We start from the raw sequence: 98,206 nt of genomic DNA, 5'->3' as shown, positions 1-98,206 counted from the left end.
CACCCGCGAGGGTGACCGGCGGTGCAAACTCCCGCCGCACCGCCGTGCGCTGGTCGCACTCGTGTACCTACGTCGCCACGACACCCTCGCCCGTACCGCTGCGGCCTTCGGGATATCCGTCGGCACCGCCCACGCCTACGTCACCGCGGTCACCGGTCTGCTCGCCGAGCAGGCGCCGGGCCTGCTGAAGACGCTGCGCGTGCACGACCCGGACTTCGTCCTCCTGGACGGCACGCTCGTAGAGTGCGACCGCGTCGGCGACGGCAGAGCCGACTACTCCTCGAAACACAAGCGGCACGGGGTGAACGTGCAGGTCGTCACAGACCCGGCCGGCGAGATTCTGTGGCTGTCGCCGGCGCTGCCGGGCCGGACGCACGATCTGACGGCCGCCCGCACCCACAAGCTCCTCCGGATCTGCGCACACCAGGGCGTCCCGATCCTCGCCGACATGGCCTGCATCGGTGCGGGCGACTGGATCACCACCGCCAAGCGCCGCCCGCCAGGCGGTGAGCTCACCCTCACCGAGCGGAGCATGAACCGGGCCCTGTCCGCAGCCCGCGCACCCGTCGAACGAGGCATGGCACGGCTGAAGTCCTGGCAGATCTTCCGCAGATCCCGTATCAGCCCCAACCGCATGAGCGTCATCACCAAAGCCGTCCTCACCCTGGAGAAACAACGCTGAAAGCGCTCACTGGGCCGTGGTCTGGGCCTACGCCGATCCGCACTGCTCGATGCAGGTGATCAGCTTCGACCCCGAGCAGGCCCAGGAGGTCTTCACTACCGCCCGAGGGCAGGCGGAGACGCGCGAGGGTCTGCGGTACGACTCCCGTCAGGAGTGGCAGGGGAGTTCCCTGTGAGCGAGCAGATGTACAAGATCCGGGTCTTCAGCAACGAGCCGGAGTTCAAGCCCAGCGGCGGTGCGGTGTACGAGGTTGTGGACGCGACCAAGGAGTACGCCGACTCCCACGTGGAGCGGGCCAAGGCCGAGCACCCGGAGTGGTCGTTCTACGTGGAGGCCCAGTGACGAACCGCGTGTGCTCCGAGTGCGGCGATCCGGCCGTCCAGGCCAAGCCCACCGGCTGGGTCCCGGCCTGGGGCCCGGCGCCTGAGTGGTCCCACCAGGACGGCTCCTCCTCTGCCCCGTCGTGGGCGACAACGGATACGAACCCTGCCAGCCGGAGGTTGTGTGATGGCCATAGCTCTGCACGACGGCAAGCCCTATAAGACGCCCCCGGTCCTCCAGAAGGCCATCGCGCGGGCCATGGGTCCGGAGGCCCGGAAGGTCCTGCGGGAGTACCGGGAGGAGCTGGCGTACCCGGACCGCGTTTCCCAGGTCGTGGACCAGGCGCCGCCCCTGACCGACCAACAGTGGGCCTGCATCCGGGTCTTGTTCATGGGCAGCGCGCCGTACGTCACGCGCCAGGCCTGAAGCACGACGAAAGCGCCCCGCCATTATCTCGGTGACGGGGCGTTTCGCTGTCCGTTCAGCGCTTCCAGTCGATCCTGATCGACTCGTAGAAGGCCGTGTCCCCACTGTGGCCCCGACCCATGGGCAGGATCGTGACGTCCATCAGGGTCTTCACCACCGAGCGGCGCCTGTCCAGCTCCAGGGCCTGCCAGGCCTTGGCGACGTCAGGGGCGCCGACCAGGCCGACCAGGGGGTCACGCCTGCCCGCACGCGCCAGGCCCTTCGTCAGCCCTTCGAGTTGAGCCCTGGCGGCGTCCGAGCCCTCGGTGAACTGGGCCATGTCGATGGCGCCGGAGCCGAAGAGGGCCGCGAGGTCCTTGAGCCGCTGATGGACCTGATCGCTCTGGACCTGGAGGGCGGCCACGTCGATGTCGTCAGGGCCCGGCTCCAACAAATCCACTGCGTCCGGCCGGGACAGCCGCTCTACGATCACGTCGGAGATGTACTTGTCCACCTTCTCCGCCTGACGGGAGCCTCCGTGCCCTGTGACACAGCGATAGCTGGGCTTCTGGGAGCTTCCAGCCCGGCCACACTTGACCTTCTCCGTGCAGTCCTTGACACCGCACCCGTAGAGCAGGGAGCCCAGCCACTTCGGCTTCGAGCCCCGTGCCGAGGTGCGAGAGGGGTTATTCAGAAGGGCCACGACGCCCCGGAACTGCGCCTCGGTTACGAGGGGCTCCCAGGAGCCGTGACCGATCTCCTGGCCCTGGTAGACGGCGATGCCCGCGTTCCTCGGCCGCAGCAGGAGGAGGCGGGTGTCCGTGGGCCGGATGACGTTGCCCTGGGTGGAGGTGATCCCCTTGTCCTTCAGCCACTTGGCGAAGCCCTGGATCGAGCCGCCGGAGAGGAGCAGCTCGGTGCCGTACTTAACTGCGGCGGCCTCCTCGGGGACGGCCTTGTCCATGTCCAGGACCGGGACCATGACCTCCTCGCCGGTGGCCTTGTCGATCTTCTTGCGCATCTCACTGGTGGACACGCCCCAGCCGAAGGGGCGGATGCCTCCTCCCCATTCGCCCGCCTTGGCCTTCTGCTGGCGCTTGCGGGCCACGCGGGCCCCCTTGTGCTCGGACTCCTGCCGGGCCACGGCTCCGAGGATGCGGGCCGTCATCCGGCCGTGAGGCGTGGAGAGGTCGATCAGCCCGGCCTGGACGGTGTGCGTCAGCACGGAACGCCGCTCGGAGAGGGCGATGTACTCCTCCAGCTCGGTGGGGGAGCGGTGGAGACGGTCGGTGTGCCAGGCGAGGACCACCGTGGCGTCGCCGTCCTCCAGACCCTGGAGCATCTCCAGGTAGTCCTTGCGGGGCTTGCCGGAGTAGGCGGAGAGGTCGTTGTCCTCGAAGATCTTGACGACCTCGTACACCACCTCGGGTGTCGAGAGCCGCTTGGCGAGGGCGTGACAGTCCCCGATCTGACGTTCGGTGCCGAGATGGGCTCCGGTGCGGTCCTGCGAGATGCGGGCGTAGATGTAACAACGGATCACCCTGATCGCGGTGTTGAGGGTTTCCATGGCCCTGATTCTGTCATGGTTAAGTGTCTCAGGAGAGAGGTCGGGCGACCTACCCAGATGGCTGTGTTCACGACGGCCCCGGTGGCCCCGGCAGGTCCGGACACCCGGCACACCCGCACCGCGAAGGAGGAGGCCGCATGACCGGGACGACCGCTCACGGCACCGAGGTCGAGGGGCGCGCCCTGCCCGTCACCGACCTGTCCCTCGTGGTGCTGATCGGCGCCTCGGGTTCGGGCAAGTCCACCTTCGCACGCCGGCACTTCGCGCCGACCGAGGTCCTCTCCTCGGACGTCTGCCGGGGCCTGGTGGCCGACGACGAGAACGACCAGAGCGCGAGCGGCGACGCCTTCGACGTTCTGTACTACATCGCGGGCAAGCGGCTCGCGGCCGGCCGCCGCACCGTCGTCGACGCGACCAGCGTGCAGCCGGAGTCCCGCCGCCGGCTGATCGAACTGGCCAGGGAGCACGACGTCCTGCCCCTCGCGATCGTGCTCGACGTCCCGGAGGAGGTGTGCGCCGCACGCAACGCCTCGCGCGCCGAACGGGCCGGCGTGCCGCGCCGGGTGATCCAGCGCCACACACGGGAACTCCGGCGCTCCCTCAGGCACCTGGAGCGGGAGGGCTTCCGCAAGGTGCATGTCCTGCGCGGCGTCGAGGAGGTGGAGAACGCCACCGTCGTCACCGAGAAGCGCTTCAACGACCTGACCCACCTCACCGGCCCGTTCGACATCATCGGCGACGTCCACGGCTGCTCCGCCGAACTGGAGTCGCTGCTCACCGCGTTGGGCTACGACGACGGCGTGCACCCCGAGGGCCGTACCGCCGTCTTCGTCGGCGACCTGGTGGACCGCGGCCCGGACAGTCCGGGCGTGCTGCGCAGGGTGATGTCCATGGTGGAGTCGGGCGACGCGTTGTGCGTGCCGGGCAACCACGAGAACAAGTTCGGGCGGTACCTGAGCGGCCGCCAGGTCCAGCACACCCACGGCCTCGCCGAGACCATCGCACAGATGGAGGGCGAGAGCGAGGAGTTCCGGCAGCGGGTGCGGAGCTTCATCGCCTCACTGGTCAGCCACTACGTGCTCGACGGCGGCCGGCTGGTCGTGTGCCACGCCGGGCTGCCCGAGAAGTACCACGGCCGCACCTCCGGCCGGGTCCGCTCGCACGCGCTGTACGGGGAGACGACGGGGGAGACGGACGAGTTCGGCCTGCCCGTGCGCTACCCCTGGGCCGAGGACTACCGGGGCCGGGCGGCCGTGGTCTACGGCCACACACCGGTGCCCCGCGCCACCTGGCTCAACAACACCATCTGCCTGGACACCGGCGCGGTGTTCGGCGGCAGGCTCACCGCGCTGCGCTGGCCGGAGCGCGAACTGGTCGACGTACCGGCCGAGCGGGTCTGGTACGAACCGGCCAGGCCGCTGTCCACCGAGGCCCCCGGCGGTCACGACGGCCGGCCGCTGGACCTGGCGGACGTGTCCGGCCGCAGGGTGGTCGAGACCCGGCACGCGGGCAACGTGTCGGTCCGCGAGGAGAACGCGGCGGCGGCCCTTGAGGTCATGAGCCGCTTCGCGGTGGACCCGCGCCTGCTGCCCTACCTGCCGCCGACCATGGCCCCCGCGGCCGCCTCGCGCGCCGAGGGCTACCTGGAGCACCCGGTCGAGGTCTTCGCGCAGTACGCGCAGGACGGGGTGGCCCGGGTCGTGTGCGAGGAGAAGCACATGGGCTCGCGGGCGGTGGCGCTGGTGTGCCGCGACGCGGAGGCGGCCCGTGCGCACTTCGGGGTCACCGGCCCGACCGGTTCGCTGTACACGCGCACCGGCCGCCCGTTCCTTGACGACGAGGCGATGACCGAGGAGATCCTCGGCCGGCTGCGGACGGCGATCGGCGCGGCGGGGCTGTGGGAGCGGCTGGAGACGGACTGGCTGCTGCTGGACGCGGAGCTGATGCCGTGGTCGCTGAAGGCGTCCGGACTGCTGCGCGGACAGTACGCGGCGGTCGGCGCGGCCTCCTCGGCGGTGTTCCCGGGCGCGCTCGCCGCGCTGGAGGGCGCGGCGGCGCGCGGCGTGGACGTCGGCGACCTGCTGGCCCGCCAGCGCGAGCGGGCGGCGGACGCGGCCGCGTTCACGCAGGCCTACCGCCGCTACTGCTGGACCACGGACGGACTGGACGGGGTGCGTCTGGCGCCCTTCCAGCTCCTGGCGGCGCGGGGCCGCAGCCTTGCCGCCGTGGCGCACGACGAACAGCTGACGCTGCTCGACCGGATGGTCGAGCACGACGTCAGCGGCCTGCTGCGGACCACACGGCGGCTGTTCGTGGACACCGGGGACCCGGAGTCGGTGCGGGCCGGTGTGGACTGGTGGCTGGAGATGACAGGGCGCGGCGGCGAGGGCATGGTCGTCAAGCCGGTGGACGCCGTGGTGCGCGACGCGCAGGGCCGCCTGGTCCAGCCGGGCGTCAAGTGCCGCGGCCGCGAGTACCTCCGGATCATCTACGGTCCCGAGTACACGCGCCCGGAGAACCTGGCGCGGCTGCGGCAGAGGTCCGTCCACCACAAGCGCTCGCTCGCGCTGCGGGAGTACGCGCTCGGCCTGGAGGCGCTGGACCGGCTGGCGCGGGGCGAGCCGCTGTGGCGGGTGCACGAGGCGGTGTTCGGGGTGCTGGCCCTGGAGTCGGAGCCGGTCGACCCCCGGTTGTGACGCCCGGCGTGCGAGCGGTCCCCTCAGCCCACCAGCCGCAGGCGCCGCTCGCATCGCGCCAGGCGGATCGACTGGCCCCAGGTCAGTTCCAGGGCGTCGTGCTCCATCCCGTCGCCGAAGGCGATCAGGCGCTCCGACTCGACGGTGAGGCGCAGGCCCGCCCCGGCGGTCAGCTCGCCCGCCACCAGCGAGGTGCCGGTGACCGGTGAGGGCCAGGCCTCGCGGACGAACCACAGCAGCCGGTCCTCGGTGGGGCCGGGCAGGGGGAGACGGGCGCCGCGCTCCTGCCACAGCGACCGGAGCCAGCCCGTGGCCCCGGTCCCCGTCCCCACCAGCACCCCGGACGAGGCCTGGGCCTCGACGGCACCCCTGTCGCCGTCGAAGCCCAGGCGGTAGCGGGCCGTCTGATGGCCCGCCGCACCCAGGTAGATCTCGTTCAGCGCCACGAGCCGCTGCGTGTCGTCGGCGACCGCCTCGACCATGGTGAGCTCCTGGACCCGGGTGCCCGGCGCCAGGGCCGCCGGGAGCAGGGCCGCCGTGTCCCGCGCCCGGTGGCGTACCAGCACGCCGGGATTGCGGCCGGGGTCCGCGTCGATCCCGATGACCGGCTGCCCGGTCAGGTACTTGGCCGCGTTGGCCACCAGACCGTCCTGGCCCACCACGACGACCACGTCCTCGGGAGCGAACAGGAACCTGTCCAGGTCCGCGCGCTCCACCCGCGCCTGACGCCAGGTCAGCGGCAGTGCCGCCGCCACCTCGGCCAGGGCCTCGCGCGCCCTGCGGTGGCGCTCCACCACGTCCTCGATGGACCGCCCCCGCGAGCCCAGGAAGAACGCGGCCTGACCGTGCGTGCCGTGCCGGGCCACCAGCTCCTCGTACTCCGTGGTGCGGTGGACCAGCACGGCCCGCGGTGCGAGGCTCACGCCCCGTCCCCGGCGGCGGGCGCGCCGCCCAGCCGCGACAGCAGTCCGGTCAGCACGTCCGGCGACACCGTCACGCTGTCGATCCGCGGCAGGTTCTCCGCGAGCCGGGTGCCGGTCAGCGCGTGCAGCGTCGCGAGGTCGGCGTCGCTGTGCACCCGCAGCCAGGCCGCCTGGGCCTCGGCCCGTGCCTGGCCGACCTCCCGCGCGGCCCGCGCCTCGGCCTCGCCGAGCGCCACGGTCCGCCGGGCCTCGGCCTCGGCCAGCCGCACGGCACGCGTGGCCTCCGCCTCGGCGAGTTCGACGGCACGCTTGGCCTCGGCCTCCGCCAGCCGCACCGTCCGCGCCGCCTCGGCCTGCGCGCGCACCGCGTCCGCCGCCGCGTGCTCCTCCGCCTCCCGGCGCGCGTTCGTGCCGCGCTGCTCGACCAGCTGCTCCTCGCGGCGGGCGAGCTCGATCTGACTGGCCAGCTCGTTCTCCGCGATGGCGCGTTCGCGCTCCACGGCGACGGCCCGGCGTTCGTACGTCGCCCGGTCCGCCTCCTGCTGGATCTGCTCCCGGGCCGGCGTGCGCAGGGCCCGCTCGACCTCGGGTTCGGGGCGCAGCGCCACGACCCGGACCGCGACCACCTCGATGCCCGTGGCGGGCAGTCGGGGTTCCGCCGCCAGCCCGGCCGCGACCCGTTCCCGTACCGCCGAGACACCGTCGGCCAGGGCCGCCGACAGCGGCGTACGGGCCAGGACGTCCAGGGCGTGCTGCTGGGCGGTCTCCGTCAGCAGCGTCGAGAGCTGTTCGAGGGGCGCGCCCCGCCAGACGCCCGTGTCCGGGTCGATGGAGAAGTCCATGCGCTCGGCCGCGACGGCCGGGTCGCTGACGCGGAAGGTGACCGTCGTCTGCACCGCCACGTCCTGGAAGTCGGACGTGCGGGCGTGGAACGTCATCGCCAGTTCGCGGTCGTCCACCGGGACCTCGGACAGGGCCGCGGTCAGCGCGCGGTACCAGAAGCTGAGTCCCGGCCCGTCGTGGACCAGGCGGCCCGACCGCTGGTGCCGGATGTGCGCCGTCGGCGTCCCGCGAAGATGCCGCCAGCCGAAGCGCCGAGTGATGTCCGCCATCGTCCCCTCCACCTTTGTCGTCACTGAGACGATAATCAGTGGAGCGCTTATCGTCAAGAAGACGAAAGTAAACGGTCGAGAAGGGGGCGCCGGCTTCGTCAAGAAGGGGGTGAACAGGCACGCGAATGGTCAGGATGAAGTCATGGGATTCCATGTCGACTCCGAGGCCGGGCGGCTGCGCCGCGTCATCCTGCACAGGCCGGATCTCGAACTGAAGAGGCTCACCCCCAGCAACAAGGACGCGCTGCTGTTCGACGACGTGCTGTGGGTGCGCCGGGCCCGTGCCGAGCACGACGGGTTCGCCGACGTGCTCCGGGACCGCGGGGTCGCCGTCCATCTCTTCGGTGACCTGCTCACCGAGGTCCTGGACGTCTCGGCGGCCCGCTCGCTCGTCCTGGACCGGGTCTTCGACGAGAAGGAGTACGGGCCGCTCGCCACCGATCACCTGCGCGCCGCCTTCGAGACGCTGACGTCGCCGGACCTCGCCGAGGCGCTGGTGGGCGGTATGACCAAGCGCGAGTTCCTGGAGCGCCACCCGGAGCCCGTCTCGGTGGGCTTCCACGCGATGGAGCTGGACGACTTCCTCCTGGGGCCGCTGCCCAACCACCTCTTCACCCGCGACACCTCGGCATGGATATACGACGGTGTGTCCATCAACGCCATGCGCTGGCCCGCGCGGCAGCGGGAGACCGTCCACTTCGAGGCGATCTACCGGCACCACCCGCTCTTCGCCGGCCAGGGCTTCCACCTCTGGTCCGAGGGGCAGGCCGACTACCCCTCCACCATCGAGGGCGGCGACGTGCTGGTCATCGGCAGCGGTGCCGTGCTCATCGGGATGAGCGAGCGCACCACGCCCCAGGCCGTGGAGATGCTCGCGCACAAGCTCTTCGCCGCCGGGTCGGCGCGGACCATCGTCGCCCTGGACATGCCGAAGCGGCGCGCCTTCATGCATCTCGACACGGTGATGACGATGGTCGACGGCGACACCTTCACCCAGTACGCGGGCCTCGGCATGCTCCGCTCCTACACCATCGAACCCGGCGCCGGGGAGAAGGAGCTGAAGGTCACCGACCATCCGCCGGAGCACATGCACCGCGCCATCGCGGCGGCGCTCGGCCTGAGCGAGATCCGGGTGCTGACCGCCACCCAGGACGTGCACGCGGCCGAACGGGAGCAGTGGGACGACGGCTGCAACGTGCTGGCGGTCGAGCCGGGGGTGGTGATCGCCTACGAGCGGAACTCCACCACCAACACCCATCTGCGCAAGCAGGGCATCGAGGTGATCGAGATCCCCGGCAGCGAGCTGGGCCGGGGCAGAGGCGGACCCCGGTGCATGAGCTGTCCCGTGGAGAGGGACCCGGTGTCCGCATGACGTACCGTATGGGTCCACCCCAGGTTCGCATAGAAATGTGGGGCATCGTATAGACTTCCATTCGTCCTCGTGTTCGCCCCGTCTTTCCCGTCATCCCTGGAGCGCCCCATGGCGACTGTCCCCACCGCCCTCGCCGGACGCCACTTCCTGAAGGAGCTGGACTTCACCGCCGAGGAGTTCCGGTACCTGATCGACCTGGCGGCGGAGCTCAAGGCGGCCAAGAGGGCCGGGGCGGAGACGCGCCACCTGGCGGGCCGGAACATCGCGCTCGTCTTCGAGAAGACCTCGACCCGTACGCGCTGCGCGTTCGAGGTCGCCGCCGCCGACCAGGGCGCCCACACGACCTACCTGGACCCCGTCGGCTCCCAGCTCGGGCACAAGGAGTCCGTCAAGGACACCGCCCGGGTCCTCGGCCGGATGTTCGACGCCATCGAGTACCGGGGGCACGGGCAGGGCGTGGTCGAGGAGCTCGCCACCTACGCCGGGGTCCCCGTCTACAACGGTCTCACCGACGAGTGGCACCCCACGCAGATGCTGGCCGACGTGCTCACCATGACCGAGCACAGCGACAAGCCGCTCACCGGGATCGCCTTCGCCTACCTGGGCGACGCCCGCTACAACATGGGCAACTCCTACCTCGTCACCGGCGCCCTGCTCGGCATGGACGTCCGCATCGTCGCGCCCCGGCTGCTGTGGCCGGACGACACGATCGTGGAGGTGGCGCAGCGGCTCGCCGCCGCCTCGGGCGCGCGCATCACGCTCACGGACGACGTGAAGGAGGGGGTGCGCGGCGCGGACTTCGTCGCCACCGACGTCTGGGTGTCGATGGGGGAGCCGAAGGCGGTCTGGGACGAGCGCATAGCGCTGCTGGGCCCGTACGCCGTCACCATGGACGTGCTGCGCGCCACCGGCAACGAGGACGTGAAGTTCCTGCACTGCCTGCCGGCCTTCCACGACCTCGGCACCGACGTGGGCCGCGAGATCCACGAGCGGCACGGGATGACCGAGCTGGAGGTCACCGACGAGGTGTTCGAGTCGGAGCACTCGGTCGTCTTCGACGAGGCGGAGAACCGCATGCACACGATCAAGGCCGTCCTGGTGGCCACCCTGGCCTGACTGGCCTGAGGCCGACGGCCGTGCCCGCCGCCACAGCGGGTCACCGGACCTTCCCGTACGATCCTCGGCGTGCCCGGAACCATCCCTTCCGCGGCCGTCGCGCGGCGGCACCCCCGTCGTATCCGTACCACCGAAAGAGCACTTCCCGTATGCCCGGCAGCCCCATAGGCCCCCTCCGCATCAAATCCCCCCAGAGGCTCGTCGCCGAATCCGGCGCCGATCTCTCCGGACATGGCCTCAAGCGCCATATGGGGCTGTTCCAGCTCGTCTGCTTCGGAGTGGGCGCGATCGTCGGCACCGGCATCTTCGTGGGCCTGTCCGACTCGGTCTCCCAGGCGGGCCCCGCCGTGGTGGTCTCCTTCATCCTCGCGGCCCTGACCTGCGTCTTCACGGCGTTCGCGTTCGCCGAGCTGGGGGGCGCGATGCCGGTCTCCGGGTCCTCGTACTCCTTCGCCTACGCCGGTCTCGGCGAGGGCACGGCCTTCCTCGTCGGCTGGTGCCTGCTGCTGGAGTACGGCGTGTCGGTGTCGGCCGTCGCGGTCGGCTGGAGCCAGTACGTCAACGAGCTGCTGCACAGCGTCGTCGGCCACCAGCTGCCCGCCGTGCTCTCGGCCGGGCCCTCCGACGGCGGCGTGATCAACCTGCCGGCCTTGATCGTCATCGCGCTGGCCTGCGTCCTGCTGGTGCGGGGCGTGCGGGAGAGCGCGCGGGCCACCGCCGCCATGGCCGTCCTCAAGCTCGCGGTCCTGGTCGTCTTCTGCGCCATCGGCTTCACCGCCTTCAAGCACGGCAACCTGACCCCGTTCGCGCCCGCCGGCATCGGCGGCGTCGGCGCGGGCACCACGGCCGCGTTCTTCTCCTACATCGGCTTCGACGCGATCACCACCGCCGGCGAGGAGGCCAAGAACCCGCGCCGGAACATCCCCATCGCGATCCTCGTCTGCATCGGCCTGGTGACCCTGCTGTACTGCGCGGTCGCGCTCGCCGCGATCGGCGCCATCGGCGGCCCCGGCGTGGGCGGCCGTCCCGCCGCGCTGTCCTACGTCGTCAACCAGGTCACCGGCTCCTCGGTCGGCGGCGGCGTCATCGCCTTCGGCGCGGTCGTCGCGATCGCCTCGGTCGTGCTCGCGGTGATGTACGGGCAGACCCGCATCCTGATGTCGATGGCCCGGGACGGCCTCGTCCCGCGCGTCTTCGAACGCGTCTCGCCGAAGACCTCCACCCCCGTCGCGGGCACCCTGATCGTGGCCGGCGTCTTCGCCGTGCCGGCGGCCTTCGCCTCCCTCGACTCCGTGGTCAACCTCTGCACCATCGGGACCCTCGCCATCATGGCCGTGGTCAACGTCGCGGTGATCGCCCTGCGCCGCCGCGAACCGGGCCTGACGCGCACCTTCCGGGTGCCGCTCTACCCCGTGGTGCCGCTGCTCGGGATCGGCTTCTGCCTCTACCTGATGTACGAGACCGGATTCGCGACCTGGGTGCAGTTCGCGGCGTTCGTGGCGGCCGGGGCCCTGGTCTACGTGCTCTACGGGCGCCGGCGCTCCCGGCTGCTGCTGGACGCCGAGGCGGCGACCGTGGCCCCGGACGAGGTCACGCCGGACGCCGCTGCCCGGGAATCGCGGGCAGTCTGAACCACACCGCCTTGCCCGACGCGGTCGGGCGGTGACCGCAGGACGAGCTGAGCGTGCGGATCAGCAGCAGACCCCGGCCGTGCTCCTGCCACGGGTCGGGGGCAGGGGCCGCCGGGTGCGTCAGATCGCCCGGCGGCGCCGGGTCGGGGTCGTGCACCTCGACCGTGCAGCCCGTCGGCAGCAGCTCCACCACCAGCTCGATGGGGCCGTCCCCCGCCGCGTGCTCCACGGCGTTCGCGACCAGCTCCGCGGTGAGCAGCTCGGCGGTGTCGCCGTCGGCCGCGCCCTGGCGCTCGGCGAGCGCCGTACGGACCAGCGCGCGGGCGACCGGCACGGCCGCGGTCGTGCTCGGCAGCGCGACGCGCCAGCAGGCGGGGGCGGGGGATTCGTACAAGGCGGTTCCGTCGGTCCGTGCGGGACGCAGGTGGTCCTGGTTTCAAACAAGAGGACAGAGGAATGGTACGGCCCGCCGCGAGCGGGGAGGGCGGCGGGCTTCACCCGGGCGATTCACCCGCGCGCGACCAACATATCGCGCCCTCCTGACGACAGTCACAGATGAGTGATAACTTCGGGGGAGAGGCAGCGCACCCCGCTGCTCCCGGCACCCAGGCACCACAGACAGCCGAGCCGCCCCCGCCCGAGGAGGCCGCACGTCATGAGTCCCTTCACCGGCTCCGCCGCCCGCACCCCCGACTGGCGCCACCTGCGGTGCGAGATCGCCGACGGCGTGGCCACCGTCACCCTGGCCCGCCCCGACAAGCTCAACGCGCTCACCTTCGGCGCCTACGCCGACCTGCGCGACCTGCTGGCCGAACTGTCCCGGGAGCGGTCCGTGCGGGCCCTGGTCCTGGCCGGCGAGGGCCGCGGATTCTGCTCGGGAGGCGACGTCGACGAGATCATCGGCGCCACCCTGGTCATGGACACCGCCCAGCTGCTGGACTTCAACCGGATGACCGGGCAGGTCGTCCGCGCCGTCCGGGAATGCCCCTTCCCGGTGATCGCGGCCGTCCACGGGGTGGCCGCGGGCGCCGGCGCCGTCCTCGCGCTCGCCGCCGACTTCCGGGTGGCGGACCCCTCCGCGCGCTTCGCGTTCCTGTTCACCAGGGTCGGGCTCTCCGGCGGCGACATGGGCGCCGCCTATCTGCTGCCGAGGGTCGTCGGACTCGGTCACGCGACCCGTCTGCTCATGCTCGGGGAGCCGGTGCGGGCGCCCGAGGCCGAGCGGATCGGGCTGATCAGCGAGCTGGCCGACGAGGGCCGCGCCGACGAGGCGGCCGGGACGCTCGCCCGCCGGCTCGCGGACGGACCGGCACTGGCGTACGCGCAGACGAAGGCGCTGCTCACCGCCGAACTGGACATGCCGCTCGCCGCGTCCGTCGAACTGGACGCCGCGACCCAGGCCCTGCTGATGAACGGCGAGGACTACGCCGAGTTCCACGCGGCCTTCACCGAGAAGCGGCCCCCGAAGTGGCAGGGGAGGTAGCCATGACCCGGTCCGCGCCGGATCGGCGCCCGCTGCGCGTGGCCGTCGTCGGCGGCGGCCCCGGCGGGCTCTACGCGGCGGCCCTGCTCAAACGCCTCGACCAGGCCCGCGAGGTCACCGTCTGGGAACGCAACGCCCCCGACGACACCTTCGGCTTCGGCGTCGTCCTCTCCGACGAGACCCTCGGCGGCATCGAGCTTGCCGACCCCGTCGTCCACGCCGCGCTCATGGACGAGTTCGTGCGCTGGGACGACATCGACATCGTGCACCGGGGCGTGTGCCACACCTCCTCGGGCCACGGGTTCGCCGCCCTCGGCCGGCGCAGGCTCCTGGAGATCCTGCACGAACGCTGCCGCTCGCTCGGCGTCGACCTGCGCTTTCGCAGCGAGGCACCGGACCCCGACCAGCTCATGCGCTCCCACGACCTGGTGATCGCGGCCGACGGCGTGCACAGCGGAGTCCGCGAGACCCACGCCGAGGTGTTCCGGCCCTCGGTGCGCACGCACCGCTGCCGCTACATCTGGCTCGCCGCCGACTTCGCCTTCGACGCGTTCCGCTTCGAGATCGCCGAGACCGAGCACGGCGTGATGCAGCTGCACGCCTATCCCTTCTCGGCCGACGCCTCCACGGTGATCGTGGAGATGCGCGAGGAGGTGTGGCGGGCGGCCGGATTCGCCGACCTGGACACCGACGAGACGATCGAGCGCTGCGCCAAGATCTTCACCGAGGCGCTCGGCGGCCGGCCCCTGCGCGCGAACAAGTCCACCTGGAGCACCTTCCGCACCGTCGTCAACGAGCGCTGGTCGCACGAGAACCTGGTCCTGCTCGGGGACGCCGCGCACACCGCGCACTTCTCCATCGGCTCGGGCACCAAGCTGGCGGTCGAGGACGCGCTCGCCCTCGTGGCCTGCCTGGAGGAGCATGAGGCGCTGCCGGCCGCCCTGGCCGCCTACGAGGAGGAGCGGCGCCCGGTCGTCACCTCCACGCAGCGCGCGGCCCGCGCCAGCCTGGAGTGGTTCGAGAACCTCGGGCTCTACGTGGACCAGCCCGCCCGGCAGTTCGCCTTCAACCTGCTCACCCGCAGCCGCCGGGTCACCCATGACAACCTGCGGCTGCGGGACGCCCGGTTCACCGAGGCGGTGGAGCGGGACTTCGGCTGCCCACCCGGCACACCCCCGATGTTCACGCCCTTCCGGCTGCGCGGGCTGACCCTGCGCAACCGGGTCGTGGTCTCCCCGATGGACATGTACTCGGCCAAGGACGGCGTCCCGGGCGACTTCCACCTCGTCCACCTGGGCGCACGGGCGCTGGGCGGGGCCGGCCTGGTGATGACCGAGATGGTGTGCGTGAGCGCCGAGGGCCGCATCACCCCGGGCTGCGCGGGACTGTACACCGGGCGGCAGGCGGAGGCCTGGCGCCGCGTCACGGACTTCGTCCACACCCGGTCCCCGGGCACCGCGATCGGCGTGCAGCTCGGCCACAGCGGCCGCAAGGGCTCCACCAGGCTCATGTGGGAGGGCATGGACGAGCCGCTGGGGGAGGGCGACTGGCCCCTGGTGGCGGCCTCCCCGATCCCGTACAAGGCGGGCAGCCAGACCCCCCGCGAGCTGACCCGTGCCCAGCTGACCGACATCCGTGAGCAGTTCGCCGGCGCCGCCTGGCGGGCCGCGCGCTGCGGCTTCGACCTCCTCGAACTGCACTGCGCCCACGGCTATCTGCTCTCCGGGTTCCTCTCCCCGCTCACCAACCGCCGTACCGACGCCTACGGTGGCACGCTCGCCAAGCGGCTGCGCTTCCCCCTGGAGGTCTTCGACGCCGTACGATCGGTGTGGCCCGAGGAGCGGCCCATGACCGTACGGATCTCCGCCACCGACTGGGCCGAGGGCGGCACCACGGCCGAGGAGGCCGTCGAGATCGCCCGCGCCTTCGCCGCGCACGGCGCCGACGCGATCGACGTGTCGACCGGCCAGGTGGTCGCCGAGGAGCAGCCGGAGTTCGGCCGCTCGTACCAGACCCCGTACGCGGACCGCATCCGCCAGGAGACCGGCATCCCGGTGATCGCGGTCGGCGCCATCTCCTCCTGGGACGACGTCAACTCCCTGCTCCTGGCCGGGCGTACGGATCTGTGCGCGCTCGCCCGCCCGCATCTGTACGACCCGCACTGGACCCTGCACGCGGCGGCCGAACAGGCCTACACCGGGCCGGGCGCGCCCTGGCCCGAGCCCTATCGCGCGGGCAGCCGCCGCCCCCAGACGGGCCGCACGGACGCCCCCAAACCCCGCCTGGAGCTAAGGGCTGTCCCGTAACCCCCAACGGGCGCGCGACGACAGCTACGGCACCTCGCCGCGTTGTCGGGTCGTCCGCATACGCCCAGTATGCGGACGACCATCCGCCTTGCGATGCACCGCATCCGACGCCGCGCGCTGATCCGCCGGGGATCACGGAACAGCCCTCAGGGCGTTGAACGGGCGGGCTCACACCCCCGCGAACCGCGCCCCCGCGTCCCGCAGCCGCTCGTGCAGCGCCTGGAAGACCGCGGCCGAGCGGGCTCCCGGCCAGTCGCCGGGCAGGAGTTCGGGGGGCAGGCCCGGGTCGGCGTACGGCAGATGGCGCCAGGAGTCCAGGGCCAGCAGATAGTCCCGGTACGCCTCCTCGCTCGGGGTGTCCTCGCGCGACTCCCAGGCGCGCAGGACACCCGCGTGCCGGTCCAGGAACTCCTCGTGCCGCGCGGCGACGGCCGCCAGGTCCCACCAGCGGGCCACCGCCTCGCCGGTCGGCGCGAAGCCGAGGTGCTCACCGCGGAAGAGATCCACGTAAGGGTCCAGGCCGAGCCGCTCCAGGGTGTGCCGGGTCTCCTCGTACAGGCGGGCCGGGGCGATCCACACCCCGGGAGCGGCGGTGCCGAAGCCGAGGCCCGCCAGCCGGGAGCGCAGCACATGCCGCTTCTGGCGCTCCGACTCCGGTACCGAGAACACCGCGAGCACCCAGCCCTCGTCCTTCGGGGGCGCCGTCGCGTACACACGCCGGTCGCCGTCGTCGAGAAGCTGACGCGCGTCCGGCGACAGGGCGTACCCGGCCGCGCCCGCGGCCGTACGGGCGGGCAGCAGCAGCCCGCGCCGCTTCAGCCGCGAGACCGAGGACCGTACGGAGGGCGCGTCCACGCCGACCGCGGCGAGCAGCCGGATCAGCTCCGCCACCGGCACCGGGCCGGTGGCGAAGCGGCCGTACGCGCCGTAGAACGTGACGATGAGGGACCGGGGAGCGTGCTGATCGGACACGTCCGCCACTCTAAGGGCTGTCCCGCGATCCCCAGCGGGCGCGCGACGTCAGCTACGGCACCTCGCCGCGTTGTCGGATCGCCCGCATACACCCAGTATGCGGACGACCCTCCGCCTTGCGATGCACCGCATCCGACGCCGCGCGCTGATCCGCCGGGGATCACGGGACAGCCCTTGGATCGTCCGGGTCACCCAAGATCACCGGCCGGGGCCCGGTCGGGTCCGGGCCCGGTGGTGCGCAGCCTGAAGCGCTGGAGCTTGCCGGTCGCCGTGCGCGGCAGCGCGTCGAGGAAGACGAACGCGCGCGGGCACTTGTACGGCGCCAGCTCGGCCTTCAGGAAGGTGCGCAGCATCTCCGGATCGCGCGGCGCGCCCGCCCTGAGCACCGTGTACGCCACCACGATCTGCCCGCGTGCCTCGTCGGGCCGTCCGACCACCGCCGTCTCCACCACGTCGGGGTGCCGCAGCAGGGCGTCCTCCACCTCCGGGCCCGCGATGTTGTAGCCCGCCGAGACGATCATGTCGTCGGCCCGCGCGACATAGCGGAAGTAGCCGTCGGCGTCGCGGACGTAGGTGTCACCGGTGATGTTCCAGCCACCCTGGACGTACGCGGCCTGCCGGGGGTCGGCGAGGTAGCGGCAGCCGACCGGGCCGCGCACCGCGAGCAGCCCCGGCTCCCCGTCGGGCACCGGCTCCCCGTCGGCGCCCTGCACCCGGGCCTGCCAGCCCGGTACCGGGACCCCGGTGGCTCCGGGGCGGGCGGCGTCGTCGGCGGCCGAGATGAAGATGTGCAGCAGTTCGGTGGCGCCGATGCCGTTGATGAGCCGCAGGCCGGTGCGCTCGTACCAGGAACGCCAGGTCGCCTCGGGCAGGTTCTCGCCGGCCGACACGCAGCGCCGCAGCGAGGTGATGTCCTGGTGGCCCGCGCGCAGTTCGTCGAGCATCGCGCGATAGGCGGTCGGCGCGGTGAACAGCACGGAGACGCGGTGCCCGGCGATGGCGGGCAACAGCTGCCGGGGGCCCGCCTGTTCGAGCAGCAGCGCGCTGGCCCCGGCCCGCAGCGGGAAGACGACGAGGCCGCCGAGCCCGAAGGTGAAGCCGAGCGGAGGGCTGCCGGCGAAGACGTCGTCGGGACGAGGAGCGAGCACATGCCGGGAGAAGGTGTCCGCGACGGCGAGCAGGTCCCGGTGGAAGTGCATACAGCCCTTCGGGCGACCCGTGGTGCCCGAGGTGAAGGCGATCAGCGCCACGTCGTCGGCCGCCGTGTCGCAGGGCGGGTACGGCCCCTCGGGCACCGGGAGGCGCAGCAGGTCGTCGGGTGCGTCGCCGCCGTAGGTGGTCAGGCGCAGTCCGGGGACGTCGGCCCTGGCCAGGTCCTCGACCGCACGCGCGTCGCACAGGGCGTGGCCGACCTGGGCGATCTCGCAGATCGTGCGCAGCTCGTGGGGGCGCTGCTGGGCGAGCACCGTGACGGCGACCGCTCCGGCCTTCAGCACCGCGAGCCAGCAGGCGGCCAGCCAGGGGGTGGTGGGACCGCGCAGCAGGATGCGGTTGCCGGGGACGACGCCGAGGCGGGCGGTGAGCGCGTGCGCGATCCGGTCGACGCGGGCCCGTACCTGGGCGTACGTCCACACGTCGCCGTCCGGGGTGCGGAAGGCGGGGCTGTCGGGGGCGCCGCCCTCCAGGAGTTCGACGGCGGCGTTCAGCCGTTCGGGGTAGCGCAGCCCGGGAAGGTCGAAGCACAGCTCGGGCCACTGCGCGCGCGGCGGGAGGTGGTCGCGCGCGAAGGTGTCCTGGTGCCCCGTGGGGACGGGCGGCACGGGTGGTGCCACCGCTCCCGCGCCGGCAGGCGTCGCGGACGGCGTCGTCGGGTCCCCGCTGTCCATGGCGCGCGCGGCCTCGGCGGCACCGGCGCCTATGGCGTCCCTCGGTTCCATGGCGGTACGCCCCTCGTCGTGGTGGGCTCGCGCAACGAGCGTATCGTGTTGGTGACGACAGTCAACGGTCCGCGATACGGTCGCGGTGTGCGGCCCACCCGGCCCGGGTGCGCCGCCAGGGAGAGGGGACCGGCAATGACCGCATTCTCACTCGATCCCACGCACACCGCCTGGTGTGCCCAGCTGCGCACCTGGGCCGAGGAGCGGCTGCGCCCGCTCGCGGAGAAGGGGGAGCCGGGCCGGGTCAACCGGGCGCTGGTCGCCGAACTCGGCCGACTCGGGCTGCTCGACCGCCTGTTCACCTCGGGCGCACTGGACCTGTGCCTCATGCGCGAGTCCCTCGCCTACGCCTGCACGGAGGCGGAGACGGCACTCGCCCTCCAGGGCCTCGGCGCGCACCCGGTCCACGCGCACGGGACACAGGCGCAGCGCACCCGCTGGCTGCCGGGCGTCCGGGCCGGCACCGCGATCGCCGCCTTCGCGCTGAGCGAGCCGGGCGCGGGCTCCGACGCGGCGGCACTGTCGCTCACGGCGACACAGGAGTCCGGCACCGGTCCGTCCGCCGGCTGGCGCCTCTCAGGCGAGAAGTGCTGGATCTCCAACGCCCCCGAGGCCGACCTCTACACCGTCTTCGCGCGCACCACCCCGGGCGCCGGCTCCCGGGGCGTGACCGCGTTCCTCGTACCCGCCGACCGCCCCGGGCTGACCGGGAGCCCGCTGGACATGCTCTCCCCGCACCCCATCGGCACCCTCCTCTTCGACGACGTGCACGTCACCGAGGAGGACGTCCTCGGTGAACCCGACCGGGGCTTCAGGGTCGCGATGAGCACGCTCAACCTCTTCCGGCCCAGCGTGGGCGCCTTCGCCGTCGGCATGGCGCAGGCCGCCCTGGACGCGACGCTCACCCACACGGCGGGACGGGACGCCTTCGGCGCCAAACTCAAGGACCTCCAGACCGTCGCGCACCAGGTCGCGGAGATGGACCTGCGGGTGGAGGCCGCCCGCCTCATGGTGTACGCGGCGGCGACGGCCTACGACGACGGGGCCCCGGACGTCCCGCGCCGCTCGGCCATGGCGAAGCTGCTCGCCACCGAGACCGCGCAGTACGTCGTGGACGCCGCCGTCCAACTGCACGGCGCCCGCGCCCTGCACCGAGGGCACCTCCTCGAACACCTCTACCGCGAGGTGCGCGCGCCACGGATCTACGAGGGCGCCAGCGAGGTCCAACGCGCCATCATCGCCAAGGAGTTGTACGCCACCGTGGAGGCCCCGTGACCAGCGAGCAGTCCGACGTCGTGCGGATCAACCCACCGACCCTCTCCCCGCCCACCGGCTTCACGCACGCCGTCGTCGCCACCGGCACCAGGGTGGTGTTCCTGGCCGGGCAGACGGCCCTGGACCCGGACGGAAAGGTGACCGGCGACCTGCTCACCGAGCAGTTCGAGGTCGCCCTCATCAACCTGCTCACGGCTCTGCGGGCGGCCGGGGGCACTCCGGCGGACCTCGCACGACTCACCGTCTACGCCGTGGACGTCGCCGACTACCGCGCGAACGCCCCCGAACTCGGCCGCATCTGGCACCGGTTGGCGGGCCGGACCTACCCCGCGATGGCGGTGGTGGGCATCACCCGACTGTGGGACGAGAAGGCCCTGGTGGAACTGGACGGGTTCGCGGTACTGCCGTGAGCCGCGGGCTCGGAGCTTGGCCGGAGAGCATGCCGCCAGCAGGGCCCTGACCTGCGAAGGAAGCTCCGGTCGGGTGGCTGCCGAGCAAGCTCATCAAACCTCTGGTGCGAGGGTTGTCTGTCGGCCGGTCTCTCCGGGTCGTATGGTCGATGCATGATCTCGGGCAGCGGCGGGGGACCGTTCGACGGCGGCACGCAGTTCACGGCGGAGGGCCTGGTGCCCGTCCTCCATGAGGCGTGTGAGACGGCCGGACTCGACTCCCGAGGAGCCGAATTGCTGCGGCTGGGGTCGAACGCGGTCTACCGCCTGGCGTCGATACCGGCCATCGGTGGGCAGCCTCGCAGGGGGCGACATCGCCGGCACGGGCAAGGGCTCGAGCCTCCATCGCATGGAACTGTGCACGCAACGTCGGTGTAGCCACCGGCGAAATGCTCATGAGGGCGGCCCGCGCGAGCGTGGCAGCCTCGGTGTACCGCCCCAGGAACGTCGCCTGGTGGCTCATCGCTGACAGGACGCTGCCTGCGAGCCGACGGTCGTTGGCATCCTGGGCGAACCGGAGGGCCTGGAGAAGAATCCGCTGCCTGTAGCTTCTGGGGACGTGGACTCAGGGTAGGGGCCGACACTGACAGAGCCCCGCGGTTCGGCCCGGATTCCGGCGGATACGCTCGGCAGCATGATTCGTGCTGTGATCTTCGATGTCGGCGAGTGCCTCGTGGACGAGACCACCGAGTACGGAACCTGGGCCGACTGGCTCGGCGTCCCCCGCCACACCTTCCACGCCATGTTCGGTGCCGTCATCGCGCAGGGCCGAGACTACCGTGAGACCTTCCAGGAGTTCCGGTCCGGCTTCGACCTGCACGAGCAGCGGGAGGCCCGGGCCGCGGCCGGGAAGCCGGAGCACTTCGGCGAGGACGACCTGTACCCGGACGTCCGTGATGCGCTCGCGGCGCTCCGCGCGGACGGGCTCTGGCTGGGCATCGCCGGGAACCAGACGGTCCGCGCGGGCGGGATCCTCCGTGAGCTGTTCACCCCGGATGTCGACCTGATCGGCACGAGCGACGACTGGGGCGCCTCGAAGCCCGACCGCGCGTTCTTCGACCGCGTCGCCGAGGTTGTCCCGGCCGAGGTGGACGAGATGCTGTATGTCGGCGACCGTGTGGACAACGACATCCGCCCGGCCGCCGCCGCGGGGATGCGCACCGCGCTGGTGCGCCGTGGCCCGTGGGCGACGATCCAATGGCACAGCGAGGAAGCGGAGAGGCTCCCGACCTTCCGGGTCGAGAGCCTCCTCGAACTGTCGCCGCTTATCAAGCAGTTCAACGCGCCAGGGCGCTGACGGTAGTCGACCATCCGTACAGCCGGTCGTCCAGGTCGCGGACGCACTTCTCGTACTGGTGCGGCGCGAGCGCGCGCCGTACTTCTCGGACCCGCTCCATGCCCGTCGCGTACCAGGTGCGCTCCAGCTGGTCGAGCGCGCGGATGGCGTACCCGCACGCGGCCTCCGGCTCGCCGGCAGCTGCCTCGACGGCGGCCAAGTCCCCGAGCACCACGGTCACCTGCTTCTCCTCGGTCGGGCCGAGCGCGTCGAGGACGCCGAGGAGCGTGGTCCGGGCCTGCGGGAGGTGGCCGGCGCGTAGCTGGGTGTTGCCCTTGAAAGCGGCGAGCCGCACGGGGCTGAACCAGTCCAGCCACTCGGGGCTGTCGTGCTCGCTGCCGCGGGCGAGGGTGTCCTCGGCGTGCCCGATCAGGTGCAGCGCAGTACGGGTGTTGCCGCAGCGGGTCTCGCATTCCGCCTCCACGGCGTCGAGCCACGCCATCAGCTCCGCCGACGCCGGGCCTCGCCGGGCATAGGTCCGCGCGGCCGTCATCCGCTCGACCGCCGCGTCCCGCTGGCCCACCCAGGCCGGACCGAACGCGGTGTGGGCCAGGATCGCGCTGCCCAGCAGCGGGTCGTCAGCCTCGCCCGCCGCCTGGAGGGCGCACAGGTGAGTCTGCTGCGCGCGGTCGGCGTCGCGCATGTCGAAGAACTCGATCCGTCCGGCGAGCAGGTAGCTCTCGGCGAGCGCGCCGGCGATGCGCGCGCGGGTCCGTCCCGCGGTCTCGGGGAGCAGGGCGCAGCCGAGGGCGGCGTGGGCGATCGCGGAGGGATGCAAGGTGGCCGGGGCGACGGACCAGTACAGGCGCCGGTGCGCCCGGGTGACCGCCTCGTAGTCGTCGGCCGCGGTCGCGGGCTGCACGACCACGGCCTGTGTCGGCACGGCAGCGAGCCCTGCGGCGGCTCCCGTCGCGGTGAGTACGGTGCGGCGAGTGTGCTCGGTGGCGCCGCCGGGTCGGGTGAATCCCAGTGATTCCAGCTCCTGCCCGAGGAGCCGCGTGAGGTTCTGCGCCACGTCAGGTTGCGGCCAGGGCGGCGTCTCGGACTCCCACCGGCGTACCTGTCGGACCCCGACGCCGAGTGCGTCGGCGAGTTCCTGCTGGGAGCGGTAGCCGGCCGCGAGGCGGGCGGCCTTGAGGCGCATGTTGCCTGGTGTGCGGGTCATTGCGGCACCTCCGGTGTCGTACACGTGACTAGTGTCGGCGCGGGGCCCTGTTCTTGGCCAGGGGTACCTCAATCAGGGTAGTGAAAGTCCTCTTTGAGGCACAGGAAAGACCTCTCCAAGCCCTCGAACTGACTACGTGTCAGGACCATGCTTGTACACACCGAACCCCAGGTGCCGAGGAGCCCCGATGTCATCGAACCGCGTTCCGACAGCTGCCGGGTGCACGCTCGTGGCGGCCGGTCAGCAGTGGGACGCGATCCGGGTTCCGCGGAGTGTCGGCCTGGCCGCGCTCGCGATCCTCGGCTCTCGGGCTGGCGCCGTCATCGAGGACTCGTTGAGCGCCGCCGTCTACTACCTGGTGCCGTGCGGTACAGCCGCCACCTGGGATGTGGAGGTGGGGAACAGCCGCGCCCTCGGGGCGGGCAGCTCGGTGGCGATTCCTCCGGCGAGGCGTACCGAGGGGCCCGGGCCGTACTGGCGGATCTGTCCTGGCGAGGACGGATGGCTGACCGAGCCGAGCGCGCTTCGCGCGGCGATCGGGGACGCGTTCGGCCCTCGCATCGGAGAGGAGCAGGGATGAACTGGCCAGTTCACGGTCGTGCGGACGGGCGGTATCGGGCGCTGATGAACCACTGCACTGCGTGTGCGGAGTGCAGGAGGAACACCCGAGAGGTATGCCCTGCGGCCGCACGGCTGCGAAACGAGTGGTCGAAGGCCTGGCAGGAAGCTCGGCGATGACGCGCTGCGCCCGCTGCGGGCAACCCATCCAGCCGGGCGAGCGCCACACGGTGGTGATCATCGAGACGGGGTCGGGCGTGGCACCAACCGTCTACGTCCACGAGCCTCGCTGTCCACCGACGCCCCGCCGCGCGACCGCATCCAGCCGCTCGCGCTGAAAGCCCCCGTCGCGTCTTCGAGAGTGGACGCGGCGGGAAAGGTTGGCCGCGACGGCGGACGTAGCACAGCGGTCACCCCGCACCACCCTGTCCAAGCACCCGCCCCGGCCGGTGAATCCCGCAAAGAAGTCCCGGCCCGGGCGGGCCGACCCCCAACCACAGAAGGAGATCGTTGTGAGCGTACCTCCGAACCCGGGCCCCGACCCGACACCCATCCCGATCCTGGCCCGCATGCTCATCACGGACCGCGAGTTCCTGTCCGTCCGTAGCACCGTCATGGACGCCAACCCCGGCATGAACGAGGTGATGGCCGGCCGGATCGTCGAGGAGGGCCTGAAGTTCGTGGCAGCCTGCTCCCGGAACCCGGGAGTCGGGCTGGCGCCATCGCGGATCGTGGACGAGGGCTGGCACGCGCTGCTCTTGCACACCGCGGTGTACGCCGAGCTGTGCGCGCGGCTCGGCGACGAATTCGTGCACCACTACCCGGGCTACGACCCGACGCACTACGACCCGCCGGTCCTGGACCGGACTCGCGAGGCGATCACCGCTCTGGGCTGGGCGGCGGACGAGGAGCTGTGGGTGGCACCGGCGGACGAGGCGCTCGTGTCGGTCGCGGCGAAGTGTCAGCACGCGCCGTCGTGCGCGATCCGGCCGATGCCGAAGCCCGAGTGGCCGTAGCCTCGCCCGTGAAGGGAGGCGACATGTCCGAATGGATCGACCCGCGGTACGCGGAGCTGGTGGCGGCGTGGAAACGCGCGCAGGAGCCGGACTCGCGTGACCCGCGGCAGGAGAGGCCAGTACGGGGGTTCCTGATCCCGTCAAAGGGCTGACGCGTAGAGCACTCGGCGGTCCCGGCTGGCGCTCCCGGCCGGGGCTGCTGCTCTACCGTACGAGGTCGGCCAGTGGTACGCCGATGGCGTCGGCGATGCGGATCAAGGTATCCAATTTCGGGGAGGAGCTGTGCGGCACAGGACGTCCGCCGCCCGGCCGTACGGGAGCTGGTCGCCGACATGGCCGCCCGTGACCGCCGTCGGGCATTGCCCGAACTGCACCACTTCAGCCGCCGACTGGGAGTGCCCGCGTGAGTGACCAGCACGACAAGCCGTTCCTCCAGATCGTGGTCTGCGCGGCCGGGGTCGCCGCAGACGTCGGCCGGCTGATCGACGCCGCGCAGGAGCGCCGCTGGGACGTCGGGGTGATCGCCACTCCTCAGGGGCTCGGCTTCCTGGACGTGGAGGCGATCGAGGCTCAGACCGGCCGTCCCGTCCGCTCGGCCTGGCGATCACCCGGTGAACCCCGCCCGCCTCGGCCCGCAGACGCGATCGCGGTCGCCCCGGCCACCTTCAACACGGTCAACAAGTGGGCCGCAGGGATCTCCGACAACCTCGCCCTGGGCATTCTGCGCGAAGCGCCCGCCCTGGGCGTCCCGGTGGCCGTGCTGCCGTATCTGAACTCTGCTCAGGCCGCTCACCCCGCGCACCGGCAGAGCGTGGACCGGCTGCGTGAGATGGGCGTCCTGATCGGCTCGTACGAGCCTCACCGGCCGAAGGCCGGTGGTGGGGCCGACCGCTACCGCTGGGAGGAAGCGCTGGACTTGCTCGCCTGGACCGGACAACAACAAACCCCAGCCCATTGACCTGGGGCTTCAAGGCGCCCGTCAGCAGTGGTCGGTTGGACTCGCCGCGTAGGGGTGAAGATCACGCTTGGCGGTGCGGTGGGCCGGTACCTGTGGAGTCCCCCACGTCAGGAGGTACTTCATGTTCGTGCGCCAGCTCTGCGGGGCTCTTCTCGGCGCCGCCCTGCTGCTGTCCGCCGCGCCCGCCGCGGACGCCTTCGCCGGCCGGTCGGGGTCCGGTGAGGAGGTGACCGTCGACCGGACCGGGCGCCTGACGTCCGACGGCACCCTCACGCTCTCCGGCCACTACCGCTGCACCCGCGGCGGCGGCCCCGTCTTCGTGTCGTCCTCCGTCTCCCAGCGCGACCCCCGGGTCCGCCACGGCGTCGGGGGCACGCTCGCGCGCTGCGACGGCGCCTGGCACCGCTGGGTCAACTCCGAGCGGCGGCGCGGCGCGTACCACCGGGGCCGGGCGAGCGTCGAGGCCACCGTGATGGAGCTGAGCGGCACCGGCCTGCCGCTGCCCCGCTTCCACGCGGCCCGCGAGCGGGACATCAGGCTCGTACGGAGATGACGTCCGCGCCCGCGGCCGGCCGGTGTCGCGGCCGGCCGCCGGGCGGGACACCGCGAGAGGTCAGGCGCGCTCCAGATAGGCGACCGCGCCCGCCGCGCGCGCGGCGTCGATCGCCGCCAGCCGGTTGAACTCGACCGCCCGCATCTCCCGCCGCCACTCGTCCACCGTCCGCACCCGCCACTCGGTGTGCTCCTCGGCGAGCCGCACCCCGGCGAGCTGGGCGTCGGTGAGTAGGCCGCCGTCGAAGATGAACCCGATGTGGTTGCAGGGCCAGCTCGCGCTCTCCAGCATGAAGTGGACGCCGAGGAGCCGACGTGGCCCCTGGAAGTCGATCCCGGTCTCCTCCAGGCACTCGCGCCGGGCGCCCTCGAACGGGGTCTCGCCCCGTTCCAGGTTGCCGCCGGGCCACTGCCAGACCTCCCTGTTGTCGTGGGAGCGCAGCTGGAAGGGGCGGCCCGCCGTGTCCGTGAAGTACAGGCAGGCGTACGACGAGGCGCGGGCGATGACCTCGATGTACTGTTCCGGCGGCAGCCACCCCGCCGTCACCGCGGGCTCCCGACGCGCAGGAACGCCGCTGACTTCAGCCGCAGTTGCGCGGCGAGGTACTCGGCGGCGTCGGTGCGCATGCGGGCGAGGGCGACCATGCCCGTGATGACGGTGTCGGCGACCTCGGCGTGGACGTCCTGCCATGTGTGGGACGTGCCCTTGCGCGGGTTCGTCCCCCTGACCCCGATGACGGCCTGCGCGGCCTCCCCGAACTCCTCGCCGATCTTGAGGACCTGGAGGACGTGCTGCTCCTCGGCCGTCACACCTCGGGCCGCGTCGGTCTCGGCGAACCGGGCGGCGAGCGCGCGGATCGTGTTCCAGATGTCGTCGGTCATGTCGCTGGGCGGCGGCACATTCATGCCCTCACGGTACGGCGGTCACCGGGCCTTTCGGGACCCGTCGGACAGAACGGCCGAGCCGGACGGCGCACCGCGCACGTTCCCGGCGTAAATCCTTACGGGACCTGCGAGATGACGGTCCGTCTGCCTATAGTCACCGAGAAGGACAACATCTGTTCGAAAGGCAGCGGTCCCATGTCCGACTCCGCCTTGGCGGCGACTTCCCCCGACGGGTGCCTTCGTGTCGTCAGGTGACAGCGACCTCCGGTTACGCCGGTACCGGATCCTGGTGACCGGGTACGCGATCTCGTCGTACGGCACCTTTCTGAACCTGGTCGCCCTCAACCTCTACGTGTACGCGGTGACGGACCGGGCCCTGGCCGTCGGTGTGTTCATGGCGGTACGGCTCGCGGCGGGATTCGTGACCGGCTCGGTCGCGGGCGCCGTCCTCGCCCGATGGTCCGCGAAGAGCGCCATGCTGTGGGCGAACCTGGCCCAGGCGGCGACCCTGGTGCTGCTCGTGCTGGCACCGGACGGCCTGCACACGGCCGCGCTGTGCACGGTCTCGGCGGTGGTCGGCGGCGCCGGCACCCTGTTCATGGTCGCCCTGCGCAGCTCGATCCCGTCCATCGTGGGGGAGGGGCGGCACACCTGGGCCAACTCGCTGATGGTCAGCGGCCGTTCGCTGGCCATGGTCGCCGGGTTCGCCTCCTCGGGCGTGGTGGTCTCGCTGCTCGGCTACACCACGGCGTTCGTGGTCGACATGGCCACCTTCCTGGTCTGCGCCGTCACCGTCACGCTGCTTCCGACGACCCTCGCACCCGGCGGGGACGCCGTCCGCGAGGACGACGGGAAGGGCACGGGGGCGGACGGGAACGACACGGGGGCGGACGGGGAGAAGAACCTCGGCGGGGAGAAGAGCCCGGAGGGGCGACGCGGCGCCCGCCGGCTTCCGGCCGCCGTCGGGGCCCTGGGCGCGGCCCCGGTGCTGGGGCTGATGGTCGCGCTGCGCGGCGTCGACGCCCTCGGCTCCTCCTCGCACAACGCCGCGCTGCCCGTGTACTCGACCCGGCTCGACCCCCACCACCCGGCGGTGTTCGTCAGCGTCTTCTGGTGTGTCTGGGCGCTCGGCAACGTCCTGGTGCAACAGGTGGTGCAGAGCGTCGTCAAGCGGACGGGCGGGTCGGTCGGCGCCCTCGGTTTCGGACTGGGCACCATCGCCATGTCGGCCACCTTCATCCTGGCCTTCGCGGGGTTCCCCTGGGCCGTGACCGTGCCGATCGCCCTGCTGGCGGGCGCGGCGGACGGGCTCACCGAGGTGTCGTACAGCTCGCATCTGCAGACACTGCCGAGCACCCTGCGCACGCACGCCTTCGGGCTGTCCGCCACCGTGGAGAACCTCGGGTTCGGCGTCGGCATGATCGCCGTGGCCGCCGCGCTCGACACCTTCGAACCGCTTCCGGTGGTCGGTGTCGCCCACGGCGCCGCCATCGCACTCGCCCTGGTCTTCGTGGCCCAGGTACTGCGACGGCGCGGGGCACGGGCGGGGGAGGCGGCGGAGGAGCACGACAAGGGAGAAGGCGATGGAGGCCCAGGACCGGGACCGGCGGACAGCCGTCATCGGGATGGCGCTGAGATTTCCGGGGGCTGACACACCGGAGCGGTACTGGCGGGACATCCGGGACGGCGTGTCCCATGTACGGGCCTTCACCGAGGCGGAGTTCGCCTCGGCGGGCGTACCCGAGGCCCACTACCGGGACCCGGACTTCGTCGGGGCCGGCGCCCTGCTCGACGGCGCCGACGGCATCAACGGCGCCCACGGCACGGACGACACCGACGGCATCGACGGTTTCGACGCCGAGTTCTTCGGGATGAGCGGCCGCGAGGCCGCACTGACCGATCCACAGCAGCGGCTGCTCCTCGAGTGCTGCCACCACGCGCTGGAGGACGGCGGCCACGCGGGCTCCGGTGCGCGGATCGGGATGTACGCGAGCGTCGGCTACCGGCTGTACTCGCTGCACAGCTACCTCGCCCACAACATCGGCCAAGGCGCGGCGGCCGGGGACGGCGGGGCCGCGGGCGCCCCCTTCGAGGACTGGGCCGCCGTCAAGCAGGTCCAGATCGGCAACTACCCCGACTTCGCCGCCGGTCGGACCGCCTTCAAACTCGGCCTCGACGGACCCGCGATGACGGTCGCCACCGCCTGCTCCAGCGCGCTGGTCTCCGTCCACCTGGCCTGCCAGGCGCTGCACGCCGGGGACGCGGACCTGATGGTCGTCGGGTCGGCCGCCCTGCACCTGCCGCAGATCACCGGGCATCGCCATGTGCCGGGCTCCACCCTCTCCCCGACCGGCACGGTACGAGCCTTCGACGCGTCGGCGGACGGCACCGTGGGCGGCAACGGCGTCGCCGCCCTCCTGCTCAAGCCGCTGGCGAAGGCACTCGCCGACGGCGACACGGTGCACGCCGTGCTCCTGGGCTCCGCGGTCACCAACGACGGTGCGGACAGGGCGGGTTTCGCGGCTCCCGGCGTGCGCGGCCAGCGGGACGCGGTGCTCGGCGCGCTGGCGAACGCCGGGGTGCGGGCCGACTCCATCGGCTATCTGGAGGCGCACGGCACCGGCACGTTCAAGGGCGATCCGATCGAATTCAGGGCGCTCACCGAGGCGTTCCGCCGCCACACCGACCGCAGGAGCTTCTGCGCACTCGGCTCCACCAAGCCCGCGATCGGCCATCTCGACAGTGCGGCGGGCCTGGCCGGGCTGATCAAGGCGATTCTGGTGCTGCGCCACGGCGTCATCCCCCCGCTGGTCAACTTCAGCCGCCCCAACCCGCTGCTCGGCGTGGCGGAGAGCCCGTTCGTCCTGCCGACCCGGGCGGCGTCCTGGACGGTGGACGGGCCACGCCGCGCGGGCGTGCACGCCATCGGGATGGGCGGCACGAACGCCCACGTGATCCTGGAGGAGGCACCGGCCGCCGCCCCGGCACGGACCGCGAACACCCCCGTGCCCGCCCTGCTGCCGCTGTCCGCGCAGAGCCCCCGGGCGCTCGATCAACTGGCCCGTTCCCTCCGCGACACCCTGGCGGACCGCCGCGGTCCACTACCGGCCGATCCCCTGCCTCCCGGTCCACTGCCCTCCGGCCTGTTGCCTCCCGGTCCACTGCTCTCCGACCTGTTGCCGTCCGAGCTGTCGCCGGCCGATCTGCTGACCACGCTCGCGCTCGGCCGGCGACGACTGCGGCACCGGCTCGTGCTGACCGCGCCCCCCGAGGACTGGGCCGGCGCACTCGACGCGTTCCTCAGGAACCGCCCGGGCGCCGGCCCGGCCGACGGCATGCCGCCCCCCGCCGGGTACCGCACCGGAACGGTCGAGCGGGCCGGCACCGCCGCCTTCCTCTTCAGCGGCCAGGGCGGCGGACGCCCCGGCATGGCCAGGGCACTCGCCGACCGCTTCCCGGTGGTCGCCGAAGTGCTCCACGAGTGCGCCCGCGTCCACCGGGAGGAGACCGGGGAGCACCACTTCCTGGACCGGCTGCTCGGTGGCGAGGGCCCGCGCCGATGGGACACCGCCTTCGCGCAGCCCGCGCTCTTCGCGCTGCAGGTCGCGCAGGCCCGGCTCTGGCGCACGCTCGGCGTCACGCCCTCCGCCGTCGCCGGGCACAGCGTCGGTGAGTACGCCGCGCTGTGCGTCGCCGGAGCCGTGTCGCCGGAGCACGGCATGCGGCTGGTGTGCCGCAGGGGTCTGCTGATGCAAGGCACCGAACCCGGCGCCATGCTCGCCGTCCTCGCGGACCACGGGCGCGTACGGCAGCTGCTGGACGCGCTGGACGGCTCGGCGTACGGCCGCCTTGAGCTGGCGGTGTGCAACGGTCCCCTGAACCATGTGGTGGCCGGCCCGCCCGGTGCGGTGGAGGCGGCCCGAGCCTGGTTGGTCGCGCACGGCGAGAGGAGCGAGCCGCTCCCGGTCGACCGGGCCTTCCACACGGCGCTGCTGGACCCGGTGCTGGACGGTCTGCGCGAGGCCGCGGGGCGGGCCGAGCTACGGCCGGTGGAGGTGACGTTCGTCAGCGGCGTCGACGGCAGGGCCCGTCCGCCGGGCTGGCTGCCCGACGCCGACCACCTTGTACGGCAGGCCCGGCGGACCGTGGACTTCCATGGCGTCCTGCGCACCCTGGCACCCCGAGGACCCCTGCTCGAACTGGGTCCCGGCGCACCGCTGACCGGCCTGGCCCACCGTGCCGTGCCGGACGCGTCGTGCGTCCCGACCCAGGGACATGGCCCCGACCTGGACGGCCTGTGGGCGGCCGTGGCGGGACTGCACTGCGCGGGCGTCGACATCGACTGGGCGGCCCTCCTCGACGGCTGCGGCGGGCGGCGGATCCCGTTGCCGACCTACCCGTTCCAGCACCGGTCCCACTGGGTGGGCCCCGCCCCCCGACCCGGCCCGCCCGTGGGCCCCGCACCCCGACGCACAGCTTCCCTGGAGGACCGCATGACCGAGCAGGCAGTACTCGACCGGGTACTGGAGCTCACCGCACGGCATCTCGGCTACCGCACCGACGAGGTCGCCGCCGGGCGGACCTTCGTCGGGCTCGGGGCGGACTCGCTCCAGTTGATCGGAATGCTGCGGCAGTTGGAGGGCGAGTTCGGGGTGCGTCTGGCCGTTCAGGAGGTCCTGGAGGAGGCGGGCACGCCCGAAGGGGTGGCGGCCCTCATCGCCTCCCGCGCCGGCACACCGGCGCCGGGGCCCGCGCGCCCCGTGGCCGCCGACACCGCCGCCCCGGTCACCGGCACCGAGCGCGCCGGAGCCGACGCCAAGGCCGAGCCCGCCGCATCCCACGAGCCCCTCGGGCCCCAGTACGCCACCCGCGAGGAGGTCGCCGAACTGGCCCGGCAGATCGACCTGCTGGCGAAGACCCAGTCCGCGATGCTCGCCCAACTCTCCGAAGCCGTCACCCTGCTCACCGCCAGGCAGCCCCGATGACCGTCAGCGCGGCGGACGAGGCCGCGGAACTGTCCAGGAAACTCACCGCGCAACTCACCGAGACCGCACGACGCCTCGCACCCCCGACCCCGGTGCCGGGTCCGCCGCAGGCGTCACTACTGGCGCCGGGCCCGGTGGAGGCCGCGCCCCCGGCACCGGACCCGGCACGGACATCCCCGTCCGCTCCAGGTCCGGCCGCCCCCGGCGCACCGGCCCCGCACGGGCCCTGGGTGCCTCCTCCCGAAGGCTCCGGGATGGCCGGTGACGCCGCCACCGCCGCGCAGCGGGCCCACGCCGCGATCCTCGCCCGCCGGCTGGCCGAACGCACCCGCACCTCCAAGGAGCTGGCCCAACGCCATCGGCCGGTCCTCGCCGACAGTCGGGCGGTCGTCGGGTTCCGGCGGTCCATCAAGGAGACGCTGTACCCGCTCGCGGCCCGGTCGGCGCACGGTGCGCGGATGACGGACGTGGACGGCAACGTGTACACGGACATCACCATGGGCTTCGGCGCCCTTCTGTTCGGGCACGAGCCGGAGTTCGTCACCGAGGCCGTACGGGAACACCTCGCTCACGGACTGCGGTTCGGACCCCGGCCCGTGGAGGCCGGCGAGGCCGCCGAACTGCTGGCCGGGCTGACCGGCATGGAGCGCGTGGCGTTCGCGAACTCCGGAACCGAGGCCAACTCGGCCGCGATACGGCTCGCCCGCGCCGCCACCGGCCGTGACCGCGTCGTCGTCTTCCGCGGCTCGTACCACGGCCACATCGACTCCGTCCTGGGCCGCCCGGGCCCGGCCGCCGGGCACACCGTGCCGGTCTCGCGCGGCATCCCGGACAGCGCGGTGTCCGAGCTGCTGGTCCTCGAGTACGGCGACGACCAGGCACTGGAGACGATCGACGCGCTCGGCGACACCATCGCCGCCGTACTCGTGGAACCCGTCCAGTGCCGCAACCCGGCCCTGCGCCCTATCGAGTTCCTGCGCTCGCTGCGTGAACTCACCCGGCGGCGGGGCATCGTGCTGCTCTTCGACGAGATGCTCACGGGCCTGCGGCCCCATCCGCGCGGCGCCCAGCACCACTTCGGAGTGGTCCCCGACCTGGCCACCTACGGCAAGGCCCTGGGCAGCGGGCATCCCATCGGCGCGATCGCGGGCCGCGCCGACATCCTCGACGGGGTGGACGGCGGCTTCTGGCGCTACGGCGACGACAGCCGCCCGAGCGCCGAGACCACCTTCTACGGCGGCACCTACCTGCAGCACCCGCTGTCCATGGCGGCGGCCAAGGCGGTGCTCACGCACCTGACCGCCGAGGGCCCCGCACTCCAGGAGCGGCTGAACGCCCGCACGGACCGGCTCGCGGCGCACCTCGACGCGTTCTTCCGGAACGAGGAATTCCCGCTGGAGGTGGCCCACTTCGGCTCCATGTTCCGGTTCGTCCACCGGGCTGACATGGAACTGCTCTACCAGCACCTGTTGTTGCGCGGCATCTACGTCTGGGAGTGGCGCAGCTTCTACCTGTCCACCGCGCACACCGACTCCGACGCCGAGCGGGTCCTCGACGCGGTGAAGGACTCGCTGCGCGCGCTGCGCGAGGGCGGCTTCTTCCCCACCACCCGGGCCCGCCCCGCCCCGACGAGCACGCGCACGTCCGCACGGACCCGCCGGGCACTCGACTTCGGCGTGTACTTCTTCGGCGACCACCCGGATGCGACCGACATAGCCGACCGAGCCGACGCGGCCGATACACCCGACGCGGCCGATACGCCCAGGACTGCCGACACGCCCGCCGGCGCCTACGACCGCATCATCGAGACCGCGCGCTTCGCCGACGAGCGCGGCTTCAGCTCCCTCTGGCTGCCCGAGCGCCACTTCCACTCCTTCGGGGGCCTGTTCCCCAACCCCTCCGTGCTGGCGTCCGCCCTGGCCCGGGAGACCGACCGGATCAGGCTCAACGCGGGTTCCGTCGTCCTGCCGCTGCACGATCCCGTCCGGGTCGCGGAGGAGTGGTCGGTCGTCGACAACCTCTCCGGTGGACGGGTCGGCCTCGGCTGCGCGACGGGCTGGCACGCACAGGACTTCGCCCTCCACCCGGACCGCTTCGAGCGCCGCAAGGAGATCGGCCTCGCCCACCTGGACGACCTGCGCACCCTGTGGGGCGGCGGCACCCTCACGCGCACGACCGGGGACGGCCGGCGGACCGACGTACGCGTCCACCCGCGCCCGGTGCAGGCCATGCCCCCCATGTTCCTGGCCACCGGCGGGCGACGCGACTCCTACGAGGAGGCGGCGCGGCGCGGACTGGGCGTCGTCACCAACCTGCTGGACCAGACGGTCGAGGAACTCGCTGACCACATCGCGCACTACCGCCGGACCCGGGAGCGGTTCGGGCTCGACCCCGACACCGGCCGGGTGACGGTGCTGCTGCACACCTACCTCGGCGAGGACCACGCGACGGCTCGCGCCCAGGCACTCGGGCCGATGACCCGCTATCTGCGGTCCTCCCTGCGGATGCGTTCCGCGGCGGGCTCACCCGGCGCCGATCCGCGGGACGTGGCCGCCGCGAGCGACGAGGACCTGGACTACCTCCTGCGGCGCGCCTACGACCGCTACTGCGACCGGCGGGCGCTGATCGGCACGGTGGACAGCTGCTCGCCGGTCGTGGAGGCGCTGCGGGAGGCGGGGGTGGACGAGATCGCCGCGCTGGTCGACTTCGGCATGCCGGCCGAGCTGATGCGCACCGGCCTGGAGCACCTCGACGCGCTGCGCCGCCGCCACCAGCGGGCCGAGGCGCCGTCGGGCGGCGGGACCCGGCCGGCCCGGGAGCCGGAGTCGGAGGACGGCGGGCCCCGGCCGAACGCGGAGGCGCCGGCGACCGACGCGCAGCGGCGGCTGTGGCTGGCAAGCCGGCTGATGGCGGGCCGGGCCGCGTACAACGAGATCCAGGCGGTGCGGCTGCGCGGGCCGCTGGACCGGAACGCGCTGCGGACCGCCGTCGCCGGGCTGGTGGAACGGCACGAGGGGCTGCGGACGGTGTTCCGGACCGGTGGGGGCGCCGACGGGACGGTCCGCCAGGTCGTACGGACCGGGATGATCATCCCCCTCCAGGTCACGGACGCCCGGGGCCAGGACCCGGACGCGGCTCTCGCGGCGCTGCTGCGCGAGGAGAGCAGCCGGCCCTACGACCTGGCCGAGGGACCCCTGTGCACGCCGCGGCTGCTGACCCTCGCGGACGACGACCACGTCCTGGCGCTCGGCCTGCACCACATCGTCACCGACGCCCACTCGGCGGGCATCATCGCCTCCGACCTGCAGGAGCTGTACACGGCCGCCGTCGAAGGCCGCCCGGCGCGCTTCCCGAGACCCGCCGGGACCACGCTCGGCGCCCCGGAGCCCCACCGCGACCCGGCCGACCTGGACTGGTGGCTGCGCCGGCTCACCCCGCTCCCTCCGGCGCCGGCCCTGCCCACCGACCGGCCCCGGGGCCGGTCGGTCGCCGGGAACGGCTCGGCCGAGGAGATCCGCCTGGACGGCGACCGTACGGCCGCCCTCCAGGAGTGGAGCGGCCGGCACGGTGTGACGCTCTTCGCCACGCTGCTCACCGCCTGGCAACTGGTGCTGCGCGAGCGCTGCGGCCAGGACGAGTTCGTCATCGGCTCGACCTTCGGACGCCGTACGCCCGAGGCGGCCGACACCGTCGGATTCCATGTCGCGCTGCTCCCTCTGCGGGTCTCGCTCACGCGGACCACGCCTCTGGCCGACGCCGTACGAGCCACCCGCGACGCGCTGTTCGAGGCGGAGGAACACCAACACGTCGATCTGGACGCGCTGTTGACGGCCGTCAACCCCGACCGGGGCCACCCACGGCCGCTGATCACCGTGTCGGCGGACCTCGACACCGCGCCGCTGGCCCGGATCCGGCTCCCGGGGCTGCGGGCCGAGGAGGTCGAGGGGGGCAGCGAATCGGCGCCGCTGGAGATGGGTCTGATGGCGATCCGGAGCGGGCGGGGCCTGCGGCTGCGGATCCGCTACGACACGGACCTCTTCGACGCGGACACCGTCCGGGACCTCCTCGCCGACCTCGACCGCGTCCTGGCCGCCATGGCCGGCGGCGAGGCGCGACGCGTCGGCGAGACGGCCGCCGCCCGCCCTCCGGCCGCGCACCCGATCCCCGCCTCCGCCTCCGTCCCCGCCCCCGTCCCCGTCTCCGTCCCCGTCCTCACCCCCGACGCGGGCTCCCCGGCCGAGAAGCTGCGCGCCGTCTGGAAGTCCGTCCTCCAGATCGACACAGTGGACGACGACGCCAACTTCTTCGATCTCGGGGGTAGTTCGATCTCCGCCATCAGGCTCGTCAACCGGGTGCGCGACGTGCTGGACGTCGACGTCGCGCTGGACGTCTTCTTCGCCGACGCGACCCTGCGCGCCCTGACCCGATCCCTGGCGGCCCCGGAGGCCGGGGACGTGGTCGACCGGGCCCCGGTCAGCGACCAGCAGAACCGGATGATCGCCGGCCACCGCTCCTTCCCGCAGCCCCAGATCTGGAACATCCCCACCAGGATCCGGTTCGAGGGCGCCCTGGACCCGCAGGCGCTGCGCTCGGCGCTCACCGCGCTGGTGGCCCGGCACACCGCCCTGCGCACCCGCTACACCCAGGACGGGCAAGGCCGTTGGTGGCAGGAGGTGGTGGCCCCGCGACCGCCGCGCATGCCGCTGGACGACCTGACCCGCCTGGCCCCCGAGAAGCGGGCCGCGCGCGCCGAGCGACTGTGCCGCGACCTGGCCTCGACCCCGTTCGACCTGGCGTCGCCGACGACTCCCCGGTTGCGGCTGCTGCGGCTCGCCGAGGACGCATGGGTCCTGATGTTCGTACTGCACCACATCAGTGCCGACGGCTGGGCCTGCTCGGTCCTCCTGTCCGAACTCGCCGCCCTGTACACGGCGGCCGTGGCCAAGCGGCCACCCGCCCTCGACGCGCCCTCCTCGCAGGCCACGGACTACGCCCGGCGCCAGCTGGCGACCAGGGACGACAAGGCCGAGGCGGAACGGGCCGCGCACTGCGCCGCCTATCTGAAGGGCGTCCCCTGCCGGCTCGACACCCCCACGGACCATCCGCGGCCCGGGAAGCTGAGCGGGGACGGCGACACCGTACGCGGCGTCATGTCCGGTGAGGTCCGCGCCGCGGTGGAGGAGCTGGCCGCCGACAGGCGTGTGACCCCGTTCGCGGTCGCGGCGGCGGCACTCGGCGTCCACCTCGCCCGGCTCGGCGACCAGCGGGACGTCCTGCTGAGCGTCCCCTACGTCAACCGGCACGGCTCGCACACCGAGTCGCTGGTGGCGATGGTGTCCACGGCCGTGATGGTCCGCGTCCGGGTGGACGCCGAGGACACCTTCGCCGACCTGGTGGCGCGGACCGCGGCGGGCGCGCTGGGCGCCATGGCGAACGTCCTGCCCACCGCGCGCATCATGCGGGCCATGCGCGACGCGGGCGCGGACGAGGTGCCCGACCGCGTGCCGCACGTGCTCGCCTTCCAGAACTACGCCGACACGGAGGTCGAGTTCCCCGGCCTGGTGACCCTGGTCGAGGACGTGGCCCCACCCGTGGCTCGCGCGGAACTGTGCTTCGGCATCACACCGCGCCGGGACGCCGACCACGGCTACCGGACCTTCCTGGAGTACTCGACCGACCTGTGGGAGCGGGAGTCCGCCGAGGACATCCTCGCCTCCTACACCACGCTCCTCGAGGAGCTGTGCGCACGGCCCGACCAGCGGCTCACAGCGTTCATCAACCCCCACACGACGCCCCGGGAGGCGGACGCCGAATGACACCCCCCATCGACCGCAGCCACACCGAGGACCTGCTCGCCTTCCTCAGGGACGGCTCCTCGCCCTACCACGTCGTCGCCGAGGCCGCGCGACGGCTGGAGAAGGCCGGCTTCACCGAACTCGGCGCGTCCGCCCGCTGGACGGGACGCACCGGAGGCAGCTTCGTCGTCCGCGGCGGCGCCCTGATCGCCTGGTACGTCCCCGAAGGCGCCCCGCCCCACGCGCCGTTCCGTATCGTCGGCGCCCACACCGACTCGCCCAACCTCCGCGTCAAGCCGACCCCCGACATCGGCAGGGCGGGATGGCGCCAGATCGCGGTCGAGGTCTACGGCGGCGTCCCGCTCAACACCTGGCTCGACCGGGACCTCGGCATCTCCGGCCGGCTCACGCTGCGGGACGGCGGCACGACCCTGGTCAAGATCGACGAAGCGCTGTTCCGGGTGCCGCAGCTGGCCATCCACCTGGACCGCTCCGTCAACGAGGGTCTGGCGCTCGACCCGCAGCGTCAGACCCAGCCCATCTGGTCCCTGGGAAGGCCGGAGCAGGGCGCGCTGCTGCGCCGCATCGGGGAGCACGCCGGTGTGGAGCCGGAGGGCATCATCGGCTGGGACCTGATGCTGCACGACATCCAGCCGCCCGGCCTGCTGGGCGCCGACCGGGAGTTCCTGGTGTCCGCCCGCCTCGACAACCTGATCTCGGTCCACGCCGGCGTCACCGCGCTGACGGCCGCCGCCGACCACTGGACCAGGAACACCGCCCCCGACGGACGGTTCCGCGTCCCGGTGCTCGCCGCCTTCGACCACGAGGAGGTCGGCAGCGGTTCCGAGACCGGCGCGCAGAGCCCCCTTCTGGAGCGGGTGCTCAGCCGTTCGGTCGCCGCGCGCGGGGGCGACGGCGAGGACTGCGCGCGGGCGTTCGCGGGCGCGCTGTGCGCGTCGGCCGACATGGCGCACGCCGTGCATCCCAACTTCAGCGAACGGCACGACCCGGACAACCATCCGCTGCCGGGCGGCGGACCGGTCGTGAAGGTCAACGTCAACCAGCACTATGCCACCGACGGCACCGGCCTCGCCGCGTTCGCCGCGGCGTGCGAGCGGGCCGAGGTGCCCTGGCAGCGGTTCGTGTCCAACAACGCCATGCCCTGCGGCACCTCCATCGGGCCCATCACCGCGGCCCGCCTGGGCGTGACGACGGTCGACGTCGGAGTGCCCGGGCTGTCCATGCACTCCGCTCGTGAACTGGCCGGGGCCGCCGACCCGGGCCATCTGACCCGGGCGCTGACCGAACTGGTCACCACCGGCTGAACCCGTCCCACCCCCGTACGTCCCCCGCACCCGTACGCCCCCACCACCGCCGGGCGGCGGCCATGCCGCCCGGCGACCGGCGAACCCGGCTCAGGAGAGACCGCGACGTGTCCACCGCCACCTTCACCCTCAACGGAGCAGACCCGCGGGAAGCGGCGCTGCGCGTCCTGATCGTCCCGCACGCGGGCGCGGGGGCGGCGAGCGGCCTGGCCTTCGCGGAACACGCCCCCGCCGGCTGGCTGGTGGCGACCGCCCGCCTGCCGGGGCGGGAGTCGCGCCTGCGCGAGAGCGTCCCCGCGCTGCCCGGTCTGGTGGACGACGTCGTCGCCACGGCCCGCGCCCTGCCCGGCACGGCTCCGCTGATCGTGCTCGGCGCGTGCTCCGGCGCCGTCATCGCCCTGGAGGCCGTGCGCACCCTGGAACGCGAGGGCGGCGCGACGGTCGCCGGGCTCATGGTGGTGTCGCAGTGGGCCATGACGGAGCGGCCCGACCCGGACCGCCGTTCGGTGAGCGACACCGACGACACCGCGGAGATCCTCCAGATCCTCCAGGAGTACGGCGGGGCGGACGCGGTGCCGCGGGCGCTGGCCGGAAACCCGGAGATGCTCGCCCTGGCCCTGCCGCCCATCGTCGCGGACGTCCGCGCGGTCGAGGGCCACCGCTGCGCCCCGACCCCGCCGCTCCGCTGCCCGCTGCTCACCGTCTTCGGCGACGAGGACCCGCTCTGCCCCGAGGAACGGGTCGCCGACTGGGCCCTGTTCGGCGAGGACATCCGCACCGCCTGGGTACCGGGCGGCCACATGCTGCTGACGCAGAGCCCCGCGCTGCTGGTGGACGCCCTCAGGGGCAACCTCGACCAGTTCGGGTCCGCCGCGGAACAGCGCTGACACATCAGGCATCAGACGTCACACATCACCGCATCGGTACCGATCACGAGGACACACCCATGCGCGCCACCCCGGCCGACCCCGCACACCGCATCGACGCGCTCCTGCTGGAGCGCTGGGATCGCGACCCCGCGCTCGTGGCGCTCAGGTGCGGCGAAACCGTGCTCACCATGGGCGAGTTGAAGGACCGGGTGCTGCGTACCGCCGCCGCGCTGCGGGCGCGCGGCGTGGGCGCCGGAGACCGTGTCGTGGTCTACCGGGAGCAGTCGGTGGAGTTCCTCGTGGCGCTGCTCGGCGTGGTGTTCGCCGGTGCCGCCCACGCGGCACTGGACGTCGAGGAGCCGCCGCGACGGACGCTCAGGACCGTGGACGACTGCGCTCCCAAGGCGGTGCTGACCAGTTCCGCGCTGCGCGACCGCTTCTCGGACCTGCGGCCCGGGGTGGCCGTCCTCACGGACGAGGACTGCGCACGGCACGACCACGACCACGACCATGGCCACGGTGCCGAGGTGGCCGCGGGCTCGGCCGACGACCCGGCCGTCGTCATCCACACCTCCGGCTCCACCGGCCGCCCCAAGGCATCACTGATCAGCCACCGCGCCCTCGTCTCCCGGTTGCTCTCCCTGCAGAGCACGCACCGCATGGACGAACACGACCGGATGATCCATCACACGGCCTGTGGCTTCGACATGTTCCTCGTCGAGACCTACTGGCCGATGCTGGCCGGTGCCACGGTCGTCCTCCCGGAGCGGGGCCGCCGGCGCGACGTGGACCATCTCGCGGCGCTGATCCGGGACCACCGGGTCACCACGTTCTCCTGCGCCGTGTCCCTGCTCGACCTCTTCCTGCTGGCAGGAGACCCGGCGGAGCGCTACGACGGGCTCCGCCAGGTCCTCACCGGGGGCGAGCAGCTCGGCCCGGACCTGGTCGCACGCTTCCACGCGCGTTCCTCCGCCTCGCTCACCAACCTGTACGGCCCCAGCGAGTGCACCATCTACTGCACGGCCTGGGTCTGCCCGCGCGACCCCGACCCGGACACGGTGCTCATCGGTTCGGCCGTCGAGGACACCGAGCTGTGGGTCCTGGACGAGAGCGGATCCCCGGTGCCGGAGGGGGAGCCCGGTGAGCTGTGGATCGGCGGCGCCGGCCTGGCCCTCGGCTATCTGAACCGTCCCGAACTCACCGCCGAGCGCTTCGTCAGGTCACCCGCGGTGCGCCCCGGCGGCCGCCTCTACCGCTCGGGCGACCTGGTGCGGGCCCGGCCCGGCGGCAACCTGGAGTTCCTGGGCCGCGCCGACCACCAGGTGAAGATCCGGGGCGTCCGGGTCGAACTCGGCGAGATCGAGGTCACCGCCTCCCGCGTCCCCGGGGTCCGGCGGGCGGTGGTCGTGGCGCACGGCGCGGGCAGGGACCGGCAGCTCGCCGCGTACCTCGTCGCGGAGCCGGGCACCCGGCCGCAGGAGCTGGTCTCCACCGTGCGGGAGGCGCTGCGCGCCTGGCTTCCCCGCTCCCTGGTGCCCACCGCCATCGAGGTGGCCGACGCGCTGCCCCTGACGGAGGGCGGCAAGCTGGATCGCCGACTGCTGGAGGACTGGGCCGCCAAGCGAGCGGCGGAACCGGCCGTCGAACGCCCGGAGCGCGCCGCCGGCCCCGCGGATCTGGACGGCGTGGTCGCCCAGGTGTGGCGCGAGGTGCTCGCCGTGCCGGCCGTCGCCGCCGCCGACGACTTCTTCGACCTGGGCGGCACCTCCTTCCACGTCCTCCGTGTCGTGGAGGAGCTGCGCGCCCGGCTGGGACTGCGGATCCCGTTGGCCGCCCTGCTGCTGGAGCCGACCGCGGCCGCCTTCGCCGCCGAGCTGCGCCGCATCGGGGACCAGGCCCCCGGGGCCGACCCGTTTCCGTATATGCCGGACAACGCGACGCACTCGTACTAGAGTTCTAGTGCATTGACGGGGGAGAGGAACCCATGTCCGTTCGACTAGATCAGTCCACACCCACGCACCACAGGCCGCCGCGCCGACGGAGGAACCTCCTGCTCGCCGGCCTGACCGGCATGCTCCTGCTCGGATCGGTCCTCGGCTCCGGACCGGCCGACGCCGCCCCTGCCAAGAGCCGGAGCCAGAGTCAGAGCCGGAGCCAGAGTCAGAGCCGGAGCCAGGCCCACGGTCGGAGCGACACCGAGGTCTCCACCACGGCGACGGGAAGCGACGCCCTTCCGTTCGACCTGCCGGGCACCGACGTGCTGCGCGACAGCTCGCACCTGGTCTTCGCCCACTACTTCACGCCGTATCCGCTCTCTCTCGACAACAAGCCCTCCGAGAGCGACTACTACACCCGCAACTACCTCAACCCGCAGGGCGAGAACGGCAAGCACGCGGCCTACGGCGGACTGCTGCGCGACCGGCCCCTGCCCGTCACGCCGTCCACCGGCGACTACCAACTCGCCAATCTGGAACAGGAGGTGAGGACCGCGCGGGACGCCGGCATCGACGGATTCACCGTCGACCTCCTGTCCCTGACCGGTACCAACCGCCAGCGGGTCGACCTGCTGCTGCGTGCCGCACAGGCCGTCGACCCGGGCTTCCGCATCGTGCTGATGCCGGACATGACGTCCCTGCACACCGACGCGAACACGCTCGCCGACCAACTGGCCGAGCTGGCCGCGTCCCCCTCCGCCTACCGGCTGGCCGACAAGCGCCTCGTCGTCTCCCCGTTCAAGGCCGAGGCCCAGACCCCCGACTGGTGGTCGCAGGTCATCGCGCGGCTGCGCACCCACGACATCGACACCGCGCTCGTCCCGGTCTTCCTCAACTTCCGTTCCAACGCCGACAGGTTCGCCCCGATCAGCTACGCGTTCTCCTCCTGGGGCAATCGGAGCTACGCCACGCAGGGCAACGTGACCGGCGACATCGCGCTCGCCCACTCCAAGGGCAAGAAGTGGATGCAGGCCGTCTCCGTGCAGGACGAGCGGCCCGACCAGTCCGTCTACGACGAGGCGGGCAACACCGAAACCCTGCGCTCCACGTGGAACCACGCCATCTCCGACGGCGCGGACTGGGTGCAACTCACCACCTGGAACGACTACTCGGAGGGCACGCAGTTCGCCCCGTCGCTGCACAACGGCTACGCGTACCTGGACATCTCCGCGTACTACCTCACCCGGTTCAAGACCGGCGGCTGGCCGGACATCGTCCGTGACACCGCCTACGTCACCCACCGCGTCCAGTTCGCCCACATCGACAGCGCCGAACAGCAGCCCCAGTTGATGCTGCCGAGGCCGGGCACCGCGACCCCGCGGGACCAGGTGGAGGTGCTCACCTTCCTGACCGGGCCCGCCTCGGTCTCGGCCACGGTGGGGACCACGCCCCACGGCTACACCGCCGACGCCGGCGTGCACGCCGAGGACCTGCCGCTGGCCACCGGCCTCACCGAGGCCACGGTCAGCCGAGGGAGCGACCCCGTCGCCACCGTGAGGACCGTCTACCCCGTGCAGAGCACCGTCAAGGTGCAGGACATGCAGTACTACGCGGTCTCCAGCCGCCGTTGACAGCCCCCCGCCGTACCCCGTCCGCCCTCGGTCTCCCGGGGCCGGACGGAGTACGGCGGCAGGGCGCGGCACGCGCGCCGCGCGCCTGAGGTGGGGTCAGATGTTGCGGAACTCATAGACGAAGCTTCTGACCTGCGCAAATGACCCCTCTCGAAGATCATCTTGCACGGTTGTTGCACAAGCCGAACGGAGCAGGACTCACGCGGCTCTGGCGTAGGCGCTCCGGACCGCGATGCGGACCTTGGAACCGGCTCCCACGACCCGGTGCACGTACTTACGCAGGGTGAACGCGGGATCGGCGTGTCCGAGTCGGTCCGCGAGCGTGTACACGTCTACACCGCCGCTGATCATCATCGACGCGTACAGGTGTCGGAGCGCGTGCATCATCACGTCGCGGGACTTCTCCCAACGTCGTCCCTTCGCGTCGGATTCAAGGGGCTTGATGAGGCCGGCCGACGCCAGGGCGGGCTTCCAGCGGTAGGAGTTGAACCAATTCGACTGAATGGCGGTCTTCTCCCGGGTGTAAAAGATCAGCCGCACCGTGACCGGGTCGCCGCCTTTGCTGCCCCACGGTCGGGTCACCTCGACCGGCGGGTGCTTCTGCATGTGCTCGCGCAGGGGGATGGCTACGTCGTCGGTCAGCTCAACCCACCGGTCCTTCGGGTCCTCGTTGTCTCCGCCCTTGGGGAGGGCGTATACGAGGAACGAGCCGTCGTGGACTACCTGCCGTTGCACGTGGACCATGGCGCCGTCCGGATGTGCCCAGTCGATATCTTCTGGTGACAGGCCGAATATCTCTCCTTGCCGAAGACCCAGGCCGCGACCACAGTCGACGAGCGCTTTGTAGCGGTCGGGAAGTTCGGCACGGATCTTCTCGGTGTCCTCCCATGTCAGGGTCAGCTCTGCCCGACCGCCACCTCCTCGCTTCGGCTTGGCGTCCTGCACCGATTTGGCGAGGCACGGATTTTTGTGTATAAGGCTGTCGTCCACGGCCAGGTCAAAGACGGCCCGAAGGTTGTCGAAGACCAGGCGCAGTGTGGAACTTTCGAGCAGCCTGCGACGGTCGTGCAGCCAGTCCAGCAAAGATGAGGCGTTCACGTCCTTTACGCACATCTTCCCCACTGCGGTAGGGACGACGTGCAGGAGAATTCGCTCCTTGTGGCGTCGGTAAGTTCGTGGATTCTTGTGTTCGTGCCCCTTGAGCCACGTAATGGCGAGCTCACCGACCCTGACCTCTCCGGCGCGAGGGTTGATATATGAACCGTCGTCCACTCCGGACCGCATCTTGGTCTCATGCCTGCGGGCTTCGACCTCGGTGCGGAAGAGCTCGGTCTGCTGGACATCTTCCCGGTTACGCCATCGGGCCTGCCACCGCTTCCCCGTCCCGTGATCCCTGGTCGGGACTTTGCCGTGTTCCTTGCAGGTCGACTCCCCGTCTTTCGGGCGCGACTTGTGCCAGCGGTCGTACGGCATCAACTAACTCCTAGTTTTCAATGGGCCTTTGAGTCTATTTGTGGACTCTCTTGAATCAGGGTCATCGTCGACGGCGAGATCGTGTGCCCGTTCATCGCGCCCTAAGTGAATTGGATGTTGATCCAGGCGAGCCGAAGATGTCAAATGCATTCTTGGGGTCTTCGCGACAAAGGGTGCAGAATGGTGGAGAAGATTTCACCTAGGTGAATGCTCGCTGAGGGTTCGACGAGCCCTCGTCGAACCCTCAGCGAGCATTCACCAGTGTCCTTCGATAGTTCGCAAGAGTCGCAGGCGTTTCGTCGAGAGGCCCTCTGTTTGGTCCGGCCGGAATTTAGTGCAAACGTTCCACGTGCCACCACGGCGGAATATCGCTCACGTGGTTCTTTCCTGCCCGCTTCGAACCGTACTGGAGTGCCCATGCGTCGAACCAATGCCCATGCGGAAGAAGCCGCCAGTGGCGCGGGGGACCGTTGCCCCTTGGCGAGCGCGGAGGAGCTGGCCGATTTCCTGGGCGTACCTCTGAATACGGTCTACATATGGAATCACCGACACCAGGGTCCGCGAGCCCACAAGGTCGGCCGCTATTTGCGCTACCGCTGGTCGGAGGTAGAGGCATGGCTGGAAGCTCAAGCGGTGAATCGCGCGACCTGATCGGCCAAGATCGAGGCTAGCAGTCAAACTGCGGGGCGGCGCAGAACTGACCCAGAACGGAGACGCCGTGACGGACCTCCCCGAAGAGGGCCAGCCCATCGAGGCCGTATCGACGGTGTACAGCGGCACCACCTTCCGTTCTCGGCTCGAAGCCGACTGAGCCCGCACCCTCGACACCCAAAGCATCCTCTGGCAGTACGAGCCCGAGCGAATAACCCTGCCGTCAGGGGCGCATTACCTGCCGGACTTCTGGCTGCCCGAGATCGGGACATGGCTTGAGGTCAAGGGACCAGCCACCCCCCCCGAAAGGAGAAGGCCGTCGAGCTGGGCAGGGCGCGCGCCTGCCGCTGCGACGGCCCCTGCGCCTGCGCGTGGCCCGGTGGCGAGATGGTCCTCCTTGGCTGGGTCGCGGAACGCACCCACGGCGGCATCACGGTGGCTCGCAGCCGGTCAGGCTACGCCAGTTGGGCCGCCGCTCACGGGCCCAGCGCGTACTTCGCGTTGTGCCCCTGGTGCGGGCTCAGGCAGTGGATCACCCTGCGCCGGCCGTGGAAGTGCCGCGCCTATCGCCGCAGTCTGGAAAGCGAGGAGCTATACCAGCCCCACGACCGTGTACTGCCTTTCGGGAGCGGCTCGGGGTGGTCGCCTGCGGACATGGTGGCCATCCGCAGGGAGATCGCCGAACAGAAAGCTGAGGCAGAGGCCGCCGACTCGGAGGACTCTTTCTGGGAGGCCTCGTACGAAGAGTGAGGGCGCGGGCGCGTAGTGCTCGCCCACTCGCGGGTGAAGGTCCACCCTCGGTCGGCACCGACTGGGCACCGTGCGGCTGCCGCAAGGCGGCTGCACTTCGACGGCTCTCCATAGGCGGTCGGCCGGGGCCGCTGAACTCTACAGGTCTGGAACAGATCCGCGCGCCCGGCGCTTTCACCACATGGCGGCCTGAACACTGCGGGCCGCCTCCGCCGAAGGAGGCTCCTCATCCGCGTCTACCGCCGCCACCCCTACGCCGTCCTGGTCGACGCCGTCACCCTTCTCAACAAGGAGCTCAGCCCCACCGCCCGCCTTACATACGCCGTCCTCGCCGCAGTCCAACAGGTCGACGAGGGCAGCGACACCTTCGACCTGGACCACGTTGCACATGTTGTGGGCCTGACCGACTCGGACGCTTTGCTACCAGTCCTTGCTGAACTCACCGCGGTCGGTGCAATCGACAAGCGTGAGCACCACGGCCTGGGTCTCCTCCTCTCCGTGAACCTCGAGGCGATACCTCCAGCCAACCAGCAACCGTGCGTGCCTTGCGACGACTGCGGCCAGTGCTCGTGCGGTGGCCTGAGAGGGGTTTGTCAGGCCTGCTCAGAGGTCCGGGCGTCACGTGTGCCCGAGGCGGAGAACACCAACGAGATGGACTCCCGGTGGGTCTATGCCGTGTCCACCGAATCCGACCCGAAGTCCATAAAAATCGGTGTAGCCGCGAACATCCAGAAGCGCCTGAAGCAGCTCCAGATCGGGTCAGCGTCTCCTATAGTGCTGCGCTGGCAGTCGCCGGGCGGATTTCCATTGGAGAGCCACCTCCACGAGAAGTTCACCCGGCTGCGGATCGCAGGGGAGTGGTTCAACTTCCAGCGCACCGCAGATCCAGTGAAGGCCATCAACAAGGCGGCGCAGACCTTCCTCCAGCAGTACGATGCCACCTACTAACCTCGATCTTGCGTGAGGGTCCGTCGACGGAGTTGGCGGGCTTTTCCGCTTTCCGGGGCGGGTGGTGAGCAGGCCGGTGACCCGACTGTCGCGTCAGGTGGGCGCCGGGTTCCACTGCCCGGGGTCGGGTGGTGCTGTCATCGGGACGGGAAGTCTGCTGGTCAGCCCGGGCTGGGCAGGAGGGCAAGCCGCTCGAGGGCGCCTGTGATCTCACCTGCCCAAGGCCAGTGTTGGGTGAGGCGGAGGATCCTGCGCCGGCCGGTGGTGACGAGCTGGGCGGCCGCGGAGAACAGGCGGAACCGCAGCCGGCGGGGTTCCCAGAGCCGGGCTTGGCCGGTCAGGGCGAGCATGGGCATCCAGGCCAGCAGGTCGAGTGCGATCTGCATGATCTCCAGCCAAACCTTGTTCTGCGCGGTGTGGTGCAGGGGCAGGTTGCGCAGGCCGGTGGACCGGGCGGCGCGGATCCGGTCCTCCGCCCTGGCCCGCAGCCTGTGACGGAGCTCCAGCTCGGCGATCGGCCGGCCGCTGGTATTGGTGGCGAAGCATGTGATCCGCATGCCGTCCGCGTCCGTGATCCTCAACTGGGCGCCGGGATGGGGTCGTTCCTTTCGGACGATCAGCCGCATGCCGCTGGGCCAGCCCTCCAGCAGCTTGCCCGTCAGCTCGGCAACCCAGGCTCCGTCGCGGACCTGGCCGTTGGCCTCGACGGCTGGTGTCCAGGCCAGGCCCGGGATCTTCAGCACATGCTGGTGGATCGCCTCGGTGATCACCATACCGACCGAGTAGGTCAGCCAGCGGCCTCGCTTCGCGAGCCAGGACACGAAGTCGTGGGTGCCGCCGGCAGAGTCCGTGCGGATCAGCGTCCGCCGTCCTCGCCGGTACTTCTTCGGCAGTTGAGCCAGGGCCAGTTGGGCGGTGGTGATGTGGTCGGCGGCTGTGTTCGAGCCCGCGTTGCCCGGTCGGAGGAGGGCGGCGACGGGCTCTCCGGTTCCGCCAGGACCGTGGTCGACGAAAGCCGTCAGGGGGTGATGGCCGTAGGTCCTCTTCCAGGTCGGGGCCGCGTCCTGCTTGTCGGAGTGTGCGATCACGAGGACGCCGTCGAGGTCGACCGTGACCTGCCCGTCGGTGTCCGGGGCGTTCTTGCCCGCCAGCGACCAGACCCGGCTGCGGACTTCGGCTCGTGCGTACCGGATGGCCTGCAGGGCCTTCTCGCCGGAGGCAGCGAGGGTGTCGATCAGACGGGAGACGGTCGGGTCGGAGGCGACCGGGCCGAAGACGGCCGGCTCACAGCGCAGTATCGCGACGTCCGCGAGGCAGTCCCCGCCCAGCGCGACCGCCAGAGCAAGGTCCAGAAGGACCTTCCCAGGATCGTGGACGGCCCGCAGCTTTCGCCACGGAGCCAGAGCTTCGGATATGGCCTGGCCAAGGCCGGTCTTGCGAACTGTTTCGACGAGCAGGACCGCACCGGCCTGCGAAACCACCCGCCGACCGTCTCCCCGGACACGGACACGCGGGTACGACGAGATAGGCTCTCTCACCTGGAAAGTGCTCTTTTCCTTGCAGTCAACAGGACCCTCAGCAAGTCCTATCGTTGCAGGTCAAGGGCACTTTCCGTGTTTCTGATCAAAACCTGGACAGCCCACCTCGTGAAAGCGCGAGGCTAGTCGCGCGCGATCAACCGGCGCCCGTCCTACGGGTGACCAACCCGACGCGCGCCGGACACGACCATGACCGTACCCATACACGCAGCAGGGCACGACATCTATAGGAGCTGGAGCGTTTCTGCCAGGGTGAGGGCATCGGGTTCGATGATGTCCCATGCGCTCACCGATTGCGGATCGATGTCGTGCAGCGCGTGACGGGGCATATGAGCTATCAGTGCTGCTTCACCCTCTCCAGAGCGTGACCACGAAGGCGATGAGGTGGCCCCAAATGAGGCCGGGGAGGATGATCACCAGTAGAACCGAGAGGAAGAGTGTCAGTAGAAGCGGCGTGACCCACGAGTACGAGGTGTACGTGCTCTGCGTGGCGCTCTTCTCACGCATGTAGGGCATCGGGGCGATCTTCTCACGCATGCAGGGCGTCGTCCGCCAAAGAGCCTCGCCATTCCTGGATCCGACCCAGCTCACATTCCCCATGCGTTCATGCTCTGAAAGAAGTTCGTCCAGAGCTTCATCACCGAGACCAGTGGCCCTCTTTATCTCTTTGAAGGTAGAGGGATGGAGAGCAGCGCGCAGTACGCCGGAATCCTGGTTCCCCATGGTGGCCTCACTTCGGTTCCACTGTCCCCTGTGTCGGTACTGACCTCTACCTGCACGGCGCCCCCCGTACGGTAGCTCGTGATCTGTCCACGATAGAGAACATACGATCAATCTGCGCATCAGCATAGACAAATCCTGTGATCTCACCGAGGTCCTACCGACGCGTCCGGACCACCGCCGGGGTCAAGTTGGACCGATGACGCTTGGCTGCCACTGTGGTACCAGCGTATCTTCGCCACCGTCCGCGGGGCCGGGCGCAGAAATAAGTGATCATTCACGGCACAAGCTGAGCGACCGCAGCCTATTTGCTACCCCGTCGAAGTGCCTTGGAGACGGCGTGCCTGTACGGCACGCACCAAGATCAGAAGGGTGGCTGCTGCTGCGCCGCCGCATACGGTCAGCACGACCGTTGAGGCCACGCGGCTGTCCGGTGGCGGTGGCAGCACGATGATGTTGAGAACCGCACCTACAGGAACGACGAGAGCCGCAAGAATTCCTGCCGGCGGGCGTCGAATGACCGCGCCCATCGCGCCCAGCGGCAGCCCCAACAGCAGGCTACGCGCCCACCAGAACAACACCTGGACCCAGTAGAAGTCTCCTCCAACCAGCAGATTTATGCCGTAGAAGACAATTGTGGCAGCAGTGAGTGCGACAAATCCGGCCAGTGCCCCCACGAGCAGGCCAGTCCTCGGGCGGATGCCTGCACTCACCATCCAGCCCACGCCGACTGCCGTCGCAGCCCAGGCCCACCCGGCATCCGTGAGCAGACTGACAAACTCTGCCATCTGCGACCAGACGCTTCGGTCTGCCCGCGCTTTGCCTATCTCGCCAAGCAGGAGCGGCACGTTGTCGGTGAAGGCGGCTATGGCGCCCAACGCCACGCCGGCAAACAGGGTGACCGCTAGCCACCGCGTCCATCGTTTTTTTATTTCAATCATCCTAGTGTCTCGTGCTTCTGTTCGTGTCACCTGAAGCTCTTCAGCTCCTTGGCCGGCCTGTGGCTCTCTCTCCTCGAACAAGCCGCACGGCTTGTGGCTGCGGACAGGCATGTGAAGACAGATGTGGCTCCGTGAGCTCGCGTTGCGTTGTGGGCTGGTGAGCGCTGCCGTTGCAAGGAGAGGGCCGAACTCTCGGGGTGTCCGTGCGGAAGGTCACCGCGCCGAGACCGGTAATAGGAGTACTGCCTCCGACTCATCGCAGCCAACGTAAGGAAGCTCTCAACAACTAAGCGAACTGACAGAATCCGGACCAAGAGACATTACAAGATTGTCTCCGCCAATAACATCCTTGCCGAGCGAGAGCGTGGAGTCGCAGCCTTTCTCAACGAGTTTGCTGTGCGTAGCGATGATGACGGCACATCCCGCTTCGGCCATTTTACGCAGGTGAGCGATCACCATTGCCGAGTTTTCCTCGTCCAAGGCCCCCGTCGGCTCGTCTGCCAAGACGACAGCAGGCTCCTTGACAAGGAGTCGAGCCAACGCGAGACGTTGCTGTTCGCCGCCGCTCAGCTGGAACACCATCTCATTGCCGCGCCCACCAAGCCCCACGTCGTGGAGCGCAGCCTCAAAAATATCGCGTTTGAGAAATCGCCCGGGTCGCCCCCCTACCGCGACGGCCAGGTTATGGTACATATTTGCATTCTCTATGAGGGCATAGTTCTGGAAGAGATACCCCACCTTGTCTCGCCGAAAGCGGCGACGCGCTCCCGCCCGAGACTTGGTAACATCCTTGCCATCAATGAAAATCTCACCGTGGTCGACCTCTTCCAGGAGTCCTAGGCAATTGAGAAGCGTGGACTTTCCGCAGCCGCTTGGCCCGGTGAGCGCAAGCATCTCACCCTTCTGCACAGTGAAGGATGCGTTTTCCCATAGAGTGCGTTGACCGAAAGACTTCGTGACGTTTTTGACGCGAATCATTTTCACCTTCCTGTACTCAGGAAATACTCGCCGAGTGTGCCTTGATGAACTTGAGGTTCGTCTTCCTGAGCGTGAGCACGACAAGCGCCAGGCTTGCCAGTGCGATGCCGATCGCCATGAACGGCCCCCAGTAATTGACGAGTAGTTCACCAGCCGGCGGTGGCGGCGCTCCCGGCAGCTTGTGTCTGTCGTCTGCGGTCGCTGCGGCGTTCCACGTCCAAAGCACCAGGGCCGTACCCAGCACCGACTCAGTCGCAAGGATTTTCCAATGGGTTAGCGCGAACCTCCATCCGGAAATGTATTTGGCGAAAAGCGCCTGGAGATTGCGTCGGCAATAGACTATGGATACTCCCAAAGCAGTGATCAGGAGTACCAGGATCCCCGCCAGTAGACTGAGCATCTGGACGGCGAACTCGCGTTGCGCATCACGATACTGGATAGCGGCATCCTGGGCGAATGGGCTCAGGCCGAGCACGTAGTCGGCGGCGCCGGCCTGCCGCAGGCCGCTCATGGCGCGAACCGGGTCTTCGACGAGAATTCCGCCCTGGCTTGCGATGGTTACATAATTATCGTCGGAAACTATCCGCGTCTTGGCGGGGGTGACGATTACGACCGGATCCTCAAGCGTCAAATCTTCGCCACTCGCCGAATGCCCATAATAGGCCAGAGACTGATTGTTTCTGGTATATTGAATATGAATGTCTGGCATTTTCCCGCCAGAGGCATCGCGAATTGAAGCCCGTACCCAATCCGTCACCGACGCCCTGATTCTCGTGGACTCGCCCGAGTGTCGTTGCGGAATCAGTACCTGTACTGCATCAATTTCCTGAGGTTGCACAACGGAGTCGTGGGCGCTGTAGACCTTTGTCTTTGCCAGGTACCGGTTATTGACGAGAAGTGTCCTGTCTATTACGCCTGGGAGGTCTTCCGGAAAGGAAAGGGAGACTTCGTCGCGGGCGTCAGCAGATCGAATCCATCTAGCGATTCGCTCTTCTGCCCGCTGGCCTTCCTTTTGGCCTTCAATCGTGTCGCTGAGTCGCAGATAATAGGCGTTACCTAGGTTGGTCCAAGCGAGATACTTGTCGTGCTGTTCTTTCATGGTCAGTCCGCTGGCGATCGCCGACGTACAGATAGAGAGAAGCAATAGAAGACCCCAGCACCTCAGTATGTAACTCCCGACAACTGCCCAGGTGGCGTTGATTTCTCCCTTGATCGCTGCAAGAAGCGGGCTGCGGTACAGGACCAGCAAGGCGGCAACATGGGCTACCAGAAGTGCGAGCACATAGAAGCTCAAGAACACGACTGACACCCGCACATACAGGCCAAATTGATGAAGTCCGTTGTACCAATACAACGCTGCTGCGGCTGCTGCGCCGACTACAATGCTGGCGGGTGTCAAGAATGCGAATATCTGAGTGAGGTCTTGCTGGATGATCCGAAGGAACGCTCGACCTTGAAGACGCTGAATGGCGTAAGATTTGGCGTTGAGGGCGACTGCGGACGTCACTGCAACGATCGCCATTAGGCCCAAAATCAGCAGGCACTGCAACGTGGAGCTTCCGCCGAGGTATTGCACAGCCTTTTTCATAGAGAGGGCGGGTTCAATTTCCCCTCGGTAGCCAAGCGTCCCGAACTTATCGCGCAGTTCGTCGGCAGTCTTCTCCGATCCGTAGACCAGGTACAGGCCCTCGGGTTCAATGCCGGAGATCTCCTGATAGGGACGAAGCTCCAGCTTCGCATCACGGCTGAAATACGGATACCTACGTGTCAGCCACTGTGTCGACTCTGCGCTCGGATCCCCGACGGCGAGATAGACCCTACGGATGGTATCGTCGAGCGGATCGTAATAGAGGCGCCCGATGTTAACATGATTCTTTCGCGAGAATTCCTTTACCATTTCGGCGACGCGCGGGGCTCCTGCCGCATTGTCGGCTTTACTCAAAGACACCGAGTAAGAAGCACCCGGTACCGTTGCCTCATCCAAGTTTCTCAAGACAATGAAGGCCATTGCGGCCGACGCAATCATCACGACCGCGTACGCGAACTTGATTCCCTTATGCAACATGCGTTCTATTCTGTCCCCTCCGCCGGGACTGCGCTACTGGCATGCACCTGACAGGTATGGGGGACAGCAGAAAAGCTGTCCCCCATACCTGTCTTCTCTATTTAGTTGACCGTGCAAGCGCGGTAGAACGCCTTGTTACCGCCGTTGGTGTCCAGCTGCTCGGACGCCTCGGACAGATGGTTCTCCTTCACGCAAAAGCTGCGTACCACCCCGTACTTGTTGTTGCTTACGGAGGAACCGTGTTGGATCTTGGGGTGAAAGAAGTACGAATAGTTGACGGAGTTATTCCAGTCGGCACCGAATTCCCATGTTCCGCAGACCCGGGCCCCATCCGTCGTGCATATCTGGTGGGTGGTGGCATACGCCGGAATCGCCACAGCGGCCGTAGCGACGACACCCATCGCAGCAGAGATCACTGCATTACGCAGTCGCACTTTCCCCCTCTTTCAGTTAGACATGTCGATCACATGTTCATCTTGTTCCGTCTAGGTCGTCGACGGAGTCCATGGGCATAAGAGGCCGTTGCGAGGAGTAGCAGATTGCAAGGCTCCATTGCTTCACCAACAACGGCCCCTTCTCGCCTTGTCGGTGAAGTGATCGTAGATCATCTCCTCATCTACAAAGCTCAGAACTTCCTCAAGTTTTGACGTGATTTCGTCAAGAGCATCTTGCAGTCCCTCAAGTGGTGAGCGAAGGCCATGCCCTCTGGCGGACCCGTTTTGACCGCCGCTGCCCTTCGGCCACGTCGGCGTGCGGGAAGTCGCCGCTGATCAGTCATGCCCGTCTGCTGCCTCCACTTCTTGCTCACTCTGTTGCCGACCCACAGCAAGCCTTCCATAGCCTCGATCTTGCATGACGGTCCGCCGACGGAGTCGGTGGACCGTTTCGCTTTCTGTGGCTGATGGTGGGCAGGTCGGTGGCCCGGTTGTCGCGTCCGGTGGGCGCCGGGTTCCACTGCCCGGGATCGGGTGGTGCTGTCGTCGGGACGGTGGACGTTGCTGGTCAGCCGGGGGCGGGCAGGAGCGTGAGCCGTTCGAGGGCGGCGGTGATCTCGCCGGTCCAGGGCCAGTGCTGGGTGAGGCGGAGAATCCTGCGTCAGCCGGTGGTGACGAGCTGGGCGGCTGCGGAGAACAGGCGGAATCACAGGCGGCGGGGTTCCCAGAGCCGGGCCTTGCCGGTGAGGGCGAGCATGGGCATCCAGGCCAGGAGGTCGAGGGCGAGCTGGACGATCTCCAGTCAGATCTTGTTCTGGGCTGTGGTGTGCAGGGGCAGGTTGCGCAGGCCGGTGGCCCGGGCGGCCCGGATACGGTCCTCCGCGCGGGCTCGCAGCCGGTGGCGGAGTTCGAGCTCGGCGATCGGCCGGTGCGGCGTGTTGGTCGCGAAGCAGGTGATCCGCATGCCGTCCGCGTCCGTGATTCTCAACTGGGCTCCAGGGTGGGGCCGTTCCCTTCGCACGATCAGTCGCATGCCCTTGGGCCAGCCATCCAGGAGCGTGCCGGTGAGCTCGGCGACCCAGGCTCCGTCCCGGGCCTCACCGTCGGTCTCGACGGCCGGTGTCCAGGCTGAGGCGGGGACCTTCAGCACGTGTTGGTGGATCGCTTCGGTGACCGTCATGCCGACCGAGTAGGACAGCCATCGTCCCCGCTTGGCGAGCCAGGATACGAAGTCGTGGGTGCCGCCCGCGGAGTCGGTGCGGATCAGGGTCTGCCGTCCTCTCCGGTAGTGCTTGGGCAGTTGGGCCAGGGCGAGTTGGGTGGTGGTGATGTGGTCGGCTGCCGTGTTGGAGCCCGCGTTTCCCGGTCGGAGGAGGGCGGCGACGGGCTCACCGGTTCCGCCCGGGCCGTGGTCGACGAAGGCGGTAAGCGGGTGATGGCCGTAGGTCTTCTTCCAGGTCGCGGCCGCGTCCTCCTTGTCGGAGTGGGCGATCACGAGGACGCCGTCGAGATCGATGACGCCCTGTCCGTCGGCGTCCGGGGCGTTCTTGCCGGCCAGCGACCAGACCCGGTTGCGGACTTCGGAGCGTGCGGACCGGATGGCCTGCAGGGCTTTCTCGCCGGCGGCGGCGAGGGTGTCGATCAGGCGGGAGACGGTCGGGTCGGAGGCGACCGGGCCGAAGACGGCCGGCTCACACCGCAGCATCGCGACGTCCGCGCGGCAGTCCCCGCCCAGAGTGACCGCCAGCGCGACGTCCAGGAGGGCCTTGCCGGGATCGTGGACGGCCCGCGGTTTGCGCCACGGAGCCAGAGCCTGGGACATGGCTTGGTCAAGGCCGCTCTTGCGGACCGTTTCGATGAGCAGGACCGATCCGGCCTGGGAGACGACCTGACAGCCGTCGTCCCGGACACGGACACGGGGATAGGACCCGATAGAGTCTTCACCTGGGAAGTGCCTCCGGCGGTGGCAGGAACAAGGACCTCGACAATCCTCATTCTTGCTGGTCAGAGGCACTTTCTGCTTTCCTGACCGCCTGCCGGACAGCCCGCTTCTGACCTTGCTCCGGTTCGACGGACATTCGAGATCAGGGGTTCGTCCCCGGGAGGATGTCCATCATGGAGAGCATGGGGAAGAAGCCTCGTCGCGCTCGCCGCTCGTTCACGCCGGAGTTCAAGGCCGAGATCGTTGAGCTGTGCCGTCGCGGCGACCGCTCGGTCGGCCAGGTCGCCAAGGACTTCGACCTGGTCGAGACGCGGGTGCGCGACTGGGTCCGACAGGCAGAGGTCGACGCCGGCGAGCGGGCCGGCCTGACCAGCACCGAGCGTGAGGAACTGGCCGCGCTACGGCGGGAGAACCGCCGCCTGCGGGAGGACGTGGAGGTCCTCAAGCGGGCCACGGCTTTCTTCGCGAAGGAGACCCGGTGAACGTGCACCCGTTCATCGAGGCGGAGAAGCAGGCCGGTCACAGCGTCACACGCGTCTGTGAGCTGCTGGAGGTCTCCCGTGCCGCCTACTACGCCCGCCGATCCGGCCCAAGTGCCCGTGCCGTTCGCGATGCTGCGCTGACCGAGAAGATCCGTGCGGTCCATGAGCGCTCGCGGAGAACCTACGGCGCCCCGCGCATCCATGCCGCCATCAACCGTGACGGCACCGCCTGCGGGCGACGACGGGTCGCCAGGCTGATGCGGCAGGCCGGCCTGACCGGCGTCACACGCCGACGCCGCCAGCGCACCACCATCCCGGACCCGAAGGCAGCCACCCGCCCTGACCTGGTGCTTCGCGACTTCCGGCCGGACCTGGCCGGCGCGGACACGCGTTGGTGCGGCGACATCACCTACATCCCCACCGATGAGGGCTGGCTGTACCTGGCCACCGTCATCGACATCGCCACCCGCCGCGTCGTCGGCTGGGCGACCGCCGACCACCTGCGCACCAGTCTGGTCGCCGACGCCCTCACCACCGCCTGCCACACCCGGCGGCCGAAGCAGCCCGTGATCTTCCACTCCGACCGCGGCTGTCAATACACCAGTCGTGAACTTGCCTCTCTCGCAGCACAGTTGAACGTTCGCCTGTCCGTGGGACGGACCGGGCAGTGCTGGGACAACGCCCTGGCGGAGTCCTTCTTCTCGACGTTGAAGAACGAGCTGCTCGGCACACAGTCCTGGCCTGGCAGAGCAGCCGCCCACACCGCGATCTTCGAATGGATCGAGAGCTGGTACAACCTGCACCGTCTACACAGCAGCCTCGGATACCGCAGTCCCGCCGACTACGAGACCGCACTCGCAGCCTGACCACCGCACAGAAGGTGTCTGTCAAAGCGGAGCAAGCTCAGCCCGAGGCTGCCTCGCCGGCGCGGACGTCCTGGCGAGCGCGTACTCGACGTGCGGGATCGAAGCCGCGCTGCTCGGCATCCCGGTCCTCGAAATCGGCCCGCCGGGCGAACGCACCCTGGGCCTGACCAGTCACGGACTGGCGACCCGGTGCGAAGCCGCCGATGAGGTCGCCGAAGCACTCTCCGGCTTGCGCGCGGGCCCTGCGCCGATCCCGCGGGCGGCCCTGGACGCGGTCTGCCGGTGGCGCGGCGACAGCGCCACTCGGATCGCCCGGCTCATCACCGAACGCGCCACCTCCGGCCCGAGGGCCGACGACTCCACCCACCACCATCCGGGCGCCGCTGCGTCGCCCAAGGACGAAGGAGCATCCGTCCGATGACATCCCTCACAGCCGACAGCATCACCGAGCTGTTCTCCGGCGCCGTCACGCTGGCCAAGTCCGGCGAGAAGATCAGCCCCCGGGGCATGGCCACCCACGAAGTCCGCGACGTGCACCTGCTGCTCACCCAGCCGCGTGCCCGCCTGCTCTACGCCCCGCCCGCCCGCATCGTGAATCCGGCCTTCGCCGTCGCCGAGACGGTCTGGCACCTGTCCGGCTCCGACGCCCCGTGGATCTTCGACTACAACAACCGGCTGCGGCAGTTCGCCGACGAAGGCGTCCTCCTGGGGGCGTACGGCCCCAGGATGCGGAACTGGGGTGGCAAGGTCGACCAGCTCGCCCGCGTCGTCGAGATCCTCCAAGCCGACCCCGACTCCCGGCGAGCCCTGATCCAGCTCTACGACCCGGCCCAGGACGCCGCAGGGCACAAGGACGTGCCGTGCACCCTCGGGTTCCGGTTCCACCTGCGCGCCGGCCGCCTGCACATGGCGACCATGATGCGCGGCCAGGACGTATGGATCGGCATGCCGTACGACGTGTTCTTCTGCACCGTGCTGCACGAGCTGGTCGCCGGATGGCTCGACGCCGAACTCGGCGAGTTTCACCTGCACATCGGCTCGCTGCACATCTACGACGAGCACATCGAACAGGCCGACACGCTCACCTCGCTCCCGGCGAGCGGGATCATGCCCGACCTGCGAACACCCTGGAACGGCTTCGACGGCCTGCTCGACCAGGTCGAGGCCCGTGACGTGACCGGCCACCCCGGCTGGGATGCGATGGCCGAGACGCTGCGCAGCTACCGGTTGTGGAAGGACGGCAAGCGCGAGCAGGCGTGGCGGGCCGCCGACACGATCGATGGGCCCCTCGGCCAGGCCCTCACCGCCTGGTACGGAGAGCTGGAGCGGCGCTCGACCAATCGCGCCACGACGGCCGGGGCAAGGTGACCGCCGCCATGACGCGCACCCCCTCCGTCATCCTCGGCCTGTGCTCGTACATCCACGACTCCTCGGCCGCCCTTCTCGTCGACGGTGAACTCGTCGGCTTCGTCGAGGAGGAACGCCTCTCCGAGCAGAAGCACACAAAGCTCTACCCGGCCCGCGCCGTGGGCTGGGTCCTCGACCAGGCCAAGCTGAGCGCCACCGACGTGGACGCCGTCGCTTACAACTTCCAGCCCGCCCGCTACCTCGCCGAGTCGCCCGTCGCCCTGCGCATGGCGCTCTCGTCGGCCACGCGCGACCGTAGCCTGGCTCGCGCCCACGGGTTCGCCAAGGTCGCCCTGCGCACCCGGCGGCGGCTGCGCGTCCTCGGCAGCCAGTTCCCCTCGGCCCGCGTCACACCGGTCCTTCACCACCGAGCCCACCAGCTCACGGCCTTCGCCGCCTCCGGCTGGGACGAAGCGGCCGTACTCGTCGTCGACAGCCTCGGCGAGCGGCAGACCACCACGATCGCCCACGGCCACGGCGTTCAGCACCCCCGCGTCCACACCCTGGAAGCGATCAACGACCCGGCCTCCCTCGGCTACGTGTACGGCGCCGTCACCGAGCACCTGGGCTGGAGGCGTGGCGACGAGGAAGGCACCGTCATGGCGCTGGCCGCCCTCGGCGACCCCGCCCGCTTCCGGCACCTGTTCACCACGGCCGTCCGCACGACGGCCACGGGCTTTCGCATCCACCCCGGCTACTTCCCGACGCGCACCCTCAGCTCGGGATACCCGAGGACGTCCCGGCGGTTCGTCGCCGAGACCTGCCCCGAGCGGTACCCGAGCGAACCGCTCACCGACGTCCACCGAGACCTGGCGGCTGCCCTCCAAGAGCGGACCGAGCAGGTGATGGTCCACCTGGCCCGCCGCGCCAGAGTGCTCACTGGCTCCCGGCGCCTGTGCGTGGGCGGCGGCGTCGCCACGAACTGCGTGAGCATCGGGAAGATCATCGAAGCCGGCATCTTCGACGAGGTGTTCGTCCCGCCGGCACCGGGCGACGCCGGAACCGCGATCGGGGCCGCGCTCGCCGTCCACGTCGACGCGCGCACGCCTCGCCCGGTCGCCGGCATCGCCCGCCACTGTTACCTGGGCCCCTCCTACGAGGACCAGCCCCTCGACCTGACCCCCTGGCCCGGCCTGCGCCAGAAGACCCTCGGCATCGAGACCGCCGAGTTCCTCGCCGACCAGCTCGCCCACGGTGTGATCGCCGGACTCTTCCAGGGAGGGGTCGAAGCCGGGCCGCGCGCCCTGGGCAACCGCTCGATCCTCGCCTCCCCGCTGGAGCCCGGCGTCGTCGAGCGGCTCAACGCCACCGTGAAGTTCCGCGAGCCGTTCCGGCCCTTCGCCCCCATGGTCCCCGCCGAGCGAGCCGCCGAGTTCTTCACCCTCGGCCAGCCGGCCCCGTACATGTCCATGGCCTCCGGGGTGACGGACCTGACGCACGAGCGGGTGCCGGCCATCGTGCACGCCAACGGCACCTCCCGCCTGCAGACCGTCACCCGGTCGCAGAACCCGTTCATGCACGCGGTGCTGACCGCCTTCGGCCGCCGAACCGGCATCCCCGTGCTGATCAACACCTCCCTCAACGTCAAGGGCAAGCCGATCTGCGGGACACCCGAGATGGCCCTGGACTGCCTGGCCAACTCCGGCCTCGACGCCCTGCTCCTCGAAGGGCGGTGGATCACCAAATGAAGATCGGGTACAGCTTCTGGGGCTTCCTCGGCAACGGCGTCACCGACACCCCCGACGGAGGCCGCAGCCACCGCCGCCCCTTCATCGACGCCCTCCTTGCCCGCGGTCACGAGATCGTCTTCCTCCAGCCCGACCGCGACCGCCTCGAAGCCGGTGACGACCTCGGCGGCGCGTACACCTTCGACGACGGCCTGCCCGGCATCGACGCCCTGTTCCTGGAGTGGCGCTGGGCGATCCCCGGCCGCAACACCACCGTGTGCGGCAGCGAGGGGCACACCTGCGACCTCCACCGGCAGGCCCAGCTCATCAACCACTACACGGCCCGGCACCGGACACCCACCGTCATCTGGGACAAGGACCGCACCCTGCGCGCCGAGAGCGTGTGGCGCCGTACGGCCCACACCCGCGTCTGCGAGGCCGCGCTCGCGCCAACCCCCGGAGCGCACTCGCTGCTCTTCCCCGTCGCCGAGGACCTCCTCGCCCAGGCCGATCCCCTCACCCAGGCGGCGCGGGCCCGGGATCTCGCGCTCGGCTACGTGGGCAACCAGTACGACCGCGACGAGTCCTTCGACCGCTTCTTCGCCCCGGCCGCCGCCCGTGTCGAGCACCTGGTTGCCGGGAAGTGGACGAAGACCGGCCGCTGGCCGCACGTCCGATTCGCGGGGCGGATTCCGTTCGAGGACGCCGCTGGCGTCTACGGCCGGTCCCTGGCCACGGTGCTCATGCTGCCCGAGCGGTACGCCGCCGTCGGGCAGATGACCCAGCGCATCTTCGAGGCCGTGCTCGCCGGCTGCCTGCCGCTGGCCCCGGCGGACATCCGCTTCGCCGACCGGTTCGTCCCCAAGGAGCTGGTCGTGCGCTCCGGCAGCGACGTTCTCGAACGCCTCTCCTACCTGCGCGAGATCGCCGGCACCGAGCAGCACGCCGCCCTGATCGCCGCGTGCGTGGACCGCTTGCGCCTGTTCGGCCTGTGCAAGCAGGTCAACACCCTGGAGTCCGTCCTGCACGGTCTCCTTCAGTGCACCGCGACCGAGCGGGGGGCTGCCTGATGCAGACCGCTCGATCGACCACGGCGCGCGAACCCTCGGGGCGCGTCCCGGAGGATGGGCCCACCGGACACCCGAACCTCTCTACGCTGGAGCACCATGAAGAAGGTCGCCATCGTCGGCTGCGGAGGCAGCGGCAAATCCCACGTGGCCCGCGAACTGGGCAGGATCCTCGACGCCCCGGTGACGCACCTGGACACCGCGTTCTACGACGACGAGTGGAACGCGTTGCCGATGGACAAGTTCACCGACGTCCAGCGCGAGCTGGTCGCGCAGCCGCGGTGGGTGATCGACGGCAACTACAACTCGACGCTGCAGGTACGGCTCGAAGCCTGCGACACGGTGGTCCTGATGGACGTGTCGACCGTGGCGGCGCTGTACGGGATCTTCTCCCGGCAGATCCGGCACGGGGCCGGGCACAAGGGCAACGGGGTGCACAACCGCATCCACTGGGGCGTGATCAAGTACGTCGCCACGTACCGGCGCAAGATGCGGCCCCGCGTGATGGCGAAGATCGAGGAGTTCGGCTCCGGCACCGACGTGGTGCTGCTGGCCAACCGGCGTCAGACGCGCCGCTGGCTGCGGAGGGTCGCCGCCGAGCAGTCCTGACCGGTCCGCGCCCCCGGCCAGGGGGTTTGGCATGAACGAGCTCAACCCGTTCCTGGACCCCGCCCGACAGTCGGAGCTGTACGGACACGCCTCTCGGCTGGCCGGGCGCACCAGCGCCCTGATGCGAGCCAAGACCGCCGGCCACCCGGTGCCCGAGACGATCGTCAGCCTGGTGCAGACCCATCACGCCCAGCCCGACCGGCTCGGCGTGGTGCTCGACATCGGCTGCGGTCGTGGCACGAGCAGCCGCGTCATCGCCGAGCAGCTCCGGCCCGAGCGCCTCGTGGGTCTGGACGCCGCCCCCTCCCTGCTCGCTCAGGCCCGCGAGCGCGCCAAGGACCTGCCCGACAGCACGGTGGACTTCGTCGAAGGCGACTTCCACGACCTCCCTCTGCCCGACGCGTCGAGCGACATCGTCGTCGCGGCGTTCTGCCTCTACCACTCGCCGCGCCCCCAGGACGTCGTCAGACAGATCGCCAGGGTCCTCGCCCCCGGTGGTGTGGCCGTGCTCGTCACCAAAAGCCTCGACAGCTACCGGGAGATGGACCAGCTGGTCGCCGCCGCCGGCCTCGATCCGCATGCCGCCCAGCACGAGAGCCTCTACACCGCAGCCCACAGCGGCAACCTCGCCGACGTGGCCGCCTCCTCGCTCGACGTGATCGCCGTCCTAGACGAGGAGCACGTCTTCACCTTCGACGGCCACGACCACACGGCGCAGTACCTGGCCACCAACCCCAAGTACGACCTGGCGCCCGGCCTGTACGGCAACCCCGGTGCCCTGGCGGCGACCCTGCACGAGTTCCTTCCCGACCAGCCGCTGACGACCCGGTCCCGGATCACCTTCGTCGTCGCCCAGCCGAAGGAAGGAGGAGAGCCGGCATGAGCCACGCCTCGTTCACCAAGCACTACGCGGAACCGGAGCGCGCGGCGGGGGCGGTGCGCCACTACCGGTGGCTCACCGCGCACGCCAAGCCGCTGCGGCAGCCGGCCCTCCACACTGCCGGACCGCGGTTCCTGACGTTCGAACGGATCGAGGGCCGCCCCGTACGTCCCGAGGACCTCCCGCGCGTGGCGGAACTGCTCGGCCACGCCCACGGTGCCGCCTGGGCCAGCGACCTGCACTCCGCATCGCTGGACACCCCGCACCACTTCGAGGACGGCACGCTGTTTGACGACTACCTCGGTCCCCGGAAGGTCGCCCTACGGCGACGCCACGAGCAGGGCTACCTGTCGAACAAGACGGCCCTGCACGCGATGCTCGGCCTGCTGCAAGCGACCGCCGAGGGCCCGTGCGTCTTCTATAAGGACAGCAACCCGCGGAACTTCATCATCACCGCGCAAGCCATCGTCGCCGTCGACACCGACGACCTGTCCCTCGCTCCGTTGGGCTACGACCTCGCCAAGCTCGTCGCGACGCTCCACCTGACCTACGGTCCGCTCGCGGACCAAGCCGTCACCACCGCCCTGCTCGCGTACAACGCGGCAGCCCGACGCTACGACGCCCGGCTGGGCACGACGGACCGGGGCCAGCTCGACAGCTTCCTGGGCCTGCACGCCGTGCTCACCGCCCCGTACGTCGGCCGCAACGGCTACCACTACAGCCTGCCCCTCCGTTTCACGCACCGAGGAGCCTCATGATCACCACCGAACTCGTCTTCGTCCGGCACGGCCAGGCCCAGTGCAACGCCGACGGCCTGGTCGGGGGCCCGCGCACCTGCACCGGCCTGACCGACCTCGGGTACGCCCAAGCCGAACAGGCCGCACGCCGCCTGGCCACCGAGCACCTGAAGAAGCCCTTCGACGTCATCTACACCGGCCCGCGGATCCGCCTCGTCCAGACCGGCGAGATCATCGCCCAGACGCTCCAGATCCCCGTGCACCACGACGAGCGACTCGACGGCCCGGTCCACGGCGACGCCGACGGCCGGCCCTGGGACGCGGTGAAGACGGCCGCCGACGGCGGCCCTCACGCCCACCCCGACACGCCCTGGGCCAAGGGCTCCGACACCTGGAACGGGTTCCTGGAGCGCGCCAGCAGGAACCTGAGCCAGCTCATCAAGGAGAACCACGGCAAGCGCGTCGTCTTCGCCGCCCACGGGGAGACGGTGATCACCGCACACACCCTGCTGCTCGGCATCCCGATCGGCTCGCCCGCCGGATTCACCCACAACCACGCCTCGATCACCCGCTGGCAGCACCACCGGAACCGCCTGGGCCAGACCCGCTGGATGCTCGACCGGCACAACGACACCGAGCACCTCAGCCTCCTCACGCCGGAGCCGACCCCGTGATCGCGACCTCGCGCGACCCCCGGATTCAACTGGCGCACCTCATCCTCGGCACAGTCGACATCGCAGCGGACCCCGCGCTCCCGTCCCGCGTCGTACGCCTGGTGGCCGGCGACGGGCGTCAGTTCATCGCGAAGCAGCACGCGGAGCGAGACCGGTACGCCGGAGAACTCCACGCCTACGGGGCGTGGGTCACCCATCTGACCGGCCATGCACCGGTGTTGGTCGGCCGGGATGATGCCACCCGCACCCTGCTGCTCACCGCACTCGCAGGTGACCGGGCGGACGCCTTCGCTCCGGGCTCGCCGGAGGAGGAGCTGGCCCACCACGAGGCCGGCCACGTGCTGGGCAAGCTGCACCGAGCCACGGCCATGCCCCAGGGCGGTGCCGTCGGCGCCTCACTCGCCGAGCGGTTCCAGGGGTGGATCGACCGGGCCGTCCACGCCGATCTGCTCGACGCGGCCGAGGAGAACCTGTTGAAGCACCACGCGGTCATCCTGGGCACCAGCCACATGGACAGCGCGATCTGCCACCTCGACTACCAGCCGCGCAACTGGCTGCTCGGCGACACCTTCGGCATCTACGACTTCGAGCACATGCGACGCGACGCCAGAGTCCGCGACTTCGCCCGGCTCGAATTCCGACGCTGGCAGGCCGCCCCCCACCTCCGCACCGCCTTCTTCGACGGCTACGGACGCTCACCCAACGACCTCGAACGACGCCTCCTGGAGTCCTTCGGCGCCATCGAGGCGGCCACAGCCCTGGTCAAGGGCCACCAGGAGAACGACGCCGCGCTCAGCGCGCACGGCAGAACCGTCCTGTCGCGGCTCGCCTGGCCAGCCCCTTAGACGACACCCACTCTGGAGATCTCCGTGCCACAGCACGAGCAGCCCCCGACCCACGCTTCCCCCCGACGGGCCGTGGTGACCGGCTCCGCCGGATTCATCGGCTCCCACCTCGCCCACGCCCTCGTCCAGGCCGGCACCACCGTGATCGGCGTGGACCGCCGAGACCCGTCTACCGACCCGACGGCCGCCGCCAACCTCGCCGCGCTGCGGGGGTGCCCGGGATACCACCACGTCACGGCCGAACTCCTCCACTGCGCGATCGACCCGATCCTGATCGACGCCGACACCGTCTTCCACCTCGCCGGCATCCCCGGCGTACGGCCCTCGTGGGGACCGCAGTTCGGTGACTACCTCGCGTGCAACGTGCTGGCCACCCACCGCGTCCTCGAAGCCTCCACCCGGATCGGCGTATCCCGGCTAGTCGTAGCCTCCTCCTCCAGCGTCTACGGCCCGACCGACGGCGACGCGAGTCGCGAGACCGACCGCCCCAACCCCGCCTCCCCGTACGCCGTGACCAAGCTGGCCGAGGAGCAGCTCTGTCTCGCCTACGCCGAGCGCCCCGTCGGCCCCAGCGTGGTCGCCCTGCGGTACTTCACCGTCTACGGCCCCCGGCAGCGTGCCGACATGTTCACCCACCGCGCCCTGTACGCCGCCCTGACCGGACAACCCCTGCGCCTTTACGGAGACGGCCACCAGCGCCGCGACTTCACCTACATCGACGACGTGGTCGCCGCCACGATCGCCGCCGGCACCTTCCCGAACGCGCACGGCACCATCAACGTCGGCGGTGGCTCGAACGCGTCCCTGCTGGACGTGATCAACATCGCCAACAGCCTCACCGGCCGCGAGATCCAGCTCCACCAGGACCACGTGCGCAACGGGGACGTCCTCCTCACGCGTGCCGACCCCGGCCGTGCGGGAGAGGTCCTCGGCTGGCAGCCGCGCGTCGACCTCCACAGCGGACTGCGTGCTCACATGCAGGCGCTGGCCTCCCCGGCGCCGGACTACAGCCATGCCGCCTAGGCGCACCAGTCGGATCACGAGAGGAGTGCTCATGGAGACCCCCGAGCGAGCGCGGCTGGACGCCTTCTTCCGAAGGATCACCGCGCAGTTCCCCGCTGGCCAGCCGATCACGACGTTGGTCATCACGCACCTGCTCCAGGAACGACCTGCGTTCTTGCGCGCGATGACCGCGGTGTCCACGATCGGCGCTGTTCTCCCCAAGCCCCGGTCGATCCACCAGCCGACCCTCGACACCGTCCGCCGCACCCTGCCGGTCCACGACCTGAGCCGCGAGCGGTTCACCGACGAGACCCAGGCCCTGCACTACCTGGAGGACACGGCCGGTGGCCAGGACGTCGTCCTGGTCGACATCGGCGGCTACTTCGCAGCCAGCCTCGACACCCTCGTGGACAAGTTCTCCGGCCGCATCCTCGGCGTCGTCGAAGACACCGAGAACGGACACCAGCGGTACGCGGCCCTCGGCTCGCTCCCGTGCCCGGTCTTGTCCGTGGCCCGCTCACCGCTCAAGGACTGCGAGGACCACCTCGTCGGCCGCTCCGTGGTCTTCTCCACCGACGCCCTCGTCCGTACCCGAGGGGACATCCTTACGAGCCGCAGCGCCTGCGTCATCGGCTTCGGCAAGATCGGTCGCTCGATTGCGCAGACCCTGCGTGCCCAGGACCTGCGCGTCACCGTGTACGACAACGACGCGGTCAAGCGGGTACAGGCGCACGCCCTCGGCTTCCACACCAGCGCCTCCACCACCGAGGCCGTTCACGACGCGGATCTCGTCCTGTGCGCCACCGGCAATCTCGCCCTCCGGCACGAGGATTTCGCCGCCCTGCGCAACGGCGCCTACCTCGGATCGGTGACTTCCTCCGAGGACGAACTCGAACTGGGCAGCCTCGACGACCTCTACGAACGTCAGCCCGTCGGACCCCAGTTGACCCGGTACGAGGTCACCGGCCACTACTTCTACGTTCTCGCCGACGGCGGTGCCGTCAACTTCGTGCACGGCGCCGCCGTCGGCACCTACATCCACCTCGTCCAGGCCGAGATACTCGCCGCCACCGCCGCACTCAGCCACGCGCGGCTCCAGCCCGGACTGCACGAGATGCCGGCGGCCGACCGCGACACCATCGCCAGGACCTGGCTCCGCCACTTCGAAAGGTGACCTCGTTGCCACCCTCCACAGGACACGTCCGCACCGTCACCGAGGCGTACCTCGCCCGCCACCCGGACGAGCGTGCCTCCCTGACGATGCTCTTCGACGTACTCGCGGGCACGGACGATCCCACCAGCCGCAAGACCTTCCCCGCCCACGTGACCTGCAGCGCCATCGTCATCAACGGTGAACGGCACGTGCTCCACATCCTGCACAAGGCGTCCGGGAAACTTCTGGCGCCCGGCGGGCACAACGAACCGTCCGACCAGCGCCTGCGCGACGCCGCCCTGCGCGAACTGCACGAGGAGGCCGGCATCCCGCCGAGCGCCGTGGTCCCCCTCGTCGGCCACGAGGACATCCCCCTCGACATCGACGTGCACGCGATCGACGCGAACCCGTCGAAGAACGAGCCGGCCCACCATCACGTGGACTTCCGCTGGGCCTTCCAACTCGTGACCGATCAGGCGGTGACGCTGCAGGAGGAGGAGGTCGACGGCTACCAGTGGCGGCCGTTCGCGACCACTTCCTCACCCACCGTCCGCGCCAAACTCGCCCAGCTCACCTGAAGCCTGCCCGAACCCGACCACCAGGAGGACGCCGTGGCCGCCACCACAGCCCGCCAGACCGACGCCCAACGGCGCCGGCACATCGCCGTCGTACCGTGCCGCTGGGGTGCCTCCCGCTTCCCCGGCAAACCACTGGCCCTCCTCGGCGACAAGCCGCTGCTCTGGCACGTCCACCAGCGCTGCCTGGAAGCCAAACGCCTTGACGGGGCCATCGTCGCCACGGACGACGAGCGCATCGAAGCGGCGTGCTGCGAACTCGGCATCGACTGCATCCGCACCGGGGAGCACCTCACCGGCACCGACCGCGTCGCAGAGGTCGCCGAACGCCTCCCGGCCGACGGATACATCAACGTCCAGGGCGACGAGCCGTTCATCTCGCCGACCGCCATCAACGACGTCTCCGAGGCCCTGGAATTCACTCCGCCCGGCACCTTCGCCGTGAACGCCTACACCGAGCTGGTCGACGTCGGCGCCGTCCTGGACCACAACGTCGTCAAGGTCGTAGCGACGGCCCGCAGCGATGCCCTCATGTTCTCGCGCCAGCCCATCCCGTACCCAAGGGGCGACCGGCCGAAGTACCTGCGTCAACTGGGCCTCTACGGCTTCACCGGCGAGGCTCTCCAGCACTTCCGGCAGCTCCGGCAGGGGCCCTTGGAGCGTGCCGAGGGAGTGGAGATGCTGCGCTTCGTCGAACACGGCCACGCCGTGCGGATGGTGCCCGTCCTGGACGACGGTCTAGCAGTAGACACCCCTGAGGACCTGACGCGAGCCGAGCGTTTCCTCGATCAGCTCGAAGGAGCGGTTCATAGGCGTGGGACCGACCGACCTTCTGCACGGCGGGACGGAACCACCTGATCCGGGACTTGCGCTCGATTTCCGGAAAGCCTCTGCTCTCACTCCCAGCGAACAGCAGTTCCGGGGCCTGCCCACTCCCCCTAGAGCGGCTCACTCCCTCAGCGAGTCTCGGGCTAGTTCAGGACGGGAAGCGAGGCCAGCCCGCGTACAAGACGGGCGTCCCGCCACTGAAGCTGGTCGGGAGATACGGCGAGCCGGAGGCTCGGAAACCGTGTCAGTACCGCGCGCAGCGCGATTTCGGCCTCGGCCTTGGCCAGCGGAGCGCCGACGCAGCGGTGGATGCCGTGCCCGAAGGCGAGGTGGCCGGCAGCGCCCCGGTCCGCATCGAGCTGGTGCGGTGACAGGAACCGTTCCGGGTCGCGGTTGGCGGCTCCCAGGACGACCAGGACCGGCGCGCCTGTCGGGATGTCGGTGCCGCCGAGTGTGACTGTCTCGGTGGTGTACCGGAAGGTAGCCGTGCTGACGGGGGAGTCGAATCGAAGCAGCTCGTCCAGCACCGCAGGGATGTCGTCCGGGTTCTGGCGGAGGCGGTCGAGTTCGGCCGGGTGCTGGAGCAGGGACAGGGTCGCGTTGCCGAGGAAGTTGGTAGTGGTCTCGTGGCCGGCCACGAGCAGGAGCACCGCGAGGGAGACCAGTTCCTCCTCATTGAGCCGGTCGTCGCCGTCGCGAGCCGAGATGAGGCGGTCGAGGAGCGAGCTGCCGGGGTGCTGGCGCTTGGCGGCGATGAGGTCTGTCATGTAGTCGGCCAGGGAGTGCGAGGCCGCGTCGATGACGCCCGGCTGTCCCGCCGCGAACAGTTCGCCGGACCAGCGCCGGATGTCGGGCCGGTCTTCCTCCGGTACTCCGAGCAGTTCGCAGATCACGATGACGGGTAGTGGGACGGCCAAGCCGGTCACGAAGTCGAAGGGCTCACCGACAGGCCACTGGTCCAGCAGGTCGTCGGTGACCCTGGCGATGAACGGGCGCAGTTCCGCGACCGCCCCGGTCGTGAACGCCCTGGTGACCAACTTGCGCAGCCGGGTGTGCTCGGGCGGGTCGCTCGACAGCATGTTGTGCGCCACCGCGGGGTGGAGGCGCCGCTTTGATTCCTTGCCCGCGAAGAACGCGGCGGTGTCCTTCGAGAGCCGGGCGTCGGCGAGCGCTTCCCTGGCTTCGGCGTATCCGGTGACCAGGTAGCTGAGGCGCCCGCCGGACCCGCTGGGTACGGCTTGCACGGGGCATGCCGAGCGCATGGCCGCGTAAGTGGGGTAGGGGTCCTGGAGGAAGCGGGGGCTCTGAGTCGGGTCGGTCATGTCTTCAGGTTCCAATTGTTCATGGCCGGCCGTCGTCGGCGACATGCCTGACGTGGGCGTAGGCGTCGGCCACCAGGAGGAGCCACTGTGTGTCGGCACGAAGATCCGCGCGGGCGGCGGCGTCTACCGAGGGAGGCGCGACTTCGTCCGCGTACCGGCCGGCCTTCGAGTCCGCCAGTGCAGCTCGTACGACAGCCGCCTCCACGGCGGCGGCGCCCTGCTCGGTAGCGGTGTGGAAGTTCGACGCCGCGCTCTCCTGCACCCTGCGCGACCGGTACGGCCGGAGGGCGAGGATGCCGTCGCTGATCTCGATGACGCGCCGCTGCAGCCGGAAGTCGGAGTCGGTGGAGATGCCTTCGATGTCCTCGGCCGGCGACAGGACGATCTGCGGCATCGCGGCTGACAGGTCCTGCCAGAGGGGGCGGAGCGACTCGAAGGACCGGGTTTCCCAGCGGCGACGGCGGGCTTGGTTGATCGGGTAGAGGACAGCGGGCCACGTGAGGCCGAGGCAGATCAGTAGGACGGCGAGTGCCGGGGAGGTGACGCTGAAGACGCACGTCGAGGTCACGAGCGATGAGCACCGCGCGTGCGTTTCGCCACCCAGTCCCAGACCGAGGCCGACGATGCGTGTCAGCTTGTAGACGACGTAGACGAGAGCGAACACGCAGCCTGCGGCGGCCACCCGCAACCCGACCCGGATGCTGTCGCGCCGAGTCGCCTTCGACTGGCGTACGGCCTGCATCAGGAAGTCGACCACGGAGAACCCCAGGAAGGAAATGTAGGGGAGTAGGTAGAGCGCGTAGACCTGCGGAGAACGAGCTGTCAGCTGCTCGTAGACGAACAGCCCGGTCATGGTGACGACCGACGCGGTGAGCAGGGCGAGGCGGACCCTGATGCGCCGCCGCGCCTCGCAGGGTTCGAGGTTGAGCAGGAAGGAAACGGCCAGGACCGCTGTGGCGGCACCCAGAGAAGCGCAGTTACTCAGCAGTCGGCCGACGTGCGGCACGATCGACTCCGCGACGTCTCTGAACAGCGGCGCATAGGAGGCGAAGGCCATGGCGAAGGAGCCGAGAAGCGCGCCCATGGCCGACGTGCCGGTCGGACGGGGCGTTCCACGTCCGAGCACCCAGTAGCCGGCTACCGAAGCGAGCAGCAATGCCATCCCGAGGAAGACAGCATTCGTCATGCGCGGAAGCGACCTCTCCTGATGGGCTGGGCGAAGAGAGCTTCCCAGCTGTCCGGGCCCCGCTCGGGGCGCTGCGAAGGGGCCTCGCGTTCGCGGTAGATGCGTTGGCGGACGACCGTCGCCATCATCTCCGCCTCGCGCTCGTCAGCAGTCGAGTAACTCGTCCGCCCGGACATACGCATCACCAGCGTCGGGTTGACTCCGAGGGAGCGGGCCGTGTCCGCGTCGACCTCCAGGCTTCCCGGATGGTCGCAGTACACGTGGCACAGCTCGTGGGTGAGGATGTGCCGCTGGTGGTGGACGGACGTGCCCTCCTCGTAGAAGAGGAGATCGGCGTCCGGGGTCTCGATTCTCATTCCGCACGGCGCATCGACCGCGCCGAGCGTGCTCAGCGGCTGCAGGACGATGGGCTTCCCGCGAAGCTCGGCTATGGCCTCGCTCAACTGGCGGGTGGTGAATCGGTGCGGCAGACGCAGGAGGTCGATCTGCTCTTCGCACGATGCGCGCAGTCGACGCGTGTCGACTTCTGGCAAGGACACGGTGCTCCCCTTCGGCCTCGGCGGTGCGTCAACTTGTGGGTGGACGGAAGCCCCGAGGATGCCAAGAGAACGCAGGAACTCACGCTTCCTGGAAGTGGCAGTTCCGATTACGCATGGTGACTGGCGGAGGGGGTGAGCCTTCCTGGTCACCCCCTCCTCGCCGTCGGCCGAAACGTAGGGGGCCGGTGATTCGGGCGCGAGGCGGTTCGCACTCTGAGTAGTTGACTACTTGATTATCCGTTATGTCTGACTACGCTGAATGACTGAACCATGATCGACCGGATGGGAGGTTGGGCGCTCTATGGCGCATGTCACCCAGTGAGCGCATCCTAGGCTCGCCCTTATGGGCGTGCGGGGCGGGCGGGTCGCGGGTGGCGAAGGTGATGGCGAGTCGCTGCCTGGGCTGCTGCAATCGTGGCGTCGGCGGGTGAATCCCGATGAGATCCCCGGGTTGACCTCTCCGGGCCGTAGGGCGAAGGGTCTGACACAGCGTGACGTGGCTCGGCTGACCGGGGTGAGTGAGCGCTGGTACGGGGCGCTGGAGCGGGGCATGGAAGCCAAGTACTCCGCTGACTTCCTCGATCGACTCTCGTCGGTGCTGGGTCTGAGTCGCGCCGAGCGCGACGCCCTATACCTGATGGCGCTGGGTCATCCGCCGGTGGTCGCCGCGGTTCCGGAGGCCGATGCGGCGGCGGAGATGGACGAGGTGCTGCAGCGCTTTCTGGACGGCCAGGCCCCCGATCCCGCCTTCGTGACGGACCTCGCCTGGAACGTGATCGGGTGCAACGAGCCGCTGCTGGACTGGTTTCCGTGGGCGGCTCACCAGGCGAATCAGATGCGGTGGGCCTTTCTCAGTCCGGAGGCCCGCGAGCAGCTTGTGAACTGGGAGCAGGACTGGGCTCGCTCCTACCTAGGGCAGATCCGCTACGAGCGCGCCCGCCATCCGGGCCACGAAGGGCTGCGACAGCTGGAGCGCGACATCCTCACGAGTTCCCCGGCTGCACGGCAGATGTGGGACCGCCGTGAGGTGGTCGAACACGCCGACGGAGACCTGCGCAGGCTTCGACTTCCCCATCATCGGGGCCGAGAAGTCGGCGTGCGGATCATGGCTCTGCGGCCCATGCGCAGCGACCTCCTCCGGGTGATCGTGCTGATGGAAACCGACTCTGAACCTGTCGAGACGTGATCGACGGGAGCGGTACGCGCTGCTCTGCGTGCGGCCGAGCCCTTACTTGTCGTCGAGCAGTCCCGACGCTTCTGACTCGTCGGGCATTCCTTCCAGTTTTCGGGCCTGGTCGATCACGGTGTTCACAATGTTCAGGCTCGAAGCGCTGAGGCCGTTCGCGCGCAGAGCGACCCGGCGCACCCCTTGGTCGCGCATGGCGGCGACCAACTGGATCTCGGCACGCTGGCGTTCCGTCTCCTCCTCGTCGAAGAAATAGCCCGGGTTCACGCCGAAGAAACCGGCCAACGCGCGGATGGTCTGCATCTTCGGGTTCGAGTTGGTGCCGGTGCGGAGCTGTTGGATGGCGCTCGCGGAGATGGTGACGCCGGAGGTGTCACGGATGCCCTGAGAGACCTCCGCGTAGGTGTAAGGCCCGCGGCCCTTCGGGTGCACCTCTCGGAACAGGTAGTCGAGCGACTCCGAGAAGGTGCGCTCGCGCGATTCGGTCATCTCCAGATCTCCGTCATGGCGGCCATCATATCCATCTCAGTGGTGATCATGGTTACCCAGGTCCAGTGTCTCGCCATTGCAGTTGACGGCGCGACGTAACTGCAATGTACGTTGTTCATCGAAAACATCCATTGCAGTGTTCCGCCGCTGGTGGTGGCTGGTCTATAGAAGCTGGACTTGGGCCGAGGGTCGCCCTATGGTCCTGGTGCCCACAGGCGGAGATCACTGGCCGACGGAACAGCCGGGAGGGGAAGGAGACGAGCACGCGCGGGTCATGACGACCGCAGGGTGCACAGGGGTGGATGAGACCGGCGCCCGGGAGCTACCAACTCCCGAGCACCGGGCCGACACCCCGAGGGGTACCGATCCACATCTCGCGGGCGGCGGGGCTTTTGCACGAGAACCGCCGCACCGCGTTCCTACGAACAACGGAGTATCACATGCTCGCCACGCCGAGCGTCAACCCAGCCTGCCCGGATACCCAACGACAGCACCGTCTCGCTGCTCAGCTCGCAGAGATGATCCCGGGCGCGGCCACGATCCGAGTCAGCCTCACCGACCCGAGCCGGGCGTGGCCCCACCCGAGGGCCGCTATCCGGGACGAGGGCGGGAAGGCCCTGGAGGTGAGCCGGACGACGGCGACGGTTGCCGCCCGCTGGATCCTGCGGGTCTGGCCGGAGGCGGACTGGACCCGGCCGCACACCTTCGACATCCAGCGCGCCGCCCTCACTTGCAGCGACCTGGTCGCCGCCGGTCGGAGCCGCTGACATGGCCCGGATACGCACTATCAAGCCGGAGGCGTTCTTCTCCGAGTCGCTCGCCGAAGTGAGCGTCGAGGCCGAGCGGACCTTCTTCGGCCTCCTCACGCAGGCCGACGACCACGGACGGCACCGCGACAACGCCGCGATCATCGCTGGGCTCCTGTGGCCCCTGCGCGCCGAGCACACCTCGGTCCACGTCGAGGACGATCTTCACCAGCTCGCGAGCGCCGGCCTGATCTGCCGGTACACCGGCTGCGACGGCCGCCGCTACCTCCACATCGTGACCTGGTCCGAGCACCAGAAGATCGACAAGCCGAGCCAGTCCCGCCTGCCCTCCTGCCCGCAGCACCAGGCTGCCGACCGGTGTGGCCCCTGCAAGGGCAACTGCACAAAGCAGACCGAGGGCTCGCCCACCACTCCCGGGGGACTCGCCGAGACCTCGCCCAACGCTCCCCGACCCCTCGATCTGCCCGCCCAGGCCACCTCGACGTCTTCCGGGCACGCGATTGTGTCCCTGGCCGACCGGCAGGCAGCCACCGATCACCTGGTCGACGTCCCTGGCGGCTCCCGATCGGAAACCCCAGGTCAGGAGGCATTCCCCGAGGACTCCTCGAACCCTCCCCGAAGCCTCCCCGAAGGCTCGGCGCCTGGATCTAGGATCTTGGATCCTGGATCTCTTGTCCCTACGGGGCGCACAGCGCCCGCAGCCGGCATCTCCGCCAAGGACCTCGTCGGGGAGTACGTCGCCGGGTGCGGCCAGCGCCCCCCGAGCGACGTGATCGGGCACCTCGGCCGGATCATCAAGAAGCTCTTGGACGAGGGCATCGCACCGGCGCACATCCGAGCCGGGCTGGCGAACTTCACGGCCAACCCCAAGCACCCGAGCGTGCTGACCAGCATGGTCAACGAGGCGATGAACGCTCGCCCCGGCGGTTTGGCGCGGCCGGGAATCCGGCCTAACGTGCCCGCCCACCAGGCGTGGACCAACCCGGCCAACGCTTCCGCCGCCTACGCCGAGGAGCTGTGATGCACACGCGTCATCGCGAACCCCAGCTCCTCGGCAACGAAGCCACGCTGGAGCGCATGGCCCGGATCCTGGCCGCCCGCAACATCGACCCGGCCGACGCCACGCTGCCGGACGACGCCGAGCCCTTCTCGCCGCTGGACGCTCTGCTCGCCGGGATGCCCCCGCGCTATCAAACGGCTGTCGCCGACCACCCCACGGTCCTGGAGTGGGTCCGGAGGGTCACCGACGCGGCCGTCGCCCCCAGCCGAGGAGCCCGACGACAGGTCACCACCGGCCCTAGCTTGCTGATGGCCGGGGTCGTCGGCGCGGGCAAGACGCATCAGGCGTATGGCGCGGTCCGAGCGCTGGTGCAGAGCGGGGTCGGCGCGCGCTGGCGGGCGACCACCGCCGCCGACCTCTACGCCGATCTCCGCCCCCGGCCCGGGGTGGACAGCGAGCGGGAGCTGGCGGCCGTCAGCCGCTGCCCGCTCCTGATCATCGACGACCTCGGCGCGGCCAAGGCCAGCGAATGGGTCGAGGAGATCACGTACCGGCTGATCAACCGGCGGTACAACTACGAACTCCCCACGCTGATCACGACCAACCTGGCGATCAAGGACCTGCGTTCCTACCTCGGGGACCGAGTCGCCAGCAGGCTCGCGCAGATGACCACCCGAGTCGCGTTCGAGGCCGTCGACCGCAGACGCCACAGCGCCGCCGCCTGACCCTCCACAGGCCACCCCGCCGGACCGCGCCCTCGCAGCGCCGTCCCCCCGGGCACCTACCGCCAGCGCACCTCTCCGCCGACGCCCCGGCGCGCGGAGAGCGATCGGAGCACCCCGCATGACCAGCACGATGAACGGCCCCGCCCACCACCGTCAGCTCGGCGACCAGACCTGGCAGGCCGACGCCGTCTGCCAGAGCACCGAGTACAACCCGGTGGACCCCGAAGTCTTCTTCCCCGAACCCGACGAGACCGCCAAGATCGCCACGGCCAAGGCCCTGTGCGGCCAGTGCCCGGTCCGGCGCACCTGCCTGGACGCCGCTCTCGAAGGGGGTGACACCGACGGGATCCGTGGCGGCCTGACGGAGGAGGAGCGCGGGCCGCTGCACGACAAGCTCGCCAGCCGCCTCGACTTCAGCCGCGTCAATGCCACCATCGCCGGACGCGACGTGCACCTCACCCATGCGGAGCGCCGCGCGGTCGAGTACGCGGCCTACCGCCACGGGGTGAGCGAGCAGCGCCTGGCCTGGCTTCTGAAGGTCACCGAGGAGCACGCCAAGAAGCGGTACCGCGAGATCCGCCGGGCCGAGCGCAACCGAACCCTGAACCAGCCCACCACGAACACCACACCCCCCGAGACCAGCGGCGAGCGCCTGATCCGCGACGACTTCGGGACGGCGGCATGAACATCGCAAGCGCGTCGAAGACGGCGCACATATCCGGGTGGGACCGCGCGGCTGTCGTGGCGCTCGGGGGCGCGGGGTGCGCGCTGTCGTACGACGCCCTGCAGCAGATGGCCGTGGCCATCCACATCCGAGGCTTCCTTACCTACCTGTTCCCCCTGGTGATCGACGGGTTCATCGCCTACGGCATCCGAGCCCTCCTGGTCCTGCGCAACGCACCACTGCGCGCCCGGCTCTACGTCTGGACGCTCTTCGGCACGGCCACCGCCGCCAGCATCTGGGCCAACGCACTCCACGCGGTGCGCATCAACCAGGACACGGTCGCCGGCACCGGCCTCCAACTCGGTGACGCGGTGGTCGCGGTGCTCTCCACCATCGCCCCGCTCGCACTGGCCGGAGCGGTCCACCTCTACATCCTCATTGCCCGGGGCCCGGTCGAGGACACTGACCGGCAGAACCTCGGTCAGCCCGGCCACCTCGGTCAGACCGACCGGGGCGACGCAATCGAGGTCACCCGGACCGACCGAGCCGGTCAGCAGCGGTCAGCAGCCGGTCAGGTCAAGTCCGGTCAGTCGGTCACCGCTCTGACTGACCGGCTGCCGCTGTCCCCGACCGACGAGGACACCGCCACCCGGTCAGTGGCCGGAGACTCGACCCCGGCGACCGGCGGCCAGACGGTCACCGACCACCGCAACCAGAGCCACGGTGCCCCTGACCTGCCGGGACAGGCGGAGGGGCGGACGGTCGCTGACTGCCCCGACAGCGCGGCCCCGGTCGGTGATGGCCAGGGCAGCCCGGCGGCGGTCACCTCGCCGCCGGTCACTGACCGGGCCGCTCGGCCGACTGGTGACCGGCGTCCTGACCCGGACACCGAGGAACTGCTGAAGATCGCCCGGTCGGCGGTCAGGGCCGAGGACAAACTGACCCGCAAGGTGGTCGCCCAGGCGATCCGAGGCCAGCAGATCCCGCTGTCCAGCGACACCCTGACCGCGCTGATGGCCCAGCTGCGCGAGCAGCACCGCCAGCCGGTCACCTTCTCCCGGCCCTGACCGAACCTCCACGGAGTGGGTGACCAAGCCGGTCACCCCGGCCGGTCACCCGCTCCGCATGTCTCAGAGACACCCCGCCACAGCAGAAGCGGAGAGCACCCGATGCGCACTCACCCGGCCACGCCCGCCGAAGTCGACTCCTGGCTGACCGTCCTGCACCAGCACGGACACCTCCACCGCGCCCAGTCCGGCCCCGACACCACCTGGATCGTGCAACGCGAGCAGCACGACCGGCCCTGGACCCTGCACCACCCCGTCCTGGCCATGGACTGGATCGAGGAACTCGTCCGCGAAATCCAGCAGCAGGACCCGGAGACGAGCCGGTGAACACCAACGACCCGGTGGCCACCTCCCCTGGACAGCAGCGTGACCCCACCACGGCTCCTGGCGGAGCAAGCTATCGCGTACGACGGTCCTACGGCCCGACGTACGCACTTGCCCCCGCCCGGGAGGGCGGGGGAAGCCCGGCTGGTCCCCGAGCGAGGGCGCACGGGGACCAGCCGGGCAACCGGCACCAGGGGGCGCCGGTCACCGGGGGAGAAGCCGATCGCGACGACCACCGCGAGCAGCCGAGCCCGAGCACGCCCGCCTACCCCGACCGCAAACCGCGCCGCCGCACCCGCAACCCCAGCGAGCGCACCCGTAAGACGACCACCCGCCTCTCCGACACCGAGAAGACCGAGATCGCCGAGGCCGCCACCAAGCGCGGCGTCACCGTTGCCCGCTTCCTCGCCGTCTCCGGCCTGAGCGCCGCCCGCGGATGCGCCGCCGTGCACAGCAACGACCAGCTCGACACCGCCATCGACGAACTCGCCGCTCTGCGCACCGCGCTGGCCCGCATCGGCAACAACATCAACCAGATCGCCTTCGTCCTCAACAGCGGTGGCCAGCCGCGCGCCGGTGAACTCGAACACGCGCTGGGCGCGCTGACCGGACTTCTCGCCCGCGTCGATGACGCGGCGAACGACCTGGTGACCCGGCGGCTGTGATGGTTCCCGACATCGGACGCGGCTCGCGCACCCACGGCCTCCTCGTCTACCTGTACGGCCCCGGACGGCGCGAGGAGCACACCGACGCACACCTCGTCGGCTCCTGGGACGGCTTCGCCCCCGACCCCGGCCGCGACACCGGCCTCGACCCCGACCCGAAGGTCACCCTCGCCCGGCTCACCGCCGCCCTGGACCTGCGGGTCAAGCAGGCCGGCGACCGCGCGCCCGCCAAGCACGTCTGGCACTGCTCGATCCGCACCGCTCCCGGGGACCGGCGGCTGGACGACGAGGAGTGGAACGCCGTCGCCCAGCGCATCGTCCACGCCACCGGCATCGCCCCGGCTGGAGACCCCGACGGCTGCCGGTGGATCGCCGTCCGCCACGCGGAAGACCACATCCACATCGTCGCCACCCTCGTACGCGGCGACCTGCGCAACCCGCGCCTGAACTACGACTTCAACAAGGCCCAGGCCGAATGCCGCCGCATCGAGAAGGAGATGGGCCTGCGGCGCCTGAACGCGGGCGACGGAACCGCAGCGAAGAATCCCAGCAGCGCCGAGAAGTTCAAGGCCGAGCGCACCGGCCGCCCGGAGACCTCGCGCGAGATGCTCCGCGAGGCCGTTCGTCGAGCCGTAGCGGGAGCGAATTCGGAAGAGGAGTTCTTCACGCGGCTCCGAGAGGCGGGAGTACGGGTGAAGCTGCGGCACGCACCGTCCGGTGACGCGCTCGGCTACAACGTGGCCCTGCCCGGCGACCGCAACCGCGACGGATACCCGGTCTGGTACCCCGGCTCCAAACTGGCCCCCGACCTCTCCCTTCCGAAGATCCGACAACGCCTCACCGACGGGGCCGCCGAGCCGAGCGCGCCCGCGGTCGGCGCTGACCGGACGAACTGGTCACCGCCCGCCCGTCAACGACGCAACGCCACCGTCATCGCAGAGCGCTCGGCCACGCTCCTGGAACGAGACGAGGACGGCGAGGCCGCCCCCCAGCTCGTCGGCGTCGGAGAACTCCTCGACGCAGTGGCTCAGACCTCACCGGCCACCACCCGCACCGAGCTGGCCGCCGCAGCTCGCGCCTTCGAACGGGCAACCCGCAGTCGTGTCCGCGCCGAACGCGCCGACACCCGAGCCCTCCGCTCAGCCGCCCGAGGCATTGTGCAGGCCGGCGGGGCGCTCGGCCGAGGCGAGGACGGCGGCACCACCGCCATGCTCGTCTCCACCCTCATCCTCGTCACCCTCGCCGCCGCCCGCTGGCACTCCGCCCGCGGACACGCCCAGCAGGCCCACGCCTCCCGACAAGCCGCCGCGCACCTTCGCACCGCCTACCGCCAGGCCGCCGCCACCCCGATGCGCATGCTGCACGACCAAGGCCGTGCCCTTCCTGACGCCCAGCGCCTCACGCACGAGGCCACCCTTCGCGCCGTCCTGCCCGAGAAGGTCGTACGGGCGGGAGGCACGGAAGCGAGGACCGACGCCTTGGTCGCCACCCTCGCCCAGGCCGAGCGGGCAGGGCACGACTCCGAAGCCCTCCTGCGTCAGGCCGTCGACATGCGCGAACTCGACAGCGCCGACGACGTGAACGACGTCCTGGTCTGGCGCCTGCGGCGCATAGCCCAGCTCCCGGCACACCCGGGTGACGGTGCCCGTCGTCCGCAGGCCGCCACCCGCCAGGCCATCACGCCGAGCAGCCGCACCAGTGAACGAAACGCGACGGCAGCCGTACCGCTCGGAACTGCTCAAGACCCCAACCGCCGCTCGCCACGTCGCTGACCACGTCGAACCGGACGTGGACCACCGTCCGAGCGGACGCTGCGAAATGTATGGACAGCCGGTTCCACCGGCTGTTACGGATGAAGTCAGGACCAACAACCGGGAGATGACGCTCGTGCTCAGAACCACCACCCGCACCGTGGAGCCGGCACCCGCGCTGCCCGTCCTCCCCGCTGGTATCGACCCCCTGCTGCGGCTCCAGGCCGAGACGCGGCCGGCCGACGGACCCGGGACGATTCGCTGCGTCGGCCACTCACGCGAACTCGCTCTCGGGGGTATCCCCGTGATGTGCTCCGCCTGCCATGCCCGGCGCGACTGGCTGCTCATCAACCATGGGCGCAACGTCTGGGTCCGCTGCCGGTGCGGCAACCAGTGGCTCGAGCCCGAGATCAGGCGCGCCGACTTCGATGCCCTGGTCGGCGGCCCCCACGGGACGACCTACCCGAGTGTCGAGGCGGGCTTGGCCGCGCTCGGGTTCGACGGCGTATTCGCCGGCATCTACCTGGAGTAGGCGAGCACCAGACGGAACGCCGAGGGCGCCACCGGTGATGGGGCTCTTGGAACAGGGCAGCATGATCCGCCGCTACATCATCTGGCGGAACAAGTACGCCGCTGACGAACGACTCCGCAAGGTCGTGGCTCGGGCGAACATCGCATAGCAGCTGGCCACCCCCTATCCGGCCGGAGACGCATCAGCCTGCCCAGGGCGCGCCTTGCTCCTTGCTCAGCAAGGTTCCACGCGGCCCGAAGCCAGCCGAGGAGTAGAGCGAACGGCTCCCTTGTTAGGCGCGAAGATGCTGGCACAGATGATCAAGACACCGCGCTCCGCGGCGGCTTTCTCCGCCGCCATCAGCAAGGCCGCCCCGACGCCCTCGCCGCGATGCCCGTCCAAGACGACGGTGTGGATCTCGGCCGCGCGGCGGGGAGCCAGGATCTGATGGTCCGGGGGGTCCGCCAGCAGGACTACCTCCACCATGCCCACCACCTCGGCGACCAAGATCAGCACTTTGGGCTCGGCCGCAAGCACCTCCTCGAAATGCCTGCGCACGGCCTCGACGTCGGGCACGCGGTAGATGGCCGGATCGAGTTGGACATGCCTTTGAGCGTTCGCGAGACGCAGGCGAACAAGCGCGGGCACGTCCTCCCGCTCTGCAGTCCTGACCAAGATCGGCATGAGTGGGGAGCCTTCCAGCTTGCCCACCCCACCGCAAGGCGCACGGAGTAACTCAAGACGGGGCGAACGTTGCCCGATGCGGCACCTAGGTACAGGTGTGCCGTTGAAGGTGCCCCGCCCTCGGGCGCGTGATGACGGGAGTGAGTGCGATGAGTGATCTGGCGTGGGTGCCCCAGCCCTGCACGCTGCCCACCGAGGAGCGGCCCTTGCGGGTCGCGGAGTGGGATGCGCCGCTGTCCCAGCGGCTGACGTCGCTGTCCCGCTCGCAGCCGCTCCGGCTGCGCCTGGACCTGGGGCGTTGAGGAGCGGGTCCGTGCCCTGGTGGAGCGTGAGAGCGGCTGCTGCTCGTTCTTCACCCTCACCGCCACCCCGGGCGAGGACTTGATCTCGCTGGACATTTCAGTGGACCCGGCGCGCGAGGCGGTCCTGGACGCCTTGGCCGCGCGGACCGCTGCCTCGCAGGAGTCTCCTTGAGCTCGGGCCAGTGCAGCGGGCAGGTTGCCGAGGCGGCCGGGGTGATTGGGCAGACGCTGCGCTACTACGAGCGGCGTGGCCTGCTGGCCGAGCCGGAACGAAGCATGGCGGTCACCGCCTGCGCGGCCAGGAGGCGGTGACAGCGCTGGCGGTGATCAAGGCGGTGCAGCGGCTCAGGTTCACGCTGGAGGGCGTTGCCGAGCTGCTGGAGGCCGGCCGCTACCACGGCTGCCCGTGGCGGGCTCCAGGAACGTGCTGCGGCCAAGCTCGCCGAGGTCGACACGAAGATCGCTGACCTGGCTACCATCCGCACCGCCCTGGTCGTCGCCATCGAGGCGGGCCGCGACGACCTGGTCGTGTGCGCGTTCAGTGCCTGCTGTCCCGTCCTAGGGGTCGACGTCGACCATGACCACTGCCACGTCGTCGCCGTGGCGGGCCAGGAACCGGCGGGCGCGGGCGGTGTAGGCGTCACGGCGCAGCAGACCGGTCAGCGGATCGCGGCGGGTGGCGGCGAGCTGCCTGCGCAGCGTGACCGCGTGAGCTGCCCAGCCGGTCAACGGCACGGCGGCGGTCGTCAGTGAGAGGGTGCGCTGGCCGATGCGGCCCTGAGCACGCAGGAGGGACGACATACTTGGGTTCTCCGTCTCGTCCCGTACGGGTTGGGAGTCCGGGGCGGCCGACGTGGTTAGCAGGCCGATGGCGGCCGTCCTGAGGGAGAGCTACATCTCGAAGGGCTTGGAGTTGAGCCAGCTGTATGTGCTCCTCTAGCTAGGGGGCGGCATTCGCGGCGGGCCAGTCGAGCTCCCAGCCGGGTCGGGATCCGCAAGCGACCCAGCTGTCCGACCGCCCGAGAGGAATCTCGAGTCCGGCCTGCGCCGCGGCGCACGCCGCCGAACCATTCACCAGCATCGCGACGTTGGCCGCTGACACCGGCCGCTGCCTGAAAACCTTCAGCAGCATCACTGGCGCCGCCGTGCGCGCCTCCACTGCCATGAAGGCAGCAGGCATGGGGAGTCCGAAGAGCCCTGGCTCTTGCGCACCCACAGCCCAGCGCAGACCAGGACCAGAATTCCTGCGGGCGTATTGGTAAACAGCACCCGACCTGACTTGCAACTGCTCAGGAGCCCGGCGGCTTTCAGCCGTTTGTATGCCGCATGTATCTGCTTCCGCATAGGCGTACGCCAGGTCCGATGCTCCTATTTGTCCTCATTTACAATGGATTGGCTACTTAAAGGGGAGCGGCGGATTCCTCCCCCGCATGGGTGAGCGATTCACGGGTATCACTCGGATTTTTGTGTGATTCCTGTGAAAGCGTCTGAGCGTCCGGTGGCCAGTGGGGCTGCCGGTTCTGTCTTCCCGTGGGGGGAATCATGCTTGAGCGTGCTTGGAGCGCGCCTTTTCGGCGTGCTCGGAGGAGATCACCGGTGGGGGCGCTGGCCGCGGTGACGGCTGCGGCACTGGCGGCGGCCGTCCTGCCGGCCACGGCAGCGGTCGCGGCGGACGGGAAGCCCGCCTCGGCGTGGGGGAAAGGCGGCCCGCACTTCAAGATGCCGGCCGTGAAGGTCGGCGCGAACCGGCCGGTGAAGTCCAGGCCGTCGAAGGCGCCGAGCGACGCGGCGTATCTGCCGTGGCTGCGCGAGCAGCGTGCCCATGCGAAGGCGCCCGCGTCGGTGGCGCGGGCGTCGGTGATGAGCATCGTGCCGGAGGGCCAGGGCGATGTCCCCTGGCATCGCTCCACCAGCTTCGCGATCACCGACGCGCTGACGGCGCGGATCGACTACTCGACCGGCAACCTGATGTTGACGGCGACCGACTTCGACATCGCCGGGGTGGGTCAGCAACTGCGCCTGGCGCGGACGTACAACTCCCTGGACGCGCCCTACGGTCAGGTTTCCCAGCGGTGGTGGCAGCAGTACGAGCGTTATCTGTCGGTCTCCTCCAGCGAGGTGATCCTCTACGACGCCTCGGGCGCGACCGTCCGGTTCAAGAAGAACAGCGACGGCTCCTTCACCACGCCGACGGGTTACTCGCAGGACCTCAAGAAGAACACCGACGGCACCTACACGCTGAGCAAGTGGAAGTCGGGCGCCAAGGAGACCTACGACGCGAGCGGCAAGCTGACCAAGGTCACCGACCGCAATCACGGCACGCTCACGGTCACCCAGCACACCGGTGGCGGATTCAAGCTCACCGAGACCCGCTCCGGGCGCTGGATCGACCTGGCCAAGGCCGGCGCCACCCTCTGGCAGGCCAAGGACAACACCGGCCGCACCGCCTCCTACGCCGTAGATGCCGGCGGCAACCTCACCGGCACCACGGACACCGAGGGCAAGACGATCACCTTCGGCTACGACTCCTCGAACCGGATCAGCAAGATCACCACGGCTCAGGGGCGGGTGACGGTCTTCAGCTACGACGACGTCAACCGGGTCACCTCCATGCTGCGGGCCACCGGCTTCAACGGCTCCGGTGACACCGGCCCGACCTGGACGTACTCCTACAGCGCGGCGTCGGCCACGGCCGCGGGCACCACGACGGCCAAGGACCCCGAACTCCACGCCACCGCCTACAAGCACGACGGCGACGGCCAGGTCACCGACGTCACCGACGCCCTCCAGCACAAGCGGTCCACCAAGTTCGACGCCAACCACAACATCGACACCGCCACCGACGCCATGGGCTCCGGCACCACTCCGGGCAACGTCACCGACTACGGCTTCAACTCCCGCAACAACCTGGAGACCGCGAAGACGCCCACCGGCGCCCTCACGACGAACCACTGGCAGACCATCGCCGGCGGCGACCACCCCTCCGACTCCACCAACGCCGACGGCGAGAAGACCACCTTCGGCTACGACGGCGTCGGCAACACCACCTCCGTCGCCCAGACCGGCACCGGCGGCGGCAACGTCACCTACGACTACAACCCCGCCACGCCGACCTGCGGCGGCTTCGAGGGCCAGCGCTGCTCCGCGAAGACGAAGATGACCTCGTCCAAGACCGTGACGACCGGCTTCCACTACGACGCCCAGGGCAACCTGGACCGCGTCACGCCGCCGGCCCCGCTGGACAAGACGACGTACACCTACGACGCCCTGGGCCGCACCAAGACCGTCACCGACGCCCGCGGCATCACCGTCACGTACACCTATGACAACCGTGACCGCATCCGCACGGTGGACTCCACCAACCACATGCAGGTGAGCTACACCTACGACGGTGACGGCAACCTCACTCAGCGCACCGACGCCACCGGCACCATCGGCTACGAGTTCGACCCGCTCCAGCGTGAGACCGTCCGCCACCTCCAGGACGGCTCTCAGACCCTGCTCGCCTACACCCCTGCCGGCAATGTCGACTACTACCAGGACCCGGCCGGCAAGACCGATTACACCTGGAACGAGGTCAACAAGCTCAAGCAGCTCACCGACCCGCAGGGCCGCAGCACCACGTACGACTACAACAACAACGACGTGCGCAAGACCACCACGTACCCCGGTGGCACGGTGCAGAAGGTCGACGTCGACAACTCCGGCCGTCCCAAGGCCATCAAGGTGACCTCCGACCAGGGCACCCTGGTCGACCTGGCCTACACCTACGGATACGGCACCAACGGAGCCACCGACGGCAGCAAGATCCGCACCCAGACCGACAACGTCACCGGCCTGAAGCGCAGTTACACCTACGACGGAGCGGGGCACTTCTCCTACGCCAAGGAGGAGAAGGCCGGCAGCATCACCGACTCCTGGCAGTACTGCTACGACCTCGCCGGGAACCTCACCAGCCAGGGCACCGACCCCGGCTGCCCGCGCGGCACCACCTACACCTACAACGACGCCCAGGAAGTCACCGGCAAGTCAGGCAGCACCGGCACCTGGTCCTACGACCAGATCGGCAACGAGACCGCCGCCGACTCCACCAGCGACTACACCCGCACCGCCGAGACCTGGACCGACCACTCCCAGATGTCGTCGATCACCGTCAACGGCAAGGCGTACGCGAGCCAGTACGGCTCCACCGACCAGAGCGAACGCGTCAAGCTCGGTGACACCATCTTCCACAACGGCCCTCTCGGGCTGTCCGCGAAGACCACCGCCGGAACCGACATGGGCTTCAACCGGGAACCCGGGGGCACCCTCAACTCCATGACGACCGGGGGCAAGAGCTACTACTACCTCACCGACGCACTCGGCTCGGTGATCGGCCTCGCCGACATCGACGGCAACAAGGTCGACAGCTACACCTACAGCCCCCGCGGCGTCCGCATCCTGGCCCAGTCCACCGAACCGGTGGCCCAGCCCTACCGCTTCGCCGGCAACTACCAGGACCCCACCGGCCTCTACCACCTGAAGGCCCGCTACTACGACGCCAACCTCGGCCGCTTCACCCAGCCCGACCCCTCCGGCCAGGAACAAAACCCCTACCTCTACGCCCAGGGCGACCCGGTCAACCGCATCGACCCCAACGGACTCTTCAGCTTCCCTGACACATCCGGTGCGCTCGACTGGGCATCCCTCACTCAGAAGATCATGAGCGGCGACACGGAGGGCGCCTATGCCGCAGAAGTCGGGATCCTCGTAGGGATAGGAACTGAAGCGGTCTGCGGGGCAGCAGCCGCCGCAGGAGCTGTTCCCACCCTCGGCGCGTCGATTGGGGCAGGCATCACTGGCTGCACGGTGCTGTCCGCCGGACTCGGGGCAGCGGCCTCGGCAGGAACTGAGGCAGCTCTCTAGGTGAGGCGGGGCCTGTTGAGGGCCCCGCCTCACCTCGCTCAGAAAGAAGAGGAAAGGTGAAGTTCCTACTCGGAATTGCAATCGTGTCGGCAGCGGCGCTTCTCGTACTCGGCTTCGGAGCCATATTGAGCGGAAAAATTGCAGCAGGCGTGATCCCCGTGCTCTTCGGCCTCGCACTCCTCGCTTCCGCCGGATGGGTTCTTGGAAAAAACCGCCGCCAACCCGGTGGGGGCGAGTAGTAAATGTGGACCCAGGCTGGCTTGATCGTTCCGACGCGAGCCGCACCGGCAGGCGCTATTGTCGTAGTATTTCTCGTGGCGCTTACCATTATTTGCGTCAGCTACTTTCGCCGACGCAAGTGACGACCACACCTCTCCTTTCGAGCTTCGCGTCAAGCGTGATGCGGCTGGCCTTGGTACGCGGCCACCCGCGACCTTCCGGAAGGGGAGTGCGGTCAGCAGCGCGTACGACACCTGGGCATGGCCGGCTTCACCGCGACCGATGCCTTCGAGTAGCCGCTGAGCCCGCTGGACCGCGTCGCGCACGCTCTCGTGTCGCTCGTCCAAAGCCGCTGCGGCTTCGATGACGCGTGTAGCGGCCTGGTGCAGCGGCTCCTCCGGACCATGCGCGAGGGCGTGCACGCTGACATCCCCGACACCGAGCACTTCGACGACGAGATAAGGCCCAGGGTGTGTGTCTGCGTCGTACGGGTTCACTCCGTCGTCTCCATCCGGGCGAGCAGGGAGCGGACCAGAGCGGGCAGGCTCCCGGGATCGTTATCGAGCCGAGGGCGGTCGCTCACTTCGCGGAGGAGATCAGCGTCATCGAGCAGACCACTGGAGATCTCCATGCAGGCGTCGGTGATCCGGGCCGCGGCGAGCAGCGATTGGGAGAGAACCTCGACGTAGTCGTCCGGCGCGAGGCCGGCGGCCTCGGCTGTGCTGCGGACCGCCTCCAACTCAAGCGCGCTGAAGGCGAAGTCGAACTCGTCGTCCCGCTCGGTACCACCGGACGCGGCGACGATCGGGGCGCAAGGCTCCGTGGGGATGCCCACACGGGTACAGATCTCGTCGACCGAGGAGGTCAGCTCGGCGAACGATTCGGTGAGCCACCCCAGCGCGGAGGCGTAGGAGGCCAGAGCGAACAGGCCCGCCGAACCAGCAGGGCGTGGCTCTATGGCCACGAAGCCCTCGAACCGGTCGTTCAGCTCGGTGATCACGCGGGGCCCAGCGGCCAGCGGACCCAAGACGGGATGCAGGTAGGAGCGGGCGGCAGCCGTCGGGTACTCGGCGGCAGGGATGCCGCCGACGTTCTGAGCGGCCTCGGTGAGGAGATCCGCCAGCTCTGAACGGGTCAGCGCAATACGGTCGTTGGTCATCGCTGGGCGACCTTTCGAGAAGCAGTGGCCGAGGGCGGCGCTGGTGACGGGGCAGCCGCGCGGCCCGTTGTCGGCCGTTCGGTGGGGAGCGTCGAGCGAGACCGGGCGGCCTGCACGCGGGCCTCCGTGGCGGAGTCCGGGCCGACCGCTTGCTGGGGCTCGGTCCGTAGGTGGGCCGCGCGGTAGACCGCGTAGTCCTTCCGGCTGCCAGCCGCCACGAGGTAGATCTCGCGCTTGTGGGTCGAGGTCGGTGGCGCTTGGCGGAACTGGATGACCAGCCGGTAAGAGACCTCCGGGTCGACGTACACCTTGTGGAAGCCGGCAAGACGGCCCTTCAACGGCAAGCAGTCGTCGCTTCCGTGGACCAGGTTCTGCAGCTCCAGCAAGGCCAAATCGCGCATCTCAGACGGAGTTCCCGCAGGTCGGCGATGGCGTCAGGGTGCGCGGCGAAGGCGAAGCGGGCGCGGCTCACAGCAGCCTCCCCTGGACCGCGCGCTGGACCGGAACCGCCGCTGACGCGCGGGGCGCGTCGAGCCCGGTCTGCGGTGTCGGAGAGGTTCCGGCGGACCGGGAAAGGGCGATGCGGGCGATGCGGGCCCGGACGACAGCACCGTTGTGGTCGCTGTACTCCGGAGGCTCGGGCAGCGGTTCGCTGCGCTCGTCCAGCCAGGTCTGGGCGACGCCGACGTCGGGGAAGGCGCCCTCGCGCATCGTGTACGTGCCGGCACCGTGGTTCCACTCCTCGTAGAAGAGGCGAACCGGTGCCTGGGTGGCCTGGGAGTCGTTGACGAGTGTCCACGCCTCGCTGGGATTGTCGTCAGAGGTGTAGGTGTCGAGGACCTCGTAGCGGGTGCCCGACTTCTGGATCTGCTGTTCCACCTGGAGGGTGAGGTCGTCGGCGGGCTCGATGTAGTCGCCACCGCGCAGTGCGATCCGTTCGAGCGGGCAGCCGCGTTCTGCCAGCCAGTTCTGTGCGAAGGACGCCGTGGCGTGGTGACTCGTCTCGAACGTGAACGTGGACTGCCGCAGATCCCGAGCGACCGCGATCGCAACGAGCTGTGGCTCGCCGGGTATCCCCCAGGTGACCGATCGGTCGTGGGCGAGGACGAAGCTGTGCGAACCGTTGGGCGTGGTGTGGTGCTGGGACAGCACCGTCAGGTCGCCAGCCCAGAGAGCCTCCATCGCCTTCTCGGAGTCGTCGTCGACCGGCGAGAGATCGTCGAGGCCGAAGTCGAGAATGTCGTTCACGCCGCCACCCCCGCCTGCTCGGGCGCCGGGGTGGCCAGCACCCGGTGATTGGGGCGAGTCGCGCTGGTCGTGCAGGCCGCGAACGGTCCGTCGGGCGCACGCAGGTGCGCCAAGGTCTGGTCCAGGTGGTCGCGGTGCCAGGTCGAGGGGCCGGACAGGCCGGCCTCCGTGTCAGTGAACTGCTGCCAGGCGAGCCAGAGTGCGTGGAGCCGGGCCACGGCCTCGGGGTGTTCGTGCCAGCGCGCGCACCAGGGACGGCTCGTGCTGATCTCCCGGCCGTACACCGGCAGGAAGAGGTAGTTCACCCAGTCGCTGAGAGCGGCGAGTTCGACGGCATATTCCGTGCCGCCCAGGGCGAGGATGAACACCGAGGCGGGGCCGTCGGGCTTCTTCCCGTCAGCCGCCTCGGCTTCCGGAGCGCCGTCCGGCGGCTGGATGGCGCCGGATTCGGGCTCGGAGCCGAGGCGGTCGAGGATGACGCCGTGCTGCCTGACCTCGGCCATGGTCTTGGCGAGGGTGCTGGCGAGGTCGTCGAGGTCTGCGTCGGGGACGCGGTACGGCTCGGGGCCGGGGGAGGTCGGGCTGGTGTCGGCCATGGGGGTGTGCTCCATCTGTGAGACGGCGACATGCCCGAGAGGATCCGGAGAATCAGCGGTTTGGTCCGGCCGGAAGAACGCGGTAGTGGAGCGCTATCGGTCGGCGCAGCGGGGACAGCGGGGGAAGGGTGGTGCCAGCAACTGCAAGGCGCACGAAGCCTGTTGTGGGACGACGCCGTTGCCGAGCGCGGTGAGCTGCGCTGGACGGCCGAGCCCCGGAGTCGCGGTGACCCAGCCGGCGTCGAGGCCCTGCATCCACTCCACGAAGTCCGCGCGGAGCCGACCGGCCGCGTCCGTGGGAGCCGGGGCCGGGCGGGTGAGCCTCTCCCATCGGGTGATGGCGGATCCGTACGCTCCCCATCGCCGGTCCGCGCCCCCACCTCCGGCGTCTCCTCCGCCCAGAGGGGCAGGACCACCGCCGACAAGGGAGGCCGCCATCCCTTCCCGGGTCGGCGGCCCGGGGTGCCCGTGTCGCTGGCCCTCGGGGTCGGCAACAGAGACGCCGCGGCACTGGGCAGGGTCATGTCGCCATTGCCGTGCCGCTGGTTCGGCGAGCCCTTGATTCCGTCCGACGCCTTCGGGGTTGGCAGCAGCAGCCACTCGACCTCGTCGGCCAGGTTCGGACCGTGCCCCCCGCCCTTCCGCTTCGACGGATGCTGCGAGCCGCCGTTCTTCCCGATGTTGCTGGTCGGCGTCTTCAGCAGGGTGCCCGGCGGGCCATGCGGCGAGGAAGGTCCGCTCGCGGCGGTGCGGGGCCCCGACGTCGGAGGCGCGAAGCACGAGCCATTTCGCGTCGTACCCGAGGTCGGCCAGGGATCCGAGTACGGCACCGAGTGCCCGCAGAGCAGGCTGACCTGCGGTGTCTCCCAGACACCACGGGCAGGGTTCCACGTCGCCAGGGGAACCGGCGGGGGAGGTGAGGAGGCCGCGCACATTCTCGATCACAACCAGGCAGGGTCGGAGGGCTGAGACCGCACGGGCGACGTGCAGCCAGAGCCCGGAGCGGGTCTGGGCGTTGAGTCCGGCCCGGCGGCCGGCGACGGACACGTCTTTGACAGGGGAAGCCGGCCGTCAGGACGCACACCCGGGGGACGGTGGACCAGTCGACGGCGGTGATATCGCCCAGGTTCGGGACGCTGGGCCAGTGGCGGGCCAGGATGCGTGAGGCGTTCGGGTCGACCTCGGCGTGCCAGGCCAGCGTGCCGCCGAGCGCGGACTGCACGCCCAGGTCGAGGCCGCCGTACCCCGAGCAGAGAGACCCGATCAACGGAGAGCGCAGCAGGGCGTCGAGGCTCGGGTCCGTGCCGCGCAGGTCCGGCGCGGCTGAGGAGATGGGGTAGATCAAGGCGAGTTCCAGGGGCAGAAGAGGGCTGGTGGGGCGGGGGTCTCACGGGTGGCCGCGCGAGGGTGGTCGGGTTGCTGGCAGCGTGGGGAGACGGCTGGCCGGGGCTGGGGGTGACGCGCCTGGGCGGGGCGTGCTGCGGGCGCGGGCGGCCTTCACTCGGTCGGGCGGCGGCTCGGCCGCCGGCGGCGCGGATGCCGTGGCCTTCGGAGCTGAACTGCTGTTCGCGGTGGCCCAGCGGGCACGTACCTCGTCGAGCGGACCGAGTTCATGCAGGTTGATCAGCCGGCCGGGCCCCAGAACCTCGTCCTGGGCCAGGGTCCGGATGGCTCGCGCGGAGGCGGCGGCGGTGCGGGTGACGGAGGAGCGCATCACCCGCTGTCCGAACCAGTCAGCGCTTCCGGGGACCATGCCTTCGCAGACGGCGGTCAGCTGCTCGCTCGACACAGTGCCGTCGGCCAGCAGACCGCGTCGCTGGGCCTCCCAGAGCAGGGTGATCCGGTCGATGGGTTCGCCCCGGTGGTGCAGCGCGCCCAGGCACCGGTAGAGCTGCCCGTGGGTCGGGTCGGCGAAGTCTCCCGGCCGCAGCCAGGCCACCACCTCGCCCATGGCCCCCGGTTGTTCGGCGAGGACAGCCAGGAGGAACCGCTCGTCCTCGGCGACCTGGCCGCTCTGTGCCGGAAGCGGGATGTCCGTGGCGGCAGGGGGCCCAGCGGTGGGTGGGACCGGTCGAGGATCGGTTCCCCAGCGTCGCGCAAGGTCGGTGAGTACGCCGGTCAGGACGTCCGCCGTTCGCAACGCTCCCTCGACCTCGCCCTGGACGGCGTCGGCCCGAGCCGCCTGGTGGAGACGGATCGCGTGCTGGGCGACGGTGCGGTGAATCGCCCCCTCCAGCACCATGCGTCCGTACACCGGGGCGTGCTCGGTTCGGGGACACGCCTGGATCAGGGTGTGGGCGTACGCCGCGGTCAGCCCGCGCACGTGCTGTCCGGCCTCCTCGACCGCGTCGGTCACCCACGACAGCGGCAACGGACCATCGGCCGAGAGCGCGGGATGCCCGTCGTTGCGCAGCTTGCGGAGGGCGCCGAACAGCGCCTGGTGGACGGGCCGATAAAAGTGGTCCGCAGCGAGCCACTCCAGGTGCGTGAGCTGCTCGGGGTCGAGGAGCGCGGCGCCGAGGACCGCCTGCTCGGCACTCATCAGCGGGTTCACCGCCGGCCTCCGGGATCAACGGAGGACGCCTCGTCCTGCCGGATCAGGAGGTTGGCGACTGCCTGGTCGGCAGCGGCCATCGACAGCGCGAAGTCGTCCAGGACGGCGGTGAAGGCGGGATCGGAGGCGGGAACCGAGCCGGCCCCGCCGTCAAGCCACCACCGGCCACCGCGCAGGACGACCGGAGCGTGGGCCAACCGCCCCTGCTGTGGTGTGGGCGCGCTCATGCCGACAGTCCAAGATCGTCCTGGCCGATGCTCTTCGCGAGGGCACGCTCGGTGATGGCCTTCGTGGCGCGAGCGGAAGCCGGGCCGACCACCTTGGCGGAGGGCTCCTTGTACCAGGGCTTGAGGTTGAGCATGGCGACCCGGATGCCGGTGGCCAGCAGCAGCACCTTGCCCTTGGGCAGGGCGCGGATGGCGTCCGGTGGAAGGATCCGCTCGGTGCGCATGCTCACCGAGGTGGACTTGCCGCCCTCGCTGGTCGACACCGAGGTGGTCTGGACGTCGTGGTCGCCGACCTGACGGCTGAGCCGGTCGGCGAAGTCGGCGTCGTCGATGCCAGATCCGATGATCTTGATGGTGGCGGCGGAGTACAGGGCGTCCATACCGGCCTCGCCCCAGCACCGCTGGCCCTGACGGTAGGACTGCAGGATCGTCATCGGGATGACGCCTCGGCTGCCCAGGTGGCTGTAGAGATCAGGGAGGTCCGAGATGCGGCAGACGTTCGCCGCCTCGTCGAGGACGCACAGGGCGGGCGGGTCGAGTCGCCCACCGGAGCGCTCGGCGACGATCACGGCCGCGCGCATCACGGCGTCGGCCGCTGCCGCGATGATCGCGGACGCGCTGCCGCCGCCGTCCTTGCTCAGCAGGTACAGGGTGTCGCGGGACGTGGCGAAGGCGAACGGCTGGAACTCGGGAAGGTCGTCGTTCGGGGTGACCCAGGCGGCGACGTCCGGGTCGAGCAGGCAGCTCGCGTACTGCCTCGCGGTCTCATAGATCCCGTCGCGCGTTTCGGTCGCGCCGGAGACGGTGCCCTGGAGCTGGGCGGCGACGGCATGGTGGCCGGCGTCGGTGAGCAGGTCCACCGGGGTGCGGTCGGCCGGCATCGCGAGCCAGGCCAGGACGTCGGTGATCGGCCGCCGGTGGGACGCGGCGGCGAGGAAGAGGGCACCGAGGGTGTTGCTCGCGGCGGTGGACCAGAAGTCGGAGCCGCTGGACTCGTCCACGCTCGCGGTCACGAAGTGCCCCGCCAACCTCTTCGCCCCGGCGAGATCGCGGGCGTCAGCGAGGATGTCCCACCACATCTCGCGCGGGTGGTGGGCGATCTGCTGCGGATCGAGGGTCCAGATCGTGCCGACCTCGGCACGGGCGTCCACCGTGGTGGTGAAGGCGTCGTTCGCGGCTTTGTTACTGGTGAGTAGGACCGGGCCCGGTGCCGAGAGGATCGCGGGGATCGCCAGCCCGGACGTCTTGCCGGAACGCGGGGCCATGATCGCGACGATCACGTCCTCCCAGGACGCGCGGACCTCTGCACGACCGGGATCGAGGGTGCCGAGCAGGATGCCGCGGTCAGCGGGCAGGACCTCTTTTACTCTCCCGGCCGCCCAGGCTCGGGCGCAGGCTCTTCGCCTTGGCGACGATTTCCTTGTCCAGCAGCGGCGCCAGGTCCGCCTTGCGGGCGAGGCCGGACTTGGACCCGGCACGCCAGCGCATCCACAGCACCGCAGCGGTGACGACCAGGCCACCGGTGAACAAGCCGGGGACGACGCGGGCACCGACCACCAGCATGCTGGTGCTCAGGGCCGGCCACAGCACCTCCGGGTGCAGCAGCGCGTCCGTGACGCGGAAGGGGGCCCATGTCCCGCTCCCGACGAAGGTGTTGGTGAGGTTTCCGGTCAGCCAGGCCAGGGAGCCGAAGGCCATGGCGGCGCCGAGGATGCCGAACAGGAGGTAGAGGAGCGCGTCCGACCCGGTGGTGGTCGAGGGCGCGCTGGTGCGCGGGGAAGGCACGGCGGTTCCTTGGGTGTGAGAGCGGGCGGGGGCGGGGCGCGCTCGGCTCTCGTGCAGCTCATGGGGGTACTCCTGGACGTCTGAGGCGGGACGTTTCAGCGGGGTCGGCCGGCAGAACGTGGCGCGGGCGGAGGTGCTGCGGTGGCCGGCGGACTGCCGGTCGACGGCGATGTTCCGGCGCGCGGCGAGGAGGCGCGGGCCGCCCGCTGCCGGTCTGAATCGACGTTCCGGGCAGCGGACGGCACAGGAGCAGCCTCGGCACCGAGGACATCGTCGAGCAACTCCCGGCTGCGCAAGACGTTGACCATCTGGTGGTGCCGGGGGTCCGTGCGCTCTGCGGGACAGGCAGCGAGACCGTCCTCGGCGACTTCCAACTGCTCACGGACGTCCTGGAGCATCCCGTACGCGGCTGCCAGTCGTGTCCACGTCTCGAAAGTCGGATTGTGATGCGGGTCGTCGAAGTCGAGACGGGCGCGAGTCCAGTCGGCGGCAGAGGCGACGAGTTCGGTCAGCTCGGGCAGAGCCCCGACCAGTGCGCCGTTGACCTCCTCGATGATGCCCGCCACCTCATCGGGCGAGGCGTCCTCGTGGAGGCGAGAGATCATTCCGCGGACCGAGTACGGATCGGCGGAAGCGCTGGGCAGGCGCCTGACCTGCAGCGGCTTGTCGGAGCCCGGTGCCGCGCTGCGGTGGGCGAGCCGGATGTTGTGCTGCATGGCCGCACCGACGGCCTCGCCGATGCTGGAGTAGTACTCGGGCACGTTTGCCTCTTCGGGTGAGTGGTCTTTGACGGGTGAGTCGAGCGGGGACGCGCGACGTACTGGTGGCCGACGGCGAAGGGAGCCGCCGGGGTCACCGTCGGGGGGTTGCGGCGCGCGGCGGGTGACCCGTCGTAGTGAGCGGCGCCGTCTGGGAACTGGACGCCGAGGAGACCTTGGCCTGGTTCGCCGCAGGAGAAGTGGCCAGAGCGGCACCACGGTGATCACGGGCGGTCCGTGCTGCCGAGTAACTCGTCGAAGCGGCGCCGACGCGGCGTAGCTCGGCCTCGGAATCGACGAGTTCGGACTGGGCCGAGCTGACGAGCTCCGAGGCGAAGCCGAACCGGTCGGCGAGCGCATACGCGTCGTCGTCCAGGTCGTTGACCTGTTCTCCCGCTGCTTCCAGCGCCTCCCGGACACGCTCCAGCGCACCGTGCTCGGGGTGAAGGAGGTGGTCAACTGCCCGCTGAAGGCTGGCTCCGTCTTCGGCCGCACGGATCTGGTCCGTGATGTGAGAAGTTCGGCTCCGGCGGCGTAGGGCCCCAGCGCATGCACCGGAGGGCTCATCCGGGCCGTGTCCAGAGACGGCGGAAGGATGACGTCATAGCGAGCGGCTCGAAGCATCTCGGCCGCATGGCTGGCGATGGCGACCTGGTCGGCGATCGGAGTGGTGGTGGGCAGGCGATGGCGTCGGTCGTGCCAGTCGTCGATCTGCTTGAAACCGGCGTGACGGAGGAGCTGCGCGGAGAGGTCATCAGTAGCGCCGTTGGCAACGACGCTGCCGCTGAACTCGGACGTGATGGTGATCGAGGTAGGCACGGAAGTCTCCGGGGCAGAGGGAGCGAACGACCCGTTGGAGGTGGGCCAGTGGGCAGAGCGTCCGGCAAATCCGGGGTTTGGTCCGGCCGAGAATCGCTGGTAGAGGCCGCACGGTGGCGGTCAGCCGGGTGCCCCGCCGAAGCAGGGCACCCGGTCGGTCAGAAGAAGGGATTCTCCGTCGGCCGGTCGGACCCGGTGGCGGCTCGGAGCAGTTCGGTGAGGTCTTCGGACTCGGACGACCTCTGGTCTATCCACCACCCGGCACGGGTCACCGTACGAGCGTTCTCCTCGATCTCCGCCCATTCCGCTTCGCTGGTCGTGCCTTCGGTGACCAGTGCGGTGTAGGCGTTGGTCAGGATCTGGTGACGACAGCGCACGCCCCAGGGAACGGCCCGCTCGGTCCCCTCCAGGGGAGGCATCCGGTACTGCTCGGACCAGGCTTCCGACGCCGTCTGCTCCTCAGCGCGCTTCGCCTTGAGCCAGGCGGCCTTGTCCTGCTCGTCGCCCTCGTTCGAGGCGCGCCAGCAGTCCGTGCACTCCTGCCTGGCGAGCCACTCGGCGAAGCCTGCGCGGCGGTCGGCCGGTCGGTCGGACAAGTCGCGGTCGGCATGGTGACCGCAGGTGTGGTCGATAGGCCAGATCGTCTTCACGGCCATGGAAGAGCCTCCTTGAGGAGTTGGATCAGCGGTCGCGGCAGTACGCGACGCGGGGGTCAACCGGCCGGATCGCCGGTGTGGTGACGGCGGCGGGGACCGGCGCCCTGCCCGGGATACCGGCACGGGCCGGGCTGGCGGCGAGCGCGGCGGCGCTCAACGGAGACGCGCGAGCGGGACCACGGCCGCGCTCACGGCCGACGGCTTGCGCGACAGCAGGGCGGGGCCGAGCCGTCACCTCTTGAGCGAGGCGGGGCTGCACTGCGACCTGGAGCCCCGAACGGTGCAGGGCCACCGTGGCGTCGGCGACTTTCCCCAGCGCCTCGACGCGATCGGTGGTCGCGGGGAGCGTGTAGATGTCCAGGCTCGAGTTGTGCCGCCAGCCGTCCTCCACCAGCGCGAGCCCGCTGAGGCCGGAGACACGGTCGTCGAGGGCTGCGACGATGCCGAGCTGCGGGTGATCGGCGAAGGCGACGTCCGGTTCACCGAGCGGACCGCGGTCGCGTACGTGTGCCGTTTCGGGCGCCAGCGCAGGGTCAAGTGCGACGTCCACATCGACCTGGTAGCCGGCCTTGCGCAGCAGCTCGATGGCCCGGCTCGTACGGCCGTGTCCGTCACGGTTCTGGTCGGCCAGCGCGTACAACGTCGGCTGGTCGGGGACGGGATGGAAGTCGAATCCCCTGAGCATCCAGTTGCTGGCCGCGAGGTTCTCCGGGTTCGCAGCGACGATGCCGTGGACGGGGTGGTGGCCGAAGGCCAGGTCGGGCAGCACGTCGTAGTGGCTGGGCATGGCAGATCCATCCGAGGCGGGTGCGGTTACAGGTGCGGGCGACGGGCGGATCAGTTCTGAGGGTGCGGTGCACGGAGGACTCCTGGATCGCGGTCGGTCAGAGCCGGGGAGCTGATGAGGAACTGGCCGGTGGCGGCGCGGTCCGCGCGGAAGACTCCGGCGGCGGACAGGTCGGGAGCACGCGCTGGCCGACCGACGGCGAAGAGGCGAGAGCGACCCTCGCCCGGGATGGAGCGGAGTCGGGCGGGAGCACAGTGGCGGCGCGCGCCTCGCCGGAACGTTCCTGCTCCTGGCGTGTCGGTACGCCAAGCTGGTCCAGGCGGGCGTCGACAGCGAAGAGGAGATCCGGCACGCTGCCGCCGTGACGCGCATGCGGACCGTCCGGCTCGGAGTCGTAGATCACCTCGTAGACGGCGGGCTCGGCGGACCGGTGGCGGGTGACCATCCAGCTTTCCGGGGTCTCGGGGTGCTCGGAGGGTGGCTCCTGCGGGGGCGAGATGATCAGCGAACTGCCGTCGGGAAGCTCGGCGTGGACGATGTAGTCGCTGAGGCCGTACTCGACGGTGCCCTCCAGGCCGCGCTGCCCGAGCGCGGAGCAGAGGGCGGCTTGCAGGCGACGCGGATTGGATGTGGCGGTCGGGGGAGGGGTTTCGTGGTGCATGGAGTTCTCCGTTGCGAACGTCCCGCCGCACGGCGGGAGCCGACGGGGCGTGGAGCTTGAAGGAGCGCGGTGGTCCATGAGGATCCGGTGATCGGGCAGTTTGGCGCTGCCGTGACTGCGTGCTAGGGATCACCGCGAGCGACCGGGAGCCGGCGGATGCGA

At 70.1% G+C, this 98,206-nt stretch carries 89 protein-coding genes and 9 pseudogenes (1 of these 98 running past the window's edge); 58 read left to right on the top strand and 40 right to left on the bottom strand.

The window, feature by feature from the left end; all coding sequences use genetic code 11:
- The 4 genes from AB0C59_RS20860 to AB0C59_RS20845 form a co-directional block, all read left to right on the top strand.
- Positions 1–682 (top strand): transposase family protein (locus tag AB0C59_RS20860; RefSeq protein WP_363006619.1); only part of this gene is annotated, 682 nt, incomplete at its 5' end.
- A 16-nt stretch (positions 683–698) separates the two neighbouring features.
- Positions 699–857 carry a hypothetical protein gene (locus tag AB0C59_RS20855; protein ID WP_363006617.1) on the top strand — a complete coding sequence of 53 codons (159 nt, stop codon included), beginning with the start codon at positions 699–701 and terminating at the stop codon, positions 855–857.
- Positions 854–1,024, top strand: a complete 171-nt coding sequence (locus AB0C59_RS20850) for a hypothetical protein (protein ID WP_363006615.1) — start codon at positions 854–856, stop codon at positions 1,022–1,024. Before AB0C59_RS20855 ends, AB0C59_RS20850 begins: the two co-directional genes overlap by 4 nt.
- Before the next feature lie 165 nt (positions 1,025–1,189).
- On the top strand, positions 1,190–1,429 hold the full coding sequence (locus AB0C59_RS20845) for a hypothetical protein (protein WP_363006613.1): 240 nt from the start codon (positions 1,190–1,192) through the stop codon (positions 1,427–1,429).
- Positions 1,430–1,484: 55 nt separating this feature from the next.
- On the opposite strand, the gene AB0C59_RS20840 is transcribed toward AB0C59_RS20845, so the two are convergent.
- A complete protein-coding gene (locus tag AB0C59_RS20840; protein WP_363006611.1) occupies positions 1,485–2,975 on the bottom strand; it encodes a recombinase family protein in 1,491 nt (496 codons plus the stop codon).
- Between the two features lie 137 nt (positions 2,976–3,112).
- On the opposite strand from AB0C59_RS20840, the gene AB0C59_RS20835 reads away from it, so the two are divergent.
- Entirely contained in the window at positions 3,113–5,671 is a 2,559-nt protein-coding gene (locus AB0C59_RS20835; RefSeq protein ID WP_363006609.1) for a polynucleotide kinase-phosphatase, read from the top strand.
- A 23-nt stretch (positions 5,672–5,694) separates the two neighbouring features.
- Here the strand turns inward: AB0C59_RS20835 and AB0C59_RS20830 are convergent, their stop codons facing one another.
- Positions 5,695–6,594: a hypothetical protein gene (locus AB0C59_RS20830; RefSeq protein ID WP_363006607.1), complete on the bottom strand. Its 900-nt coding sequence runs from the start codon at positions 6,592–6,594 to the stop codon at positions 5,695–5,697.
- The gene (locus tag AB0C59_RS20825) at positions 6,591–7,706 is read right to left on the bottom strand and encodes an SPFH domain-containing protein (RefSeq protein WP_363006605.1); all 1,116 of its coding nucleotides are present in this window, start codon (positions 7,704–7,706) and stop codon (positions 6,591–6,593) included. The genes AB0C59_RS20830 and AB0C59_RS20825 overlap by 4 nt, the downstream gene beginning before the upstream one ends.
- 142 nt (positions 7,707–7,848) lie before the next feature.
- Between AB0C59_RS20825 and AB0C59_RS20820 the strand changes: the two genes are divergently transcribed.
- The 3 genes from AB0C59_RS20820 (at position 7,849) to AB0C59_RS20810 (ending at position 11,825) form a co-directional block, all read left to right on the top strand.
- Positions 7,849–9,078: an arginine deiminase gene (locus AB0C59_RS20820; protein ID WP_363006603.1), complete on the top strand. Its 1,230-nt coding sequence runs from the start codon at positions 7,849–7,851 to the stop codon at positions 9,076–9,078.
- A gap of 108 nt (positions 9,079–9,186) precedes the next feature.
- On the top strand, positions 9,187–10,194 hold the full coding sequence (gene argF / locus AB0C59_RS20815; protein ID WP_363006601.1) for an ornithine carbamoyltransferase: 1,008 nt from the start codon (positions 9,187–9,189) through the stop codon (positions 10,192–10,194).
- A gap of 149 nt (positions 10,195–10,343) precedes the next feature.
- On the top strand, positions 10,344–11,825 hold the full coding sequence (locus AB0C59_RS20810; protein WP_363006599.1) for an amino acid permease: 1,482 nt from the start codon (positions 10,344–10,346) through the stop codon (positions 11,823–11,825).
- Here the strand turns inward: AB0C59_RS20810 and AB0C59_RS20805 are convergent.
- The gene (locus tag AB0C59_RS20805) at positions 11,785–12,219 is read right to left on the bottom strand and encodes an ATP-binding protein (protein ID WP_363006597.1); all 435 of its coding nucleotides are present in this window, start codon (positions 12,217–12,219) and stop codon (positions 11,785–11,787) included. The genes AB0C59_RS20810 and AB0C59_RS20805 overlap by 41 nt on opposite strands.
- 261 nt (positions 12,220–12,480) lie before the next feature.
- Here AB0C59_RS20805 and AB0C59_RS20800 point away from each other — a divergent pair, with 261 nt between their 5' ends.
- Together AB0C59_RS20800 and AB0C59_RS20795 are read left to right on the top strand one after the other, a co-directional pair.
- Positions 12,481–13,308, top strand: a complete 828-nt coding sequence (locus tag AB0C59_RS20800) for an enoyl-CoA hydratase family protein (protein ID WP_363006595.1) — start codon at positions 12,481–12,483, stop codon at positions 13,306–13,308.
- Between the two features lie 2 nt (positions 13,309–13,310).
- Positions 13,311–15,614 (top strand): bifunctional salicylyl-CoA 5-hydroxylase/oxidoreductase, encoded by a 2,304-nt coding sequence (locus AB0C59_RS20795; RefSeq protein ID WP_363006593.1) that lies wholly within the window; start codon positions 13,311–13,313, stop codon positions 15,612–15,614.
- A gap of 168 nt (positions 15,615–15,782) precedes the next feature.
- Here the strand turns inward: AB0C59_RS20795 and AB0C59_RS20790 are convergent, their stop codons facing one another.
- Entirely contained in the window at positions 15,783–16,595 is an 813-nt protein-coding gene (locus AB0C59_RS20790) for a PaaX family transcriptional regulator C-terminal domain-containing protein (RefSeq protein WP_363006591.1), read from the bottom strand.
- A 179-nt stretch (positions 16,596–16,774) separates the two neighbouring features.
- On the bottom strand, positions 16,775–18,406 hold the full coding sequence (locus AB0C59_RS20785; RefSeq protein WP_363006630.1) for an AMP-binding protein: 1,632 nt from the start codon (positions 18,404–18,406) through the stop codon (positions 16,775–16,777).
- 252 nt (positions 18,407–18,658) lie between these two features.
- On the opposite strand from AB0C59_RS20785, the gene AB0C59_RS20780 reads away from it, so the two are divergent.
- The 3 genes and pseudogenes from AB0C59_RS20780 to AB0C59_RS20770 form a co-directional block, all read left to right on the top strand.
- Positions 18,659–19,798 (top strand): acyl-CoA dehydrogenase family protein, encoded by a 1,140-nt coding sequence (locus AB0C59_RS20780; RefSeq protein WP_363006589.1) that lies wholly within the window; start codon positions 18,659–18,661, stop codon positions 19,796–19,798.
- Positions 19,795–20,208 carry a RidA family protein gene (locus tag AB0C59_RS20775; protein WP_363006587.1) on the top strand — a complete coding sequence of 138 codons (414 nt, stop codon included), beginning with the start codon at positions 19,795–19,797 and terminating at the stop codon, positions 20,206–20,208. Before AB0C59_RS20780 ends, AB0C59_RS20775 begins: the two co-directional genes overlap by 4 nt.
- A gap of 153 nt (positions 20,209–20,361) precedes the next feature.
- Positions 20,362–20,535, top strand: a pseudogene (locus AB0C59_RS20770) (aminoglycoside phosphotransferase family protein); the annotation flags it as partial.
- A 4-nt stretch (positions 20,536–20,539) separates the two neighbouring features.
- Here the strand turns inward: AB0C59_RS20770 and AB0C59_RS20765 are convergent.
- A pseudogene (locus AB0C59_RS20765) lies at positions 20,540–20,776 on the bottom strand (hypothetical protein); the annotation flags it as partial.
- 105 nt (positions 20,777–20,881) lie between these two features.
- Between AB0C59_RS20765 and AB0C59_RS20760 the strand changes: the two are divergent.
- Positions 20,882–21,544 (top strand): HAD family hydrolase, encoded by a 663-nt coding sequence (locus AB0C59_RS20760; protein ID WP_363006585.1) that lies wholly within the window; start codon positions 20,882–20,884, stop codon positions 21,542–21,544.
- Here the strand turns inward: AB0C59_RS20760 and AB0C59_RS20755 are convergent.
- Positions 21,525–22,748, bottom strand: a complete 1,224-nt coding sequence (locus tag AB0C59_RS20755; protein ID WP_363006583.1) for a helix-turn-helix transcriptional regulator — start codon at positions 22,746–22,748, stop codon at positions 21,525–21,527. The two genes, AB0C59_RS20760 and AB0C59_RS20755, sit on opposite strands and share 20 nt — an antisense overlap.
- A 187-nt stretch (positions 22,749–22,935) precedes the next feature.
- On the opposite strand from AB0C59_RS20755, the gene AB0C59_RS20750 reads away from it, so the two are divergent.
- From AB0C59_RS20750 to AB0C59_RS20725, 6 genes and pseudogenes are all read left to right on the top strand, one after another.
- The gene (locus AB0C59_RS20750) at positions 22,936–23,328 is read left to right on the top strand and encodes a hypothetical protein (RefSeq protein WP_363006581.1); all 393 of its coding nucleotides are present in this window, start codon (positions 22,936–22,938) and stop codon (positions 23,326–23,328) included.
- Positions 23,329–23,875: 547 nt separating this feature from the next.
- Positions 23,876–24,322 carry a hypothetical protein gene (locus AB0C59_RS20745; protein ID WP_363006628.1) on the top strand — a complete coding sequence of 149 codons (447 nt, stop codon included), beginning with the start codon at positions 23,876–23,878 and terminating at the stop codon, positions 24,320–24,322.
- 23 nt (positions 24,323–24,345) lie between these two features.
- Entirely contained in the window at positions 24,346–24,474 is a 129-nt protein-coding gene (locus AB0C59_RS20740; RefSeq protein ID WP_363006579.1) for a hypothetical protein, read from the top strand.
- A 126-nt stretch (positions 24,475–24,600) separates the two neighbouring features.
- Positions 24,601–24,729: pseudogene (locus AB0C59_RS20735) on the top strand (transcriptional regulator); the annotation flags it as partial.
- Entirely contained in the window at positions 24,726–25,280 is a 555-nt protein-coding gene (locus AB0C59_RS20730; protein ID WP_363006577.1) for a flavoprotein, read from the top strand. The pseudogene AB0C59_RS20735 and the gene AB0C59_RS20730, both read left to right, overlap by 4 nt.
- Before the next feature lie 121 nt (positions 25,281–25,401).
- Positions 25,402–25,833 (top strand): DUF6299 family protein, encoded by a 432-nt coding sequence (locus AB0C59_RS20725; protein WP_363006575.1) that lies wholly within the window; start codon positions 25,402–25,404, stop codon positions 25,831–25,833.
- A 60-nt stretch (positions 25,834–25,893) separates the two neighbouring features.
- Here the strand turns inward: AB0C59_RS20725 and AB0C59_RS20720 are convergent, their stop codons facing one another.
- Complete coding sequence (locus AB0C59_RS20720; protein WP_363006573.1) at positions 25,894–26,379, bottom strand: NUDIX domain-containing protein; 486 nt, start codon at positions 26,377–26,379, stop codon at positions 25,894–25,896.
- Positions 26,376–26,738, bottom strand: a complete 363-nt coding sequence (locus AB0C59_RS20715) for a MazG-like family protein (protein WP_363006571.1) — start codon at positions 26,736–26,738, stop codon at positions 26,376–26,378. Before AB0C59_RS20715 ends, AB0C59_RS20720 begins: the two co-directional genes overlap by 4 nt.
- A 220-nt stretch (positions 26,739–26,958) precedes the next feature.
- On the opposite strand from AB0C59_RS20715, the gene AB0C59_RS20710 reads away from it, so the two are divergent.
- From AB0C59_RS20710 to AB0C59_RS20680, 7 genes are all read left to right on the top strand, one after another.
- Complete coding sequence (locus AB0C59_RS20710; RefSeq protein ID WP_363006569.1) at positions 26,959–28,368, top strand: MFS transporter; 1,410 nt, start codon at positions 26,959–26,961, stop codon at positions 28,366–28,368.
- The gene (locus AB0C59_RS20705) at positions 28,301–31,702 is read left to right on the top strand and encodes a beta-ketoacyl synthase N-terminal-like domain-containing protein (protein WP_363006567.1); all 3,402 of its coding nucleotides are present in this window, start codon (positions 28,301–28,303) and stop codon (positions 31,700–31,702) included. The genes AB0C59_RS20710 and AB0C59_RS20705 overlap by 68 nt, the downstream gene beginning before the upstream one ends.
- Positions 31,699–37,518 (top strand): MupA/Atu3671 family FMN-dependent luciferase-like monooxygenase, encoded by a 5,820-nt coding sequence (locus tag AB0C59_RS20700; RefSeq protein WP_363006565.1) that lies wholly within the window; start codon positions 31,699–31,701, stop codon positions 37,516–37,518. The genes AB0C59_RS20705 and AB0C59_RS20700 overlap by 4 nt, the downstream gene beginning before the upstream one ends.
- Positions 37,515–38,822, top strand: coding sequence for a M18 family aminopeptidase (locus AB0C59_RS20695; RefSeq protein WP_363006563.1), 1,308 nt, complete (start codon positions 37,515–37,517; stop codon positions 38,820–38,822). The genes AB0C59_RS20700 and AB0C59_RS20695 overlap by 4 nt, the downstream gene beginning before the upstream one ends.
- Before the next feature lie 107 nt (positions 38,823–38,929).
- Positions 38,930–39,709 carry a thioesterase domain-containing protein gene (locus tag AB0C59_RS20690; RefSeq protein ID WP_363006561.1) on the top strand — a complete coding sequence of 260 codons (780 nt, stop codon included), beginning with the start codon at positions 38,930–38,932 and terminating at the stop codon, positions 39,707–39,709.
- Between the two features lie 59 nt (positions 39,710–39,768).
- Entirely contained in the window at positions 39,769–41,643 is a 1,875-nt protein-coding gene (locus AB0C59_RS20685; protein ID WP_363006559.1) for a non-ribosomal peptide synthetase, read from the top strand.
- 32 nt (positions 41,644–41,675) lie between these two features.
- Entirely contained in the window at positions 41,676–43,256 is a 1,581-nt protein-coding gene (locus AB0C59_RS20680; RefSeq protein ID WP_363006557.1) for a glycoside hydrolase family 71 protein, read from the top strand.
- Between the two features lie 198 nt (positions 43,257–43,454).
- On the opposite strand, the gene AB0C59_RS20675 is transcribed toward AB0C59_RS20680, so the two are convergent.
- Positions 43,455–44,729 (bottom strand): tyrosine-type recombinase/integrase, encoded by a 1,275-nt coding sequence (locus AB0C59_RS20675; protein ID WP_363006555.1) that lies wholly within the window; start codon positions 44,727–44,729, stop codon positions 43,455–43,457.
- A 207-nt stretch (positions 44,730–44,936) separates the two neighbouring features.
- Here AB0C59_RS20675 and AB0C59_RS20670 point away from each other — a divergent pair, with 207 nt between their 5' ends.
- Positions 44,937–45,380 (top strand): helix-turn-helix domain-containing protein, encoded by a 444-nt coding sequence (locus AB0C59_RS20670; RefSeq protein WP_363006553.1) that lies wholly within the window; start codon positions 44,937–44,939, stop codon positions 45,378–45,380.
- Between the two features lie 924 nt (positions 45,381–46,304).
- Here AB0C59_RS20670 and AB0C59_RS20665 read toward each other — a convergent pair.
- The gene (locus tag AB0C59_RS20665; protein WP_363006551.1) at positions 46,305–46,511 is read right to left on the bottom strand and encodes a hypothetical protein; all 207 of its coding nucleotides are present in this window, start codon (positions 46,509–46,511) and stop codon (positions 46,305–46,307) included.
- A 243-nt stretch (positions 46,512–46,754) separates the two neighbouring features.
- On the opposite strand from AB0C59_RS20665, the gene AB0C59_RS20660 reads away from it, so the two are divergent.
- Positions 46,755–47,078 (top strand): GIY-YIG nuclease family protein, encoded by a 324-nt coding sequence (locus AB0C59_RS20660; protein ID WP_363006549.1) that lies wholly within the window; start codon positions 46,755–46,757, stop codon positions 47,076–47,078.
- Positions 47,079–47,239: 161 nt separating this feature from the next.
- Here AB0C59_RS20660 and AB0C59_RS20655 read toward each other — a convergent pair whose 3' ends face one another.
- From AB0C59_RS20655 to AB0C59_RS20625, 7 genes and pseudogenes are all read right to left on the bottom strand, one after another.
- Positions 47,240–48,616 carry an IS1380 family transposase gene (locus AB0C59_RS20655; protein WP_363006547.1) on the bottom strand — a complete coding sequence of 459 codons (1,377 nt, stop codon included), beginning with the start codon at positions 48,614–48,616 and terminating at the stop codon, positions 47,240–47,242.
- 348 nt (positions 48,617–48,964) lie between these two features.
- Positions 48,965–49,339: a hypothetical protein gene (locus AB0C59_RS20650; protein WP_363006545.1), complete on the bottom strand. Its 375-nt coding sequence runs from the start codon at positions 49,337–49,339 to the stop codon at positions 48,965–48,967.
- Between the two features lie 308 nt (positions 49,340–49,647).
- A complete protein-coding gene (locus AB0C59_RS20645; protein ID WP_363006543.1) occupies positions 49,648–50,277 on the bottom strand; it encodes a hypothetical protein in 630 nt (209 codons plus the stop codon).
- 279 nt (positions 50,278–50,556) lie between these two features.
- Positions 50,557–51,255: an ATP-binding cassette domain-containing protein gene (locus tag AB0C59_RS20640; protein WP_363006541.1), complete on the bottom strand. Its 699-nt coding sequence runs from the start codon at positions 51,253–51,255 to the stop codon at positions 50,557–50,559.
- Between the two features lie 16 nt (positions 51,256–51,271).
- Positions 51,272–53,320: a hypothetical protein gene (locus AB0C59_RS20635; RefSeq protein WP_363006539.1), complete on the bottom strand. Its 2,049-nt coding sequence runs from the start codon at positions 53,318–53,320 to the stop codon at positions 51,272–51,274.
- 101 nt (positions 53,321–53,421) lie between these two features.
- The gene (locus AB0C59_RS20630) at positions 53,422–53,721 is read right to left on the bottom strand and encodes a lactococcin 972 family bacteriocin (protein WP_363006627.1); all 300 of its coding nucleotides are present in this window, start codon (positions 53,719–53,721) and stop codon (positions 53,422–53,424) included.
- A 601-nt stretch (positions 53,722–54,322) separates the two neighbouring features.
- Positions 54,323–55,687, bottom strand: a pseudogene (locus AB0C59_RS20625) (IS1380 family transposase).
- Between the two features lie 173 nt (positions 55,688–55,860).
- On the opposite strand from AB0C59_RS20625, the pseudogene AB0C59_RS20620 reads away from it, so the two are divergent.
- The 14 genes and pseudogenes from AB0C59_RS20620 to AB0C59_RS20555 all read left to right on the top strand — a co-directional run.
- Positions 55,861–56,157 (top strand): annotated as a pseudogene (locus tag AB0C59_RS20620) (transposase); the annotation flags it as partial.
- 17 nt (positions 56,158–56,174) lie between these two features.
- A complete protein-coding gene (locus AB0C59_RS20615) occupies positions 56,175–57,044 on the top strand; it encodes an IS3 family transposase (protein WP_363006537.1) in 870 nt (289 codons plus the stop codon).
- Positions 57,045–57,461: 417 nt separating this feature from the next.
- A complete protein-coding gene (locus tag AB0C59_RS20610; protein ID WP_363006535.1) occupies positions 57,462–58,412 on the top strand; it encodes a thymidylate synthase in 951 nt (316 codons plus the stop codon).
- Positions 58,413–58,420: 8 nt separating this feature from the next.
- Complete coding sequence (locus AB0C59_RS20605) at positions 58,421–60,139, top strand: carbamoyltransferase C-terminal domain-containing protein (RefSeq protein WP_363006533.1); 1,719 nt, start codon at positions 58,421–58,423, stop codon at positions 60,137–60,139.
- Complete coding sequence (locus tag AB0C59_RS20600) at positions 60,136–61,188, top strand: hypothetical protein (RefSeq protein ID WP_363006531.1); 1,053 nt, start codon at positions 60,136–60,138, stop codon at positions 61,186–61,188. The genes AB0C59_RS20605 and AB0C59_RS20600 overlap by 4 nt, the downstream gene beginning before the upstream one ends.
- 96 nt (positions 61,189–61,284) lie before the next feature.
- Positions 61,285–61,794, top strand: a complete 510-nt coding sequence (locus AB0C59_RS20595) for a topology modulation protein (RefSeq protein WP_363006529.1) — start codon at positions 61,285–61,287, stop codon at positions 61,792–61,794.
- Positions 61,795–61,825: 31 nt separating this feature from the next.
- A complete protein-coding gene (locus AB0C59_RS20590; protein WP_363006527.1) occupies positions 61,826–62,677 on the top strand; it encodes a class I SAM-dependent methyltransferase in 852 nt (283 codons plus the stop codon).
- Positions 62,674–63,432, top strand: a complete 759-nt coding sequence (locus AB0C59_RS20585) for a phosphotransferase (protein WP_363006525.1) — start codon at positions 62,674–62,676, stop codon at positions 63,430–63,432. Before AB0C59_RS20590 ends, AB0C59_RS20585 begins: the two co-directional genes overlap by 4 nt.
- Complete coding sequence (locus AB0C59_RS20580; protein ID WP_363006523.1) at positions 63,429–64,085, top strand: histidine phosphatase family protein; 657 nt, start codon at positions 63,429–63,431, stop codon at positions 64,083–64,085. The genes AB0C59_RS20585 and AB0C59_RS20580 overlap by 4 nt, the downstream gene beginning before the upstream one ends.
- Positions 64,082–64,930: an aminoglycoside phosphotransferase gene (locus tag AB0C59_RS20575; RefSeq protein WP_363006521.1), complete on the top strand. Its 849-nt coding sequence runs from the start codon at positions 64,082–64,084 to the stop codon at positions 64,928–64,930. The genes AB0C59_RS20580 and AB0C59_RS20575 overlap by 4 nt, the downstream gene beginning before the upstream one ends.
- A 24-nt stretch (positions 64,931–64,954) precedes the next feature.
- On the top strand, positions 64,955–65,953 hold the full coding sequence (locus AB0C59_RS20570) for an NAD-dependent epimerase/dehydratase family protein (RefSeq protein ID WP_363006519.1): 999 nt from the start codon (positions 64,955–64,957) through the stop codon (positions 65,951–65,953).
- A gap of 31 nt (positions 65,954–65,984) precedes the next feature.
- Positions 65,985–67,106: an adenosylhomocysteinase gene (locus AB0C59_RS20565; RefSeq protein WP_363006517.1), complete on the top strand. Its 1,122-nt coding sequence runs from the start codon at positions 65,985–65,987 to the stop codon at positions 67,104–67,106.
- Positions 67,103–67,663: an NUDIX domain-containing protein gene (locus tag AB0C59_RS20560; RefSeq protein ID WP_363006515.1), complete on the top strand. Its 561-nt coding sequence runs from the start codon at positions 67,103–67,105 to the stop codon at positions 67,661–67,663. The genes AB0C59_RS20565 and AB0C59_RS20560 overlap by 4 nt, the downstream gene beginning before the upstream one ends.
- 33 nt (positions 67,664–67,696) lie before the next feature.
- Complete coding sequence (locus tag AB0C59_RS20555; RefSeq protein WP_363006513.1) at positions 67,697–68,518, top strand: 3-deoxy-manno-octulosonate cytidylyltransferase; 822 nt, start codon at positions 67,697–67,699, stop codon at positions 68,516–68,518.
- Between the two features lie 113 nt (positions 68,519–68,631).
- Here AB0C59_RS20555 and AB0C59_RS20550 read toward each other — a convergent pair whose 3' ends face one another.
- The 3 genes from AB0C59_RS20550 to AB0C59_RS20540 are packed head-to-tail and all read right to left on the bottom strand — an operon-like array spanning position 68,632 to position 71,535.
- Entirely contained in the window at positions 68,632–69,810 is a 1,179-nt protein-coding gene (locus AB0C59_RS20550; protein WP_363006511.1) for a cytochrome P450, read from the bottom strand.
- A 19-nt stretch (positions 69,811–69,829) separates the two neighbouring features.
- Positions 69,830–70,996, bottom strand: a complete 1,167-nt coding sequence (locus AB0C59_RS20545) for an MAB_1171c family putative transporter (RefSeq protein WP_363006509.1) — start codon at positions 70,994–70,996, stop codon at positions 69,830–69,832.
- Positions 70,993–71,535, bottom strand: coding sequence for a regulator component (locus AB0C59_RS20540; RefSeq protein ID WP_363006507.1), 543 nt, complete (start codon positions 71,533–71,535; stop codon positions 70,993–70,995). Before AB0C59_RS20540 ends, AB0C59_RS20545 begins: the two co-directional genes overlap by 4 nt.
- 427 nt (positions 71,536–71,962) lie before the next feature.
- Here AB0C59_RS20540 and AB0C59_RS20535 point away from each other — a divergent pair, with 427 nt between their 5' ends.
- Positions 71,963–72,721 (top strand): helix-turn-helix domain-containing protein, encoded by a 759-nt coding sequence (locus AB0C59_RS20535; RefSeq protein WP_363006625.1) that lies wholly within the window; start codon positions 71,963–71,965, stop codon positions 72,719–72,721.
- 42 nt (positions 72,722–72,763) lie between these two features.
- On the opposite strand, the gene AB0C59_RS20530 is transcribed toward AB0C59_RS20535, so the two are convergent.
- Entirely contained in the window at positions 72,764–73,210 is a 447-nt protein-coding gene (locus AB0C59_RS20530; RefSeq protein WP_363006505.1) for a Secondary metabolite protein, read from the bottom strand.
- Between the two features lie 440 nt (positions 73,211–73,650).
- Here AB0C59_RS20530 and AB0C59_RS20525 point away from each other — a divergent pair, with 440 nt between their 5' ends.
- The 10 genes and pseudogenes from AB0C59_RS20525 to AB0C59_RS20480 all read left to right on the top strand — a co-directional run.
- Entirely contained in the window at positions 73,651–73,977 is a 327-nt protein-coding gene (locus tag AB0C59_RS20525) for a transcriptional regulator (RefSeq protein WP_363006503.1), read from the top strand.
- A 1-nt stretch (position 73,978) separates the two neighbouring features.
- Positions 73,979–74,998: a hypothetical protein gene (locus tag AB0C59_RS20520; RefSeq protein WP_363006501.1), complete on the top strand. Its 1,020-nt coding sequence runs from the start codon at positions 73,979–73,981 to the stop codon at positions 74,996–74,998.
- Entirely contained in the window at positions 74,998–75,702 is a 705-nt protein-coding gene (locus AB0C59_RS20515; RefSeq protein WP_363006499.1) for an ATP-binding protein, read from the top strand. Before AB0C59_RS20520 ends, AB0C59_RS20515 begins: the two co-directional genes overlap by 1 nt.
- A gap of 118 nt (positions 75,703–75,820) precedes the next feature.
- Positions 75,821–76,387, top strand: coding sequence for a WhiB family transcriptional regulator (locus tag AB0C59_RS20510; RefSeq protein WP_363006497.1), 567 nt, complete (start codon positions 75,821–75,823; stop codon positions 76,385–76,387).
- Positions 76,384–77,433 (top strand): DUF2637 domain-containing protein, encoded by a 1,050-nt coding sequence (locus AB0C59_RS20505; RefSeq protein WP_363006495.1) that lies wholly within the window; start codon positions 76,384–76,386, stop codon positions 77,431–77,433. Before AB0C59_RS20510 ends, AB0C59_RS20505 begins: the two co-directional genes overlap by 4 nt.
- Before the next feature lie 102 nt (positions 77,434–77,535).
- Entirely contained in the window at positions 77,536–77,760 is a 225-nt protein-coding gene (locus tag AB0C59_RS20500; RefSeq protein ID WP_003972986.1) for a hypothetical protein, read from the top strand.
- A complete protein-coding gene (gene mobC, locus AB0C59_RS20495; protein WP_363006493.1) occupies positions 77,757–78,422 on the top strand; it encodes a plasmid mobilization relaxosome protein MobC in 666 nt (221 codons plus the stop codon). Before AB0C59_RS20500 ends, mobC begins: the two co-directional genes overlap by 4 nt.
- Entirely contained in the window at positions 78,422–80,194 is a 1,773-nt protein-coding gene (locus AB0C59_RS20490; RefSeq protein ID WP_363006491.1) for a relaxase/mobilization nuclease domain-containing protein, read from the top strand. The genes mobC and AB0C59_RS20490 overlap by 1 nt, the downstream gene beginning before the upstream one ends.
- Positions 80,195–80,300: 106 nt before the next feature.
- Positions 80,301–80,705 (top strand): hypothetical protein, encoded by a 405-nt coding sequence (locus tag AB0C59_RS20485; protein ID WP_363006489.1) that lies wholly within the window; start codon positions 80,301–80,303, stop codon positions 80,703–80,705.
- A gap of 49 nt (positions 80,706–80,754) precedes the next feature.
- Positions 80,755–80,853, top strand: a pseudogene (locus AB0C59_RS20480) (transposase); the annotation flags it as partial.
- Positions 80,854–80,918: 65 nt separating this feature from the next.
- Here AB0C59_RS20480 and AB0C59_RS20475 read toward each other — a convergent pair.
- Positions 80,919–81,368, bottom strand: a complete 450-nt coding sequence (locus AB0C59_RS20475; protein WP_363006487.1) for a GNAT family N-acetyltransferase — start codon at positions 81,366–81,368, stop codon at positions 80,919–80,921.
- 149 nt (positions 81,369–81,517) lie between these two features.
- Between AB0C59_RS20475 and AB0C59_RS20470 the strand changes: the two genes are divergently transcribed.
- Genes AB0C59_RS20470 through AB0C59_RS20460 form a run of 3 tightly spaced genes read left to right on the top strand, consistent with a single transcriptional unit; the run spans position 81,518 to position 81,982 of the window.
- Complete coding sequence (locus AB0C59_RS20470) at positions 81,518–81,670, top strand: hypothetical protein (protein ID WP_363006486.1); 153 nt, start codon at positions 81,518–81,520, stop codon at positions 81,668–81,670.
- A 19-nt stretch (positions 81,671–81,689) separates the two neighbouring features.
- Entirely contained in the window at positions 81,690–81,842 is a 153-nt protein-coding gene (locus AB0C59_RS20465) for a hypothetical protein (protein WP_363006484.1), read from the top strand.
- Positions 81,839–81,982 (top strand): MerR family DNA-binding transcriptional regulator, encoded by a 144-nt coding sequence (locus AB0C59_RS20460; protein ID WP_363006482.1) that lies wholly within the window; start codon positions 81,839–81,841, stop codon positions 81,980–81,982. Before AB0C59_RS20465 ends, AB0C59_RS20460 begins: the two co-directional genes overlap by 4 nt.
- Before the next feature lie 246 nt (positions 81,983–82,228).
- On the opposite strand, the gene AB0C59_RS20455 is transcribed toward AB0C59_RS20460, so the two are convergent.
- A complete protein-coding gene (locus AB0C59_RS20455) occupies positions 82,229–82,471 on the bottom strand; it encodes a hypothetical protein (RefSeq protein ID WP_363006480.1) in 243 nt (80 codons plus the stop codon).
- Positions 82,472–83,530: 1,059 nt separating this feature from the next.
- On the opposite strand from AB0C59_RS20455, the gene AB0C59_RS20450 reads away from it, so the two are divergent.
- Entirely contained in the window at positions 83,531–86,575 is a 3,045-nt protein-coding gene (locus AB0C59_RS20450; protein ID WP_363006623.1) for an RHS repeat-associated core domain-containing protein, read from the top strand.
- Positions 86,576–86,640: 65 nt separating this feature from the next.
- Here the strand turns inward: AB0C59_RS20450 and AB0C59_RS20445 are convergent, their stop codons facing one another.
- From AB0C59_RS20445 to AB0C59_RS20375, 15 genes and pseudogenes are all read right to left on the bottom strand, one after another.
- Positions 86,641–87,291, bottom strand: a complete 651-nt coding sequence (locus tag AB0C59_RS20445; RefSeq protein WP_363006478.1) for a hypothetical protein — start codon at positions 87,289–87,291, stop codon at positions 86,641–86,643.
- Positions 87,288–87,953 (bottom strand): hypothetical protein, encoded by a 666-nt coding sequence (locus tag AB0C59_RS20440; protein WP_363006476.1) that lies wholly within the window; start codon positions 87,951–87,953, stop codon positions 87,288–87,290. The genes AB0C59_RS20445 and AB0C59_RS20440 overlap by 4 nt, the downstream gene beginning before the upstream one ends.
- Positions 87,950–88,425: pseudogene (locus AB0C59_RS20435) on the bottom strand (hypothetical protein). Before AB0C59_RS20435 ends, AB0C59_RS20440 begins: the two are co-directional and overlap by 4 nt.
- The gene (locus AB0C59_RS20430; protein ID WP_363006474.1) at positions 88,422–89,201 is read right to left on the bottom strand and encodes a glycosyl hydrolase; all 780 of its coding nucleotides are present in this window, start codon (positions 89,199–89,201) and stop codon (positions 88,422–88,424) included. The pseudogene AB0C59_RS20435 and the gene AB0C59_RS20430 overlap by 4 nt, the downstream one beginning before the upstream one ends.
- Complete coding sequence (locus tag AB0C59_RS20425) at positions 89,198–89,797, bottom strand: DUF4913 domain-containing protein (protein ID WP_363006472.1); 600 nt, start codon at positions 89,795–89,797, stop codon at positions 89,198–89,200. Before AB0C59_RS20425 ends, AB0C59_RS20430 begins: the two co-directional genes overlap by 4 nt.
- Positions 89,798–89,890: 93 nt before the next feature.
- Positions 89,891–90,844 carry a DNA cytosine methyltransferase gene (locus AB0C59_RS20420; RefSeq protein ID WP_363006470.1) on the bottom strand — a complete coding sequence of 318 codons (954 nt, stop codon included), beginning with the start codon at positions 90,842–90,844 and terminating at the stop codon, positions 89,891–89,893.
- A gap of 73 nt (positions 90,845–90,917) precedes the next feature.
- A pseudogene (locus AB0C59_RS20415) lies at positions 90,918–91,019 on the bottom strand (DNA methyltransferase); the annotation flags it as partial.
- Positions 91,020–91,184: 165 nt separating this feature from the next.
- On the bottom strand, positions 91,185–92,351 hold the full coding sequence (locus tag AB0C59_RS20410; protein WP_363006468.1) for a DnaB-like helicase N-terminal domain-containing protein: 1,167 nt from the start codon (positions 92,349–92,351) through the stop codon (positions 91,185–91,187).
- The gene (locus AB0C59_RS20405; RefSeq protein WP_249954434.1) at positions 92,348–92,578 is read right to left on the bottom strand and encodes a hypothetical protein; all 231 of its coding nucleotides are present in this window, start codon (positions 92,576–92,578) and stop codon (positions 92,348–92,350) included. Before AB0C59_RS20405 ends, AB0C59_RS20410 begins: the two co-directional genes overlap by 4 nt.
- Positions 92,575–94,363 (bottom strand): annotated as a pseudogene (locus tag AB0C59_RS20400) (TraM recognition domain-containing protein). Before AB0C59_RS20400 ends, AB0C59_RS20405 begins: the two are co-directional and overlap by 4 nt.
- Before the next feature lie 95 nt (positions 94,364–94,458).
- Positions 94,459–95,124, bottom strand: coding sequence for a hypothetical protein (locus AB0C59_RS20395; RefSeq protein ID WP_363006466.1), 666 nt, complete (start codon positions 95,122–95,124; stop codon positions 94,459–94,461).
- Between the two features lie 974 nt (positions 95,125–96,098).
- Complete coding sequence (locus tag AB0C59_RS20390; RefSeq protein ID WP_363006464.1) at positions 96,099–96,596, bottom strand: hypothetical protein; 498 nt, start codon at positions 96,594–96,596, stop codon at positions 96,099–96,101.
- A 25-nt stretch (positions 96,597–96,621) separates the two neighbouring features.
- The gene (locus tag AB0C59_RS20385) at positions 96,622–97,383 is read right to left on the bottom strand and encodes a hypothetical protein (RefSeq protein ID WP_363006462.1); all 762 of its coding nucleotides are present in this window, start codon (positions 97,381–97,383) and stop codon (positions 96,622–96,624) included.
- Between the two features lie 97 nt (positions 97,384–97,480).
- Positions 97,481–98,044, bottom strand: a complete 564-nt coding sequence (locus AB0C59_RS20380) for a hypothetical protein (protein WP_363006460.1) — start codon at positions 98,042–98,044, stop codon at positions 97,481–97,483.
- Positions 98,045–98,173: 129 nt separating this feature from the next.
- Positions 98,174–98,206, bottom strand: the end of a protein-coding gene (locus tag AB0C59_RS20375) for a hypothetical protein (RefSeq protein WP_363006458.1). The gene runs 663 nt beyond the window's last position; 33 of the gene's 696 nt are visible here — the last part of the coding sequence; the start codon falls outside the window, past its right edge; it ends in the stop codon at positions 98,174–98,176.

Origin of the sequence: Streptomyces sp. NPDC048664 (assembly GCF_040650555.1) — a bacterium.
Taxonomy (GTDB): Bacteria; Actinomycetota; Actinomycetes; order Streptomycetales; family Streptomycetaceae; genus Streptomyces.
This window is presented reverse-complemented; position numbering and strand designations above follow the sequence as displayed.

Coding starts and splice junctions, on each gene's coding strand:
- AB0C59_RS20565 (WP_363006517.1), top strand. CDS start 65,985: ATGGAGACCCCCGAGCGAGCGCGGCTGGACGCCTTCTTCCGAAGGATC.
- AB0C59_RS20650 (WP_363006545.1), bottom strand. CDS start 49,339: ATGGGGAACCAGGATTCCGGCGTACTGCGCGCTGCTCTCCATCCCTCT.
- AB0C59_RS20550 (WP_363006511.1), bottom strand. CDS start 69,810: ATGACCGACCCGACTCAGAGCCCCCGCTTCCTCCAGGACCCCTACCCC.
- argF (WP_363006601.1), top strand. CDS start 9,187: ATGGCGACTGTCCCCACCGCCCTCGCCGGACGCCACTTCCTGAAGGAG.
- AB0C59_RS20455 (WP_363006480.1), bottom strand. CDS start 82,471: ATGTCGTCCCTCCTGCGTGCTCAGGGCCGCATCGGCCAGCGCACCCTC.
- AB0C59_RS20675 (WP_363006555.1), bottom strand. CDS start 44,729: ATGCCGTACGACCGCTGGCACAAGTCGCGCCCGAAAGACGGGGAGTCG.
- AB0C59_RS20635 (WP_363006539.1), bottom strand. CDS start 53,320: ATGTTGCATAAGGGAATCAAGTTCGCGTACGCGGTCGTGATGATTGCG.
- AB0C59_RS20835 (WP_363006609.1), top strand. CDS start 3,113: ATGACCGGGACGACCGCTCACGGCACCGAGGTCGAGGGGCGCGCCCTG.
- AB0C59_RS20490 (WP_363006491.1), top strand. CDS start 78,422: ATGGTTCCCGACATCGGACGCGGCTCGCGCACCCACGGCCTCCTCGTC.
- AB0C59_RS20475 (WP_363006487.1), bottom strand. CDS start 81,368: ATGCCGATCTTGGTCAGGACTGCAGAGCGGGAGGACGTGCCCGCGCTT.
- AB0C59_RS20515 (WP_363006499.1), top strand. CDS start 74,998: ATGCACACGCGTCATCGCGAACCCCAGCTCCTCGGCAACGAAGCCACG.
- AB0C59_RS20685 (WP_363006559.1), top strand. CDS start 39,769: ATGCGCGCCACCCCGGCCGACCCCGCACACCGCATCGACGCGCTCCTG.
- AB0C59_RS20595 (WP_363006529.1), top strand. CDS start 61,285: ATGAAGAAGGTCGCCATCGTCGGCTGCGGAGGCAGCGGCAAATCCCAC.
- AB0C59_RS20545 (WP_363006509.1), bottom strand. CDS start 70,996: ATGACGAATGCTGTCTTCCTCGGGATGGCATTGCTGCTCGCTTCGGTA.
- AB0C59_RS20700 (WP_363006565.1), top strand. CDS start 31,699: ATGACCGTCAGCGCGGCGGACGAGGCCGCGGAACTGTCCAGGAAACTC.
- AB0C59_RS20385 (WP_363006462.1), bottom strand. CDS start 97,383: ATGCCCAGCCACTACGACGTGCTGCCCGACCTGGCCTTCGGCCACCAC.
- AB0C59_RS20695 (WP_363006563.1), top strand. CDS start 37,515: ATGACACCCCCCATCGACCGCAGCCACACCGAGGACCTGCTCGCCTTC.
- AB0C59_RS20795 (WP_363006593.1), top strand. CDS start 13,311: ATGACCCGGTCCGCGCCGGATCGGCGCCCGCTGCGCGTGGCCGTCGTC.
- AB0C59_RS20525 (WP_363006503.1), top strand. CDS start 73,651: ATGCTCGCCACGCCGAGCGTCAACCCAGCCTGCCCGGATACCCAACGA.
- AB0C59_RS20760 (WP_363006585.1), top strand. CDS start 20,882: ATGATTCGTGCTGTGATCTTCGATGTCGGCGAGTGCCTCGTGGACGAG.
- AB0C59_RS20590 (WP_363006527.1), top strand. CDS start 61,826: ATGAACGAGCTCAACCCGTTCCTGGACCCCGCCCGACAGTCGGAGCTG.
- AB0C59_RS20755 (WP_363006583.1), bottom strand. CDS start 22,748: ATGACCCGCACACCAGGCAACATGCGCCTCAAGGCCGCCCGCCTCGCG.
- AB0C59_RS20470 (WP_363006486.1), top strand. CDS start 81,518: ATGAGTGATCTGGCGTGGGTGCCCCAGCCCTGCACGCTGCCCACCGAG.
- AB0C59_RS20510 (WP_363006497.1), top strand. CDS start 75,821: ATGACCAGCACGATGAACGGCCCCGCCCACCACCGTCAGCTCGGCGAC.
- AB0C59_RS20630 (WP_363006627.1), bottom strand. CDS start 53,721: ATGGGTGTCGTCGCTACGGCCGCTGTGGCGATTCCGGCGTATGCCACC.
- AB0C59_RS20500 (WP_003972986.1), top strand. CDS start 77,536: ATGCGCACTCACCCGGCCACGCCCGCCGAAGTCGACTCCTGGCTGACC.
- AB0C59_RS20745 (WP_363006628.1), top strand. CDS start 23,876: ATGCTCATCACGGACCGCGAGTTCCTGTCCGTCCGTAGCACCGTCATG.
- AB0C59_RS20610 (WP_363006535.1), top strand. CDS start 57,462: ATGACATCCCTCACAGCCGACAGCATCACCGAGCTGTTCTCCGGCGCC.
- AB0C59_RS20405 (WP_249954434.1), bottom strand. CDS start 92,578: ATGAGCGCGCCCACACCACAGCAGGGGCGGTTGGCCCACGCTCCGGTC.
- AB0C59_RS20390 (WP_363006464.1), bottom strand. CDS start 96,596: ATGGCCGTGAAGACGATCTGGCCTATCGACCACACCTGCGGTCACCAT.
- AB0C59_RS20380 (WP_363006460.1), bottom strand. CDS start 98,044: ATGCACCACGAAACCCCTCCCCCGACCGCCACATCCAATCCGCGTCGC.
- AB0C59_RS20530 (WP_363006505.1), bottom strand. CDS start 73,210: ATGACCGAATCGCGCGAGCGCACCTTCTCGGAGTCGCTCGACTACCTG.
- AB0C59_RS20585 (WP_363006525.1), top strand. CDS start 62,674: ATGAGCCACGCCTCGTTCACCAAGCACTACGCGGAACCGGAGCGCGCG.
- AB0C59_RS20485 (WP_363006489.1), top strand. CDS start 80,301: ATGACGCTCGTGCTCAGAACCACCACCCGCACCGTGGAGCCGGCACCC.
- AB0C59_RS20640 (WP_363006541.1), bottom strand. CDS start 51,255: ATGATTCGCGTCAAAAACGTCACGAAGTCTTTCGGTCAACGCACTCTA.
- AB0C59_RS20450 (WP_363006623.1), top strand. CDS start 83,531: ATGAGCATCGTGCCGGAGGGCCAGGGCGATGTCCCCTGGCATCGCTCC.
- AB0C59_RS20600 (WP_363006531.1), top strand. CDS start 60,136: ATGAAGATCGGGTACAGCTTCTGGGGCTTCCTCGGCAACGGCGTCACC.
- AB0C59_RS20705 (WP_363006567.1), top strand. CDS start 28,301: ATGGAGGCCCAGGACCGGGACCGGCGGACAGCCGTCATCGGGATGGCG.
- AB0C59_RS20820 (WP_363006603.1), top strand. CDS start 7,849: ATGGGATTCCATGTCGACTCCGAGGCCGGGCGGCTGCGCCGCGTCATC.
- AB0C59_RS20780 (WP_363006589.1), top strand. CDS start 18,659: ATGACCGCATTCTCACTCGATCCCACGCACACCGCCTGGTGTGCCCAG.
- AB0C59_RS20800 (WP_363006595.1), top strand. CDS start 12,481: ATGAGTCCCTTCACCGGCTCCGCCGCCCGCACCCCCGACTGGCGCCAC.
- AB0C59_RS20680 (WP_363006557.1), top strand. CDS start 41,676: ATGTCCGTTCGACTAGATCAGTCCACACCCACGCACCACAGGCCGCCG.
- AB0C59_RS20425 (WP_363006472.1), bottom strand. CDS start 89,797: ATGGCCGACACCAGCCCGACCTCCCCCGGCCCCGAGCCGTACCGCGTC.
- AB0C59_RS20580 (WP_363006523.1), top strand. CDS start 63,429: ATGATCACCACCGAACTCGTCTTCGTCCGGCACGGCCAGGCCCAGTGC.
- AB0C59_RS20725 (WP_363006575.1), top strand. CDS start 25,402: ATGTTCGTGCGCCAGCTCTGCGGGGCTCTTCTCGGCGCCGCCCTGCTG.
- AB0C59_RS20750 (WP_363006581.1), top strand. CDS start 22,936: ATGTCATCGAACCGCGTTCCGACAGCTGCCGGGTGCACGCTCGTGGCG.
- AB0C59_RS20440 (WP_363006476.1), bottom strand. CDS start 87,953: ATGACCAACGACCGTATTGCGCTGACCCGTTCAGAGCTGGCGGATCTC.
- AB0C59_RS20520 (WP_363006501.1), top strand. CDS start 73,979: ATGGCCCGGATACGCACTATCAAGCCGGAGGCGTTCTTCTCCGAGTCG.
- AB0C59_RS20605 (WP_363006533.1), top strand. CDS start 58,421: ATGACGCGCACCCCCTCCGTCATCCTCGGCCTGTGCTCGTACATCCAC.
- AB0C59_RS20825 (WP_363006605.1), bottom strand. CDS start 7,706: ATGGCGGACATCACTCGGCGCTTCGGCTGGCGGCATCTTCGCGGGACG.
- AB0C59_RS20670 (WP_363006553.1), top strand. CDS start 44,937: ATGCTCGCTGAGGGTTCGACGAGCCCTCGTCGAACCCTCAGCGAGCAT.
- AB0C59_RS20845 (WP_363006613.1), top strand. CDS start 1,190: ATGGCCATAGCTCTGCACGACGGCAAGCCCTATAAGACGCCCCCGGTC.
- AB0C59_RS20645 (WP_363006543.1), bottom strand. CDS start 50,277: ATGATTGAAATAAAAAAACGATGGACGCGGTGGCTAGCGGTCACCCTG.
- AB0C59_RS20505 (WP_363006495.1), top strand. CDS start 76,384: ATGAACATCGCAAGCGCGTCGAAGACGGCGCACATATCCGGGTGGGAC.
- AB0C59_RS20740 (WP_363006579.1), top strand. CDS start 24,346: ATGTCCGAATGGATCGACCCGCGGTACGCGGAGCTGGTGGCGGCGTGG.
- AB0C59_RS20715 (WP_363006571.1), bottom strand. CDS start 26,738: ATGAATGTGCCGCCGCCCAGCGACATGACCGACGACATCTGGAACACG.
- AB0C59_RS20840 (WP_363006611.1), bottom strand. CDS start 2,975: ATGGAAACCCTCAACACCGCGATCAGGGTGATCCGTTGTTACATCTAC.
- AB0C59_RS20810 (WP_363006599.1), top strand. CDS start 10,344: ATGCCCGGCAGCCCCATAGGCCCCCTCCGCATCAAATCCCCCCAGAGG.